A 115343-nucleotide genomic window follows, 5' to 3' on the forward strand; every position below is an offset into this window, starting at 1 on the left:
AGTTCCCCCCGAAGAATCGGGGGGAACTGCGACGTCCTGGGGGACTCCGGAGCAGCCCGTGGCGGCTCCCCGGTGGTGGAGCCCGACGTCGTCTCGCCGGCGCGTCCACAGCGAGCGGTCGAGGACCCCGGCAGCAGGGAGATCCTGCTATTCCCGAGGCATGAGCGAACTGCAGAGCACAGCGGACCTCCTCGATGCCGGCCTGAGCAACCACGAGATCCGCCGCCGGATCCGCACCGGGAGGCTCCGGCGCGTGCACCCTGGATACTTCATCGCCGCGGACCGGCTCCCGAACCTGACCCCGGAACAGCAGATGCTCCTGAAGCACCGGGCCTTCGCGCGGGCGGCACATACCGTTCCGGTGTTCTGCCTGGCCTCGGCGGCCGTGGTGCACGGCCTCGGACTGCGGCGGGTGCCCTCGCGGATCCACACCGTCTCACCACTCGGGCACGGCACCCACCACGGCTACGACGGCGTCGTCCGCCATCAGACGAGGCTCTCGACCTCCGACGTGGTGGTCGTGGACGGGTTGCGCACCACCTCTGCGGAACGGACGCTGCTGGACTGCGCACGGCTGCTGCCGTTCGTCGACGCCGTGGTGCTCGCGGACCAGGCGCACCTGCTGGGAGTCTCCCGGACCCGGATGGAGTCGATGCTGTCGGAGTGGGCCGGACAGAGCGGAGTGCGGCGGGCGAGATCGGTGCTGACGGTCATGGACCCGCGCTCCGAGTCCGTCGGGGAGACGCTCACCCGGTTGATGCTGCTGGAGTACTCGCTGCCCGTGCCGGAGCTGCAGTGGGTCATCGACGGCCGCAGCGGGTCCTACCGCGCCGACTTCGCCTGGCCGGAGCACCGCCTGGTGCTCGAGTTCGACGGGCAGAGCAAGTATGCCGGCGCAACGACCATCCGCTCCGTCCTCCGGGACGAACGACGCCGCGAGACCGAGATCCAGGAACTCGGCTGGACGGTGATCAGGGTGGGCTGGCACGACGTCGTGCGCCGTCCCGCGGCGACCGTCGCGCGGATCGAGACGGCTCTCCACCGGGGGACGGGCACCCGCTGATCCGGCTGTCCTCGCTGCCCGGCCGCGCGCCATTCCCTCCCTCATCCGTGCACCACACCTGCCGCGCCGGGCGAGTCGCCCGTGTGCTCGCGATTCCCCCGGGACAATCCGGGGGAATCGCGAGCACATGGGGGACTCGGCGCTGGAGGAGGGGGCTCGGCGGAGGAAGGGGAGGGGGCAGGGGCGGATCTGCGCCGAGGTGCGGGCGGGGAGGGACGGGGCGGCCGATACGATGTCCCGGTGACAGAATCCACCCCGCCAGGACCCGCCGCCCGCCCCCTGCTCGGGCCCGCGGAGATCCGTGCGCTCGCGGAGCAGCTGGGCATCCGGCCGACCAAGACGCTCGGGCAGAACTTCGTGATCGACCCCAACACGATCCGGCGGATCATCGCCGCCGCACGGCTGGGCGAGCAGGAGACGGTCCTGGAGGTGGGACCGGGCCTGGGCTCGCTCACCCTCGGGCTGCTCGACGCCGCGCAGCAGGTGGTGGCCGTGGAGATCGACCCCCCGCTGGCCGCGCAGCTGCCCCGGACCGTGGAGCGCTTCCGGCCGGAGCTGGCCGACCGGCTGCACGTGCTCGAGCAGGACGCCCTGCGCGTGCTGGAGCTGCCGGCCGAGCCCACCGCCCTGGTGGCGAACCTGCCCTACAACGTGGCCGTCCCGGTGCTGCTGCACCTGCTGGCCCGGTTCCCGTCGATCCGGCACGGGCTGGTCATGGTGCAGGAGGAGGTGGCGGACCGGCTGGCCGCGGCGCCGGGGTCCAAGGTCTACGGGGTGCCGTCGGTCAAGGCCGCCTGGTACGCCGAGGTCACGAAGGCCGGGACCATCGGCAAGAACGTGTTCTGGCCGGCCCCGCAGATCGCCTCCGGGCTGGTGCGCTTCGTGCGCCGCGAGCAGCCGGTGGCGGAGGTGGACCGCGAGCTGGTCTTCGCCGCCGTGGACGCCGCGTTCGCCCAGCGGCGCAAGACCCTGCGCGCCGCGCTCGCCGGCTGGGCCGGGTCCGCCGCGGCGGCCGGGGAGCTGCTCGAGGCCGCCGGGATCGACCCGGGGCAGCGCGGCGAGAAGCTGGACGTGGCCGCCTTCGCCCGGATCGCCCGGGCCGGGGCCGCCGCCGGGCTCACCGCCGGAGCGCGCTGCGCATGAGCACGATGATGCTCACGGAGCAGGCCCACGCCCCCGGCAAGGTCAACCTCTTCTTCGCCGCGGGGCCGCCGCGCCCGGACGGCTACCACGACGTGGCCAGTCTGTACTGCGCGGTCGGCACGACCGAGACCGTGACCGCCACGCTCATCGCGGGGACCGGGATCACCGTGGACGTCGCCGCGGTGCCGGGCTCGCTCGTGGCCCAGCAGGTCGCCCTCGGCGGCTTCCGCCTCGACGAGGTCCCCGCCGACGACTCCAACCTGGCGGTCCGCGCCGCCCGCGCCGTGCTCGGACACCTCCCCGCGCTGCCCGGCGGGCTGCACCTGCGGATCGACAAGGCCGTGCCCGTGGCCGGCGGCATGGGCGGGGGCTCCGCCGACGCCGCCGCCGCCCTCGTCGCCGTGAACCGGCTCGCCGCCCGCGCCGGCGGAGTCCCCGGGCTCGACGACGACGCCCTGCTGCGGCTCGCGGCCGGTCTCGGCGCGGACGTGCCCTTCGCGCTCACGGGGGGTGCGGCGGTGGGCACCGGAACGGGGGCCCGGCTGCGGCCCGCGGCGGTCGGCGCGCCCCTGCACCTGGTGCTGGTGGCCGCCGAGGCGGGCCTGTCCACGCCGGCCGTCTACGCCGAGCTGGACCGGCTGCGCGCGCCCGAGGACGTGCCGGCGCCCGAGCTGCCGCAGGGGCTCGAGGACGCCCTGGCGGCCGGTGCGCCGCAGGAGCTGGCCCCGCTGCTGGCCAACGACCTCCAGCCCGCGGCCCTCTCCCTGGCCCCGCAGCTGGCGCCGGTCCTGGCCGCGGGCGCGCCGGCCGGCGCCCTGGCGAGCTTCGTGTCCGGATCCGGGCCCACCGTGGCCCACCTGATGGCGGACCCGGCCGCGGCCGAGGACCTGGCCGCACGGCTGCGGGGCCGGGGAGCCCCTGCCCTGGCGGTGCAGGCTCCCTGACCCCCGGGGGCGTCCCGTTCCGGTGGCTGCCACCGGCGGCCGCCGCACCGGCGGCACGGCGCAGGGGCCGGGGAGCGCCCGCTCTCGCGGTGCGATCTCCCCGGCCCCTGGCTTCCGGCCGCCGGCGCCGGATGCCGGCCTCCCGGGTCCGGGAGGCGCCGGCGGACGCTCAGCGGTGCTGCGGCAGGCCGTCCTGGGCCGGCGCCGGAGCGGCGGCGGGACGGGTCTGGCGCTGCACCACGTAGGCGGGGACCACGGCGGCGCCGCGGCCGCTGAGCCGTTCGAAGCGCTCGCGGAACCGGCGCAGCCGGCCCCGGGGCTCCACGGCCAGGACCACGCCGTCGACCCGGTCGGTCAGGGCGGCCAGCTGCGCGGCGCCGGTCCGCGGCGGGACCGTGGCCACGTACAGCGCGGACGTGGTGCTGTCCATGTCCAGCCAGCCGGCGGCCAGCGGGCCCACCGGCTCGGCGAGCGTGTCGACGTCGACGACCTCCACGGTGCCGCCCCACGAGGAGACCACCGCGTCCAGAGCCTGCACGACCACCGCGGACTGGCCGGGCAGCGGCGAGTGGACCGCGATCCGGGAGCCCGGCCGCGGCACGGCGCGGTCCTCGTCCTGGGCGAGGCGGCGCAGCAGCTCGAGGGCGCCGTCCTCGTCGTCCTCGGACTGCAGCACCACGACGGCCGAGCCGGTCGCGTCGGCGAGCCGGTCGGGTCGGCGGACGCTGCGGTCGGTCCGCTCCCGCACCGCGCCGGCGAGGGCGCCGAGCACCAGGCCGCCGACGAGGCCGCCGGCGAGGAACAGCATCAGACCGGCGGAGGAGGGCGCCTGCGGCGGCGTCGCCTCGCTGATCACCCGGCCGGGCGTCGGCGCGATGAGGGCCAGGGCGGTGCGCTGCTCGCGCAGCTGCCGCAGGCTGGAGGAGTCCTCGTCGGTGCGCTCGAGCCCGGCGATGGACTCGTCGATGCGCCGGAGCGTGTCGTCGGCGGTGGTCTGCACGTCCTCGCCGCGGTCGGCGAGGTAGGCGGTGGCCAGGGCGTTGGCCCGCTCGGCGGCCAGGTTCGGGTCCGTGGCGTCCACCGTCACCCGGAGCACCTGGGTGTCGTCCGGGGCGGTGGTCGAGAGGTTCGCGAGCAGCTCCTCGGCCAGCGCGGGGTCGGCCTCCTCGAGGGGGACGTCCTGGAGCAGGGCCGCGGCCCGCAGCGTGATCCGCTGCGACGCCATCGTGGCCATCTCCGTCTGCATCTCCACCTCCTCGAAGCCGGCGTCCCCGGTGAGGGGGTTCACCGCGCTCGGGGTGACGGTCATGGAGGCCGTCGCCTGGTAGGTCGGGGGCCACAGCAGACCCGCCACCAGGGCGGCGGCGAGCACGAGCAGCCAGGTCGTGAGGATGGTGGGCCACCGGCGCAGGACCCGGCGCCAGGCCGGCGTCGGGTCCGCCGGCTCCGGGCGGCGCGGCCGGGGCCGGGCGGTGTCGTACTGGGTGCGGCGCCGGTCGGCGCCGACGGCGTTGATGGTGTCACTCATGTGGATTCCCCCCTGGTGGATCGCGGCTCGGCTCGGCAGGAGCGGTCGTGGCCGGCTTCCGCCCCCCGGCGGACCGCCGACCCCGGCCTCGGGATGCGCTGCCGGGTCCAGCCCGGCCGGCGGCGTCCTGATCCGATGTCGATCGATTTGAATGTTACAGATGCAAACTCAGCGCGACCACAGCAGCGGCCGGGAGCCCCGTGGTCTCTTCGGGCCACACGCGGGCTCGGCCGTCCCCCGGACGGCGGAGCGCCGCCGCAGCACGAGCACCGCCGCGGCTCCGGCCACGAGCGCGCCGGTCAGCCCGAGGTGGACGACCAGCCCGGGAGTGCCCGGGCCGAGGACGGCGCGCACGACGAGCCCGCTCCCGCCGCTGAGCACCGCCGCGGCCGCGGCGATCGCGCCCACCACGGACCAGCGCGGCGAGATGCCCAGCAGCCGCACGCATTGGAACAGGGCCAGCCCGGTGTCGGTGAGCACCGAGGCCGCCCACGCCGTGGCCGCGCCCAGCAGCCCCCACTGCGGGATCAGCCACAGGTTGAGCGCCACGGCCACGGCCAGCGCGGTGGACTTGTTGGCCAGCTGCCACCGGCTGCGCCCGGCCATCAGCAGCAGCGACTGCACCCCGCCGGCGGAGACGGCCAGCAGCATGGCGGAGGCGATGACGAGCATCGCGGGGTAGCCGGACGCGAAGCCGTCGCCGAAGAGGGCGAGCACCCCGGGCCCGAACAGCAGCAGGGTCAGGTAGAAGGGCCAGGCCCCGGCCACGAGCACGGCCGTGGTGCGGGTGAACACGGAGCGGGCCGCGGCGAGGTCGTCGACAGCCAGGGCGGCGCTGATGGACGGGCCCGTGACGATGCGGGCGGTGTGGTCGAGCATGGCCCCCACCCGGATGCACCGGTTGACCACGCCGTAGACGCCCGCCGCGGCGGGGCCCAGGAACGCGGCCACGAGCAGCACGTCGAGCCACTCCAGCAGCGCCTCGACCACCGCGGTGACCCCGCGGGCGGAGGAGAAGGACCAGAACGCCCGCCGCTGCGCGCCGGCGTCCGGCGGGGGAGCGGCCCCCGGCTCGTCGCGCAGGCCCCGGACGATCCGGTGCAGCAGCACGAGGGCGAGCACGCAGACCACGGCGACCGGCACCGTCCACGCCGCCGTCAGCGCGAGCAGCCCGCCGCCGGCGAGGACGACGCCGAGGACGCCGAGCACCCGCAGCGACGGCAGCACCACGTTCTGCAGGAAGGAGAAGGTCGGCACCCGGTGCAGCCCGCGCAGGGCGCCGAAGGCGAGGTTGAGCGCGGCCCCCAGCACCAGGAAGGGCGCCGCCAGCAGGACCGCGGGCCCGACCCCGTCGGGCAGGGCCCCCGGGGCGAGGGCGAGCACGGCCGCCGTGGCGGCGACCCCGGCGGCGAGCACGAGCACCGGCCGGCCGGCGATCCGCAGCACCGCGGGCACCGCCGAGGCCTGGCCCCGGGCGGTGAGGGCCGGCACCGAGCGGACCAGCCCGGTGTCGGCGCCGAAGGTGGACAGGGTCGTGGCGATCGCCAGCACGGCCACCACCTGGAAGAACTGACCGGCCGCCGCCGCCCCCGAGGCGTTGGAGACCACCAGGGTGGCGGCGAAGGCCAGGCCCGCCCCGGTGACCACGAAGGCGAAGGTCAGCCCGCCCGAGCGCGCCAGCCGCTGCGGGGTCACAGCCCCTCCCCGTAGCGCCGGGAGCGCAGCAGCACCGCCAGGCTCAGGCTGATCAGGATGAACTGCACCGCGTCGAGGCCGTAGTAGGTGAAGAACAGGCACGCGGCCACGGGCGCGGAGTGCACGAGCAGGCCGGTCGTGGTGCGCATCCGCAGCGTCGCCAGCGTGGTCCCGTGCAGGTAGGCCACGAACAGGCCCAGGCCCACGAAGCCGTAGCAGAACATCAGGGTCCAGACGTAGCCCTGGGTGCCCATCTCGATCCCGACGGTCTCGTCGTAGAGCGGGGCCCCGTAGCCCAGCAGGGGGGAGTCCAGGGTGGCCAGGAACGTGTCCCGGTAGAGGTCGGACCGGGTCCCCGTGCTGTCGCTGTACTCCTGCCGGCCCAGGATCCGCTCGACGGCGCCGCTGGCCACCAGCCACGCCCCGACGGCGGCCACGGCGGCGGCCCCGGCCAGCGCCACCCCGATCCGGCCCCGCAGGACCATCCGGACCATCACGTAGCCGAGGGCCACCGCGATGCCGAGGAACATGCCGCGGTTGGTCGTGGCCACGGCCGGGGCGAGCGAGGCGAGCAGCCCGGCCACGATCAGCAGGTGCCGGGCGCGGAACCGGACGGTGGTGAGGTGGGCCAGCACCAGGGGCGTGAGCAGCACGAACCCGGAGCCCCACCCGTTGGTGTACGGGAACGGGGCGGCCGGGCGGTTGTAGGGCTCGGGCGCGCCCCAGGGCAGCTGGACCTCCGCCAGGGGCGGGAAGAAGTAGTTCTGCACCAGCGCGTTGGAGGTGATGCCCTCCGGCAGCAGCAGGCCGATCGGGGTGGTCAGCCGCGCCTCGGGGATCACGAAGGTCAGCAGGCCGAACCCCACGAGCGTGGCCCACGCGACCACCGCGGCCCGCAGGAACCGGCGGGCGTCCAGGGTCTCCCGGGCGTTCCAGTAGTAGACGACGTAGACCAGGGCGGCGACGATGTTCACCCAGCGCAGGGCGAAGCCCATCCAGGAGCCGAACCCCTCGATCTGCACCGAACTCGCCGCCATCCAGAGCAGGAACACGCCGAGCACCCACGCCGGCCACGGGACCGTGACGCCGCGGCGGAGCACGAGCAGGAACAGCATGGCCACCGCGAGCAGCGCCGGGGCGAACTGCAGCGCCCCGGAGGCCCAGATCAGGGGCAGCCCCCAGAACAGCGCCAGCAGCGGCCAGGCGGGCAGGGCGCCGGTGGTGCGGCGGACCGGGGCCGGCCGCACCACCGCGGGAGTCGACAGCGCCACGGCCGGCTCACACTCCCCGGCCGAAGAAGGACACCGCGTTCTGCAGCCGCTCGGCGCTGACCGCGCCGGTCGACACGGCCAGGGCGCCCCACGCCCGCAGCTGCCCGCGGTCCCGGCGCAGCGCGGCCCGCGCCCACCGCACCGCCGCCCGCCGGTCGCCGCGGGCGGCGTGGGCGAAGGCCACCTGCCCGGCCATCAGGGCCGTGCCCCGGTCCGAGGTCTCGAACTCCGGGAACTTGCGCAGCATGTAGGTCAGCGCGTCAGCCATGTCCCCCCACTGCTGGCGGAAGAAGGAGGGCCGGTCCCAGCGGACGGTGAGCACGGTCTCGGGCACGGAGTGCACCGGGGCGTGCCGGGCCAGGCGCAGCAGCAGGTCGTAGTCCTCGCCGTAGGAGGAGGGCAGGTCCTCGTCGACCAGGCCCACGGGCCCGTACAGGTCGGCGCGGCGGCAGATCAGCGCGGACGGGTGGATCTCCATCATCCGGTCGGCCAGCAGCTCCTCGAAGGTGGCCACGGCCTGCGGGACGCGCCGGATGGTGCGCTCGTGGGAGACGATGTGGATCGCCCCGGCGATCGCCGAGGCCTCCGGGTGCCGGTTCCAGTGCGCGACCTGGCGGCTGAGCTTGCGCGGGGCCCAGACGTCGTCGTCGTCGCAGAAGGCGACGATCTCGCCGGTGGCGGCGTGGATGCCGGTGTTGCGGGCGCCCACCAGCCCCGGGTTGCGGGTGTTGGGCACGGTGCGCAGGTCCACCCCGGCCGGGACGGCGACGTCCGCGAGGGGGTCCACCTCCACGCGGTCGAAGACGACCACGACCTGCAGCGGGCCGGCGTAGTCCTGCTCGACGATCGCGCGGACCGCCTCGCGCAGCATCTGCGGGCGCCCGGCGGTGGCGATCAGGACGGACACGGACGGGGTCTCGGAGCGGAACCCGGCGGCGGTGGTGGCGGCCGGGGCGAGGACGTCAGCGGACATGGGAGGTGCTCCTGTCGGTGGGGTGGACGCCGGCGGCGTCCGGGGTGGTGTCGGCAGGCCGGGAGGTCAGGCCCAGGTACTTGCGCCGCATGGAGACCGCGCTGATCGCCGCGAGGGCGCCCAGCAGGATCGCGTAGGCGGGCAGGAAGAGCGCGGGGACCCCCCAGAGGAGGAAGATCCAACAGGTGATCCCCGCGTCGGTGGGCAGGTTGAGGAAGGAGCGCAGCGCCCCGCCGGACGGCGGGCCGGCCAGGCCGCCCGTGCGCCGCAGCTGCTCGGCGAGGATCTGGCTCATGAACTGGCCGACCTCCACGAGCACGAACAGCGCCGCGAGGACCGCCACCGCGGCGGCCGGGAACGCCTCGGGCCGCGGGTGCAGCAGGGCGGCGGCCGCCACGGCCAGGTGGATCGCCGGGGTGCGGATCGAGTCGACCACGTGGTCCAGCCACTCCCCGGCCGGGGAGCCGGTCCCGGTGAGCCGGGCCACCTGCCCGTCGGCGGAGTCCAGCACGTACCCGGCGGCGAGCAGGACCGCGACGACCCCGCCGGTGGCCGCCGCCGGCGGGGCCGCCACGAGCACGGCCAGCCCCGCCGCGGAGAGGACCGCGCTGAGGGCGGTCACCCCGTTGGGGGTCAGGCCGGCCGCGGCGGCCCGCGCGGCGGCGTAGCGGGCCAGCGGCCGGTTGACCCACCGGGTGTAGGCCGGGACCCCCTGGCCGGGCTTCTGCGCCGCGCGCAGCCCGGCCAGGGCCTCCGGGTAGCTCGGGCGGCGCCGCGCGGCGCCGGTCGCCGAGCTCATCACGCGCCCTTGGGCTGGGGCTTGAGCTCCAGGTCGAAGGTGGCGTCGGTGGTGCTCGTCCAGTTGGAGTGCACCTCCGCGGCGATCACGTTCTTGCCGGTCCGCAGCGCCGACGCCGGGATCGTCACCACGACCGGGTCGGCCAGCGCGGTGGCGGTCCGGCGCGGGGCCAGGGCGTAGGTCCCCGGGCTCAGCGTGCCCTCCGGGAGGTTGGAGCGGACCACCTCCTTGCCGTTGACGTAGACCGCCACCGCGTCGTCGGCGCGGGTGGTGAGCGTCAGGTCGCCGAGCGTGGAGGCGTCGGCCACGTCCACCGTCCGGCGGTAGTAGGTGGTCAGCGGGCGGGTGCCCTCGGCCACCAGCGTGGTCCGCACCGAGGCGTCGCCCCAGCCGAGCACGGCCGAGCCCTGCTTCCAGGCGGCGTCGTCGAAGGCCGTGCCGGCCCAGTCGGCCGCGGGCGGGTTCGCCCGGTCGTGGTGGTACTTCCACGTGGCGCCCTCGGCGATCAGGGCGGCCGGTGCGGGCGCGGGCTCCGGCTCGGGCTCGGGTGCCGGTGCCGGTGCCGGTGCCGTGCCTGCCACGACCACCGGGGTGGAGGCGGAGACGTTGCCCGCGGCGTCCGCCGCGCGCACCGCGTAGCGGGCGCCGTCCACGTGGGCGACCTTGAAGCTCGTGCCCGTGGCGGTGCCGATCGGCCGGTCGTTGCGCAGCACCTGGTAGGTGACCCCGGCCTCGGGGGCCGCCGTCCAGGTGAGGGCGTCGGAGGTGCCGTCCCGGCCGACCTTCAGGCCCGAGGGCCCGGCCGGGGCCTTGGCGTCGCGCGGGGCGAAGCGGAGGAAGCCGCCGGACCACTGGGCGGCGCCGGTGGAGGAGACGCTGCGGTTGATGTCGCCGCCGGTCCACAGGACACCGTTGCTGTCCATCATCGCGGCCCACACGCCCCAGCCGCCGAAGCCCTTGATCTCGGGGTTGAAGCCCGGGACGTAGCGGCCGGTGGCGGCGTCCCAGGCGCCGATGGCGTTGATCCGGTCGGCCACGATCACGGGGCGGGTGGCGCTCCCGGCCTTGATCCACTTGGTGGCGCCGGCGTTGTACCAGTTGAAGCAGTGGCAGGCGCCGAACACCGTGTCGTTGGTCGAGGTGATCGCCTGGATGTCGCCGCCCACGGACGTGATGCCCTCGGAGGTGCGCCGGAAGGTGGTGCGGTCGTAGCCGAACATCGAGTGCTCGGCGCCGCCGGCCCACACGGTCGAGCCCTGCTCCCGCACGGCGAGCTGGAACCCGTCCTGACCGGGGTTGGCGTAGTCGACGGGGATGGACGGCTCCCAGGTCCAGGGGTCCAGGGCCGCGCCGGCGCTGGTGCGCACCGCGGCCAGTCGGAAGGCGGAGGCGCTGCGGGACTGGTTGAAGTAGCCGGCCGCGTAGAGCCGGTCGCCCTTGGCCGAGGCGTCCATGCTGGTCACGGTGCCGTTGAACTCGGGGTTCCACGCGGCGTCCGGGGTGCGGGTGGAGATCTTGACGCGGGCCCCGGCGCGGGCGTAGACCTTGCCGGTGGCCTGGCCGCCGCTCAGGTGGGTGAAGGCGCCGCCCAGGTACAGCCAGTCGCCCTGCACGGTGAGGGTGCGCACCTGCAGGACGCCGCCGGTCAGCAGGTTCTCCACCTTGACGTTCCAGGCGGTGTCCACCTTGCCGGTCGTGGCGTCGAGCACCACCAAGCCCGGGGCGCTGACGCCGTTGACGGTGCTGAAGCGCCCGCCCACGGCCAGCCGGTTGTTCGGCAGCTCCGCGAGCGCCTTGACCTGGCCGTTGAAGACCGGGCGGAAGTCGGTGCGCAGCTCGCCGGTGTTGACGTCGAAGGCCGCGAGGTAGGACTGGGCCACGCGCCCGGTGCCGGCCGCGTTGCGCTGCATGGCCTTGAAGTTGCCGCCGGTGAAGACCGAGTTCCCGATCTGCTCGAGGGCCTGCACCTCGGTGTTCATCTCCTCGCCCTGGCCGTCGGCGCGCTCCACGGCGCCCCACTTGGTGGGCATGGCGCCGCTGTTGGGCAGGGCCCGCTGGGCGATCGCGGCGGTGCCGGCGTCCGGGAGGGTCTTGCCGGTGAAGGCCTGCTGGGTGACCTTGGGCCGCAGGTAGACCTGGGTGAAGGGCATGGCGCCCTTGCCGCCCGTGGCCGGGGACCAGAGGTAGGTGGTCGCGGTGTTGCTGCCGACCACCTCGTCCCCGTAGCGGAAGCCGCGCTGCCAGCTGGTCTCGGCCACGTCGGCGAAGCGCAGGCGGGCCGTGCCGGTGGTGCCGACGTCGTTCGTGGTGCCGCCGGTCCCGGAGGCCACGCCCGTGCCGTAGCGGAAGGACCAGGAGGTCACCGGGGTGCGGGAGCCGAACGTCCAGTTCCAGTAGGGCTTGGCCGTCACCTTGACGCGGCCCTCCTGCCAGGTGGTGCCCGCGGCGTCGCGGGCGCGGCGGACCCGGATGCCGTCGTCGAGGGAGTCGGGGCGCTGGCCGTTGAGCAGGTCGTCGACCGTCTCCGAGGACAGCTGCTTGGGCGCGAACGCCGCGGTGCCCGTCACGGTGGAGGAGACGTCCTTGGGCGTGCCCACGCCCTGGTAGTACTCCTTCCAGTCGCTGCGGCCGCGGCCCACCAGGACCCAGCCGCCGCCGTCGGTCACCTGGTCGCAGTAGAACTGCTCGGGGGCGGTCATCGCCGGGGTGACCAGCCAGTAGACGCCCGAGGCGGACTTGGGGTCCTTCTGCTTGATCTCCCAGCAGGAGGCGGCGGCCGTGGCCGCGGACTTCCCGTCCACCGGCGGCGTCTCGGCGGCGCCCACCGGGGCGGAGGTCAGCAGGGTCGCGGCGACGGCCAGCACGGTGCCGAGGCTCAGGGCCGCCCGGGTGCGGGCCGTGCGCGCCCGGCGCCGGCCCCAGGCCGCCCGGGACGAGGTGTTCGTGTTTCCCATGGTGTGGTTCCTCAACAGGTTCGTGCGGACGGGTCAGCAGGTCGGGTCGTCGGGGAAGCCGTGCTGGACGACTTGCCAGGACTCGCCCGGTGGGCGGATGAGGTCGTAGTTGTGCAGGGCCTTCCGGCCCTTCTGCTCGGCGCTGACGACCACGCCGGCACGGTCCACGACGCTGACCCCGGAGGTGTCCAGGCAGACCGTCACGCGCACCGCCTCGCCCTCGTCCGTGGGCAGCGGGGCGGAGACGGGCTCGCCGACGACGACGGGCAGCCCCCGCTGCTCCCAGCCCTGGTGCTCGAACTCGGACAGGGACGCGACGACCTCCTGGAGGGCGGCGCCGTCGGCCGTCCTCTCGACCGCCGCGACCGCGGCGGGGTCCAGCTCGGTGGTCTCCTGCTCACCGGGGGCCTGCGGGTTCTCGGGAGCCGGGGCGTCGGAGGGGACGAAGGCCTCCTGGGCCTCGAAGACGGCCTCGATCGGCTCGAGCTGCGGCGCGTCGACGGCCACGGGCTCGGCCGAGGGCAGGTCCGAGGCGAGGACCTCCACGGGCGTGTCCGGCCCCACGGCGCGGTGGTCGTCCGGCGTGTCGCCGGCGGTCCCGTCGGTGCTGCTCTTCGGCTCGGCACCGCTCTTCCGCGCGGCACCTGTCTCCGGCTCGGCGCTGCCCTTGGGCTCCGGGTGGCGCTTCGCCTCCGCGCCGCTGCCGGCGGCCGGGGACGGACTGTTCCCGGCCTCGGGCGCCGCTCGGTCGCTGCCGTCGGCGGCGCCGCAGGCGGTGAGCAGTCCGGCCAGCACCAGCGTGCCGAGCACGCTGCGCACGGTGCGGACGGTGGGACCTCGGGTGCTCGATGGGCACGACGGGTCAAGGATCATGTCAGTTCCCCCCAGATCTGAGCTCCGGCACGGTTCGGCCGGCGCCGTTCGTGGTCCTCCGCGGGCCGTCGGTCGAGGGACCCCCGCGGTGTCCGGACGACCCCCCGTCCGGATTCATTGGATCGCATGGAGTCTAACCCCGGTGTTAACGATCGGGAACGGATGCGGATGTCCCCTTTTGTGACCCGTGTTCTCAGATGCAAACGCACGTTTCCCCGCAGTAGGGTGAGGCGATCACCGGAGTTCGCTGATGTGAACGGGGAGCTCCGGACGCAGGACGGGACGGCCGGCGCTCAGGGGAGCACGGCCTCCGGCGAACCCAGGGGAGACGCAGTGGCGGGGGAGACAGCAGCACCGGGAACGGCAGGGCCACGACGGCGCCCGCGGGCGCAGCTGCCCGTGCGGCAGTTCGCGCACCTGGACGCGATGCGGGCCGCCGCGGTGATGCTCGTGGTGCTCGCCCACGCGGGGCTGGAGCTGGTGCCGGGGGGCAGCGGCGTGACGATCTTCTTCGTCATCTCGGGCTTCATCATCACGCATCTGGTGCTCAAGGAGCACCGGCGCACCGGCGGGTTCGACGTCGGCGGGTTCTACCGCCGGCGGGCGCTGAAGCTCGCGCCGCCGCTGCTGGTCGCCCTCGTGCTGCCGACCGCGCTGTACGCGTGGCTGGTGCGCCCGGTGGACCCGGGGGACGTCCTGGCCCAGGTCTTCTTCTTCTTCAACTGGCGCTACGTCGACTCGCAGGTGGACGTGCTGCCCGGCTCGATCGTGGTGTGGAGCCTGTCCATCGAGGAGCAGTTCTACGTGGCGTTCGCGCTGATCTGGCTGCTGCTGGTGGCCACCCGCCGCCCGGCCGCCGCACTGGCGGTGCTGGCCGGCACGGCCGCGGTCGCCTCGGCCGCCGCGCGCGCGGTGCTGCACCTGGGCGGGGCGAGCGAGGACCGGATCTACTTCGGCACCGACACCCGGCTGGAGGCCATCGCGATCGGCGTGCTGGCCGCCGTCTGGTACGCCCGCTCCACCCGGGAGGGCTCCGCCGCCCCGGCGTGGTGGGGCCGGGACCGGGTGCTGGTGGCGGCGCTGGTGCTCTACCTGGGCTCGGTGCTGATCCGCGACGAGCTGTTCCGGGAGACCCTGCGCTACTCGGTCCAGGCGGTCGCGGCCTGCCTGGTGGTGCTGTGGGGTCTGCACGGGCCCACAGGAGCGCTGGGGACCCGGGCGCTGGCGGTGATGCGGTGGCGGTGGATCCAGCTGCTGGGCCTGGCCAGCTACAGCATCTACCTGCTGCACCTGGGCGCCCAGCACCTGCTCACGGCCCTGGTCGGGGAGCTGCCGGGCCCGGGCGGGGTTGTGGTGCACGTGGTGGTCGGCACCGTCGCCGGCATCGCCTGCTGGTGGTTCGTGGAGGAGCCCGTGGCCCGCCGGCAGCACCGCCGCCGGGCGCGCGCGGTCGCAGCGGCCGCCGCCGGGTCCGCGGGACGGCCCGCCGGTCCGCCCGCCGGTCCGCCCGTGGGACGGCCCGCCGCTCCGCCCGTGGGGCGGGCCGTGGCGGCGTCCGCGGAACGGACCGCGGGACAGCCCGCCGGCTGAGCCGGCGCGGCCCGCGCCACGTCCGGGCCGGCGCCGGACGGCACACAGATTTCACGCCGCGCCCCGGAGGGTGCGCGGCGGACAGTCCGACAGGGACTCCCGGCGGGGGCCGGGCGGTCCATCGGGCCGGGGCGCGAGACGCCCCGGCTGGCTACGAGGGGGAGTGAGCACCATGAGCACCAACCAGTCCGCACCGCGCGTGGGATACGCGGCCGGGGCGTTCGACCTGTTCCACGTGGGACACCTGAACATCCTGCGCCAGGCGAGGCAGCACTGCGACCACCTGATCGCCGGGGTGGTCTCCGACGACCTGATCGAGATCACCAAGGGCCACCGCCCGGTGGTGTCCCTGCGGGAGCGCATGGAGATCGTCGAGCACATCCGCTACGTGGACCAGGTCCACGCCGAGATCCTGCTGGACAAGCTGGACACCTGGCGGGCGCTGCGCTTCGACGTGTTCTTCAAGGGCGACGACTGGCGCGGCACCCCGAAGGGGGACCGGCTCGAGCGGGAGTTCGCGGCGGTGGGGGTGGAGGTCGTGTACTTCCCGTACACGGTGCACACGTCCTCCACGAAGCTGCGCGCCGCCCTGGAGGTCCTCTCGCTGCCGGTCGCCTGAGCGCTCAGCCCCGGGGGCCGGTTCCCGGGCCGTGCCCACCCGGCGCCGCCCACGGCGGCCGGGCCCTCGGGGAGCCGCCGGGTGGGAATCCGCTGCCTGCCGGAGGGCGTGGCCCGCCGCGCGGCGGACGCCCCCCGGCCTGCGGGTGGGGGCCGGGACCGGCGGGCGGATAGGCGCCGGGGCCGGCGGGCGGGTGTGCGCCGGGGCCGGCGGCCCCGCCCGGCGGCAGCCCCGGGCCCTGCCGGTGCGCCCGGCGGCGGCGCACGACGTCCCACAGCCACACCGCCAGGGCCCCGACGCCGAGCAGCGCCACGAGCAGGGCCACCACCGGGCCGAGGTAGGGCACCGCCCGCAGCAGCACGTAGACGAGCAGGCCCAGCGCCAGGGCCCCCGCACGCCTGCCGAAGCGCGCCGGAGCGGGGTCCCGCAGCAGGAGCCCGCCGCCGGTGAGGCCGGCCACCACCGGGGCCAGCAGGGCGACGGCCAGGACGAGGCCCAGCGCCAGCACCGCGTGGGCCACCACGCCGGCGGCCACGACCGCGGCCGCCAGCCCGCCGAGGGTGAGCAGGCCCAGGCCGAGGCCCAGCAGGACCGCGCCGACCAGGAGCGCCAGCGCCGCCACCGCGACACCGGCGACCGCGAGCACGCCCCATCCGAGGCTCAGGAAGGGGCGGGCCCGCAGCACGGAGGCCGCCCCGGTCACGGTCCGCGGGAGCAGCCACAGCACCAGCAGCCCGGCCAGCAGCAGCGTGACGAACCGCCGCAGGCCGGCCAGCAGCACCGCCAGCGGCCCGTCGGGGCCGGCCGGCTCGGCCTCGTCCACGACGACCCGCTCGTAGGAGATCTCCCCGGCGACCTCGGCGCCCGGGGCGATCGAGGCCTCGGCGCCCGAGCGGTACGAGAGGTCCCCGGCCACGCGGGCCTGCTCGGTGAGCGTCAGGCCGCCGTCCACCGGCGGCACGGGCACCTGGGTGGTGGGCGCCCAGGCGGCCCGGGCGTCGTCCGGGCCGCCGACCTCGGCCTGCACGCTCCCGCCGATCGCGCCGGCCAGGGCGAGCCCGGCGGCACCGGCGGTCACGTCGCCGTCGATGCTCCCCGCGAGCAGGCCCTGGTAGGCGCCGAGGAGCACGTCCCCGCCGACCTCGGTGCCGGGGCGGGTCTGCAGGCTGTAGCCGGCCGCGACGAGGTCCCCGGCCACCCGGGCGCCGTCCCCGAAGGAGAGCGCCTGGCCGGCGACCCGGGCGTCGTCGCCCACCGTGCCCTCGACCACCACGGTCTGGGCCGCGGCCAGGAGGTCGCCCTCCACCGTGCCGTTGACCGTCACCCGGCCCGCGGCCACCACGAGGTCACCTCGCACCGTGCCGTCGACGACGACCTCGCCGGCGGCCGCGTACAGGTCGTCGTCGACGACCTCGCCCTCCGCCACCCGCACGGTCTCGTCGTTGCGGACGTCGGCGGCCGCGCCGGCCGGGGCGGCGAGCAGCAGCCCGGTGAGGGCGAGCGCCAGGGCCGCCGCCAGCCGCAGCAGGAGCGTGGTGGGCGAGGTGCGGCAGGGGTGCGGAAGCCTCATGCCGTCGAGTGCACGCCGGGGCCCGGGAACGTGTCAAGGATGCGCCCGCTCGTGACGCGTCCCCGCCGTCTACCTGCAGGTAGGTCAAGAGCCGGTCACGGTTGGCGCCGCGGCGGCGCCCGGCGCGAGCGCGGGTCCTAGCCTGGGCCTGTCGCACGGCTGGCGTGCGGCAACTCCGACCGGGGGTGGGTCATGAACAGACTGGGAGCAGGAGCCGTCACGGCGGCGGTGGCGCTGGCGGGCGCGGTGCCGGTGGCGGCGGCGCACGACGCCGAGCGGCCGCCCGGGCCGCGGGTCGTCACGGAGGGCCTGGACAATCCGCGGCAGCTGAACTGGGACCAGGAGGGGGACTCCCTGGTCGTGGCCGAGGCCGGCCGCGGCGGGGAGCAGTGCACGGAGGCGGGGTGCGTCGGGACCACCGGGGCGGTCACGCTCGTGGAGGACCCGCACCGGTGGACGCCCACGGTCTCGACCGTGGCGGAGGGGTTCGTCTCCTCGGCCGCCCCGGACGGGTCCTTCGCCGTGGGCGCCAACGGGGCGGACGCCACGGACGTGGCCGGGCAGTACCTCGTGGCCGGCTACGACCCGGACCGGCCGCCCATGCGCAACGGCGCGATGCTCGTGGCCGGCACCGAGGGCGGACAGGAGTACCTCCTCCCGTACGCCGACCTGCAGGCCGCGGAGGAGGAGCTCAACCCGGACGGGGCGCAGATCGAGTCGAACCCGTACGCGGTGCTGTTCGTGGACGAGGACGGCGGGACGTCGCCGGACGGCTACGCGCTCGTGGCCGACGCCGCCGCGAACACCGTGTGGAAGATCGAGCCGGACTTCTCCACCGCCACGGAGGACACCCCGCCGCAGTACGAGATCACCGCGTGGGCCACCTGGCCGACCACGGTCCTGCCGGACGGCACGGACGACCCGGCGGGGCCGGCCGAGTTCGTGCCCACGGCCCTGGCCGCGGACGAGGACGGTGACGTCTACGTGGGCGGCCTGGGCTCGGAGCGCCCCGGCGAGGCCTCGGTCGTGCGCTTCTCCGCCGACGGGACCGAGCTCGACCGGTGGGACGGCTTCACCGCCGTGACCGGCGTGGCCGTGGACCGCGGCCACCTCTACGTCTCGCAGCTGTTCGGCCCCACCCCGCCGCTGCCGCCCGGGCAGACCCCGGCGGAGGAGGCGCCGCCGGCCGCCGGAACGGCGCCCGGCCAGGTGGTGGTGCTGCACCGCCACCACGAGGACCCGGTGCGCTGGGCGATCGACGTCCCGCTGCCGGCCGGGCTGGCGGCCGACGACCGCGGCCACGTCTACGCCGCGGTGAACAGCGTGGCCCCGGCCGAGGGCATCGCGGCCGGCCCGCAGAACCCCTTCGGCGCCCTCGGCGGCGGTGCCGTCTGGGAGCTGGACTTCTCCGACGCCTACCGGCTGGACCCCGTGCAGGACGCGGGGACCGGGGACGCCGCGGACGGCTAGCACGGCGGGGGACGACGACGGCGGCGGCAGGACCCGGTCCTGCCGCCGCCGTCGTGCGGGGCCCGTCGTCCTCAGCCCGCCGGGAGCTGCCCGGCGCGGGCGAGGAAGCGCTCGGCGATCTCCAGCCGGCGGCGGGCCCGGTCCGGCGGGCCGCCCGAGCGCCGGGCGCCGGCGACCAGGGACAGGGCCACCCCCGCGCACCGGACCCGCAGCGCGGCCGGGTCCACCACCGCGTCGAAGCCCGCGAGCAGCCGCTCGGCGGTGGCCGGCGCGTGCCCGTAGCGGCCGCCGACCGTGGGCAGCACCGCCACGTGGGCGACCAGGCAGGCGAGGTCGTCCACCCGGTGGCCCGGTCCCACGGCGTCGACGTCGAGCAGTCCCGTCAGCGGCCCGAACCGCCCCCGCCCCGCGGGGTCCACCAGCAGGTTGGCCTCGTAGAGGTCCCCGTGCACCGGCGCCGGGAGGCCCGGGTCGGTGGCGCGGCGGGCGTCGTCGATCGCGGCGGCCAGCCGCTCGGCCCGCTCCCGCTCCTCGGGCAGCGCGAGGGCGGCCGCCCGCCCGTAGTCCAGCACCCGCTCCGTCCAGCTGGGCCGCGGCGGCAGCCGGACGGCCGCCGCGGGCAGGGCCTCGAGCAGCGCCAGGACGTGCTCGGGCCGCAGCGCGGCGGCGCCGTCGTCCCGCACCGCGCCCGCGAGGGGGGCTCCGGGCAGCTCGTGGAGGACCACCACGCCCTGCACCGGCTCGCCCGCCGGCGCGGGCACGGGCAGCCCGGCGTCGAGCAGCATGCCCAGCCGGCCGTGCAGGGCCGCGGCCCGGCCGCGCCGGAGCACCTTGAGGTAGCGGACCCCGCCGTCGTGGCCGGCCCGCAGCACCGCACGACGGGTCGGCCGGTAGGAGAGCTCCGTGAGCTCGGCCGCCACGGCGGAGCCGAAGGCCGTGCGCCCCACGTCCTCGGGCGAGCTCGCCCACGACAGGCCGGGCAGCCAGGGGTCGTGCGGCTGCCGCCACGCGGTCAGGGCGAGGCCCTCGTGCTCGACCAGCAGCGGGCCGGCACCGTCCTCGACGGCCTCCCGCGGAGGGGCGGCGGTGCTCACGCAGACCACCTCGGCGACCCGTCGCCGCCCGTCCAGGGCGGCGACGTCGAAGACCGCGCTCGCCCCCGCCCCGGGCCGGTGGTGGACCCGGCGCAGCGTCCACCGGTCGGCGTCCAGCCCGGCCGGGCGCAGCACCTGCTCCAGGACCGGGCCCATCCGCGGGCCGGTCAGCACGGCCACGGCCTCCCGCTCGGGGTCGGCCACGGACCTAGGCCAGGTCCTCGGACAGCTCGAGCCAGCGCAGCTCGAGCTCCTCGATCTCGTCCTGCACCGCGCTCAGCCGGGCGGTGATCCCGGCCAGGCCGGTGTAGTCGGACTGGTCGTGGGCGGCCATCTCCGCGTGGATGCTGTCCACCGTCGCGGCGAGCTTCCCCAGCTTCCGCTCGATCGCGCCCACCTCCTTCTGCGCGGTGCGGGCCTGGGCGCCCGAGAGCTTCGGCGCGCCCTGCGCCGTCGTCGTCCCGGTCGAGGACGCCGCCCCCGTGGCCGCCAGCGGGTTCGAGGCCTTCGCGGAGCCGGCGGCCGTGCCGGTGCGCGACTGCGCGGCGAGCTCCAGGTACTGCTCCACGCCCCGAGGCAGGTGCCGGAACCGGCCGTCGATCACGGCGTACTGCTGGTCGGTGACCCGCTCCAGGAGGTAGCGGTCGTGGGAGACCACCAGGAGGGTGCCCGGCCAGGTGTCCAGCAGGTCCTCCATGGCCGCGAGCATGTCGGTGTCCAGGTCGTTGGACGGCTCGTCGAGGATCAGCACGTTGGGCTCGTCCAGCAGGATCAGCAGCAGCTGCAGCCGCCGCTTCTGCCCGCCCGAGAGGTCCTTCACGGGGGTGGCCAGCTGCTCGTTGGTGAAGCCCAGCCGCTCCAGCAGCTGCCCCGGGGTCATCTCCTTGCCGTCGGCGAGGTAGGTGGTGCGCTTGGCCGCCACCACGTCCGAGACCCGGTCCTCGGCCACGTCCTCCAGCTCGGACAGCTGCTGGGTCAGCGTGGCGATCCGCACCGTCTTCCCGCGCTTGACCCGCCCGCTCGTGGGCTGCACGTCCCCGGTGACCAGGCCCAGCAGCGTGGACTTGCCCGCGCCGTTGACCCCGAGGATGCCCGTGCGCTCGCCGGGGGCGATCAGCCAGGTGACGTCCCGCAGCACCTCCCGCGGGCCGTCGTCCTCGGTGGGGTAGGCGACGGAGACCTTCTCCAGGTCCACCACGTCCTTGCCGAGCCGGGAGACGGCCAACTGGGACAGGGCCACGGTGTCGCGCGGCGGCGGGACGTCGTTGATCAGCTGGTTGGCCGCCTCGATGCGGAACTTGGGCTTGGCGGTGCGCGCCGGGGCGCCGCGGCGCAGCCAGGCCAGCTCCTTCTTCATGAGGTTCTGCCGCTTGGCCTCAACGGTGGCGGCCTGCCGGTCCCGCTCCACCCGCTGCAGGACGTAGGCGGCGTAGCCGCCCTCGAAGGGCTCGACCATCCGGTCGTGCACCTCCCAGGTGTCCGTGCACACGGCGTCCAGGAACCACCGGTCGTGGGTGACCACGGCCATGCCGCCCTGGTTCCGGGGCCAGCGGTTGTTGAGGTGGCGGGCCAGCCAGGTGATGCCGTCCACGTCCAGGTGGTTGGTGGGCTCGTCCAGGAAGATCACGTCCCAGTCCCCGGCCAGCAGCGCCGCGAGCGCCACGCGGCGCTTCTGCCCGCCGGAGAGCTCCCCGACCCGGGCGTCCCAGTGCAGGTCCTTGACCAGCCCCGCGATCACGTCCCGCACCTTCGCGTCCCCGGCCCACTCGTGCTCCTCGCGGTCCCCGACGACGGCGTGCCCCACGGTCAGCTCCGGGTCCAGCACGTCGGCCTGGTCGAGCATGCCCACCCGCACGCCCGAGCGCACGGTGACGCGGCCGCCGTCCGGCTTCAGCCGCCCGGCGAGCAGCTTCATCAGCGTGGACTTGCCGTCGCCGTTGCGGCCCACGATGCCGATCCGGTCGCCCTCGTCGATGCCGAGGCTGACGGAGTCGAAGACCGTCTTGGTGGGGAATTCGAGGTGCAGGTTCTCGCCGCCGAGTAGATGTGCCACCCGTCAAGGGTACTCGGGTGCCCCCACCCGCCCCGCCGCCCCCGTCGACTTCCCACGTCTGTCTGCCGGGAGGGGCGTGGCAGGGGGCCCGGCGGCGGGGGAGACGGCGTCCGGGACGGGGCCGAAGAGCGGACAGGGACCTCTCAGCCACGGCACAAGCACGGGTGAGAGCATGGACGCATGGAGCAGCAGAACCCCGCGGAGCGATCCTCCGCGCGCACCGGCCACCCGATCGGCACCCGCCTGGACGGGGTCACGGACCTGGCGGACGCCGTGCGCGCCGTGCAGGAGCACCCCGGACCGGTGGAGATCCCCGCCGGGCCCGGGCAGCTGGCCGGTCGCCACCTCGGTTCGGTGCCCCAGCGGCAGGTCGGCGATGCGCTGCGCGGGGCGGGGGCCGCCCCGCTGATCCTGCGGGCGGACATCTCCATCGACGAGGACATCCCGGACGAGGGCGTCATCGCGGTCCTCGACGACCACCTGTCCCTGGCCGCCGGCGTGGGCGCCGAGTACCTCGTGGTGCCCCGGGCCGGGGTCGGCGGGCGCGGGCGCAGCGAGGACCGGATCTTCTCCATGCTGGCGGCGCTGGCCGAGGCGGCCTCGGCCCACCAGGTGCACCTGCTGCTGGAGACCGAGGGCGCCACCGCGGACGAGGTGGAGCTGATCCAGTTCCTGGAGCGCGCCCGCGAGGAGGGCACGCTGGACGTGGACCCGCACTACCTGGCCTCCGTGGCCTGGAACGTCGCCGCGTCCACGGCCGCGGGGGAGGGCCCCGCGGCGGCGTTCGAGCGGATGCGGCCGCTGCTGGACCGCGCCCCGCTGATCGTGTGCGGCGTGGACGAGGACGCGGTGGAGGACCTGTTCGCCGCCGTGCCGGAGCTGCGCGGGGCCGCCGCGGCGGCCCGGATCCTGGTCGTCCTGGGGCGTCCGGGACCGGCCGGCGCCTGACCGCCTGGTGGTAGGGTGACTCCTTGTGCACGGTGTGCACCACTGCCGTTCCACGGCGGTGCTCCGCCTTGGTGTAATCGGCAGCACCCCGGCCTTTGGAGCCGCGGAGTCTAGGTTCGAGTCCTAGAGGCGGAACGTCCGCATTCCGCCCGACGCCCTGACCGCCGACAGCCTGTGAGACGGAACCGAGACGGACCCGGTGAGCCCACCGGAGCCTCTCGCCGATCGACGACCGAGGAGCTGCATCCCGCCGTGAGCACCCCCCAGACTCCCGCCACCGCGCCCGGGACGGCCGGCGGCCCCGCCGCCGTCATCGTCCTCGCCGCCGGCAAGGGCACCCGGATGAAGTCCAAGACCCCCAAGATCCTGCACCGGATCGGGGGTCGTTCCATGGTGGGGCACAGCCTCGTGGCCGCCCGCAGCCTGCACCCCCGGCGGCTGGCCGCCGTGGTGCGCTTCGAGCGGGACCTGGTGGCCCCGCACGTGCTGGAGCAGGACCCGGCGGCGCTGATCGTGGACCAGGACGACGTGCCCGGCACGGGCCGGGCCGTGCAGGTGGCGGTCGAGGCGCTGGACGCCCAGGAGCGGCTGGCCGGGACCGTGGTGGTCACCTACGGCGACGTCCCCCTGCTGACCCCGGAGGTGCTGCGGACACTGGTCGCCCACCACGAGGAGCGCGGCAACGCGGTCACCGTGCTGACCGCCGACCACGAGCAGCCCGGCGGCTACGGCCGGGTCCTGCGGGACGCCGACGGCTCGTTCCGCGAGATCAAGGAGGCCAAGGACGCCACCGAGGCCGAGCTCGCGGTCACCGAGATCAACTCCGGCATCTTCGCCTTCGACGCCGACGCCCTGCGCGAGGCGCTGGCGCAGGTCACCTCGGACAACGCCCAGGGCGAGATGTACCTCACCGACGTCCCGCTGCTGGCCCGGCAGGCCGGCCGCGCCGTGGACGCCCTGAAGATCGAGGACCGCTGGGAGGTGGAGGGCGCCAACGACCGCGTGCAGCTGGCCCAGCTCGGCGCCCACCTCAACCGCCGCGTGCTCGAGGCCCACATGCGCAACGGGGTGACCATCGTGGACCCCGCCACCACGTGGATCGACGTGCAGGTGCGCATCGGCGCGGACGTCACGGTCCTGCCGGGCACGCAGCTGCTCGGGGGCACCCGGGTGGCCGAGGACGCCGTCGTCGGCCCGGACACCACCCTCACGGACGTGGAGGTCGGCCCCGGCGCGCACGTGGTGCGCACGCACGGCTCCGGCTCGGTGATCGGCGCCGGCGCCTCCGTGGGGCCCTTCGCCTACCTGCGCCCCGGCACGGTCCTGGGCGCGGACGGCAAGATCGGCACGTTCGTGGAGACGAAGAACTCCCGGATCGGCACCGGTTCGAAGATCCCGCACCTGTCCTACGTGGGGGACGCCACCATCGGCGAGCACTCCAACATCGGGGCGGCCTCCGTGTTCGTCAACTACGACGGCGTGCGCAAGCACCGCACCGTGATCGGCGACCACGTCCGGATGGGCTCCGACAACATGTACGTGGCGCCCGTCACCGTGGGGGACGGCGCCTACTCCGGGGCCGGCACCACGATCCGCAAGGACGTCCCGGCCGGGGCGCTGGCGCTCACCGAGGGCGCCCAGCGGATCGTCGAGAACTGGGTCGTGGAGCACCGCGGGGGCACGGCGGCGGCCGAGGCCGCGCTGCGCGCCCGGGCGGACGGCGCCGCGGCGGCCGGGGACGCCCCCGGGCAGAGCACGTCCGGGCGCACCGCCGCCGGGCACAACACCGAGGAAAGCGAGCAAGAATGACGACCGCCATCACCAACGCAGGTGCGAAGCAGCTGGTCCTGGTCTCCGGCCGGGCGCACCCGCAGCTCGCGGAGCGCATCGCGGCGGAGCTCGGCACCGAGCTGATCCCCACGGCCGCCTACGACTTCGCCAACGGTGAGACCTACGTGCGCTTCGGGGAGTCGGTGCGGGGCACGGACGCCTTCCTGATCCAGTCCCACCCGGCGCCGATCAACCAGTGGATCATGGAGCAGCTGCTGATGATCGACTCGCTGAAGCGGGCCTCGGCCCGCTCGATCACCGTGGTCTCCCCGTTCTACCCCTACGCCCGGCAGGACAAGAAGCACCGCGGCCGCGAGCCCATCTCGGCCCGCCTGATCTCGGACCTGTACAAGACGGCCGGCGCGGACCGGCTGATGTCCGTGGACCTGCACACCGCGCAGATCCAGGGCTTCTTCGACGGCCCGGTCGACCACCTGATGGCCATCCCGCTGCTGGCGGACCACGTGCGCTCCGTCGTCGACGTCGAGAACGTCACCGTGGTCTCCCCGGACACCGGCCGCGTGCGCGTGGCCGAGCAGTGGACGGAGCTGCTGGGCGGCTGCCCGCTGGCGTTCGTGCACAAGACCCGGGACATCACGGTCCCGAACCAGGCGGTGTCCAAGGAGGTCGTGGGTCAGATCGAGGGCCGCACCTGCGTGCTGATCGACGACATGATCGACACCGGCGGGACGATCACCGGCGCGGTGAAGGTGCTGCGCGAGAAGGGTGCCAAGGACGTCATCATCGCCGCCACCCACGCCGTGTTCTCCGACCCGGCGGTGGAGCGGCTGTCCTCCTGCGGCGCCCTGGAGGTCGTGGTCACCGACACCCTGCCGGTGCCCCCGGAGCACCAGTTCGAGAACCTCACGGTCCTGTCCATCGCCCCGCTCATCGCCCGGGCCATCCAGGAGGTCTTCGAGGACGGCTCGGTGACGAGCCTGTTCAACGGCCGCTCCTGACCCGTTCCCCGGACCGACGACGCCGCAGCCCCTCGCCCTCCGGTGAGGGGCTGCGGCGTCGCCGGGACCGCCGTGCCGCAGAGGACGTCCCGCACCCCATGACCCGCTCCCGCGCCCGCCGCGTCCTGCCGTCCCTGGCCCTGGGCTCCGCGGCCGCCGCCGCCCTCACCGGCTGCGGCCCGGACCTGCCCGCGCCCTGGGCCGGGCCGTACGTCAACGTCACCGCCTACCCCTACTTCGACTTCGGCACCGCGGCCGCCGGGCAGTCGCACACCGTGCTGGGCTTCGTGGTCGCGGACCCGGAGGAGCCCTGCACGCCCTCCTGGGGCGGCTACTACGGCCTGGAGGAGGCCGGGACCACGCTGCGGATGGACGAGCAGATCGCCGCGCTGCGCGAGGCCGGCGGCGACGTGGTGGTCTCCTTCGGCGGCGCCGCCCGCGACGAGCCGGCCACCGCCTGCGCCGACCCGGACGCCCTCCTCGAGGCCTACCGGCAGGTGCTCGACCGGTACGACGTCGCGGTCGCCGACTTCGACGTGGAGCTGGACGACCTCGAGGACCCCGCGGCGAACCGGCGCCGGGCCGAGGCCGTGGCCCGGCTGCAGGAGGAGCGCTCCACGGACGACCCGCTGGAGGTGTGGGTGACCCTGCCGGTCTCGCCGGCGGGTCTGTCCGAGGACGGTGAGAACCTCGTGGCCCAGATGCTCGCCGCCGGGGTGGACCTGGCGGGGGTCAACGTCATGACCATGAACTACGGCGGAAGCCGGCCGTCCGGGCAGTCCGTGGTGGACGCCTCGGCGGAGGCGGCCCGGGCGGCGCACGCTCAGGTGCGGGAGCTGTGGGCGGGAGCGGGCCGGGAGCTGAGCGAGGAGGAGGCCTGGAGCCGGATCGGCCTCACCCCGATGATCGGGGTCAACGACGTCCCCGGGGAGGTCGTGGACCTGGCGGCCGCCGCGGAGCTCAACGCGTTCGCCCGCGAGCAGGGCGTCGGCCGGATCTCCTTCTGGTCGCTGAACCGGGACCGGTCCTGCACGGCCGAGCACGGCGACCCGGCCGAGGCGAACGACTTCTGCAGCGGCCTCGAGCAGGAGGCCGGGGAGTTCACCCGGGTCCTGGGCCGGGGCTTCGGGGACTGAGGCCCTCCGGGGGCACCGTCGCCCGGGCATCGCGCGGATACAGCCAGGACCGGCCGGAGAAGCTGGGGGCGCCCGCCGGGCGGACCGGCGCCGGCCCGGCCGCGGCGGCGGGGACCGGTGCCGGGTGCACCGGCCACAGCCGCGGGCGGCGTCCCGCGGCGAGGTCCTCCGCCCAGCCCACGGCGAGCACCACGGCGGCCAGCAGCGGCCAGACCAGCAGGAAGGACAGCCACGGGCTCTCCAGCAGCCCGGGCACGGCCGTGGCCAGCAGGTCGCTGCTCCAGAGCACGTCCACCAGGACCACGGTGACGACCAGCAGCAGGTTGTGCCACAGGTACACGGTCATCGCCCGGGCGTTGAGCAGGCGCACGGGCCCGTCCAGGAACCGCAGCGGCCGGGGCAGCTCCTGCCAGCTCGGGGAGACCCGCAGCAGCACGGCGCAGAAGCCGAAGGACCACAGCGCCTGGGCGAACGGGATCTCGTTGAGGTCCCACCCCGACTCGCCGAGGTGCCCGGCGGCCCACCACAGGCCCAGGCCCATCACCGCGGGACCGGCCGTCAGGACGACGCCGCGCGGGACCCGGCGCAGCAGCCCGTCCTGGTGGGCGAAGCCCAGGAGCCAGCAGGAGCCGTAGGTCAGGGCGTCCGTCACCGGCGCGTCGGCCCAGGAGGGCAGCGGCACCGCCCCGGAGGCCAGCAGCCCGCCCAGCGCCAGCGGGGCGAGCAGCACCGGCCAGGGCCGGGCGCGGAACGCCCGCAGCAGCACGGGGGAGAGGAGCATGAACCACACGTAGGTCCGCACGTACCAGAGGATCTCCCCGGCCTGCACCGGCCAGGTGGGGTCCACCGTCCCCGCCCCGGCGCTCTCCGGGAAGACCGGGTCGCCGAGCGGCAGGAACCACAGCAGCACCTGTCCCCAGGAGCCGTCCGCGCCGGGGGACCAGCCCTGCCCCACGAGCAGGGCCAGGACCGTGGCGGCGTAGACCCACAGCGGCACCAGCACCCGGCGGGCGCGGGAGCGGAGCACCCCGGCCGCCGGCCGGCGCAGGGAGCGCGCCATCAGGGCGCCGGCCAGGGCGAACATCACGCCCATCGCGGGGAACAGCAGGCTGAAGACGGCGCCCGCGAACGTGTGGTAGGCCACCACGCGGACCAGCGCGATCGAGCGCAGCAGGTCGAGGTAGCGGTCCCGGCCCGGCTCGGACCCGCTCATCGCGCCGGCCCTCCCGCGACGGGACCGGCGGGCTCCGCGGCGGGCGCCAGGTCGAGGACGGTGTTGGTGCGCTCGGGCTTGTACCAGCCGATCATCCGGCCCTTGAGGGCCTGCAGGACGGAGGCGTAGAGCAGGTAGGCCCGCAGGGGCTCGTAGATGACCCGGTAGACCGGGACGATGAGCAGGTGCGCCCAGGACTCGCCGACCATCCGGATGGCGATCACGCAGATGACCGCGTGGATGGCCAGCACGAACGCGGCGAAGGCGGCCAGCGGGACCCAGGTGCCGGCGGCGAGGTTGAGCACGGCCATCAGCACGGTCAGCGGCAGGAAGACCAGCGGCACCAGGGTGGCCAGGGCGGTGTAGGGCAGCGCCACCATGCCGAGGAACCCGTAGCGGGGCCGGAACAGCATCGCGGCGTGCTTCCACAGGGCCTGGAGGTTGCCGTAGGTCCAGCGCAGGCGCTGCTTGGCCAGTCCGCGCACGGTCATCGGGGCCTCGGTCCAGGCCACGGCCTGGTTCTCCTGCACGATGGCCCAGCCGTGCTGCTGCAGGGTCATGGTCAGGTCGGCGTCCTCGGCCAGCGTGTCGTGGGAGTAGCCGCCGGCGGCCTGCAGGGCCTCCCTGCGCCACGCCGCGCAGGCGCCGGGGACGATGGAGATCGCCCCGACCACGGACTCGGCCATCCGGGTCACGCAGATCCCGGAGATGTACTCCAGGGACTGCCACATGGTGAGGATCCCGGCGCGGTTGCCGACCTTCACGTGCCCGGCCACGGCCCCGACCGGCCGGCCCCGGTGCGGGGCGGTGAAGTGGCGGGCGAACATCCGGATGGTCTGCGGCTCGAAGAGGGTGTCCCCGTCCAGGGTCACGACGATCTCCCCGGTGGCGGCCATGATGCCGTGGTTGGAGGCCACGGACTTCCCCGCGTTGGGCTGGCTGATCACCCGCAGCGCCGGCCAGCTCGAGGCGGCCTCCTCCAGGACGGCCAGGGTGCCGTCGGTGGAGCCGTCGTCGACGGCGATGACCTCGACGTTCGGGTAGTCGCTGGCCCGCAGCGCGGCCAGCGTGCGGGCGACGACCGGCTCCTCGTTGAACACCGGCAGGATCACCGACACCAGCGGCAGCTCCTCCTCGGCGAGCTCCGGCCACTCGCGGCGCCGCTGGCGGCGGTGGCCGATCAGGGCCAGCACCACGTACAGGGCCGACATCAGGGTCAGGGAGGAGACGCCGAACCAGAACAGCCAGGTCATCACCACCTGGGGGGCCACCGTCAGCCCGGCCACGGCCAGGGCGGTGGCGTCGTCGGCCAGCACCGCGTCGGCGGACACCGGCTGGTAGTTCTCCGGGAGGACCGGGGCCAGGGTCGAGAAGGTGTAGCCCTCGGCCTTGGCCCGGGCGATGAGCTCCTTCAGGGCGGCCACGGTGGCGGTGCGGTCCCCGCCGCCGTCGTGCATGAGCACGATGTGGCCCCGGCCGTCGAGCGGGGGCAGCTCCACGGCCTCGCCCGGCGCGGCCGCCCAGTCGAGCGTGTCGTAGTCGAAGTCCACGTGCAGGTAGCCCAGCTGCTGCGCCTCGAGGATCGGCAGCGGCTTGTTGTCGGGGTCCCCGGTGGGCAGGCGGAACAGGTGCGTGGCGTAGTCGTCGACCGAGCGCATGGCGCGGTCGGTGCCGATGAGCTCCTCGCGGCTGCGCAGGTCGTCGTCCCACACGGTGGTGTGCGTCATGGTGTGGTTGCCCACCATGTGCCCCTCGCGGACCATCCGGCGGAACAGGTCGGGCTGGGCGACGACGTTGGTGCCGATGTTGAAGAACGTGGCCGGCACCCCCTCGGCCGAGAGCACGTCGAGGATCTCGGGCGTGAAGGTCGCGTCCGGGCCGTCGTCGAAGGTGATCATCAGCTGCTTGTCGGGCAGCGTCCCGAACCGCTCCATGACGTAGGGGCTGTCCCCGACGGTCTCGGCCTCCTCCGCGGTGAGCGTGCGCAGGGTCTCGTCGGTGAACGGATCCGTCAGCACCGTCTCGCCGGTGCGGTGGCCCACCAGGGCGATCCGGCTGAACGGGTTGGACGAGTCGCCCAGCAGCGGGATGTCCTCGGGGTCCCCGGTCGCCAGCAGCTCCTGGGCGTAGCCGGTCTCCTGGTGGGCGGGGCGGTCCCAGGTCTGGGCCAGGGCCTGGGGCACGAGCCAGGACACCGACCCCGCGGCCACGGCCACCAGCAGGAGGACCGTGGCGAGGATCCGGTACCAGCGCTTACCGCTGGGGTCGAAGAAGACCGGGGGCGCCGCGGTGCTGCCGGTCCGGTCCGCGCTCCGCCGGCGCGGCGGACGTCGATCGTCAGAGTCTCTGGTCACGGCACGCTCGTTCCCCCCGGATGGCGGTCCGCCCCCTCGGCGGACCGGCCGGCGCATCCCCCCGGATGAGCCGACCGCGTCAGCCTGCCAAGCCGCACCCCGGCAGTCACAAACGCGAACACGTCCGCACAGGAAAGCATTTGCATCGTTTTGCAACGAAATGCGGATGCAAATCCCCGGCGGGCCGCGGTTCTTTGTTACGACCCGGTAATTAATCTTCGGGAACGTCAACGGGGTGGGGGACGGGTCGGGGGCGATCCGTCCCCCGTTGTGCCCACGCCGGGAAGCCCGCATTCACAGGTTCGCCGTGGGGCGCGGCGTCAAACTTCGTCACGGACGTGAACTGTGCCACGCGCTCACCAGGGGCTCTTCGCCCCCGCCCGTCCCGGGTGCGCCCGACACGGAACGGCGGAGCGCCCGGCCGGGACGTCCGGCCGGGCGCTCTGCGCGGGTGCCCTGGTGGGCGAGGGGTCAGCGGGTGACCCAGTGGCGCTTGGTGACCGAGGACCAGTGGATGGTGTAGCCGTGGGAGAACCGCTGGCGGACCTCGGTGCCGTAGCGGTACTCGTCGGTGACCGGGTAGCCGTAGCCGCGCTCGGCGCCGGCGGCCTTCCACCGCTGGCCGATCGCCCCGCTCTCCTTGACGACCTTCGCGCCGGTCCTCGGGCTCCAGATCACCTTGTGCACCGCGGTGCCCTGGCGGAACATCTGGTACGCGCCGCCGCCGGTGAGCCCGGTGATCTCGCGGGTGGTGGGGTAGCCCAGGCCGTTCTCCCAGCGCTGGGCGGCGAACTTGCGGCCGATCGCGCCGTTGACGTGCACCGGCCAGGCCCCGGTGGCGGAGCTCCAGTAGAAGGTGTGGCCCTTGGCGAAGCCCTGCAGCGTGCCGCCGCCCACCAGGCCGCCGCGCTCGGGGCCGGTGGGGGCGCCGAACGCGGCCGCGCCGCCCAGGGCGTGGTACTGGCGCCCGATCGCGCCCCGCACGGAGTAGCCGGCGGAGCTGATCGGTGCGGTGCTGGGGGCGGGTGCGGGTGCGGGGGCCGCGCCCACGGAGGTGCGCGTGTCCGCCGGGGCCCGGCCCGCCGGGTAGCCGTAGGAGGCCACGGTGCCCACGAGCTTCCAGCCCTGCTTGTTGCCGGCCAGGGACCCGTCCACGTAGGTCAGGCCGATCCCGATCACCGTCATGTCGGGGTCGGTGAGCACCTTGTTGTGGGCGGTCGAGCCCTTCCACCAGGTCATGAGCTCGGCGACGGAGCGCTGCCAGGAGACCGCGTGGATCTCGCCGGCGTGGTTCCAGGCGCCGGCCCGCGGGTCCTTGAGGAAGGTGTCCGTGTGGTTGATGACCTCCTGGCGGGTCAGCCGGTCGGACTCGCCCTGGGCGATCCCGGAGACGGTGGCCGAGTACCTCACCGGCGCGAGGCCCTTGGCCCGGCGGTGGGCGTTGATGAGCTCCAGCAGCTTCTGGGCATCGGCCGTCCGGGTGCTCGCCGGCACCTGGACGATGTCCGAGGACGCCGCGCTCGCGGGGGCCGCCACCAGGATCCCGCCGGCAGGGACCGTCAGGGCGAGGGCCGCCGCGGTGAGGGCCAGCCGTCCGGGCGTGCGGGGGCGGGAGGGGGCGCGGTGCTTGGCGTGCTTCATCGGGTCACCCAGATTCTCTTCGTCACGGTGGAGTAGTGCACCGTGAAGTTCTTGGAGAACTTCTGGCGGATCTCGGTGCCGTAGTGGTATTCGTCGGTGGTCGGGTAGCCGTAGCCGCGCTCGGCGCCGGCGGCGATCCACTCGCGGCCGATCGCGCTGTTCTCCTTGAGCCAGTGGCTGCCGGAGGCGGGGCTCCACAGGATTCGGTAGACCGCGCTGCCGTTGCGGAACACCTGGTGGGCGCCGCCGTTGACCAGCCCGCCGACCTCGTCGTCGACCGGGTAGCCGAAGCCGCGCTCGGCGCCCCGGCGCTTCCAGACCCCGCCGATCCCGGTGTTCTCCCGGACCGCGTGGGTGCCGGTGGCCGGGCTCCAGAGGAGCCTGTTCACGGCCGTGCCCAGGCGGAACGTCTGGGCGGCGCCGCCGCCGGCGAGCCCGGTGACCTCCCGGCCCGTGGGGTAGCCGTAGCCGTTCTCCCAGCGGCCGGCGGCGAACGCGCGGCCGATGGCCCCGTTGAAGTTCACCGGCCAGGCCCCGGTCGGGGAGGACCAGTAGAAGGTGTGCTTCTTCGAGAAGCCCTGCAGCACGCCCCCGTTCACCAGGCCGCCGCGCTCGTTGCCGGTGGGGGTGCCGAAGACGGCGGACCCGCCCAGCGCCTGGTACTGGCGCCCGATCGCGCCCTTCACGGTGTACCCGGCCGGCTTGACCTCGGTGACGGGCCCGGAGGGGGCGCGGCCGCCGAGCGGCTTGTAGTAGCGGTTGCGCACGAGGTCCCGCAGCTGGGTCGCGGACCCGCGGTAGACGTTGGCGTCGATCTCCTCAGCGAAGCCCGCGTCGGTCCACTGCCAGAAGTCGTAGGCGGACCAGGCGCTGGGCACCCGGGGCGCCGTGGTCTCGTAGGCGGCGATGTGCATGGGGTGGTCGTTGAAGGCGCTGGTGTTGCCCGTGCAGTCCTGCCACCAGTAGTAGTTCGTGTAGATCGCCGGCAGCCGGCCGGTGCGGGCCTTGTACCGGTTGGAGAAGTCGCGGATCCAGCTGACCATCTCGGCCTGGCTGAAGTTGTAGCAGTGGTTGCCGTACAGCGAGGGGTACGGGTTGTCCTCCAGGTCCAGCAGGCCCGGCAGGGTGCGGCCGTCGGCGGACCAGCCGCCGCCGTTGGCGAGGAAGTACTCGGCCTGCTTCGCGCCGGAGGAGTCCCGGGTGGGGATCGCGAAGTGGTAGCCGCCGCGGTACATCCCCACCGCTCCGGCGCCGTCGTACTGTTGGCGGAACAGCCGGTTGGTGATGCTGTCCCCCTCGGAGGACTTCACGTAGGCGTAGCGGGAGCCCTGGTTGAACAGGCTCGTCCAGTTCAGGGAGGTCTGCCAGTTGGAGACGTCCGTGCCCCGGATCCCGGACGGCGCCCAGGACGCGGCGGCGCCCAGCGGACCGGCCGACGCGGCACCGCCGGCGGCCTCCCCGTCGGCCGAGCCGGCCGGATCGGAGGCGCCGGCGGTGCCGGACGGTGCGGGGTCGCCGGACCCGTCCTCGAGCTGCGCGGCGGTGCGGGCGGAGTTCGCGGCCAGCCGCTCGAAGTGCTCCGGGGACTTGGCCCACTGGCCCATCACGGCACCGCCGGAGAGGCTGCCCTCGGCGGGGCGGGTGCCGGCGAGCGCCGGGTCGGGGAGCACGCTCTCCCCGGTGGTGCCGTCCACCAGGGTGGAGACGATCTCGCCGTCGGACTCCACGACCTTGGAGACCAGGTTGCCCTGCTGCTCGGCCGAGAGGGTGGTGGGGGCGGCCTCTTCCGTGGCCGCGGAGGGGGTCAGTGTGCTGATGGCCAGCACCGCCGCCGTGAGGGCGGCGGGCAGCGTCAGTCGGGGGGGTGCTTTCACGCTGGGGTGCCTAACTCGCATGGATCGTTGGGGGAACGACTCGTGCAAGGCCATGGGGATGGGGGGAAGATCCTCTGGAGCCACGACGAGTATAAAGGCGCGTTTGCATAAATAATCAATAACGGCGCCGCGTGTTACACACCTTCCGGCACCCGGAGGTGCCGTCGGACGGGCGGCGGTCCCCGGCGGCGGTCAGCGGCCGCCGGGGCGGATCCAGCGCACCCCGGGCAGTTCCTGCGGATCCTCCTGCAGGTGCAGGTCGACGACGTCGAGCCACGCCCTGACGGCCGGGGAGAGCGGGCGGTCGCGGTGGCGGACCAGGGCGATGGTGCGGGAGCGCTCGGGGACCAGCGGCACGAAGTGCAGGCCGGCGAAGCGCATGAGGGGCAGGACGAAGCCCGGAACGGGAGCCACGCCCAGCCCGGAGGCGGCCAGGCCGGCCACGGCGGCGACGTTCTGGGCGCGCACGATCGTGGCGGGGGAGACGCCGGCGTCCCGCAGGGCCCGCAGGACCGCCTGCTGGATGCTCGAGGCGGAGCCGAACGCGATCAGGGGCTCGGCCTGCAGGTCGGTCCAGGCCACGCTCGGCGCCCCGGCGTGCGGGTGGGAGGGAGACACCGCCAGGAAGAAGCTGTCCTCCGCGAGGGGGCGGACGACGTAGTCCTCCCGGGCCTCGGGGTCGGTGGTGACGGCCAGGTCGGCCCGGCCGTCCTGCAGGTGCTGGGCGACCTGGTCGCTGAGATGGTCCTCGACGTGCAGGACCACCTCCGGGTGCAGCTGCTGGTAGCGCCGGATGACCGGGGGGAGCAGCGTGGCGGCCAGCGAGGGCAGCGTGGCGACCGTGACGCTGCCCCGTGTTCCCGCCAGGTAGCCCTCGATGTGCTGGAGCCCCGCGTCCACGTGCTCGATCACGCCGCGCGCGACCGCGGCGACCGCCTCGCCGTCAGGGGTGGGCAGCACCCGCCGGGTGCTGCGCTGGAACAGGGGGGTCCGGAGACGGCGCTCGGCCTCGAGGACCGTGCGGCTCAGGGAGGACTGGGCGACCCCCAGGCGCTCGGCGGCCAGGGTGAAGCTGAGCGTGTCCGCCACGGCCACGATGGCGCGGAGGTGGTGGACGCCCAGATTCATGCTCATGCCGCATGAGTCTATCGCCGGATGATGTTGGACTGCATAAAGTGAGCCGCCTCACACTGGGTGGAGCTCGAGGAAAGGAGCTCTTCATGCTCGCGTGGACAGGTTTTCTCACCATCGGGGTGATCCTGGCGCTGCTGCTCTCCAACCGGGTGGCGGCCGTCGTGGCGCTGGCCGGCGTGCCGATCGTCTTCGCCCTGGTCGCCGGGTTCTCCCCGGCCGAGATCGGTGAGTTCGTCGCGGACGGGCTGGGCGGGGTGGTCGGGGTCACCGTGATGTTCGTCTTCGCCATCACCTACTTCGGGGTGATGCGGGACGCCGGACTGTTCGACCCCGTCATCCGGCGCATCGTCCGGTGGGCCGGCAACGCCCCGGTCACCGTCTGCCTGGCCACCACGGCGCTGGCGATGGCCGCCCACCTGGACGGCGCCGGGGCCACGACCTTCCTCATCACCATCCCGGCCATGATCCCGCTGTTCGACCGGCTGGGCATGAGCCGGCTGACGCTGAGCGTGTGCGTGGGACTCGGCGCGGGCACCATGAACCTGCTCCCGTGGGGCGGGCCCACGGCCCGGGCCGCGGCGACCTCCGGAGTTCCGGCCAACGACCTGTGGGTGCCGCTGATCCCGGCCCAGCTCGCCGGCATCGTCGCGGCCCTGGCCATCGCCTGGTTCCTGGGGGCCCGGGAGTCCCGGCGGATCGGTCGCACGGGGACCTCGGCCCCGGACGGCGCACGCCGCGCAGCGGGCACCTCCACCGGGACCGACCGGACGCCGGAGGCGGACGGTCCGGCCGGAACGCCGACGGTCACCGCCGCCGGCGCCTCGAGCACACCGACCGCACCGGCGTCCGGGCAGGCCGCCACGGCGACCGGGCTCGCCGAGCGTCCCTCCGTCGATGAGCTGTCCGAGGAGGAGCGGTCCCTGCGCCGACCTCGCCTGCTGTGGTTCAACGCGGTGCTGACGGTCGCGGTGCTGGCGGCGCTGATCGCCGGCCTCGCCCCGCCCGAGCTGATCTTCCTGACCGGGGTCGTGGTGGCCCTGGTGGTCAACTATCCGGGTCTGAAGCGCCAGACCGCCCGCATCGAGGCGCACGCCACGGGGGCCATGCTCATGGCCACCACGCTGCTGGCCGCCGGGGCCTTCCTCGGGATCCTCGAGGGCTCCGGGATGATCACGGCGATGGCCGACGCGGCGACGTCGGTGATCCCCGCTTCGGCCGCTCCGGGACTGCCGGTGATCGCCGGGGTGCTCGGCGTGCCGCTGAGTCTGCTGTTCGGCCCCGACGCCTACTACTTCGGCGTCCTGCCGGTGCTCAGCGCCCTGGGTGAGCAGTACGGGGTGTCCGGGGTGGAGATCGCCCAGGCCTCCCTGCTCGGCCAGGAGACCGTCGGCTTCCCGATCAGCCCGCTGACCGGGTCGTTCTACCTCCTCGTGGGTCTGGCCGGGGTGGACATCGGCAAGCACATCCGCGCCCTGTTCGGCTGGGCCTGGCTGGTGAGCATCGTCATGCTCGCCGTGGCCCTCGTGACCGGGGCCGTCGCCCTGGGAGCCGCCGGATGAGCCGCACGATCCGGCTCGGCGCCGGTGCCGGCTTCGCCGGGGACCGCATCGACCCCGCCGCGGAGCTCGCCCGCTCGGCCGAGCTCGACTACCTGGTCTTCGAGGTCCTCGGCGAGCGCACCATCGCCGCCGCCAACGCCCGGCGCCTCACCGGCTCGGGCCAGGGGTACGACCCGCTGCTGCGCCGCCGGCTGGAGGCCACCCTCCCGGCCTGCCGGCGGCACGGCACCACGATCGTCACCAACGGCGGGGCGGCGGACCCGGTGGCCGCGGGCCTGCTCGCCGTCGACGTCGCCCGGGCGCACGGGCTCACCGGCACCCGGGTCGGCGTGGTCACCGGCGACGACGTGCTGGACGCCGTCCGCCGCGCGGACCCGGTGCTGTGGGAGACCGGCCGCCCGCTCTCGGCGGAGACAGCCGAGCTGGTCTCCGCCAACGCCTACCTCGGCGCGGCGCCCGTGGCCGAGGCGCTCGCGGAGGGCGCCGACGTGGTCGTCGCCGGACGGCTGGCCGACCCGGCCCTGTACCTGGGGCCGATCGCGCACGAGCACGGCTGGGACCTGGCCGGGGATCCGGCGCTGCTGGGGCAGGGCACCGTGGTGGGACACCTGCTGGAGTGCGCCGGGCAGCTCACCGGCGGCTACTTCGCCGACCCGCTCACCAAGCCGGTGGAGGGCCTCGCCCGGCTGGGCTTCCCGTTCGCCGACGTGGCCGACGACGGCGCGGCGGTGCTCGCCAAGCTCCCCGGGACCGGCGGGCTGCTGGACACCCGCACGGTCACCGAGCAGCTGCTGTACGAGGTGGGGGACCCCTCCGCCTACGTCACCCCGGACGTCGTCGCCGACTTCTCCGGGGTCACGCCGCGCCGGCTCGGCCCGGACCGCGTGCAGGTCACCGGCGGCGCCGGTGCGGCCCGGCCCGAGGAGCTCAAGGTCACCCTCGGCTTCCGCGGTGGCTGGCTGGGCGAGGGGCAGATCAGCTACGCCGGCCCCCGCGCGCGCGAACGGGCCGAGCTGGCCGCGGACATCGTCCGGACCCGCCTCGTCGACGTCCACGGACTCGTCCCGGACAGCGTGCTGGTCGAGCTGATCGGCGCCGGGGCCGCCTTCCGGGGGCTGGCCGGAGACCGGGACCCGGTGGAGGTCCGGCTGCGGGTGGCGGCCCGGGTCCCGGACCGGACCGCGGCCGAGGCCGTGGGCTGGGAGGTCGAGTCCCTGTACACGAACGGGCCCGCGGCCGGCGGCGGCGCCCGCCGCCACCTGCAGGAGGTGCTGGCGATCCGATCCTGCACCCTGCCCCGCGGTCTCGTCCGTCCGCGCGTGAGCATCGAGGAGGCCTGAATGAGCACCGTCGACGACTGCGCCGACGTCCGGACCGGGGACAAGGGGGACACCCTCATCCTCGCCGTCCGGGCCCGGGACGCGTCCGCCTACCACCTGCTCGAGGAGCGGCTGACGGCCGAGGCGGTGGCCGGCCATTACGCCCTCGCCCTGACGGGCCCGGTGGTCCGCCGGCTCCTGCCCGGGCTGCACGCCCTGGTGTTCACCCTCCCCGGGGCCCTCGGCGGCGGCGTCACCGGCTCGCCGGTGCTGGACGGCCACGGCAAGGCACTCAGCTACCACCTGCTCAGCATGCCGATCGGGGAGGAGCCGCTCCGCCGGATACGATGAACCGGACTCGCCCCCCGGAGGAGAACCATGCCCCCCACGCGCATCCTGACGGTCTGCACGGGCAACGTCTGCCGCTCGCCCATGGCGGCGGTGGAGCTCGACCACGGCCTCAACGGCGTCTCCCCGGGCGGGTTCACGGTGACCAGCGCCGGGATGCACGCGCTGGTGGACCAGGGCTTCGAGGAGCGGGTGGGCCGGCTGGCCCACGACCGCGGCCTCGACGCCGCCGCCGAGCACCGGGCCCGGCAGGTCACCCCCGAGATCCTGCGGGACGTGGACCTGGTGCTGGTCATGGCCCGGGAGCACACCCAGCTCGTGCTCCAGCAGTCGCCGCGGCTGCTCAAGCGGGTCTTCACCCTCCGGGAGTTCGCCCGGATCCTGCAGTACCTCTCCACCGACCCGGAGCTCGACGCCGCCGTCCCGGCCGACCGCGGTCAGCGCTGGGCGTGGCTGGTGCAGCAGGCGCCCCGGCTGCGCCAGCGCGTGCCGGTGCGCCACCCCGAGCGCAACGACGTGATCGACCCCTACCGCCAGGAGGACGCGGTGCTCCAGCAGATGGCGGAGGAGCTCTTCGAGGCCACCGACGCCGTGATCGCGTGGGAGCGCCGCTACGCCGAGCGGACACCGGCGGCGTGACCGGCGGCCCCGGCCGCGGGCGGCGATCCGGCGGTGCGTCACCGGGCGTCGCCGGACGGTGCCCCGGGCGCACCGGATCGGTAGCGTAGAGGGCATGACCATCGACGCGGAGACACCGGAGGAAGCGGCCCGGGTCCGGGCCCTGCACGCGCTGCACGTCCTCGACACCCCCCGGGAGGAGCGCTACGACCGGGTGGTGCGCATCGCCCAGCAGGTCTTCGGGGTGAAGGCGGCCGCGGTGAACCTGATCGACGCCGACCGGCAGTTCACCAAGGCCGAGGCCGGCCTGGACGGGCTGGTCCACGCCACGCGCACCGACTCGCTGTGCGCCCGCACCGTGGAGGCCGACGAGGTGCTGGTGGTGCCGGACGCCGTGATCGAGGAGCGGTTCCGGGGCAGCTCCTTCATCACGGACCCGGACCCGGTGCGGTTCTACGCCGGGCACCCGCTGCACGCCCCGGGCGGGGAGCCGGTGGGGTCGCTGTGCCTGGTGGACGACCACCCGCGGGAGCTGGACGAGCGGGAGCGGCGGCTGCTGGGCGAGCTGGCCGCGTGGGTGGAGCGCGAGCTGGCCGCGGCCCGGGAGATGGAGCGGGCCGAGCAGGTGCAGCAGATGCTGATGCCCCGCACCGCCCTCACCACCCCGGAGGTCCAGGTGGCCGGGCGGTGCCTGCCGGCCAGGTCGCTGGGCGGCGACTTCTACGACTGGATGCTGCGCGACGGCCAGCTGCAGCTCATGGTGGCCGACGTGATGGGCAAGGGCATCCCCGCGGCCCTGCTGGCGGCCTCGGCGCGCGCGGTGCTGCGCGGCACGTTCCAGTACAACGCCGCTCCCGAGGCGATGGCCCGCGCCGCCGGCGCGCTGACCCCGCTGCTGGAGGAGGCCGGGGCGTTCATCACCACGTTCATCGCCCGGCTGGACACCGGCAGCGGCGCCCTCGAGTACATCGACGCCGGGCACGGCCTGGCCCTGGTCCTGCGCCCCGACGGGACCTGGCGCCGGCTGGCCTCCTCCGGACCGCCCCTGGGCGTGCTGCCGGACTGGACCTGGGACCTGCACACCGATGCCCTGGCGCCGGGGGAGACCCTGCTGGTGGTCTCCGACGGGTTCCTGGACTTCTTCGCCGACCTCCACGAGGCCGTCGCCACCGCGGCGGCGCTGAACTCGCTGGCCGCGACCGCCGAGGAGCTCGTGGTGCTGTGCAACGACTACGCCGACTCCGCCGTGGCCGAGGACGACACGACCGTCCTGGCCCTGCGCCGGGTCGGCTGAGCCGGACCGGGGGCTCAGGCCTCGGGACAGGCGTCCCGGGGCGAGCCGTAGGGGGTGAGCACCCGGTCCATGCCGGTCAGCTTCAGCAGCATGCGCACCTGGTCGTTCACGGCGGCGATGCGCAGGTCGCCGCCGGCCTGCCGGGCCAGTTTGAGGCAGCCGACCAGGGCGCCGAGACCGGTGGAGTCCACGAACTCCACCCCCGCCATGTCGATCACCACGTGGTGGTGGCCCGCGCCGACCACCTCGGCCACCACCTCGCGCAGCCTCGGCGCCTGCACCATGTTCAGCCGGCCGGTGCCGGAGATCACGGCGCAGCCCCCTACGTGCTCCACGGTGAACTTCATGCGTGCTCCTCTCCTCCGGCGCTGCCCGCCCACGACACTGTGCTCCCAGTATCGAGCAGGCGGTCGCCGGCCGCACGCCGGGCCGAGCGGGCCGGGGTCGGCCCGTCCCGCCGCGCCGCGCACTAAGCTGGGTCTCCGCGGGCGGAGTTCCGTCCCGCAGGACACCCCCGGGAGATGATGTGCACCGTTTCTGGATTCGCCTGCTGGTCCTGCTGACCGTCCTCCTCGGCGTGAACTACGTGACGTGGCGCTGGCTGGAGTCGCTGAACTGGTCGGCGTGGTGGATCGCCGTGCCGCTGGTGGTGGCCGAGACCTACAGCCTGATCGACGTGATGCTGTTCGGCCTGACGATGTGGCGGATCAAGGAGCGCACGCCCCCGGAGGCCCCGCCCGGGATGACCGTGGACGTCTTCATCACCACCTACAACGAGCCGCTGGACATGGTCATGGACACCGCCCTGGCCGCCCAGCGCATCCGCTATCCCCACGCCACGTGGATCCTCGACGACGGGGCGCGCGAGGAGCTGCGGGAGCTGGCCGAGTCCCACGGCATCGGCTACCTCACCCGCAGCGCGGACTGGGCGGACCGGCCCCGCCACGCGAAGGCGGGCAACCTCAACAACGCCCTGATGCTCACCCAGGGCGAGTTCATGCTCATCCTCGACGCCGACCAGATCCCGAAGCCGGAGATCCTCGACCGGACCCTGGGCTACTTCAACAACCGCAAGGTCAGCCTGGTCCAGACCCCGCAGTGGTTCGTCAACGTCCCCGAGGACGACCCGCTGGGCAGCCAGGCGCCCCTGTTCTACGGTCCGCTCCAGCAGGGCAAGGACGGCTGGAACGCGGCCTTCTTCTGCGGCTCCAACGCGATCCTGCGCCGCGAGGCGCTGATGCAGCTGGGCCTGGTCGGCTACGTGCAGGAGGTCGAGCGCAACATCCGCACCGCGCTCAAGGGTTCGCGCTCCGCGGTGCGCAAGGCGCGCCGGTCCGCGCAGGCGTCCGACCCGATGGTCGGCCGCCTGCTCGACGAGGTGGAGCAGGCCACCAACCGGGCCCGCGCGGAGCTGAAGTCCGGGCGCTCCTACAGCGAGATCACCTACGACCTGCGGCGCACGGTGGACCGGGCCGTCCAGGAGCTCGTGTCCGCGGACGTCTCCGCGCTCCAGGCGGACCTGGCGGAGATCGCCGCGATGGGGCTGGACGGCAGCCACGGGCACCTCACCCCGGAGGAGGTCGAGGTCGCCGTCGAGCAGCTCTCGTCCCGGGAGTGGTCCCCGCTCGGGGCGCTGGAGTCCGTGCAGGCGGTGCTCGACGCCATCTCCGTGGAGCGCGGGGACGAGGCGCAGCCGGTCATGCCGCTGGCGACGATCTCGGTGACCGAGGACATGGCCACCTCCATGCGCATGCACGCTCTGGGCTGGCGCAGCGTCTACCACCACGAGATCCTGGCGCTGGGCCTGGCCCCGGAGGACCTCAAGACCATGCTGACGCAGCGCCTGCGCTGGGCGCAGGGCACCATCCAGGTGCTGCTGCGGGAGAACCCGCTGTCCAAGCGGGGCATGAAGTGGACCCAGCGCCTGATGTACTTCGCCACCATGTGGAGCTACCTGTCCGGCTTCACCGCGGTGATCTACATCGCGGCGCCGATCATCTACCTGCTGTTCGGCGTGCTGCCCGTGGACAGCCTCAGCACGGAGTTCTTCATCCGGTTCATCCCGTTCATGCTCATCAACCAGGTGCTCTTCGCGGTGGCCGGGCGGGGCGCCAAGACCTGGCGGGGACAGCAGTACAGCCTGGCCATGTTCCCCACCTGGATCAAGGCCTGCACCACCGCCGCGCGCAACGTGTGGTTCGGCCGCCCCCTCGGCTTCGCCGTCACCCCGAAGGTGAAGGAGGGCAACAGCCGGGACTGGCACCTGATCCGGCCCCAGCTGATCGCCATGGGCCTGCTCGCCGCGGCGGCGGTGGTCGGCATCGCGCGCCTGGCCCTGGGGCTGAACGAGCCGATCGGCACGCTGGTCAACGTCGCCTGGGTGGTGTTCGACCTCGTGCTGCTGAGCGTGCTCATCAAGGCCGTGCGCTACGACGGCTTCGCCCCGCAGGAGGAGCCGGCGCGGAGCGAGGCCCGCTGATGCCGCCGCGTCACCGGAACAGGCCGGGGCCGCGGCGGCAGGACCCGGCAGGAGACAGGCACGGACCACCATGGACATCCACCCACCGGACCGGCGCTGCGTGCTCACGGCCGCGCTCACGGCGCTCCTCGTGACGGCCTGCGCGGACCGGACCACCGTCGAGAGCCTGCCGCCCCACCACCGCGTCCGCCCGCTGGAGCACGGGGTCTTCCTGCCGCACGGGCCCCAGGACGGACCGGCCTTCACCGCCATGACCGGTGCCGCGCCCCGGTGGATGCTGCTCTTCCGGGACTGGTCCCACGAGACGCCGCCGCTGGACGCCCTCGACGCCGTGCGGGCCCAGGGCGCCGTCCCCGTCCTGACCTGGGAGCCCTGGTACGCCCCGCCCGAGGGCGCGGCGCCCGCGGACGGGACGCGGCAGCCGGCCTTCGCCCTGTCCCGGTTCGCCGCGGGGGACCACGACCACCGCATCAGCACCTGGGCGCAGGCCCTGGCCGCGTGGGGCCACGACGTCGTCCTGCGCTTCGCGCACGAGATGAACGGCACCTGGTACCCGTGGGCGGCCGGCGTCCAGGGCAACACCGCCGAGCAGTACGTCCGGGCCTGGCGCCACGTCCACGGCATGTTTACCGCCGCCGGGGCCGACAACGTGCGCTGGTGCTGGGCGCCCAACGTCCCGGCCCCCTCCGCGGACGCGGGCGGCGCACGGCTCGCCGACTGCTTCCCCGGCCCGGACGTGGTCGACGTCCTCGGCCTCGACGGCTACAACTGGGGGCCCGAAGAGCCCCCGCTGTCCTGGACCACCCCCGAGGAGCTCCTCGGCCCCGGTCTGGCGGAGCTGCGCGGCCTGGGCACCCGGCTGCCGGTCGTGGTCACGGAGACGGCGTCCGCCGAGGGACGGGCGCCCGGGCAGTCCAAGGCCGAGTGGATCACCGGGCTCTTCGACTACCTCGTCCGGCAGGGCGACGTCCGTGCCGTCATCTGGTTCCACGAGCGCAAGGAGCGCGACTGGCGCGTCGACTCCTCCGCCGCCGCCCGGAGCGCGTACCGCCGCGCCGTGGCGGGCCTGCGCTGAGCCGCGGCGGCCCGGGTCACATCAGGGCGGAGACCAGCCGGCACACGTTGTCGAGGTAGCGGTGGTGCCAGGGCTGGCCCCGCCACTCCTGCAGGGTCAGCTCCCGGCTGATCGCCCGGTACCGCGCGTCGTTGGCCTGCAGCCGGGCCACCAGGTCCCCGCCGAAGGCCAGCAGCATCACCTCGTAGTCCAGGGCGAAGGACCGGAAGTCCAGGTTGGAGGATCCGATCATGGCCACGGTGTCGTCGACGGTGAGGTACTTCGCGTGCAGCACCGCCGGGGCGGGGTAGAGGTGGATGTGCACCCCGGCCTCCAGCAGGGCGCGGTAGTAGGAGCGCTGGGCGTGGCCGACGAGGAACTGGTCGGCCTCCGCGCCGACGAACAGGTCGATCCGCACGCCGCGGTAGGCGGCGGTGGTGATGGCGGCCAGCAGCGACTCGTCGGGCACGAAGTACGGGCTGGTGAGCGAGATCGTCTCGGTGGCCTGGTGCACCAGCGCGGTGAAGACCCGGAGGTTCGGCTCGGAGGGGAACCCCGGCCCCGAGGGGATCAGCTGCATCGCGTGGGCCGGCCCGCCGGGCACCAGGGACGGCGCGTCCACGACGTGCTGGGCGGGCGTCAGCCGCTGCCCGGTCTCCAGGTACCAGTCCGTGGCGAAGACCGCCTCGACCGCCCGCACGATCTCGCCGCGCACCTGGAGGGTCAGGTCGTTCCACCGCCGCCCGGCGCGGGCGTTGCGGGCGCTGCCGTAGGCCGGGTCGATCATGTTGTGCGAGCCGAGGAAGGCCACCTCGCCGTCGACGACCAGCAGCTTGCGGTGGTTGCGCAGGTCCGGGCGCCGCCACCGGCCGCGCAGGGGGGCGATCGGCATCATGAGGTGCCAGTCGATGCCCGCGTCCGTGAGCCGGCGGCGGAACGCCCGCCAGCCCGGGTACCTCCGTGACCCGAGGTGGTCCATGAGCAGCCGCACCCGCACGCCGCGGCGCACGGCCTGGGCCAGGGCGGTGAAGAACGGGTCGGTGGTCCCGTCCCAGGCCATGATGTAGAACTCCACGTGCACGTAGGTCCGCGCGCCCGCGACCGCCTCGGCCATGGCGGCGTAGGTCTGCGGCGCGTCGTCGAGCAGCCCCTCGTCGGTCCCGGTGACGCACGGCATCCCCGAGAGCCGGCGGGTCATCCGCAGCACCGACGCCAGCTCGGGGGACGGGTCCGCCCCCGGCGGCACCGTGGGCCGGTGCCCGGTGTGCTCGGCCAGCAGCCGGTTGACCCGGGTCTGCACCTCGTGCCGGCGCCCGCGCAGGTACGGGCTGCCGATCAGCCAGTACAGCGGGAAGCCCACGACCGGCACGAAGAGGATCAGCAGCAGCCACGCCGAGGACGAGGAGGGGCGGCGGTTCTCCGGCACGGTGCCGACGGCCACCAGCTTGAGCCCGTACTCCACGACCACCAGCGCCACGGCCACCAGCTGAGCCCACTCCACGGAACACGCCTTCCCCGCGGCGCCGGGCGCGCCGCTGTCATGGCAGTCTCGCGTGCTCCGCGCCGGGGCGCCAGCCGGCCGGTGCGGGCGGACTGTGACGCCGCACCGGGTGCGGCCGCGGCCCCGGAGTGGTTAGGTGGGTGCCACGACGACGCGCGCGCGACGTCGGCGGCGGGACGGCCACGACCGGCGCCGCCGCCCGGCCCGAGGGCCGGCATCCCGGGAGGAGCGCGATGGAACGCAGCTACTACCAGCGCGGTCGGCTGAGGACCGTGGAGCAGATCGAGGACGTCGCCCCGGTGCAGTCCTCCGCCGCGGGAGTCCGGTGGGAGGCGCTGGGCCCGGAGGTCGACCCCGCCGCCCTCGCGATGCCGGCGGACTCCCTCGAGGCGTTCCACCGGGCCGGCTGGGTCTTCGTGCGCCCCACGACCGGCACGTCCCGTCTCCTCGCGCAGCCGCCGGCGGACGGGCCAGCCCCGGCGGCCGGGGTGCTGGTCCGGCGCCGGGACGGCCGCTACGGGATCGTCACCCGCCGCCTGGTGGTGCAGCTGCGGGAGGAGATCCCCGAGGAGGACGCCGCCGCGGTCCTGGCGGAGCTGGAGCTGGCCGAGGTCGGGCGGCTGGGCTTCGCCCCGAACCTCTTCGAGGTGGACGCCACGGCCCACCCGGACGCCCTCGACGCCTCCGTGGCGCTGCACGACGACCCCCGGGTCAGCCTCGCCGAGCCCAGCTTCCAGGAGCACGTCCCCGGGCGGGCCGCCCCGGCCGATCCCCGCTACCGGGAGCAGTGGCAGTGGTCGAACACCGGCCAGACCGGCGGCACACCGGGCGCGGACGTCGCCGCGGAGGCCTCCTGGGAGCGCACCCGCGGGGCCGGCGTGCGGGTGGCCGTGATCGACAACGGCTTCCTGGCCACCCACGAGGACCTGCGGGACGGGGTGCTGGGCACGTCCGGGCATTTCACCGACCCCAGTCCGGGACCCGGCGGGAGGCCGCGGTTCGTGCCCGGCACGGCCGGCATGCCGTCCGGCGACCACGGGACGTTCTGCGCCGGGATGGTCGGCGCCCGGCAGGGCAACGGCCGGGGCGGCTCCGGGGCCGCCCCGGAGTGCGGGCTGGTGCTGCTGGCGTGCCTGCCCGACCAGGTCGGCGACCAGACGACCCTCGCGCGGGCGGTGGCCTGCGCGGCCGACCCGTCCTCGGAGGTCCCCGGGGCCGATCCGCGGTCCGGGGCCGACATCCTGGTCTGCAGCCTGGGCCCCAACGACGCCGCGTGGGAGCTGGCGACCGTGCTGGACCTGGCGCTGGCCGCCGCCGCGCGCGGGGGCCGCGGCGAGGCGGGCATGGCGGTCTTCTGGGCGGCCAGCAACGGGCGCAACGTCGACGTGCTCCTGGACGAGGTGGTCTCCCACCCGGACGTGGTGGCCGTGGTGCGCTCCACCCACGACGACCTCGAGGACCAGGCGGCCCGGGGACCGGAGGTCGAGCTGATCGCGCCCGGCGTGGACGTGCTGAGCACCGGCGGCGACGGCGGCTACCGGGTGGCCACCGGCACGAGCTTCGCGGCCCCGTGCGCGGCGGGCTGCGCGGCCCTGGCGCTGGCGGTCAACCCGGGTCTCACCGGGGCGCAGCTGCGGGCGGTCCTGCGGGAGTCCGCGGCGAAGATCGGCGGCGTCCCCTACGACGACGCCGGGCACGACGACGACTACGGCTACGGGCGGGTCAGCGCCGCGGCCGCCGTGCAGGCGGCCGAGGCCCTGCTCCCTGCGCCGGCGAGGGAGATGTCATGAGCGAGGACGTTCCGGGCGGCGGCGCCGCACTGCCGGCCCTGATCCACGTGGAGGTGCACGGCGCCGAGCTGGGCGAGCTGCGCGCCTTCGCCCGGGAGACCGGGGCGGACCTGGGCTGCCGCGCCGTCCCGCGGCCGGAGGCCGGGGGTTGGGTGGTGGACGCCTACCTGCCGCAGGACCGGCTCGAGGCCGCCCGCGGCACCCGTTCCGGCGCCCGGGTGCGGGTGGAGGTCCGGGAGGACGCCACCGCCGTGGGCCGGCAGCGCCAGGCCGAGGTCGGCACCGGCAACCGGTTCCTCCTCGGCGGCTCCGCACTGCAGGAGGCCGCACGAGAGGACGCCGCACCGGGACGGGCCACCGTGCCCGGCACACGGCTGGTCCCCGTGCGGGGCCTGGGGGGAAAGGGCTGATCGCCATGAGCTACCTCAACGTCGACGAGATCGAGACGGCCCTGCAGTCCCTGGCCGCCGAGTACCCCGCCCTCACGGAGCTCATCGAGCTGCCGCACCGCACCCACGAGGGCCGGCTCGTCCGGTGCCTGCGCCTCGGGGCGGACCCGCAGCGCCCCGGGGTGCTGCTGCTGGGCGGGGTGCACGCCCGGGAGTGGGTGCCGCCGGACGCGCTCGTGTCCCTGGCCGCGGACCTGCTGGAGGCCGCCGCCCGCGGCACGGGCCTGGTGTACGGGGACCACCGGGTGCCCGCCGAGCAGGTCCAGCAGGTGCTGCGGGGCACCACCCTCTACGTCGTGGCGTGCGTCAACCCGGACGGGCGCCACCACAGCCAGACCGCCGAGCCCCTGTGGCGCAAGAACCGCCGCCCGCACCCGGCCGGCGGCCTCTGCACCGGGGTGGACGTCAACCGCAACTTCGACTTCCTCTGGGACCACACCGCGGCGTTCCACCCCGACGCGGACGTGGCCACCTCCGCCGACCCCTGCGACCCCCGCCAGGTCTACCGCGGCCCCGCGGCGGCCTCGGAGCCGGAGACCCGCAACGTGGTGCATCTGCTGGACACCGTCCCGGGGATCCGCTGGCAGGTGGACGTGCACAGCTACGTGCCGGTGATCCTGCACAACTGGGGCAGCGACGAGCACCAGTCCGCGGACCCCGGGCAGAGCTTCCGCAACCCCGCCTACGACGCGCTGCGCGGGATCCCCGGCGACACCGCCTACCGCGAGTACCTCCCGGCCGCGGACCTGGAGGCGGAGCTGGCCCTCGGGGCGGTGATGAGCGAGGCGATCCGGCAGGTGCGGGGGGACGTGTACCCGGTGGTGCCGGCCTTCGGCGGGCTCTACCCCACCTCCGGGGCCGGCGACGACTACGCCTACAGCCGGCACTTCGCCGACCCGTCCCGCACCCGGGTGCTGGGCTTCACCATCGAGTGCGCCCACAGCTTCCAGCCGCCCTGGGCCGAGGCCGAGCACGTCGTCCGGGAGGTCTCCGCGGGCCTGCTGGCCCTCGCCGCCGCCGTCGCCGACCCGGCCGCCGCGGAGGACCGCAGCGTCCGGGACCGCAGCGCCCGGGACCGCGGTGCGGGGAACCGTGCGGCCGCGCGGCGGGAGGGCCCGGCGTGAGCCTCGTGGTCACCACGCCCACCGGCCACGTCGGCTCCCGGGTGGTGCAGCTGCTGCTGCAGGCCGGGGCCCGGCCCACGCTCCTGGTCCGGGACGCCGCCCGGCTGGACCCCGCGGTGCGGGCGCGCTGCACGGTGGTGGAGGGGGACCAGGGCGACGTCGAGGCGGTGCTCCGGGCCACGGCCGGCGCCGAGGCCCTGTACTGGGTGGACCCGCCGAGCCTCGACGACGACCCGGTGGCCGGCCACGCCCGCTTCGGCACGGCGGCCGAGGCCGAGGTCGCCGCGGCGCTGCGGGGCCTGGGCCTCACCGACGCCCAGGTGGAGGGGGTGCTGGGCATGTCCCGCGGGCAGCGCGGCTTCGTCCCCGAGAACCCCCGGGACGTCCTCACGACGACGCCGACCCGGCTCGGCGCGTGGGCCTCCACGGTGCTGCGCCCGGCCCTGGAGGGGTGACCCGGGCGGCTCCGGAGTCACGGCCGCGGGGAGCGGCAGCGGTCGAAGGTCTCCCGCGCCACCGACCAGGTGGTCTTGCCGACCGCGAAGTGGTCGGTGAGCATGTACACCCCGACCCAGCGCTGGTAGGTCCACGCCCGGTCCAGGAACCCGGGGTCCTTCGGCCCGGTGTAGCGCTCGTAGACCGCGCCGACGAAGGCCTCGCCGTACTCGTGCAGCTCGGCGAAGTCCACCGCCGGGTCCCCGAGGCACATGTCGCTGAAGTCGATGACCCCCAGCCGGCCGGCGGCCCCGTCCCAGAGCAGGTGCCGGCTGTAGACGTCGTTGTGGGTGAACACCGACGGCAGGTCGGCGGCCAGCAGCTCGTCGACGTCGGCGAGGACGAACTCCACCTCGGCCAGCTCCGCCGGGGTCAGCACGGCCGGCAGGTGGGCCGCCGCCCCCGCGCGGATCTCCTGCTGGTCCTCGGCCAGGCAGGACGGCGGCACCCGCTCCAGCGGCGTCCCGGCGATCGGGGCGGTGTGCAGGGCGGAGAGGAAGCCCGCCAGCTGCCCGATCAGCGTTCCCCGCTGGGCGGCCGGCAGGGCGGCCAGCAGCTGCGGCGTCAGCGCCCGGCCCGGCACGAGGGGATAGCCGGCGAACGAGCCGTTGGGCGCCACCCGGTCGTAGCGCGGGATCCGCACCGGCGGCTGGGCGCCGGGCCCCCGGCTCGCACGGCCGGCGGCACGTTCGGCGAGATGTCCGGCGAGATGCTCCAGGACCGCGATCTCCCGGCCGAGCCCGTCCGCGTAGGGCGGCTCGAGCGGGAAGCGGAACACCCGGGCGTCGTCGAGGACGACGACGACGTGGTCCCAGCCCTCCGTGATGCGCCGGGCCCGGGACCAGCGCAGCTCCGGAAAGGCGGCGGCGATCCGGTCCAGCTCGTCCATGGCAGTTCCTCCGCGGGGCCGGCACCTCGCCGGCTGAGCCCAGCATAGGACCGCGACCGGACGCCGCGGCACCGGGGTGAATCCGCTTCAGGCGGAGCCGCTCAGGGCGGAGCCGCGCACAGCAGATCCGGGTTCCGCCCGCTGCCGGGCGGGTCCACGCTGGAGCCATGAACACCACCACCGCACCACCCAGGACCCCCATCGACGACGAACTGGCCTCCCGGCTGCTGGAGCAGCGCATCATCGTGCTGGGCGCCGAGCTGGACCAGGCCACCGGCAACCGGCTGTGCACCCAGCTGCTGCTGCTCTCCGCCCAGGACCCGCGCCGGGACATCAGCCTGTGGATCAACTCCCCGGGCGGCTCCGTCCCGGCGATGCTCGCGATCATGGACGTCATGCGGATCATCCCCAACGACGTCTCCACCCTCGCCATGGGGCTGGCCTGCAGCGCCGGGCAGTTCCTGCTCTCGGCCGGCACCCCGGGCAAGCGCTACGCCCTGCCGCACGCGCGGATCCTGCTGCACCAGGGCTCGGCCGGGATCGGCGGCACCGCCGGGGACATCGCCATCCAGGCCGAGGACCTGCGCCACACCCGGGACACCGTGCTGGGGCTCATCGCCGAGCACACCGGCCAGCCGGTCGAGCGGATCACGGCCGACTCCCAGCGCGACCGCTGGTTCACCGCCGGGCAGGCCCTCGCCTACGGGTTCGTGGACAAGGTCATCGCCGGGCTCGACGACGTCCGGCCCCGCGCCGCCGCGTCCCCCGCCTCGCCCGCCGCCGCGGGGGTGGGGTCATGAGCACCTACACCGTGCCCTACGTCGTCGAGCGCACGCCCCACGGGGAGCGCAGCATGGACGTCTTCAGCCGGCTCCTGGCCGAGCGGATCGTCTACCTGGGCACCGAGATCGACGACGGGGTCGCCAACGTCCTGATCGCCCAGCTGCTCTACCTCGACTCCTACGGCTCCGAGCAGCCGATCGGCTTCTACATCAACTCCCCGGGCGGCTCCACCACCGCGATGCTCGCCGTCTACGACGCCGTCCAGTACGTGGGCGCCCCCGTGGAGACCACCTGCGTGGGCCAGGCCGCCTCGGCGGCCGCGGTGCTGCTGGCCGCCGGCGCCCCGGGACGCCGCTCGGTGCTGCCGCACGCCCGGGTGGTGCTGCACCAGCCCGCCGCCCAGGGCCAGGGCGCCATCCCGGACCTCATCCTCGAGGCCGAGGAGATCGCCCGCACCCGCGCGCAGCTGGAGCAGGTCCTGGCCCGGCACACGGGGCGCACCCCGCAGCAGATCCGCGAGGACACCGACCGGGACCTCGTGCTCACCGCCGAGGAGGCGGTGGCCTACGGTGGGGCGGACCGGGTGGTGGCCCCGCGGGAGGTCCGGGCCCGCTGACCCGGGGCAGCGGGCCCGGGAGAGGGGTCCTCGGTGGGCAGCACCGGGGGAGCGGTGCCGGGGAGCGGCGCCGCGGGCGCTCAGACGGCCAGGGCCACGGGACCGGCCAGGCCGACCGGCCCGCCCGGTGCGGTCCGGGCGGCCGGGGCCGCGTCCCGCAGCACCCCGGTGGTGCCGGCCGTGAGGTCGAGCAGGTTCAGCCCCAGGGCCCCCACCACCGCGGCGATGATCTCCGAGGAGGGGTCCTTCACCCCGCGCTCGATCTCGGAGAGGTACTGCGTGGACACCCCGGACGTGCGCGCCACCTGCGCCAGCGTGAGCCCCTGCGCCAGGCGGTGGCGGCGCAGGAACATCCCGAGCACGGACCGCCACAGCGGGTCCACGGGCGCTCGCGGCGCCGTCCGCTCCCGCGGTGCGGGGACGGGGGAATACGCCGGTGTGGGCTCAGTCACATCGCTCATGGACCCATGCTAGGTCCGTCCCGGCATCGGCGGGCGGGTCCTCTGCTGTGAGCGGATCGCCGTCCGCCTGTCCCCGCGGCGGGCCCGGTGGGATACTGCTGGCATGGAGTCGCCGCAGACCGGCGGGCTGATCCAGGAGGGGGCGGAGGCGCTCGAACGGGCCGACTGGCCCGGTGCGCGCCGGGCCTTCGAGTGCGTCCTGGACGGTGCCGGCTCCGCCGAGCACGCGGCGGCCGCCGAGGGGCTGGGCCTGGCCCTGTGGTTCGAGGGCAGGATCGCGGAGGGCATCGAGTGGCGCGAGCGCGCCGTCACGGGCTACGCGGCCCAGCGCCGCTGCCACGACGCCGCCCGGGTGGCGGCCTGGGTGTCCGACCAGCACCTGATCGCCGGCCGGCCGTCCGCGGCCCGGGGCTGGCTCGCCCGGGCCGAGCGGATCCTCGAGGACACCCCCACCGGCGTTGGGCACGGCTGGGTGGCGATCGGCTGGGCGCAGCAGGCCGAGGCCGTCGAGGAGCAGGCCGAGCAGGCCGCCCGCGCACTGCGCATCGGCCGCGACACGGGGACGGAGGACCTCGAGATCCTCGCGCTGAGCCTGCTGGGCAAGGCGGAGCTGACCGCCGGGCACCGGGAACCGGGCCTGCGGCTGCTCGAGGAGGCCATGGTCGCGGCCACGGCGGGCCGGATCCGCAACGTCCACACCCTGGGCGAGACCTACTGCACCCTGGTCGGGGCCTGCGCCGAGGCGGAGGAGTGGGAGCGGGTCGTGGAGTGGTGCGAGCGGGTGGAGGGCTTCGCCCGGACCCACCACGCGGCGCCGCTGCTGGGGGTGTGCCGGACCGTCCACGCCGACGTGCTGATCGCCACGGGCCACTGGGCCGAGGCCGAGGCGGCGCTGACGTCCGCGCTGGCCACCCACGCCCGCGCCATCCCGGAGCTGAGCGTCCCCGCCCGCGCCTCCCTCGCGGAGCTGCGGATCCACCAGGGGCGCCTGCGGGAGGCGGAGCAGCTGCTGGCCCGGCGCGAGGAGCACCCCGCGTCCCTGCGCGCCCTGGCCCTGCTGCACCTCGCCGACGGGCGCTCGCAGGTGGCGGTCGCCCTGCTCGAGCGGGGCCTGTCCGAGACGGAGGGGCACGCGGTGCGCACCGCGCAGCTGCTGGCCGTCCTCGTCGACGCCCGTCTGGCGGCCGGGGACCCCGCCGGGGCGGAAGTCGCCGTCGAGCAGCTCCAGGGCATCGCCGGGGAGTCCGGGGTGCGGCTCGGCGCCGCGCGCGCCGATCTGGCGGCGGCCCGGCTCGCCCTGGCCACCGGGCACCGCGCCGCCGCGGCGGAGTCCGCCCGGCGGGCCCTGCGTGCCTTCGGCGTGCTGGCCATGCCGCTGGACGTCGGGCTGGCCCGGGTCGAACTGGCGCGCGCGGTGCGGGACGACTCGCCCGAGCTGGCGCGGGAGGAGGCGCTGGCCGCCCAGGCCGTCTTCCGGGAGCTCGGGGCTTCCCGGGAGCTGGACGCCGCCGCCCGGCTCCTGCGCGAGCTCGGGGGCGGCACGGCGCCGCGGTCCCGCAGCGCCGGGGAGCTGACCTCCCGCGAGCACGAGGTGCTGGACCTGATCGCCCTCGGGATGTCCAACGCGCGCATCGCGCGGGTGCTGGGGATCAGCCAGAAGACCGCCGGGCACCACGTGAGCCGGATCCTGATGAAGCTCGGGGTGCACAACCGTGCGGAGGCGGTCGCGCACGCGGTGGCCACCGGCCGGGACGGGGACCCGGGACGGGGCACCGGACGGGGCCCGGCATAGGGCTCCGGGGATGGGGATCGAATAGGGCGTTCTCCCGATGTTCGGCCCCGCCGGCCGGCGGATGCTGGATGGCGTGACACCACTTCACCGCACACCAGCAGCAGGCCTCGACCCGAGGCTTTCGCACCACCGAGCAGGAGACCCCGTCATGGCACAGACCCTCAGCACCCCGGCACCCGGCACGCCCACGGCGGACCAGCAGCTCAAGGCCAAGCACCGCGCCATCTGGGCCTCGGGCGACTACCCGGCCATGGTGGAGACGTTCCTGCTCCCGCTGGGCCCGCGCCTCGTCGAGGCCGCCGGCATCGACCCCGGCCGGCGGGTCCTGGACGTCGGCGCCGGCACCGGCAACGCCTCCCTGCCCGCGGCCGCGGCGGGCGCCCGCGTCACCGCCAGCGACCTCACGCCCGAACTGCTCGACGTCGGCCGCCGCCGCGCCGAGGCCGCCGGGCTCCACCTCGACTGGGTCGAGGCCGACGTGGAGAACCTGCCCTTCGAGGACGGCTCCTACGACGTGGTGATGTCCTCCATCGGCGCCATGTTCGCCCCGCACCACCAGCGCACGGCCGACGAGCTGGTGCGGGTGACCCGCCTCGGCGGCACCCTCGCGCTGCTCTGCTGGACCCCGGAGGGCATGGTGGGGGAGCTCTTCCGCACCATGAAGCCCTTCGCCCCCGCCCCGCCGCCGGGCGTGCAGCCGCCGCCGCTGTGGGGCAGCGAGGAGCACCAGCGCGGGCTCTTCGGCGGGCGGGTGGACCTGGCCACGGTCCGCCGGGACGTCCTCGAGGTCACGGCGTTCGAGCGGGCCCGCGACTTCGGCGAGCACTTCAAGGCCAACTACGGGCCCACCATCGCCGCCCGGGCCAATGCGGCGCGGGAGGGCCGGGCCGCGGAGTTCGACGCGGCGATCGACCGGCTCTGCGACGAGTGGAACCGCGGGAGCGCCGACCGGGCGCGCTTCGAGATGGAGTACCTGGTCACGGTCGGCACCCGGGTCTGACCGGACCGCAGCACGCGGAGCGGGGGACGCGCGACGTCCCCCGCTCCGCGTGCTGCCGTCGTCATCCGGCAGCACACCCTTGATCAGCAACTCCGGGGTTGCCTATCCTGGGTGCGTGGAACTCCTCTTCCAGGCGCTGGCGCACCCCGCGCGGCGGATCCTGCTCGAGGAGCTGGCCGCGCGCAACGACCAGAGCCTCTTCGAGCTGACCGTGCGCCTGACCACCGGCCACGGCCTGTCCCTGACCCGTCAGGCCGTGACCAAGCACCTGGCCGCGCTGCGGGAGGCCGGCCTGGTCACCCGCACCGTCCGGGGGCGCACCACGGTGCACCACCTGGACACCTCCCCGCTCACCGACCTGCGGCAGTGGCTGGACGCCCTGCCGCCCGCACCGAAGGACACGCCATGAGAATCACCACTGCCAGCATCTTCGTGGACGACCAGCAGAAGGCCCTGGACTTCTACACCACCAAGCTCGGCTTCCAGCTCAAGACCGACGTGCCGGCCGGGCCCTTCCGCTGGCTCACCGTGGTCTCGCCCGAGGTCCCGGACGGGGTGGAGCTGCTGCTGGAGCCCTCCGAGCACCCGGCCGTCCGGCCCTTCAAGGAGGCGCTGGTGGCCGACGGCATCCCGTTCAACAGCTTCGCCGTCCAGGACGTGCAGGCCGAGTACGAGCGGCTCACCGGGCTGGGGGTGCGCTTCGTGCAGGAGCCGGCGCGAATGGGCCCCGTGACCACTGCGGTGCTCGACGACACCTGCGGCAACCTCATCCAGATCGCCCACATGAACGCCCCGGAGGCCGCTGGGCAGTGAACCCGCGGCCCCGACCCACCATGTGATTGTGGTGCCCCATTACAGATCAATTCGGGCGCAGCCGTAGGCCTGCTGATTCCGTAGAAAACCGGTGCAACCACGGGCAACGCCGATACGACAGTGGTGGCTCGGTTGCCGACCTGACCGACGTCCACGGGGCCGCTCGCTCGTAGGCGAGACCCTGCATCCCGGCCACTGTATGACGCGAACGCGCCTGCCCCATCAGTGCGGTTGCGCGGCGTCGAGGTACTGATCCGCGCTTCCATAACTGATGATGTGACGGACGGTCGATCTCGATGCTCACCACCCTGTGTCCGATAGATCATCAAGTCGTCGCTGAGATTTGGCACCAGCCGCTGGTTGCATAGGTCACTCATCTGCGGCGAAGGGCTTCTCCAGGGAATTCGGACAGCCATCCCGAAGCGGCAACTGTTCCATGCTGGACATTTTGTGTTTTCTTCAGGGAGCACCAGTTATCAGCGGACGAGACGCATTGCTCGGGCATTGCCCACGGAGCCTCACGACGTCTCCTGGCGTGGCCGGTAGTGCTGTGCCCAGTCCAGGTTCGGGACTACCTCTGCGCAGGCGTTTGCATGCAGGCACATGTGTAGATATGTGGCGCCTCCGATTGATGGTCTTGTGACGCGTCACCGAGCCCTGTCATTCTGAGTGGAGTCGGCTCTTCCTGGGGGGAATGGAGCCGATTGGCCTGTCGGGGGGATGGGCCGGTCTCGGTCCACAGGAGCTGTTCGTGCTGTCTGTCTTTGTCATGCCCGCAGATATCGTTCCGTACGTAGAATCGGCGCAGTCGATCCTGCAGGCAGGGGAGCGCGTGATGCTCACCGTCGCCATGGGGCTGTTCTTGGCGTACCTGACGTTCATGCTGAGCGCAGTGACGATCTCTGCCGCCCTCACGCGCATCAGTGCCGTCAACGCTTATTTGCGCGGCTTCCGGCATATCGTGGCCACCCCAAGGCGGTTCGAGGAGCTGGAGCCCACCGCTGAGCCGCACGTTCTCACCGCGTAGTACCGCCATGACTGTCATGCTGTTCGATCAGCCGATCGACCCCGTCCTGAGCCTGGCGATCCTGCTGGTGACACTCAGCGTGCTGTACAGCCTGCTGCTGCTCGTACTGTCCCGACGGGATCCTGGATACGCTCGAATGCGCACGCACCATGGGCCATACGCGCATGCAGAGACTCCCGTGGTATTCGTGATTCCCTGCCTCAACGAAGACCGGGTGATCGGGGCGAGTCTGGATCGACTGGTCAGCTTGAACCATCCGCTTCTGCACATTCTCGTCATCGATGACGGCTCTGATGACGAGACTGCTTCAATCGTCAGGGCTCATCCAGATCCTCGGATCCATCTGCTGCAACGGGTGCTGCCTGAAGCACGACAGGGCAAGGGCGAGGCCTTGAACGCGGCCATTCAGCATCTGCGGGCCAGCCCGATCCTGGAGAACTGGAAACCCTCTGACGTGGTCGTGTGCGTGATGGACGCTGATGGAAGGCTGGATGCGCATGCACTTCAGGATGTGATGCCCCTGTTCGCGGACCAGCAGCTGGGGGCTGTGCAGATCGGAGTGAGGATCAACAACCGGGACCGCAATCTCCTGGCTCGCATGCAAGATCTGGAGTTCGTGCTTTACACGCACATTTTTCAACGAGGCCGGCGGCACCTGGGCAGCGTGGGGCTGGGGGGAAACGGACAGTTCGTGAGGTTCTCAGCATTGAACGACCTGGGTACCTCACCATGGTCGCGCAGCTTGACCGAAGACCTGGATCTTGGAGTCCGGCTCATCCTCCACGGATGGCACACTGAGTTCTGCTCCACCTCCTCGGTGCATCAGCAGGGCCTGGTGGACATCCAGCGCTGGATCAAGCAGCGCACCCGCTGGTTCCAGGGACACCTGCAGTCATGGTCCATGGTGTCCTCCGTGTTGCACAACCTCGTCGGCATACGCAGGGCTGACCTGCTGTACCACCTCACCAGCCCCTTCCTGCTGTTGCTGACCTCCTTCCTCAGCGCAGCCTTCGCACTGTGGATAGTTGAACTGGCAGCCGGATTCTTGCTGGGCACGGTCGTGTACTCGACGTGGTGGCTGTCGGCATACTTGGTCGCCTTTGGCCCCGCCCTGTTGTTCAGCCTCGTCTATTGGGGACAAGAGAAGGGTCACGGCCTAGGACGGCTGAAGGCGCTGCTGCTCATGCACGTCTACGTGCTCTACGCGATCCTGTGGTACGTCGCAGGTTGGAAGGCTGCCTACCGTGCGTTGCTGGGACACAATGGTTGGGCCAAGACGGAGCGATTGATCGAACGACGCGAGCGGGCCAAAAGCAGAATGGTAGAACCTGCCAGTGGGACCGCCGCGTAGGGCGATCCGTCGCTGTGATCAACCGGTGTCTCGTGAAGCTGATCGTCGCGCGGATTGGCGTGGTGCAGCAGGAATGTGGACGAGCGGATAGAAGGGTTCAAGTCCGCTACAACCTGGAGAACGGCTCGGATGTTGCAGCGGTGGCTGCGTCTCGTCCACCGTCCGGAAGCCACGTGCCTGTGCTCACAAAGTAGGGCTCGACGTAACAAAAGGTCCGTCTTCTCGATGACCCAGAACAGTAATCAAAGCCGCAGGGTGCCCTTCCGACGGGAAGGGCACCCTGCGGCCTGGGTGGGACGAGATCTTGAACGTGGTCAGTGTCCCGTGGACGTGGACCCGGTGGTCGAGCCGGGGCGCCCCCACGCCTCGATCCCGAAGGTCTCGTGCTCAGGGTTGTCCTGCTCCGTGGAGCGCTCGGCCCGCGGGGCCGGGGCGGCGTCCTCGGCGGCAGGGGCCGTGGGCTCCTTCCACGGCGCCGGCGGAGCGGCGGCCGGGGCCGGGACGACCGGCTGCGCACCGGTCCTCGGCGCCGGCTGGTCGTCCGAGCTCGCGTAGTAGGACTTGCCGTAGTACCCGTAGTAGCCGGCGTCCGCACCGGTGGTGGGCACGCGGTTGAGCACCACGCCGAGCACGGTGCCGCGGACCTGGTGCAGGTTCTCCAGGGCCTTGGACAGCTCGTCCGTGGTGGTCTTCTGCGCGGTGGCCACGATGATCGCCCCGTCCGCAGAGGCGGTGAGCAGCGCGGCGTCGGTGACCGGCAGCAGCGGGGGAGCGTCCACGAGGACCAGGGCGTCCTCGGCCAGGGTCTCGAGCATGGCGTGCATGGCCTTCGAGGACAGCAGCTCGGTGGGGTTGGGGGCGGTGCGGCCGGCGCCGAGCACCTGCAGGTTCGGGAACCGGTCGTAGGTCTGCAGCACCTCGTCCACCTGGACCTGCCCGGTCAGCACGTCGGTGACGCCCACGCCGGGGACCAGGCCGAACAGGTCGGTCATCACCGGGCGGCGGAGGTCCCCGTCGACGACGACGACGTTGCGCCCGGTCGAGGCGATGGCCACCGCCAGGTTCGCGGTGATCGAGGACTTGCCCTCACCCGGCAGGGAGGAGGTGACCACGATCATCCTCGGCGGGTTGTCCACCGAGACGAAGCTGAGGTTGGTGCGCAGCTCGCGCAGCGCCTCGGAGAACTCGTGGTGCCCGCGGCCGCCGGAGTAGCCGGTCTCGATGATCTCGCGGTGGCCCACCAGCCGCTCGTCCGTGGGGATCACCCCGAGGACCGAGACGCCGAAGCCGTCCCGGATCTCCTCGACCGACTTGATCCGCCGGTCCATCTTGTACCGGGCGAAGGCGTAGAGCAGGCCCAGTCCCAGACCGCCCACGAGGCCGAGGGCCAGGTTGAGCTTGAGGTTCGGCGAGGACGGGGCCAGGGGCAGGGAGGCGTTGCTCAGCGGCTGGACGGCCACGCGGTTGATCGCGTCCTCGTCGCCCTGGCTCTCCAGCTCCTGGACCTGACCCGCCAGGGCCACGACCCAGGCGTTGGCCAGATCGGCCGACTCCGTGGGGTCCTCGGCGTCCGCGGTGATGCGCAGCTCCGGGGTGTCCACGGGAACGTCCGTGGCGATGCGCGGCAGGATCTCCTCCGGCGTGGCGTCCAGGCCGAGCTCCTCGATCACGGACTCCGCCACCGGCCGGGACGTGGCCAGCGACTCGTACGAGACCGCCTTGGACTGGGCCAGGTTGTTCCCGGCGAGCGCGCTGGCCAGGTCCTGCTCACCGGTCGCCACGACCAGCCCGGACGCGGTGGCCGAGTAGATCTTCGGCTGGAGCAGCGTCCAGCCCAGGGCCAGGAGCGTGCACAGCAGGGTGATCAGCGTGATGGCCCGCCAGTGGGTGCGCACCAGACGCAGCAGATCCCGGGCATCGAGCGCCGGGGCTTCGCGCTCTGCGTCAAGGTGCTCCATGGTTCTCCTCGGGATCGGCTCGGGGGTGGGGGGTTGCGTGACGGTCACTCGCGGATACCGTCCTGGTGCTCGCGGAACCAGTCGACGGTGGTGCGCAGGCCCTCCTCAAGGGGGATCCGGGCGGACCAGCCGGCCGCGGCGAGCTTGGAGACGTCCATGAGCTTGCGCGGGGTGCCGTCGGGCTTGGTGGTGTCCCACTCGATGCGGCCCTCGAAGCCCACGGCCTCGGCCACCCGGTGGGCGAGCTCCTTGATGGTGACGTCGGTGCCGGTGCCCACGTTGACGTGCTCGGGCCCGTCGTAGTGCTCGAGCAGGTGCAGGCAGGCCTCGGCCATGTCGTCCACGTGCAGGAACTCCCGCAGCGGGGTGCCGGTGCCCCAGTTGGTGACCGACGCGGCGCCGGTGAGCCGGGCCTCCTCGTAGCGGCGGATCATCGCCGGCAGCACGTGGGAGCCGGTGGGGGAGAAGTTGTCCCCGGGCCCGTAGAGGTTGGTGGGCATCGCGGAGATCCAGGGCAGCCCGTACTGGCGGCGCACGGCCTGGATCTGCAGGATCCCGGCGATCTTGGCGATCGCGTAGGCGTCGTTGGTGGGCTCCAGGTGCCCGGTGAGCAGGTACTCCTCCTTCAGCGGCTGCGGGGCCAGCTTCGGGTAGATGCACGAGGACCCGAGGAACAGCACCCGCTCCACCCCGTGCTCCAGGGCGGCGTCGAGGACGTTGACCTGGATCCGCAGGTTGTCGGAGAGGAAGTCGACGGGGTAGGTGTTGTTGGCCAGGATCCCGCCGACCTTCGCCGCGGCCAGCACCACGTAGCGCGGCTTGGCCTCGGCGAAGAAGGTGAACACCGCCTCGCGGTCCTTGACGTCGAGCTCGGCGGAGGTACGGCCGATGAGGTCGGTGAAGCCCTCGGCCTGCAGCCGGCGCCAGATCGCGGAGCCGACCAGCCCGCGGTGCCCGGCCACGTAGAACGGTGCGGTGCGATCCAGCGGGCCGGGGACGAACGACGTCGTCGTGTCTGCTGTTCCCTCGGTGGTTTCTTCGGTGGTCTGTGCGGTCACGGTGGACTCTCCCGTCACTTGGCCCAGGAGGCGAGTTCGACGGAGTCGACCCAGGCGTCGTTCTCCAGCATGGCGATGTCGGCGTCCACCATGAGCCTGGCCAGCTCGGGGGCCTTGATGGTGGCCTCCCAGCCGAGCTTGTCCTTGGCCTTGGCGGGGTCCCCGATCAGGGCGTCGACCTCGGTGGGGCGCAGGTAGCGCTCGTCGAACTCGACGTGCTCGCGCCAGTCCAGCCCGGCGTGGTCGAAGGAGATCTCCAGGAACTCCCGCACCGTGCAGGGGGTGCCGGTGGCCAGGACGAAGTCCTCGGGCTCGTCGGCCTGCAGCATCCGCCACATGCCCTCCACGTACTCCGCGGCGTAGCCCCAGTCGCGGATGGCCTGCAGGTTGCCCATGTAGAGCTTCTCCTGCTGGCCGGCCTTGATGGCGGCCACGGCCCGGGTGATCTTGCGGGTCACGAAGGTCTCGCCGCGGCGGGGGGACTCGTGGTTGAACAGGATCCCGTTGACCGCGAACATGTCGTAGGCCTCGCGGTAGTTCTTGGTGATCCAGTAGGAGTAGATCTTCGCCGCCCCGTAGGGGGAGCGGGGGTAGAACGGGGTGGTCTCGGACTGCGGCGGCGGGGTCGCCCCGTAGAGCTCGGAGGTGGAGGCCTGGTAGTAGCGGGCGTCCACGTTGGCCAGGCGCATCGCCTCGAGCAGGCGGATGGTGCCCAGACCGGTGGTGTCCCCGGTGTGCTCGGGCTCCTCGAAGGAGACCTTCACGTGGGACTGGGCGGCGAGGTTGTAGACCTCGTCGGGCTGGATCTGCGCCATCAGCGTCACCAGCCGGGAGCCGTCGGAGAGGTCGCCGTAGTGCAGGAACAGCTTCGCGTCCGCCTCGTGGGGGTCCGAGTACAGGTGGTCGATCCGGTGGGTGTTGAACGTGGAGGCCCGGCGGATCAGACCGTGGACCTCGTACCCCTTGGCGAGCAGCAGCTCCGCCAGGTAGGAGCCGTCCTGACCGGTGATGCCCGTGATGAAGGCCTTCTTGGGGGTGGCGTGCATGATCGTCCTTCGGGGGGATGAGGCGTGGGCCGTTGGGGGGACAGCTTTATGCTAGTGAATCAACCGGCAAAGCCGGTGATCAGCGGCGGACATGTTGCGTCAAAGATCGGAGCACGTCGTCCCACCGGCGCATGGCCGTATCGGCCGCCAAGTGCTCTGCGACGTACGCGGGCCCGAGACCGCCGATCGCGGACGCCGTGGCGCGGTCACCGCCGAGCTCCTCGGCGGCCTCCAGCAACCCCGCGGGATTCCCGGACTGGATGACCCGTCCGGCGCCGGAGGACTCGATCTCGCCGGCGGACGAGCTCTCGTCGTCCACCGCAGCCAGGACAGGTCGTCCCGTGGCGAAGTAGGACGTCAGCTTGCTCGGCACGCACATCTCCCGCAGCTCGGGCTTCTCGTTCACGAGCAGGACATCGGCGGCCGCCAGCGCGGCCGTGTACTCCTCGTCGGGCAAGGGATCGATGAACTCCAGGCTCTCGATGCCCTCCGCAAGCCCCCTGAGGCGCTGCAACTGGTTGCCGGCCCCGAGCAGGACGAACCGCACCCGGGAGCCGCGCTCGTCGGCGAGCCGGGCGGCGTCCACGACGTTCTCCAGATACTGCTTCACACCCATGTTGCCGGCATGGAGGACGACCACCTCGTCCTCGGACCAACCCCGCCCGGCGCGGACCGCGGCCGTGTCGATGGCGTGCTGCGGCGTGATGTGGGACCAGTTCCGGTGGATGAGCGCCCGCTCCGGGGCGACGCCCAGTTCGTTGACCGCGTGGCGGCGGAACCGGTCGTGGATGACGATCACCCGGTCCATGGCCCGCAGGACGAGCCCTTCGACCTTCCGCATGACGAGGGCCAGCGCAGCGGCCGAAGTGTGCACCTCCTCGAGCCCGCGGGAGTAGAGGTCCTGGATCCAGATCGCCGTTCCGGGACGGCGCCGGCCGAGCTTCGCCCGGAGGGACGCCACGCCCGAGGAGAACAGCCCCGGGTTGACGAACAGGACGACATCCGGCCGTCCCCAGTCCGCGAGGGCGGCACGGAGGCCGAAGTGCACCTCCATCAGCAGACGGTTGAGCAGCTTCGGCTCCGCAGGCACGTAGTGGCGCAGCCGGAGAACCTCAACGCCGTCCTGCTCCTCCTTCAGCGTGCGCCCCTCGTAACCGTCATGGACGCGCCACTGCGGGTAGTGCGGGAACCCCGTGATGACCTTGACGTCCCAGCCCAGTTCGGCCATGCCCTTGGCGAGGGCCGTGGTGTACGGGGCGTTGCCGCTGGACTCGGGTGCGTAGTTGATGCCGATGATCGTCAGACGTGGGGGCATGGGGGTGCTTTCGTCACACTGGGAGCAACGCCGAGGGGGATCAGCGGCCCACCGAGGGGGATGGGGTATAAATCGAACGATACATGTGAGCGCATTCAGCTCCGGGACGACGCCCCACGTCGCGCCGTGGTTCAGCTCACATGACCCCCCCCCGCCCCCCACTCGCAGAGGTACCCATGGCATCCCCCGCCGAGCACGGCCCTGCCGACACCGACGTCCCGGTCATCGACCTCTCCCGAGCCCCCGGCGAGGGCGAGGCATGGAACCGCCCGAAGTGGATGATCTACCTCTGGTCCGCCACGGAGCTCGTTCTCGTCACGAACCCGTGGCAGATCAGCTCCGGTCTCCGCGCCAAGGCCCTCCGAGCCTTCGGCGCGAAGATCGGCGACGGCGTCATCATCCGGCCCCGCACCCGCATCAAGTTCCCCTGGAACCTGGAGATCGGTGATCGTTCCTGGATCGGCGAGGGCGTGTGGATCCACAACCAGGATCAGGTCACCATCGGGCACGACGCCGTGGTATCCCAGGAAACGTTCATCACCACCGGCAGCCACGCCCACCGCAAGGACATGGGCCTCATCACCCGGCCGGTGACCATCGACGACGGCGCCTGGGTCACCTCTCGCTGCGTGGTCACCGGAGGAGTGACGGTGGGTCGGTCGGCGTTGGTGCAGCCGCTGACGCTGGTGAACCAGAACATCGATCCAAACCTCGTCATAGGTCCTCCGGCGACCGAAGTCAAAGGACAACGTTTCAGAGGCCGACCCGAGGCAGCACAGTCGTGAGGATCCTCCAGGTCGTCACCTACATCAGCCCGGACGGCGCCTACGGCGGCCCAGTGCGTGTGGCCATCAATCAAGCTAAGGCGCTCAGCGAAATGGGTCACGAGGTGGTGGTTGCTGCTGCTGCAGGTGGTTTTGAGGGTCCGTTGCCGGACGCATTCGACGGCTTTCCGGTGCATCTCTTCCCGGCTCGCAGAGTGATACCGAAGTCCGGGTTTGCCGGCCTCACCTCACCGAGTCTTCTCAATTGGCTTCGAGGCGCAATGCGCAACGTCGATGTAATTCACGTACATCTTGCGCGTGACCTGGTAACCCTTCCAGTAGCAGCCATTGCTTTACTGGCGAAAAAACCGCTCGTCGTCCAGACCCACGGTATGATCGACCACACCGACAATGTCTTGGGCGTACCCCTGGATCGAATACTCACACGGCCGGTCCTCCGCGCCGCACGATGTGTCATGTATCTGACAGATCGAGAACAGGCAGACCTGATCGATGTGGCGGGAGCGCACCTCCGCCTCGCCCACCTGCCCAATGGTGTGCCACTGCCGGAGTCCCCGGCGACAGAGCATGCCAAAGGACCGCATGTCGCGCCAGAAGCCCTCTACCTTGCGCGGCTGCATCCTCGGAAGCGGCCCCTGGTTTTCGTCCGAGCGGCTGGCGCCCTAAGCACCGTCTTTCCCACTGCGCGTTTCTCCCTCGTTGGGGCGGATGAGGGAGAAGGTAAGGCTGTCCGCGCCGCACTGCAACGGCAAAACGGCATGGGCAGAATCACATGGTCAGGCTCAGTGGCGCCCGAAAAGACACTTGAGCGCATGCGGAAGGCCGCTGTCTACGTTCTGCCTTCCACAGACGAGCCCTTCCCCATGGCTGTGCTCGAAGCCATGTCATTAGGCCTACCAGTGATTGTCACGGACACGTGCGGACTCGCCCCCATGGTGCAGGAACAGAGCGCGGGCATTGTCTGCAGTGACGATCCGGAAGATGTGGAGCGTGCATTGGCACGGCTGCTGGCAGATCCTGAGTTACGCCTCGAAATGGGTTATCACGCTCGCAGAGCCGTCAAGAAGACTTATTCGATGCCATCGGTGGCCGCAAAACTTCTCTCAATCTACATCACTGCTTACAAGCTGAAGGAGTCGCCGGCATGACTCGGCGAGTGGTAATTGTCCAGCCCTACGTGCCCACATATCGCGTGCCATTTTTTGAGCGGCTCCGCCAAGTGCTCATCAGCCAGGGAGTGGACTGCATTGTGGCCGCTGGTGTACCTCGAGGCGATCAGGCCGGCCGGGGAGATTCGGTTCGGCCTGACTGGCTGATACCCATTCAGCAAAAAACCTTGACCGTCGGCAGGCGCTCCGTCGACTTCAGCATCCGACCAACTCCGTGGCAGCACACTGATGCTGTGATTCTCGGACTGGAGGGATCGTCGATTCCGGTGTATCAGTGCTTGCTCATGGCTCGTGCTACCGGAGTGCGCGTTGGACTTTGGGGACACGTCCGGCCATACGTAGCCCCGGGACACCCCGTGGACCTAGGGCTTGAGACACTTCAAATGAGATTAGCGGATCATATATTTGCTTATACCCCCGGCGGCGCGGCAGATGCGGTGAGTCGAGGTGTGCCGGAGGAAAAGGTGACCACCGTCATGAACACCGTGGACACAGCGGCATTCCAACACGCGTGTGAAACAACGCAATGTACGGTCGACCGTATCGCCTTCCTTGGAGGGGGTCAGCGCCGGCACACATTTTCATTCGTCGGCGGCCTGGACTCCAGTAAGCGCATTGCCTTCCTCGCCGACGCCTTAGACATCTTGTGGGGGGAGGATCCTAGGATTCGGCTTTTAGTGGGCGGTGCCGGCGCAGAGCGTAAGTTGCTGGATCCTGCGGTCAAGCGCGGCCAGGTTGTGGACCTTGGGCCGGTGGACACCCGCCGCAAGGCGGATGCCCTAGTTTACAGCCGGGCGATCTTAATGCCAGGACGCATCGGCTTGGTCGCCGTGGACGCTTTAGTGGCCCGTCGGCCAATTCTTACAACGGATTGGCCGTGGCACGCACCCGAGAGCGAGTATCTCGTTGAAGGGGTTTCCCGCCTGACGTCTGCAGACGACCCGCGCGCATACGCGGATATGGTTTTGCGGATAGCGCGACAGGCGCCAGTTGACGAGTCAGCGAGTTCCTGGGATTACCCAACGCTCGACGAGATGACTCGCCGTTATACCGAGGGCGTTGTGGCGCTTCTTCGGGGCACGTCCTAATTTTTGCCTAACACCGGTGGAGTATTCGTGTTGCAGAAGGACGATTTTCCGGATCTTGTACCCCCGCAGAGCTACTGACTGCCGTCGCTGTGCATCTGCATGCTGCATCTGTGAGTGTGGACCTGAAGGACCTGGTTGTAAGAAAGCATGACGTTACTGGCGCGGTCCGGGGTACGTGAGGCGGGAGTTGATCACCGCAGGCGGCATGCGGCCGATGGTAGTTGAAATGATTCACTCAGACCTCGATCGCCTCCCGGCGGGCCTGCTCGCTGGCGTAGGGGCGGGCGTAGAGCACCTCCTCGGCCAGCAGCCGGTTGTACCGCTCAACCTTGCCGTTGGGCCGCGGTGTGTATGGCTTGATGCGCTGGTGCCTGCCAGCAAAGGCTTCCACGCACCGGGTGAAGTCCTTGACCCGGTAGTTGGCGCCGTTGTCGGTCACGATCCGGTGCAACCGCGAGATGCCGTGGGTAGCAAAGAAGGCTCTCGCCCGGCAGAAGAACCCGATCGTGGTGGTGGCCCGCTCGTCTTCAAGGGCCTCGGTGTAGGCCAATCTCGAGAAGCCGTTCACGGCTGAGTGCAGATAGGTGTAGCCGACCTTCGCCCCGGGACCACGCTAGGCCGCCTTCGCGGCGGTGGATCTGCGGCCGTGGGCGCGCTCACCGCCGCCGTTGGGAATCCGTCCGAGCTTGTTCATGTCCAGATGAACCATGTACCCCGGCCGCCCCGCACGGATCCGCCGGGGTGGGTGCCGCGGGTCATCCCCGTCCGGAGTGAGGTCGCGCAGCCGAGAGATGCCCAAGCGGGCCAGCCACCGGCCCACCGTGCGCAGGTGCAGCTCTTACCCGAGATCCAGCAGGTGGCGGTGAATCCATCTGGCCAACCACTTCCGTTCATGCCGCAGGGACTCGATCAGCTCCAGGACCGCTACCGGGGTGCGGGTACGGCTGGTGTGCGGGGTCGAGGGCCGATCAACCAGCCCCGCCTCATCGGGGGCGAGGTAGTGGGTCACTCACGTGGTCACCGTAGGCCTGGAAACCCGATACTCCGCGGCCATATGCGCCTTCGGAATGCCATCGCGAAGACGGGGCAGGACCATCCGCAGTCGGCCGGTTGGGGTCAATGGTGCGTTTATGTGAGGCATGAACAGTCTTTTTTGCTGCGGACGGACGGTGTAAGAACTTCCATCCTGTGGTGGGGAGCCCGTTCCTTATTTCATCGGCATACCCGTGGCAACAACCTCATGCTCAGCAATAACTGATATGTAGGGAGTTCCTGTCAAGAGGGCAGGGTGAGGCGCCGTTCGGATGGCTTCCGGACGGCGCCTTTTTTGGCCCGGCCGGTGCTGCCTGGGGAGCGTGTCGGTGGCGACGCGCGGTCAGACTGATATGCGCGGGATGTGTACCACTGGATGGTGTTCGGCCGGAGCGGACCGCTTGTCTAGGATCCAGCGTCGCACCACGACAGCGGTCGTGGTGCTGCTCATTGTTGTTTCGCGGATCGTTCCACGCGCTGCCTGCGGATCAAGCGTCAAGGGACCAGCTTAAGGGCGGCCGATCAGTCCCCCATCACCGCCAGCGACCAGCACCACTCGGCCAGATCCCGGGCGATGGCCACATTGGCGACCGTGGGGCGCTTCTTGCGCTCGAGTATCCGCACCCAGCGCTCGTGCAGCCGCTGATTGCCGGCGTCCCCGCAAGCCCGGGCCGCGACCGGGGCTTGTCCCTCCGGGTGCGCATGGTGGCCCCGATCCTGTAGGCAGGGCGGTGGTGCCAGGCGGCTTCGACCAGCAGTCGGCGGGCGTGGGTGTTGCCGGTGAAGCGGTGCCAGTCACCGACCTTGACGGCCAGGGTGAAGCCGGTGAGGACGGATATCCCGCGCAAGCAGCGCACCCGATGCACGACCCGGGGTGAACTGGGAGTCGACGGCCATCGCGGTGATCGTCGCATCCAGCCGGTCGCCGCGGCCCAAAGTCGCCAGCACGGTCTCGTGCTCGGCGTCGAAGGCCATCGGGATCGCCGGTGTTCCCAGGTGCTGGCGGGCCAGGCAGCCGTGGTGAGCGCCCGTCCAAGCCGCCCCGTCGGTGTAAACGACGCCGTGGCGCAGCAGCAGCTTCGACACCCGGTGGCGGGCTCGCATCAGGTCCCCGTGGCAGTCCTCCCTGGCCCGCACCAGGTCCCGGGCGGCTTCTTGCTCCACATGGGAACCGTCACCGTGGTGATCTCGTCCAGGGGCAGCAGCCGGGCCGGGTGCACTGCATCCCGTGCATCGGTCTTGGTCCGCTGACCGGAAGTATGCTGCAGCTTCGATGGAGCCGCGACCACGCACCAGATCCCGTTGTCATTCAAAATCCGGGACAGCTCGAACCCGGTGGGGCCAGCCTCGTAGGCCACCGCCGCCGGCCCTGGCAGGTCCCCGATCCAGCTGCGGATGTGGTCGTGATTAGTGGTCAGTCTCACCTGGATCAGTTCGCCGGTGGCACCGTCGATCGCTGCGGCTGCGACCGATCGTGCGTACACATCCGGGCCTACGCTCGTACGCTCTGTGAACACCGGGGCCTCTCGCACATGTCGGATAGGCCGAGCAGGCGGCCTCTGCTCGATAACCCACGAATCTGTGTGCGTGAGGCCCCGGCCCGCAACCCCCGGCGAACCCAGGTGGTCACTACATACCGTTTAGCCAACCAACGCCGGAGCGGTCGAGGCGGCGAACGAACGTCGCCTAACCGGCCGGGTCTGGGTGCGCTCTACCTGATACGCCACCGCGGCCAGGGCGATCGGCAACCAGAAGTAGCGGTTGAAGAAGCTGGGGGCGGTCATCGCGAACACCAACGCGGTGATCATCCCAGCTGCCGCAGCTGCCGGGACACCGCGCTGCCAGGCCGACCGCAGGCCACGCCACACGAGCCGCACCAGGATGATCACCAGGCCGACGGTGAAGATCATCCCGCCCTGGTATAGCGCCGCCACGAAAAAGTTGTGCGCCGGTAGATCCACAGCTGTGACGGCGGCGGCGGGTTCCAACCCGGCCCCGAGGAACAGGTTTTGGATGAACCCCTCCCACCCGGCGACGATGCTTTCCCACCGGGTCGCGCTCGTGTTGAGCCCGGCGTCACCACCGGTCAGTCCGGTGGCCTGCTTGATCCGCTCGACGGGGGTGAGGGCGTTGTCCTGAACCGCCATCGCGGAGATCGCCCATGAGGCACCGGCCACCATGAGTACGCCCAGGGCGAGGATCTTGCCCAGGTGCAGACGGTGCCAGATGAGCAGGGCGAAGATCCCAACGACGGCGGCGATCATCCCGGACACGCTGCCCGAAAGGATCAGCCCGACGAGGCCGAGCGCGAGGGAAAGCACACCGGCGAGCCGCCGCACGGTACCTCGGGAGAACAGCAGGCCGGCGCCGTAGACCACGGCGAGACAGACGACCCCACCTGTGTCACTGACGTGCACTGCGAAACCCGGGAACCGGCCGCCTGTGGTTGTTTGTGAACCGGGGATGATGTCGCCCACAAGCAGCTGGACAATTGAGCCGGCGCCGCAAGTTGCCGCGCCCGCGGCCAGAAAACCGAGCCCCGTGGCGAGCCTTCGCCGGGTGTCGAGCAGCACGGTCATCGCCCACGGAATTAGGAATGCCAACAGTGCGACCCTGGCCGCCACGGTCGCACTGCCTGAGGGGTTGGCGGCCACGAAACTGGTCAGCACTCCCCCCACGAAAAGCAACGCGAATGCGGCCACCCCACCGTTGCCGAACTTGATGGGACGCCCATTTAAGGCAACGTCGGCGGCGGTCACGAGGAACGCGCCGATGAGCAGCACGTCCCCGACGGTGATCTGGCCACCGATGCGGATCACCAACAGTGACACCATGAACAGCCCCGCGTAGAGCAACGTGCGGGCTATGGCGAGCAGGTGTATGCGCTGCGGGGTCGAGGGGCGGTTCATCATCATGGTGATCTACTCCGGCTCGATCTCATTGAGGGCCCTGCGGATGGGCAGCGTGGATCGCTTCATAGGTGCTCCGCTCGGGGGGTGCAGTACCGGGGGGTGTATTAAGCAAGTGTAAATGTTGGCATGGCCTCGCCCTTGGACCTTACGCGCCACAAGCAGATCTCGTTCCTGGCTGTTCATGTACACCACACGATCACAAGCCACCCCGCGGGGTGGCTCTTCACATTGGAGGCTCTATGTCGCCCCATCGAAAGCTTGCCCGCGACCTCGGCATCAGGGGGGTGGCTGCTGTTGCTGTGCCCCGCACTCTCGGGGCATATCGGCCTCGGCGTGGTCATCGAGCCCAACAGCCGGCCCCCGTGCTCTTCTACGGGCACTTCCCCCTGTGGGTCAGGGTCGTCGGCTGGTGGTTCATCGCGGTGCTCGCCAGGTGGGGTGCGGTTTGGGGGACTGTTGCGCCGTTAGGTGTTAGGTGGGGTCTCATGCCGCGTGGGTCACGGCGGGCTTCATCATGGTTTTGTGCTCGATGGGGTCAACCGCCCCAGACGGACTTGCCGGCGGCGCCGGTGATAAATCCGCTCAGTCCAGGTGACAACCGCGATCCGCAGCTCGTCCCGGCTCGCCCAGGACCGCCAGGCGAAGACATTTTTTTGAAGCAGGGTGAAAAATCTCTCGATCGCGGCGTTGTCCCCGGCTGTACCTATCTTGCCCATCGAGCCCACCAGTCCGTGCCGGTTCGAAGCGTGCACGAAACTCCGAGCACGAAATTGCGACCCGCGGTCCGCATGCACGATGCAGCAGGCCACATCACCGCGGCGCGTGCCCGCGTCGTGCAGTGCCTGCACCGTCAGGCTGGACTTCATCCGCGAGTCGATGGAATAGCCCACCATCCGTCCGGAGTAGACATCGTTAGTCGCGCACGGGTACGGCTTGCCTTCGGCGGTCTGGTGCTCGGTGATGTCGGTCAACCACAGCTGGTTCGGCCCGACGGCGGTGAAGTCGCGCTCCACCAGGTCGTCCTGGACCGGTGGCCCGGGATTCTTGCCGTTTTTCGCCCGTTTCTTCCCGAACGGCGACCACCAGCGGTTGTCCCGGCAGATCGGCCACGCGCTGCGCTCACACATCACCTCGCCGGCGTCCTTGGCCTCATCGGCCAGAAAGCAGTAACTGAATCTGGGGTCATCCTGTTGGGCGTCGAACAGGGCGTTCGCCCGCCAGCCACCGGTAGTAGGGCTGGCGGGAGTGCTCGAGCATCCGGCACGTCACAGCGACGGAGATCCCGTCGGCGCCCAGCTCACTCATGAGCGGGTGGAGCCTTTTCCCGGCAAGTTCGCCTGCGAGAGGTAGGCCGCTGCCCGGCGTAGGACATCCTTCTCCTGCTCGAGGAGGCGGATCCGCTTCTTCAGCTCACGGTTTTCCGCGGAGTCGGCTCTTGTCATGCCGGGCTTCTCTCCGTCCTCGACCTCGGCTTGGCGCATCCACCTCGACAGCGTCATATCGTGGATGCCGAAGCCCTTGGTGATCTGCGCCGGTGTCACGCCGTCTTCACGAGTGCGGGGCAGGCGTACGACGACGTCACATAGTTCATGGGGATAGGGAGCGGGCAGAGCAACATCCTTCCAGGCCGCCCAGCGGGCAATCCAGATCGGGTGTCACCTATTCGTGCGGCAGTCCCTTGTGCATCTTGCGTTCGGCGACTGTCCAATGCAACCCGGCCAGCTCGAACGGCTCATCAATGCTAAAGACAGCTGAGCTGGCTACACGATTCCGGAGAGTCGACGTCATTCAGTTCCGCAGCGTCTCATGAATTGATGCTCAGTTCCAGGGCGGCGTCGTGCACCCCACGGTTGCCGTCCAACCTCAGTACGACGACCTGATCGCGGACCGACGGTGGGACCCCGCTAACTCGACACGCCCAGCTTCCTGCCCTGGCTTCTGCCAAGTCAGAAGAAGTTCTGCTGATGCGGGCTAATCCAAGGAGAGTGCGGCCGGGGACATGGAGGCCATGACAACTCTCCTCGCCCCACTAAAGAGGAACGTTTTCTAGCGCGGTTTCGCGGCGACCCGCAACGAACTGCGCATAGCGATGGTCGCTGGGACCGAGCGGACCTATTCCCGGCCCTGAAGGCAAGCCTGGTTCGGGCGGTTGACCCCACCCAGCACGAGGCCATGAAAAAGCCCGCCGTGATCCCCGCGACATGACACCCTACCTGTCATCTATCGATGTGAAGGTAGCCGAGACCAGAAAGATGAACTAGAACCGAAAAAGGTTCCAAGCGGCTCCCAAAAATCCCGGTTCACCTAAGGTCAGGGTAGCTTCTAAGCCGCGGGTGATGCTGATACCTCAGATATATAACCCGCCAAACTGCGGTAGCGCATGTCTGGAAGACGAACAAAAACGCCGCAGACTCCGGTGCGAGGCGCAAATGTCATAACAACCATCATGTCAATGACACGCATCTGGCGTGTCGCACCTTAGTAATACCGTAGTGAATTGTCTCAGGGGCACTTGGAGCTCGCGGCCCGACTAAGCGTCCGTTTGTACATTAGCCTGTAAGTCACGACAGATGCCATTGACGTGACAAGGACAGTGACCACCAGGGGGTCGAAGCGGTAGTGGCTCCAGAGCCAGAAACCAGCGGCCGTGGCAAGGACGTTAAAAACTAGGACTACGAAACGTGGCGTGATTGTGAGTCGCTGCAGCGACAACGAACGGGCAAGTCCAAGGTAAGGAGTGCAGGGACTCATTAGCACGGCGGCCAGCACGGTGACCGGAACCGCGTATGCCACCTGTGTCACGATGGTCGAATCGAGCCACGGCTGCGCCAGGTAGAACCCCAAACAGGCCAGTGCGCCATAAACTAAAGTTACAGATGAAATTGCTAAGGAGGAATGTCGCACAACCCGCTGCATCCCAAGACGGTCGTGGCTTTGCAGGGTAGAACTCCCCAGGAGGAAACGCACCATCACGAAGTTGTTCAGTGTGTTGAGAGGGCCCATGGCCGTTTGCGCCAGTCGGAACGCCGCAACACTACCCACAGGCAACACAGCTTGAACGACAAGTAACGGTGCAACCGAAGTCAGGCTGGCGATGGTCCACTCAGCGACTTGGTACCTGCCCAATGCCAGTGGTGCCCTTAATGACATTTGCCGAGCCGAAGGTAGACGAAAGAGCAAAGCGGGCACAGACATGGCTGCACTCATTCCCCACAGGGCCAGCATGACCTCAGGAGAGTCCGGCCGATAAAGTATCGTGCCCAGGAGGAGAGCGATCAACCAGACGCCGTCCGAAACCAGTGTGCGAGCATATGCCCCGTGCGCCAGGCTCCGATACCGAAGACAATCTTGCACCAAGGGGAAAAGGACTGATAGCACGGTTAGGGGACTGAAGAAGGAGATCTCAAGCAGGTAGGCAATGCTCAGCGCTACGACTGTGCATGGCCCTAAGGAACGCCAGAGCCACTTGCCGTATGCCACATTCGCAGTTCCATTCCCGGTGACCACCAAGGAGGGATCCAAAAAAATAGACCGTTGAAGGCCGATTAGTGAAGTGCCAATCAATTGAACTGTCACATAGTGGTTGAGCTGGTCGCCCGAAAGAAAGAATGCGGCCACCATAACAGCAGCTGCATTGCTCGCACTGCATACCACCTGGTCCAGTAAAAGCGTGGCATTTTTACCACTGAAGAATTTTCTGGCCTGCAACATAGACTGTCCTATTTCCGCAAAAGGTGATTGGTACCTATCACGGTGGCGCCAGCCGGTACGTCACGGGTCACGACGGCATTCGCCCCAATCTTTGCGCCTGAGCCGATCGTCACCGGGCCGAGGACGACAGCTCCCGTGCCGATGATGACGTCGTCTTGAATGGTCGGAGCGGCGTTTGCATCACCTTCAAGGGCTCCGATAGTCACGTTGTGATAGATAGTGCATGAGGTTCCAATTCTCGCCGAACTGTTAACGGTGATGTTTTTGGGGTGTGGGAGTCTCAAACCAACGCCGACGACCGTGGAGAAGGGCAATTCAATGTGACGTGGATAGTACACGAGGGCGTTCTGCATGATGTTGCATATAGCGACACAGCCACGGCTGGAATTTTCTGTCTGGAACTCATGCTGGGCTCTGTGGAGCAGCATCATTACATACACATAGCGGCTTCCCCCAGATCGCCGGCTGTCCTGTCGGGCGTCCGAAATGACACGTGTCCAGTCACGAAGCAGGGCATAAAACTGCGAAAGATGAGACAAGATGGAAGATGCCTTTCTAATCGCGCAATCCGGCGCCGCCTTCGCGGATTAAAAGCTGAACTGCACTAGCCGAGTTTTTTTCATAGGCCGACCAAGAGTACCCCCTTGCTGTCTGTTGGGCATTCAGTTTGATGGCTCGGGTCTGCTTTTGATCGTCTACGACGTTGGTCATACGCTGCACCAGCTGCTCAACGGAGCCTGCGTCCACCACGAAACCGTTCTCTCCATCCCGAATGACGTCCGAGGCAAATGTAAACTGGCTCACGATAGGTACGCACTGGTTGGCCATGGCTTCGAGAGCCGTCAAGGGGAATCCTTCGGCAAAACTGGGCAATAGCAGCGCATCTGCCTGTGCCATCACGGCAAATAACTCCTGACGCGGCATCGTGCCTAGGTAGGTGACGCGGGCATACCTGGACAGCCGGTCGCGCATCTCGGCGCTGGCGTGTCCTGCGATCAGCAGTTCCGTGTCCTTGGTCTCCATCTGCGCAAAGGCGTCCAAGATGTACCCAATTCCTTTCCGCTGGTTGACCTGACCAGCGAAGAGGAAGGTGGTTTTACAGGATGAATGCTGCGAGCGGTCCATTGATGGCGTGTCTGTGGGCGGCAGATCTACCCCCAAGTTCTGAACCACGAGTTTTTCGGCGTCAACTCCCGCGTGCATGAAAGTGGACCTTACGAACGAACTAGGAACCATAATTTTGTCCGCGAGCTGAATTTCCGCGTCCAGAAGTGTCTGTTTCCACAACGGCATTCTGTAACCCTGAAGGAAATGCGCCCACTCCGGATTACTTTCCGCTTCCGTCCGCATAGTTTCCTGCATCCAGCTGTGGTGGGCTATTGGGTACATCAGTATTTTCGTCGTGCGTTGAGCGGCCGCCTGGAACGGCTCAAGACCGGAATGATACTGGGCGATAATGGCGTCAAGACCGTCAGCATTAGTCACCGCCGCGGCGACTTTCCTGCGATGACGTTGATTGCGCTGCGCCAGCACCAGGTCTCTGCTGTTAAGGTCCGCTTTCATCAGGATTTGGAACAGCGCATCCAAGGCGGGGGTGGTCACCTTGACATCAGCGGCCTTGATGGGACGCGGCAGTTTTCGTCGCCTAATCTGGGCGGCAAACCTTAATCTTCGAGCTGTTGTGCTGTCGGCCCTGACCATTAATTTAGAGTCGGAGGCCCATGATGCACTGGTCATGTATGTGATCCGAGTTCCACTTGATGCCAGGCCAGCTGTGAGATGTGCGGGTTCCGGATGCGTGCCAGCGTTCGAGACGATGATCAAGATTGGTTTGTTCTTCCGATTGATGTGGTTGGATCCAGGATAGTGCTTATTCCGGTATTAGTGCCTTACTGCTTAGCGCCGAGGATTACGTTGGCCAAGTTTCCCAGCTGGTCAGGGATCCATCTACTAAGACATCGGTGGTCGATGCCCATAATAGAGGCGGAGCGCCTGACGAAGTCTTGACGCCCTGTCTGCCAGAACCAGCTTTCGGTATCCAACGCGAATGGAAACGTCTTGCGAAATCCACGTCCCTTCTCGGCCGGCAGATGCCATAGGGACAGCTTGCTCTCATCCCCGGTTACTGTTCGGTGCCTGTGAGTGGTCCAAACACGCCGGATGGACCGCTTCAAATCTACTACGGAAAAGTGTGCCAGAACGAAATTCATAATGTGCTCTTCGGTGTAGAAGCACGGATTTTTTCCATCGCTTTGCTCCTAGGTGTACTGCCAGGCTGACTCGGCGTATCCGCTTATTTCTGTCAGCAGAGCAGAGGGCAGCACATAGATTTCACCTCCATAGTAATCGGGTACTTGGAGGGGCAGTCCCAATTTGGAGTGTAAGTGAGATGCTTGCGCTTGACTGAGTCCGTTGACCCTGCGGGCGGGGTCATAATCAAGCAGAATTCCACCTAGCTGGTTCTGTTCGAGTTTGTCTATGAAGTCGAGCTTGTCCACACATAGTATGTCCGGGTCTAGCACGACGTTTTGGTCACCCCGTAATTCCCGAATCACATCTAAGTAGTACAGTGACGCGACGAACGCTGGGGGTATGTGTGGAGGGATGTGTCGTGTGTAAGGCACGATTTGCGTGTGAACACCTATTGACGCGTACATATCTCGGTACCGCCCGGGTAGCAGCCGGTTACTCGCTAGGGTGAGCTGAGTATCTGGATTGAAACGCGCTAACGAGGCAAACGTCACAAACATAGCCTGATAATAGTCGTCGAGTTTACCTTCACTAGAGGCAGAGCGTGTGTTCGGGGTACTCGGAACGCCAGCTTGCAGAAAAGGGATCGTGACTTGCCATGCGTCATTGGTATTCATCGTCCTGCGGTTTCCTCGGCGAGTCGTCGAATGGATCGTGTTTGAGTTCACACTTACTTTATATGGGTGGATGTCATGGGTCGGATGGAAACGGGGATAGGCGTCAATGGAATAGATGGGGTGTGCGTCACTTCGAATTGCTTGGACACCGGCAATCCTGCCAAGTGGTCCGGAACAACGTCCAATGGGCACAGGCTAGGGCGCCTTAGTAGGCGCCCTCTTTGGCCAAGACGGCCTTGAGAGTGCGTCCTAGAATCAGCATGTCCTGGACGGGCGACCAGTTCTCCACGTAGTAGAGGTCGAGACGCACCGACTGCTCCCAGTCCAGGTTGGACCTGCCCGAGACCTGCCAGAGGCCGGTGATGCCGGGCTTCACGCGCAGCCGGCGGTGGACGTAGTCCTCGTACTGGTCCACCTCGGTGGGAAGCGGAGGGCGGGGGCCCACCAGGGACATGTCGCCCTTGAGGACGTTGAAGAACTGGGGGAGCTCGTCCAGGCTGTAGCGGCGCATCCACGTGCCGGGGCCGGTGACGCGGGGGTCGTCCTTCATCTTGAAGAGCAGGCCGGCGCCCTCGTTCTGCTCCTTGAGACGCTGCAGGACCTCCTCGGCGTCCGTGCGCATGCTGCGGAACTTCAGCATCCGGAAGCGGGAGCCGTCCTGGCCGATGCGCTCCTGGGCGAAGAAGGCCGGGCCCCGGTCGTGCGCCTTGACGATCAGCGTCAGGGCCAGCAGGACGGGGGAGAGGAGCAGCAGGGCCGCCGCGGAGCCCACGATGTCCATGAGGCGCTTGGTCAGGGCCCGGCTGCGGCTCAGCCGCGGCGTGGCCACGTGGATGAGGGGGAGGCCGGCCACCTGCTGCATGTGGATGCGGGGGCCGGCAATGTCGGTGAGGCCGGTGTCCATGACCAGCCGGATGTGGGCGTCGGCCAGCGCCCAGCTGAGGTGGCGGATCTCCGTGGTGCTCAGCGGCACGTTGGAGGACAGCACCACGGTCTCGATGTCGTGCTGCTGGCAGGCGGCCATGATGCCCTCCACGGAGGGACGCTCGCCCGCGGGCAGGGCGTTGGTGGGCAGCTTGATGCGCTGTAGCTCCGCCGGCATGGGCTGCCGGGTCTCCGGCACGTAGATGGCGGCGGCGTCGAGCCCGGAGGTCGGGTGCTGGCGCAGGGACTTGATCAGGTCGGTGGCGCCGCCGAGCCGGCCGACGACCATGGTGCGGGACAGGGCCTCGCCGCGGTAGCGGGCCTTCACCAGCCGGTGGCGCACCACGAAGCGGCCCAGGATGAGCAGCCCGATGCCCAGGGGCAGGGCGATCAGGACGTAGCTGCGGGCGGTGGGGATGTCGAAGCCGAAGGAGATGATGGCGAGCGCGCCGAAGAGGATGAGGCTGGAGAGGACCACCTGCCGGGTCTCCTCGAGGCCGTGGCCGATGAGGCGCACGTCCCGGGCGCCGCGCAGGCCCAGGTGGGTCCACCACACCAGGGCGAGGACGAGCCCCACGACCGCATACGGCACCGAGCGGGGGCCGAGGTCCAGGCCGGCGTGCTCCAGCTGGAAGCGGAACAGGTGGGTGCCCAGCAGGGCCACGGCCACGGCCAGGGCGTCGGCCCAGCGCAGCCGGGTCAGGTACGCGGAGCGCCACCCGGTCTCGGACGCGGGCGTGCGCTCGGCGTCGACCCGGCGGAGCTGGTCGATCGGGTCCTCGACGTGGTGGTCGGCAGTGGTGTGGGCTACCTGGCTGGCCTTGAGCATGGTGGTGCTCCCTCCCCGAAAAAGCGCGCGGCCACCTGGGGAAGTCGACTCCCGGCCCGGGGAGCGACGGTGGACCGCGCGCTGCATTGCACTTGTGGCCAGTTTAGGGGCGCAAATCAATGAAACCGGCTCTATGACGAACCGTGTTTGCGTCTGCATCAAGCTCTGCCGCGAATCCGCGGAGCGACGTCGTGCCTAGTGGTGACGGGGCTCACGGCGTCGGGCAGGAGAATGACCCCCGCGGGGGCGGCGGGTGGTCGCCGTCCCCCAACGGGGGGACAGCGCTCCTCGGGGAGCTAGGCGGCGCGGGCCGACCAGCGGTCCTCTGTGCGGCCCAGGTGCTCCGCCTTGAGGCGGCGCAGGGCCGGGAGCAGGGACGCGGGGGTGTAGTCCGGCTTGGCAACCACGGGGGTGCCCGCGTGCCCGTGGGCGGCGAGGACGGCCTCGAAGCCGGCCTCGTGGCGCTCCAGCAGCACATGGCTGAAGTAGTGCTCGTTGAAGACCCGGGACAGCTCCAGGGCGTAGGCCCACGTGGGGGAGCCGGCCTCCGTGCAAGCCTGGGGGCAGTCCCAGTCGGCGGGAGCCTCCACGGAGCCGAGCTGCGAGCGCAGCACGCGCTCCAGGGCCTCCGGGGTGAAGGCGCCGGTGAGCTCGGCGACGTCGTCGACGATCTCGAACCGGGTGACGGTGAGACCGGCGGGGGAGCCGGAGCGCAGGTAGTGCTGGGCGGCGGTGAACAGGGGGGTGGGAGTCATTCGATTCTCGCTTGTCCGTCGAGGGGGATACGGAGCGGGTGGGTGTGTACGAGCGTATCCGGATGACTCCGCATGTGGGAGGCGGTTTCTGTCCCCACATGGTCCCCGGGGGACCGGACAAAGGTCTATTGTCAGGCTCTGCTGCGTGTGGGGAGCGGCCTCCGCTGTAGACCTTTGTCCAGAGCGTCTGGTCAGTTCGCCCGGAACCGTGGAGCGCCGGAACCCCGCGCGCGGAGGACTATCCTGAGCTCCTCGCGAATTCTTGGCGCTCTCGCGCTCCCCGCGCCGTCCCTCTGCCGTGAAAGGCCTGCATGCCACCCGTGTCCGCTGCCCCGTCGCGCCGTCGCCGGGGTCTGCCCGCCTCCGTCGCCTTCTGGGTGCAGACCTCCGTGCTGGTGGTGCTCATGGCCGCCTCCAGTGCGCCGAGCCCGCTGTACCCGCTGTACCAGGAGCTGTGGGGCTTCCCGCCGGTGGTGATCACGGTGGTCTTCGCCGCCTACGTCCTCGCCCTGCTCACCGCCCTGCTGACGGTGGGCTCGCTGTCCGACCACCTGGGGCGGCGTCCGGTGGTGCTCGCCTGCCTGGGGCTGGAGATCGTCTCGATGCTGGTGTTCGCCCTGGCCGGCAGCGAGACGGCGCTCGTGGCGGCGCGCCTGGTGCAGGGCGTGGCCACCGGCACCGCGATGGGGGCGCTGGGCGCCTACCTCATCGAGCTGGAGCCACCCGCCCGGCCGGGCCTGGGCACCGTGCTCAACGGGGCGGGGCCCACGCTCGGCCTGGCCGCCGGCGCGGTGGCCTCCAGCCTGATCGTCGCCGCGTCCCCCGGTGCGGTGCATCTCATCTACGCGGTGCTGCTGGTCCTGCTCGTGCTCCAGGCGGTGGGCACGGCGCTGGGTCCGGAGACCGTCCGGCGGAAGACCGGCGTGCTGGCCTCGCTGCGGCCGCGGGTCCAGTTCCCGCCGGCGGTGCGGCGCTCCGCGCTGTGGGTGCTGCCGGCCGCGGCGGCCACCTGGTCCCTGGGCGGGCTGGTCCTGTCCCTGGGGCCCAGCGTGGTGCGCTCCATGACCGGGGCGGAGTCCGTGGTCCTCACCGGCCTGCTCGTCGCGGCGCTGACCGGCACCGGCGGGCTGGCCACGCTGCTGCTCGGGGCGGTCCGGGCCTCCCGGGTGCTCGTGCTGGGCATGAGCACCCTGGTGGTGGGCATGGCCGCCACCGTGGCCGGACTGCTCACCGGGTCCGTGGGGCTGTACTTCGCCGCGACGGTGGTGGCCGGGGTCGGCTTCGGCGCCGGCTTCCTCGGCGTGCTGCGCACGCTGCTGCCGCAGGCCGCCCCGCGGGAGCGGGCGGGCCTGCTCTCGGCGATCTACGTGGTGAGCTATCTGGCCAACAGCGTTCCCGCGGTGGCAGCCGGTGCGCTGGCGGGCCGGATCGGCCTGCTGCCCACCGCGGTGGGCTACTCCGGGATGGTCCTGGCCCTGGCGCTGTTCGTGCTCGCCGGTCAGGCGCTCCGGGGACGGCCGGGGCGCCGGGGCGCGGCGGGCGCCTAGGCCACGAAGAGGCAGAACGGGTGCCCGGCCGGATCGGCGAACACGTAGAGCGGCTCGTCCGGGTCGTCCGTGCGGTCGAGCAGCTGCTCGGCGCCCAGCTGCAGGGCGCGCTCCCGCTGGCGCTCGAGCGCGTCCCGGTCCGGGACGGTGAGGTCCAGGTGCAGCTGCTGGGCCACACCGGAGGCGTCGGGCCACGTCACCCGGGGGAGCACCGGAACGGCCTGGAAGGCCAGCTTCCGGCCCCCGTGCGCGTCGGTGAGCACCAGCCAGTCGAGCTCGTCGGCGGCGCCGTCCGCCGGCGGCTCGTCCCCGGACCGGTACCGCAGGCCCAGCAGCTGCCGGTAGAACTCCGCCAGCTCCCGGACGTCCGTCGCGTCCAGCACGGTGGTCTGCAGGTGCGGATGGTCGTCGGCCATGAGGAGTCCTTTCCCGTCGTGCTCCTGGCTCACCGTAGCCAGGAGACGGTGCGGCGCGGAAGGCACGGGAAGTCGGCAGGTGGGGGACACGCCCCTGTTACGCGGCGCGCGGAGGCTGGAGGGGTGCGGCCGGCCGGTCCACGCAGCGTCCCGGAAGGACATCCCACGATGACCGTGACCCTCAGCATCCTCACCGCCGAGACTCCCGCCGGGGCGGTGGAGTGGGCCCGGCTGTTCTCCTACCAGCTGCCGGCCGGCCACGACCCCGGCCTGCCGGCGGTGCTGGAGTCCCTGACCGCGGGCCGGCGCCGGCCCGGCCACCTCTACCGGTGGACGGACTACCGGGTGCCGGTCGAGCTGGTCCCGGCCCGCCTGCTGGACACCGAGCACGATGCGGAGCTCGACCACGGCCGGATCACCGGCTTCTCCGGCGTGGACCTGCTGCCCGTGCTGGCCGGATACGCCGCGGCCGGCGCCGAGCTGCGCGAGCCCGGGGCGTCCGAGCCCGCGGCGCCCGGCGCGCCGCTGTCCCCGGCCGCCTGAGCGGTCCGCCGCGGCGCCCGACGCGCTAGTGTTTGCAGGTGCCACTCCGCCCCCCGGGTGGTGCCCCCGCCGTCGGAAGAGCCCTGCCGTGGACGCCCTCGTCGCTCACCGTTCCCTGGTCCCCAAGCAGTTCCACGAGCTGTCGCTGCGCGGCCGGGTGGTGGTGAGCCAGCTGCCGCAGGCCGTGACCACGGCCCTGCTCCTCCTGGTCCTGGCCGTCTTCCGGGCGCCGCTGCTGGCGGACCTGCGGGTGCTCTGGGCCGGGGCGCTCACCGTGGTCCTGACCCTGGCCTGCGTCCTGGTGCCGTGGGACCGGCTGCCCGAGCGGGCCTACCTGGCCGTCCCGGTGCTGGACTTCGTGCCGATCGGGCTGCTGTTCGAGGGGCTGTTCCCGGACGTGCTCGGGGTGCCGTTCCTCGCCGCCATCCCCGTGCTGTGGCTGGTCGCCTCGGCGCAGCTGCCCCGGTCGGCCGCCCCGCTCGGGGCGGTGCTGACCACGGTCATGCTCTGGGTGCCGGTGCTGCTGCGCCCGGGACCGGCGTCCGTGTCCGCCCTGACCGCCCCTCTGCTGATCCCGCTGATGATGCTGGCCATCGGCACCATGGCCCAGATCCTGGTCAACAGCCACGAGGCCAAGGACGCGCAGCTGCACCGGCTGCTGGCCGCCGGCGACCGGCGGGAGCGGCTGCTGAGCACCGTGCTGGAGTCCGTGGAGGTCGGTGTCCTGGCCCTGGACGACGCCGGTCGGCCCTTGGTGGCCAACAACGGCCGGCTGCACGCCCACGCCCTGCAGCGGCTGGCGCCCACGGCGGCCTCGCGGGGCCCCGCGCTCTACGACGGGGCCGGTGAGCCGCTGCCTCCGGCGGCCACCCCGATCGCCCGGGCGGTGGCCGGGGAGTCCTTCTCCGCGACCCTGGTCCGCGTGGGCGAGCCCCCGGCGCAGCAGGTGCTGTCCGTGACGGCCCGGGTGATGCGGGACGAGCACGGGCGGGCCGAGGGATCGGTGCTGTCCTTCAGCGACGTCAGCGTGCTCGTGGACGCCCTGCAGGCCAAGGACGACTTCGTGGCCGGGATCTCCCACGAGCTGCGCACCCCGTTGACCTCCATCCGCGGCTACACCGAGCTGCTGGCCATGGACGAGCGGCTGCCCGCGTCCGCGCACAGCGGTCTGGAGGTGATCGAGCGCAACGCCGACCAGCTGCTGAGCCTGGTGGAGGACCTGCTCAACGCCCACCGGGACGCCGCCGACCTGCACCGGGTCCCGGTGGACCTGGTGGGGCTGCTCGAGCAGTCCGTCGCCGCCGCCCAGCCGCACGCGACCCGCACCGGGGTCGCCGTGAAGACCTGGGCGCCGGACACCCTCCTGCTGGACTGCGACCCGGTGCGCATCGGCCAGGTGCTGGACAACCTCGTCTCCAACGCCGTGAAGTACTCCCCGGCCGACAGCGCCGTGTTCGTGGTCGGCACCTGCACCGCCGACACCGCCCAGGTGCAGGTCATCGACCACGGTCACGGCATGTCCCCCGAGGACGCGGGGAAGGTGTTCGAGAAGTTCTACCGCAGCCGCACCGCGCGGATGAGCGCCACCCCGGGGCTGGGCATCGGGCTGTCCCTGAGCAAGGCGATCGTGGACCAGCACGGCGGCACCCTGACCTGCCACAGCACCCTGGGGGAGGGCACCGTGTTCACCCTGACCCTGCCGCTGGCCACCGCGGGCGCCGCGCTCCCGGCCGCGGGAGCCCGCTGACCGAGCGCCCCTCCGGAGTCCGGTCCGGCCGCCGGGTCCGGGGCGCGGCCCGTGCCGCTGGATAGAGTGCGGGAATGGGAATGGCAGTCGCGGGTGTCCTGGTGGTCGTGCTGATGGTGGCGGTCACCGGCGTGTCGAGACGGCTCGGCGTCGCCGCCCCGCTGCTCCTCGTGGTCGTCGGGCTGGCGCTGTCCTACGCCCCCGGCGTGCCCGCCGTCGAGGTGCCCCACGAGTGGATCCTCACCGTGGTTCTGCCGCCGCTGCTGTACGCGGCCGCGCTCAAGGTCCCGGTGATCGACTTCCGCCGCAACCTCGGGGCCATCACCAGCCTGTCCGTGGTGCTGGTGCTCGTGTCCGCCGTGATCACGGGGCTGGTGCTCTACGCCCTGCTGCCGGACCTGGGCCTGGCCGCCGCCATCGCCCTGGGCGCCGTGGTGAGCCCGCCGGACGCGGTGGCGGCCACTTCGATCGGCAAGCGGCTGGGGCTGCCGCCGCGGCTGGTGACCGTGCTCGAGGGCGAGGGCCTGGTCAACGACGCCACCGCCCTCGTGCTGCTGCGCAGCTCCCTGGCCGTGGCGGCGGGGACCATGTCCGGGGTGTGGGGCGGGGTCGCCGACTTCGGCTACGCCGTGGTCGTCGCGGTGGCCGTCGGCCTGCTGATCGGGGTGGTCACCGTCCTCGTGCGCTCCAAGATCCACGACCCGGTGCTGGACACGGCGCTGTCCTTCGTCGTGCCGTTCCTGGCCTTCATCCCCGCGGAGGAGCTGGGCGCCTCCGGCGTGCTCGCCGTGGTGCTGGCCGGGCTCTACACCGGCCACCGCAGCGCCAGCGTCCTGGACGCGACCGCCCGGATCAGCGACGACGTCAACTGGCGCACCGTGCAGTTCCTGCTCGAGAACGCCGTGTTCCTGCTCATGGGCCTGGAGCTGCGGCACCTGGTCGAGGACATCGACCAGGACCTGCTGAGCATTCCGCACACGGTGCTCATCGGCCTGCTGGTCACGGCGCTGCTCATCGTCGTCCGCGTGGCGTGGGTGTTCCCGCTCGTCTTCCTGCTGCGCCGGCGTGCCGGCCGGGCCGAGCGCCGGACCATGCGCCTGTGGCTGGGCCTGGACCGGGCGGGTGAGCGCGGCACCGATCCCCGGCAGGAGCGCCGGCGCCGGCTGCGCCAGCGCGTCTACGCCCAGCGGCGGGCCGATCTGGAGCAGGAGCGCCGCGAAGGACTGGGCTGGCGCGGCGCCGTGGTCCTGGGCTGGTCCGGCATGCGTGGCGTGGTGACCCTGGCGGCGGCCCAGTCCCTGCCCAACTCGGTGCCCTACCGGGAGCAGCTCGTGCTCATCGCCTTCACGGTGGCGGTCGCCACCCTGCTGCTGCAGGGCGGCACCCTGCCGGCGCTCATCCGGGCCCTGGGCATCCGCGGCATCGACACCACCGCCGACCTGCGGGAGTCCGCCGCCCTGTTCGACGAGATCGCCGACGCCGGGCTGCGGATCCTCGACACCCCGGACGCGGTCCTGGGTCCCGACACCGCCGTGGACCCCGACGTCGTCGAGCGCGTGCGGCAGGACACCTTCCTGCGCAGCGAGTCCACCTGGGAGCGGGCCCACGCGCGGGAGGCGAAGGACGCACCCACCCCGCACCACCAGTACCGGCAGCTGCGCCTGGCCGTAGTCCGGGAGGAGCGCGAGGCCCTGCTCACCGCGCGCCGGCAGGGGAAGTACCCCTCGCGGATCCTCGCCGACGCCCAGCGGATCCTGGACGTCGAGGAGGCGCGGCTGCGACCGCGCAGCGCCGGGCACTAGCCGTGCCCGGCGGACTCAGTGCGCGCCCTCCTTGGCGAGCACGGTCTTGACCGTGCGCAGCAGGATCACGAAGTCCTGGACCGGGGACCAGTTCTCCACGTAGTAGAGGTCCAGGCGCACGGCCTGCTCCCACTCCAGGTCGTCGCGGCCGGAGACCTGCCACAGCCCGGTGATGCCGGGCTTGACCCGCAGCCGGCGGTGCACGTAGTCCTCGTACTGGGCCACCTCGCTCGGCAGCGGCGGGCGCGGGCCGACCAGGGACATCTCCCCGCGCAGCACGTTGAGGAACTGGGGCAGCTCGTCCAGGCTGTACTGGCGCATCCACCGCCCCGGCCCGGTGACGCGCGGGTCGTTCTCCATGAAGAACAGCACCCCGCCCTTGGCGTCGTTGGCGGCCATCAGCTCGGCCTTGCGCTCCTCGGCGTCCGGATACATGGAGCGGAACTTCAGCATCCGGAACGTGGTGCCGTCCCGGCCGGTGCGCTCCTGGGCGAAGAGCACGGGCCCGCCGTCGTGGTTCTTGACGATCGCCGCCAGCACGAGCAGCACGGGGGAGAGCAGCACCAGCGCGACGGCGGCCCCCACCACGTCCACCCCGCGCTTGAGCATCCGCCGGGACCGGCTCAGCCGCGGCGTGGAGACGTGGATCAGCGGCAGCCCGGCCAGCTGCTGGGTGTGGATCCGCGGCCCGGCGATGTCGGTGAGCCCGGTGTCCAGGACCAGGCGGATGTGGGCGTCGGCGAGGTGCCAGCTCAGGTGCCGCACCTCCTCCGAGCTCAGCGGCGCGGACGCGGCCAGCACCAGGGTCTCGATCCGGTGCTCCCGGCACGCGGCCACGATCCCCGCCACGGAGGGGCGCTCGCCGGCGGGCAGCATGTTCTGCGGCATCCGCACCCGGGCCAGGTGCCGCGGCAGGGCCGTGCCCGACGACGGGGCGTAGACCGCCACCGGGTCCAGGCCCGCGGCCGGGTGCTCCTGCAGCGCCTTGAGCATCTCCACGACCCCCGGCACCCGGCCCACCACCAGGGTGCGGGCCATCGCCTCCCCGCTGCGCCGCCGGCGCGTCAGCCCGCGCCGGACCAGGCCGCGTCCGGCCAGCAGGAGGAGGATGCCCAGCGGCAGGGCGAGCACCACGTAGCTGCGCGCCATCGGCACGTTGAAGACGTAGGAGAGGATGGCCATGGCGCCGAAGAGCACCAGGGTGGCGGTGACGACCTGCCGGTTCTCGTCGACCGGGTAGCCGATCAGCCGGACGTCGCGGGCGCCGCGCAGCTCCAGCCAGGCCCACCAGGCGACGCCGAGCCAGGCGCCCACCAGCCAGTACGGCACGGTGAGCCCGCCGAGGAGCAGCTGCTCCTGCTCGAGGCCGAACCGCACCAGCTGCGTCAGTACGAGCGTGGCGGCCAGGGCGGCCGCGTCCGCACGGCGCAGGTTCCGGATGTGCGTGTCCCGCCAGGCGGCCGGCCGCACGGACATGTTCCTCTTGAGCACGAAAGACTCACTCCCCCCGAGTGTGCGGGGCCGGAACGCTCCCCTGCGCCCCCCGGCGCGGTTCCGACCCCGCCCCCGAGTTTACAAGCGCACATTCATGCAAACAGTCCCTTAACTGGGGACACCTCGCCGCCCCTCCGGGGCTCCGGCGCGCCGTAGGCTTTGCTCATGTAAATGCACAGGCACGTTCTGTGGACCCGGGGGCTCGGGACCACAGGACGTGCACGCCAGGGGGCGCCGGCGCGCCGGCCGGGATCCGGGGGGATCCCGCCGCGCCACGGCCGGAGCTCCCTGCCGGAAGCCGCCGGCCCGGTCACCGGGTCCGGCGCGAGAGCGAGGCGCCGCACCGGCGCCGCACAGGGGGGAGCACGCATGTTGAAGCACCAGTCCCGGGCCGAGAGCACGGGCCCGATCGAGATCCCGGTCAGCGGGGTCAGGGTCACGCCGATGGACGCCGACGAGCTGCACCGGTGGATCTCCACGACCTGGCAGGAGGGGCGCAAGGCCGCCGTCCTGGCCCACAACCTGCACAGCCTCTACACCTGGGAGGTCAACGCCACCTTCCGCGCCTTCTACGAGCGGGCCGACGTGGTGCTCACGGACGGCTTCCCGGTCCTGAAGCTGGCGAAGTGGCGCTCCGGCCGCCCGCTCAGCGCCAAGCGGCATCGCCTCGGCACGCTGGACTGGCTGCCGGGCCTGATGGGGCGCACCCCGGTGCGGCGCGTCGCCGTCGTCGGCGCCACCCCGGCGGGCAACGCGCGCACGGTGGACCTGCTGCGCGCGGGCGCGGGCTCCGGCGAGGTCCGGGGCTGGGCGGGGGAGGGCTGGCACCCCCTGCTCGAGAAGCGCATCGTGCAGGAGCTCCAGGAGTACCGGCCGGACTTCGTGATCGTGGGCCTGGGGATGCCGCTGCAGGAGGAGTTCCTGAGCCGGCGCTGGGCGGAACTGCCCCCGGCGATCTACGCGGCCGTGGGCGGCGGGATCGACGAGTACGCCGGCATCCAGAAGCCGCCGCCGCGCTGGCTCGGGCCGCTGGGCCTGGAGTGGGCCTACCGGCTGGTGACCCAGCCGCGGCGGCTGGGCCACCGCTACGTCGTCGAGCCGTGGCTCCTCGTCTACCTCCTGGCGGCCAAGGTCGCCCGCGGTGGGGCGGGCACGCCGGCCGGTGCCTGAGCTGCCGCGGACGGGCCCGTGCTACCCTGGTGCGGTTGCCAAGGCGAGGGGACCCCTGTGTCCCGTGATCGACGACGGCTGGTTGAACGTTCCCGCCCCGCGCGGCGGCGGCGTCCGCGAGGACGTGCCGCCCAGGACGCTGGGGGAGGGTCTGCGGCCGGTATCGCCTGGCCGAGACAGCACAGACCCGATTCCGAGGAGTTCCCATGGTTGACACCATCCGCATCCCCGCCGAGACCCGCAGCGACTTCGGCAAGGGCTACGCCCGCCGGATCCGCGCCAACGACCAGATCCCCGCGGTCGTCTACGGCCACGGCGCCGAGCCCAAGCACGTGATCATCCCCGGCCACCTCACCATGCTGGCCGTGCGCAACCGCAACGCCGTGCTCGAGCTCCAGCTCGACGGCGGCACCGAGCTGGTCATGGTCAAGGACGTCCAGCGCCACCCCACCCGCCCGGAGATCCTGCACATCGACCTGCTGGCCGTGCGCCGCGGCGAGAAGGTCCAGGCCGAGATCCCCGTGCACGTGATCGGTGAGGTCGACGCCGAGGCCGTGCACAACGTCGAGGAGAACACCCTCACGGTCGAGGCCGAGGCCCTGCACGTGCCCGAGCAGCTGACCATCAACCTCGACGGCCACGGCGTGGGCGACCACGTCTACGCCGCCGACGTCCGCCTGCCCGAGGGCGTCACCATGGTCTCCGACCCGGAGCTGCTCGTCATCAACGTCGCGGCCCCGCAGGCCGCCGACCTCGGCGAGTCCCCTGCCGAGGGCGCCGAGGCCGCCGACGAGGCCGCCGAGGCCCCCGAGGGCGACGTCGTGCCCGAGAACGAGGCCTGAGCCCCACCGCTCGACCGATCCTCGTGATCCCGTGAGTGCGGGGCGGCCCGCCGGCCGCCCCGCACTTGCCATGACCGCACCGACGCCGTCCGCCCCGGCCCCGGCGCCCTGACCGACTTCCCGACCGACCTCCTGGAGGCACCGATGTCCGACGCATGGCTGGTGGTGGGGCTGGGCAATCCCGGCCCCGAGTACGCCCGCACCCGGCACAACGTGGGGCAGATGGTCCTCGACGAACTGGCCTCCCGGCTCGGCGGGTCCTTCAAGGTGCACAAGGCCCGCGCCCAGGTCCTCGAGACCCGGCTGCGCCCGGGCGGGCCGCGGCTCGTGCTGGCCAAGCCGATGACCTACATGAACACCTCCGGCGGACCCGTGGCCGGGCTGGCGAAGTTCTACGACATCGCCCCCGAGCGCGTGATCGCCGTGCACGACGAGATCGACATCCCCTTCGCCGCGCTCAAGCTCAAGATCGGCGGGGGCGAGGGCGGGCACAACGGCCTGCGGGACATGTCCAAGGCCCTGTCCACCAAGGACTACCACCGGGTGCGCGTGGGCGTGGGCCGGCCGCCCGGCCGGATGGACACCGCCGCCTACGTGCTCAAGCCCTTCTCCTCCACCGAGGCCAAGGAGCTGCCCTTCCTGCTCGACGACGCCGCCGACGCCGTGGAGCACCTGGTCGAGAACGGGCTGCTGGAGGCGCAGCAGAAGTACCACGCCCGGTGATCCCCCTCCACGAGCGGCAGGCACAGGGTTCCGCCGCGTCGTGGTCGGTGCAGATCCTGGCGGCGGTCTGCGTGCTCGACGCCCTGCTGCTCGTCGCCCACGTCTGGCACCGCAGCGGTCCCGCCCTGGGCGCGCAGGACCGGTGGTTCTTCCCCCTGCGCCGCCCCGCCCTGTGGAGCGGCGGGACGGACGGCTCCCTCGTGGAGCTCTTCGGCCTGCTGCAGCTCGGGGCCGCGGCCGTGCTGCTGCTCGCGGCGGGCCTGCGCGGACCGGCGCACCGGGTGCTCGCCGCCTGGGGCGGGGTGCTGCTGCTCCTCGTCGCCGACGACCTCTGCCGGATCCACGAGCGGGTGGGCGCCCGCCTGGCCCTGGGCCGGCTGGTGCCCTCGCTGGGGGAGACCACGGCCCAGGAGCTCGGCGGCCTGCTCTTCTGGGCGGTGTCCGGGCTCGTGCTGGTGGGCGGGCTGATCCGCCTGCACCTGCGCAGCGGGACCGCCGCCCGGTCCGCGTCCTGGACGCTGCTGGCCACCGTGGTGCCGTTCGTGCTCGTCGCGGTGGGCTACGTGCTGCTGGGCGCCGCCCGCCCAGGCCTCTTCGACGACGGCCCCGGCGCCGAGATCGCGGCGCTGGTGCGGATCACGGTGAAGCTGCTGACCATGACGCTGCTGCTCGGCCACGCCCTGCGGATCTCCGCCGCCCGCCCGTAGCGGGGCCCGGACACGACAGCGCCCGCCCGACATTCGTCGGGCGGGCGTTCGTGCGTCGCACCGGCCGGTTCCGGGACCCAGACCGCTGCCGGCCCGGCAGGCGTGCCGGATCAGTGCGGCGCGTCCAGCTTGTCGACCTCCACGCCCTGGGCGCGCAGCTTCTTGTAGTGGGCGTTGCGGACCGTCAGCAGGGTGCCGCCGAGCACCGCGGCGATCGCCGAGCCGGTGAGGATGCCCACCTTGGCGTGCTCGTTGTGGGGGCTGCCGATGCCGAAGCTCAGCTCGGCCACCAGCAGGGAGACGGTGAAGCCGATGCCGGCGACCATGGCCAGGCCGCCGAGGTCCAGCCAGGTGTAGTCGTCGTCCTTCGTGGCGGGGGTGAAGCGGTCCATGAGCCAGGAGGCGCTGAAGATGCCGAGCAGCTTGCCGAGGACCAGGCCCAGGACGATGCCGATGGCCACGGGGTCGGTGAGGGACTGGGTGACGCCCTCCAGGCCACCCACGGCCACGCCGGCGGCGAAGAAGGCGAACACCGGGATGGCCAGGCCGTTGGACAGCGGCCGGAAGCGGTGCTCCAGGGCCGGGGCCAGGCCGAGCTCCGGCTCCTCCTGGCGGATCACCCGCGGGGTGACCTTCTTGACCGGGACCGCGAAGCCCAGCAGCACCCCGGCGATGGTGGCGTGGATGCCGGCCTCGAGCACGAACAGCCAGGTGACGATGCCGATGGGCAGCAGGACGACCCAGGCGGCCCAGTGGTGCTGCATGAAGAAGTCGGGGAACTTCTGGACCAGGAAGGTGAACAGGCCCAGCGGGGCGAGCGCCAGCAGCAGGTACAGGGCGCTGAGGTCGTCGGTGTAGACGAACGCGATGATGACGATGGCGATGAGGTCGTCCACCACCGCCAGGGTCAGCAGGAAGGTGCGCATGGCCACCGGCAGGGCGGAGCCCACCACGGCGAGCACGGAGACCGCGAAGGCGATGTCGGTGGCCGTGGGGATCGCCCAGCCGTCGATGGTGCTCGGGTCGGCGTCGTTGATCGTGTTGACGGCCACGTACATCAGCGCCGGGACGATCACACCGCCGAAGGCCGCGACGATGGGCAGCATGGCCTTGCGGACGTTGCGCAGCTCGCCGTCCACGAACTCGGTCTTGAGCTCCAGGCCGACCAGGAAGAAGAAGATCGCCAGCAGGCCCTCGGAGGCCCACTCGCCCACGGTGTGGTCCAGGCCGGGGAAGTCGATGCCGATGTGGGTGTCCCGCAGCCCGAAGTAGCCATCCGCCAGCGGCGAGTTGGCGATCACGAGCGCCGAGACCATCGCGGCCAGCAGCAGGACGCCGCCCACCAGGTCCTTGCGGAGGAAATTGCCCAGTCCGGGCCCGTGCTGGTCCGTCTCGCTCGCGCTCACGGTGGACTCCTGTTCGTCGTCGTCGAAAAATCAGGGGCCAGTCTACGGGCGGCCCCGGAGCGCGCTGTCCGCCGGGTCACCCCGGGTGCCCGGGACCGGTGGGAGGTCAGCGGTTGGCGAGCCAGGCCTCGGCCTCGCGGGACTGCAGGGAGAGGGCCTTGCCGACGTAGGGCTCCGCCGCCGCCGCGACCTTCTTGCCGACGAACGGGATGTTGGCCTCCACGGTGCAGTCCACGTGGACCTCCGTCTGCTCGCCCTGCGGGCGCAGGGTCTGCTCGGCGCTGCCGGAGACGGGGAGGGAGGCGACCTTGATGTCGCTGCGCACCCGGCGGGACCCGTCCGCCGCCGGGGCCTCGTAGGCGTCGGTCTGGGTGAGGTGCACGGAGGGCCCCACGAACTTCCGGGCGACCTCCGGCAGCCGCTCGGAGCTCATGGCGCGGACCGTGGTGACGGTGAAGGCGCCCGCGGTGTCGCCCGAGACCTGGAAGGACTCCAGGGTGGCGCCGGCCTTCTGCGCCACGTGGCGGACGAAGGCCTCGTCGGCGAAGGTCGCCACGACCTGCTGGACGGGGGCGGGGACGGTGGTGGAGGCGGTGACGGCCATGGGAGCTCCTGGGTGGTCTGCGGTGAGGGTGCTGGACCCCATCGTAGGCGGACCCGCACCGCCGCGTCCGCGCGGACGCCGGACCCGGTGTCGGGGCCCGGGAGTAAGCTGGGGGCCGCGAACGTTGGCTTCCACAGCCCCTGTGCTCGGCCAGTACCTTCCTCAGCGTCCCAGGAGACAGCTCACTCATGACCTTGTCCGGACTGCTCGCCGCCCTCGGGGCGGAGCGCTCCTTCGCCAACCTGCGCACCCAGGCCGCCCTCCCGCCGGGGGAGCGCAGCCCCGAGACCGTGATCAGCGCCCCGGACGGGATGCGCCCGGTGATCACCGCCCAGCTGCGGGGCGCCCTCGACGAGGCCGGCGGTACCGCAGCCGACGGCAGGGCGCCGGTGCTGCTGGCGGTCACCGCCACCGGCCGCGAGTCCGAGGACCTGGCCGCGGCCCTGGGCGCCTATCTGCCCACCGCGGGCATCGCCGAGTTCCCGGCCTGGGAGACGCTGCCGCACGAGCGGCTCTCGCCCCGCTCGGACACCGTGGGCCGCCGCCTGGACGTGCTGCGCCGGCTGGCCGGCCACGACCCCGAGCGCCCCGTGCAGGTGCTCATCGCCCCGGTCCGCTCCGTGCTGCAGCCCGTCGTGGAGGGCCTGGGGGAGATGACCCCGGTGCGCTTCGCCCGCGGGGAGGAGCTGGACTTCGACGCCGCCGTTGCCGCCCTGGCCCAGGCCGCCTACGCCCGGGTGGACATGGTGACCCGGCGCGGGGAGTTCGCCGTGCGCGGCGGGATCATCGACGTCTTCTCCCCGGTCGAGGACCACCCCGTGCGGATCGAGTTCTTCGGCGACGAGGTGGACGAGCTGCGCTGGTTCGCCGTGGCCGACCAGCGCACCCTCACCGGCACGGACCACCCCGACCGGCTCGTGGCCCCGCCCTGCCGCGAGGTGCTCATCACCCCGTCCGTGATGTCCCGGGCCGCGAAGCTGAGGAACTCCCTGCCGGGTGCGGAGTCGATGCTCGAGCGGATCGCCGGCGGGATCTACGTGGAGGGCATGGAGTCCCTGGCGCCCCTGCTGGTGGACGGCATGGTCCCGGTGCTCTCCCTGCTGCCCCCGGGCTCCCTGGTGGTGGTCATGGAGCCGGAGAAGGTCCGGGCCCGGGCCCACGACCTCGTGGCCACCAACGAGGAGTTCCTCCTCGCCGCCTGGGACTCCGCCTCCGAGGGGCTGTCCGCGCCCATCGACCTCGGCTCCGCCGGGCACGCCCTGCCCACCGGGGACGACGGCGGCCGCACCCTGTCCTCCGGGTCCTTCCAGAGCCTGGCCGAGGCCCGCTCCACCGCCCTCGACGCCGGGCTCGGCTGGTGGGCGCTCACCGCCCTCAACGTCAACGCCGTGGCCGGGCAGGACGTGGACGCGGACACCGCCGCGGAGGACATCGCCCTGCTCGACTCCGACGCCGACACCCTCACCGTGGCCGCCCGCGACCCGCTGGGCTTCCACGGGGACGTCGAGGCCATGCTGGAGTTCCTCGCCGGGCGGGTGTCCGACGGGTGGCGCGTCGTCGCCGTCACCGAGGGCCCCGGCCCGCTGGCCCGGATCGCGGAGCTGCTGCACGGCGCCGGGATCCCCGCCGCCCGCCGCGAGTCGCTGGAGGAGCCGCCGCAGCCCGGGATCGTGGAGCTGACCACCGCGGTGGCCGGCAAGGGCTTCGCCCTCGACGGCCCGCGGATCGTGCTGCTCACCGAGGCGGACCTGCTGGGCAAGGCCAGCCCGTACACCACCAAGGACATGCGCAAGCTGCCCGTGCGGCGCAAGCGCAACGCCGTGGACCCGCTGGCGCTGTCCCCGGGGGACTTCGTGGTGCACGAGCAGCACGGCGTGGGCCAGTTCGTGGAGCTCATCCAGCGGCCCATCGCCGGGGCCGTGACCAAGCCCGGCCAGCCCAGGCCCGTGCGCGAGTACCTGGTGCTGGAGTACGCCGCCTCCAAGCGCAACGGCCCCAAGGACCGGCTGTTCGTGCCCACCGACCAGCTCGACCAGGTCACCAACTACGTGGGCGGGGAGACCCCCACGCTGTCCAAGATGGGCGGGGCGGACTGGAACAAGACCAAGCGCGCGGCCAAGAAGGCCGTCAAGGACATCGCCAACGAGCTCATCCGGCTCTACTCCGCCCGGATGGCCTCCCGGGGCCACGCCTTCGGGGAGGACACCCCGTGGCAGCGCGAGCTGGAGGAGGCGTTCCCCTACATCGAGACCCCCGACCAGCTGACCACCATCGACGAGGTCAAGGCGGACATGCAGCGGGAGGTCCCCATGGACCGGCTGATCTCCGGGGACGTGGGCTACGGCAAGACCGAGGTGGCGGTGCGCGCGGCGTTCAAGGCCGTGCAGGACGGCAAGCAGGTGGCGGTGCTCGTGCCCACCACGCTGCTGGCCCAGCAGCACGCCGAGACCTTCACCGAGCGCTTCTCCGGCTTCCCGGTCCGCCTGGCCGCCCTCTCCCGGTTCCAGACCGCCAAGGAGACCAAGGAGGCGCTCGCCGGGCTCAGGGACGGCTCGATCGACGTGGTGATCGGCACCCACCGGCTGCTTTCCAAGGAGGTCCAGTTCAAGGACCTCGGCCTGGTGGTCATCGACGAGGAGCAGCGCTTCGGCGTGGAGCACAAGGAGAAGCTCAAGGCGATGCGCACCAACGTGGACGTCCTGGCGATGTCCGCGACCCCCATCCCGCGCACCCTGGAGATGTCGCTGACCGGGATCCGGGAGACCTCCACCCTGGCCACCCCGCCGGAGGAGCGCCACCCGGTGCTCACCTACGTGGGCGCCTACACGGACAAGCAGGTCTCCGCGGCGGTGCGCCGCGAGCTCATGCGCGAGGGCCAGGTCTTCTACATCCACAACCGGGTGTCCTCGATCGAGCGCAAGGCCAAGGAGATCGCCGAGCTCGTGCCCGAGGCGCGGATCGCGGTGGCCCACGGGCAGATGTCCGAGTCCCGGCTGGAGCAGATCATCGTGGACTTCTGGGAGAAGAAGTTCGACGTCCTGGTCTGCACCACCATCGTGGAGACCGGCCTGGACATCGCCAACGCCAACACCCTCATCGTCGACGGCGCCGACCGCTACGGCCTCTCCCAGCTGCACCAGCTGCGCGGGCGCGTGGGCCGCGGCCGCGAGCGGGCCTACGCCTACTTCCTCTACCCGGCGGAGAAGCCGCTCTCCGAGACGGCGCTGGAGCGGCTCAAGGCCGTCGCCGCGCACAACGAGCTCGGCGCCGGCATGCAGCTGGCCGTCAAGGACCTGGAGATCCGCGGGGCGGGCAACCTGCTCGGCGGAGAGCAGTCCGGGCACATCGCCGGGGTGGGCTTCGACATGTACCTGCGGCTGGTGGGGGAGGCCGTCGCCGAGTACCGCGGCGAGGAGGACGAGCGGCCCACCGAGATGAAGATCGAGCTGCCGGTCAACGCCTACCTGCCGCACGAGTACGTGCCGGGGGAGCGGCTGCGCCTGGAGGCCTACCGCAACCTCGCCGGCGCCGCCACGGAGGAGGCGATCCAGGAGGTCGCCGACGAGCTCGTGGACCGCTACGGCGAGGTCCCCGAGCCGGTGCAGAACCTGCTGGAGGTCGCCCGCTTCCGGGTGACCGCCCGCGCGGCCGGGCTCACCGACGTCGCCGCCCAGGGCAACATGATCCGCTTCGCCCCGGCCGACCTGCCCGAGTCCCGGCAGATGCGCCTGAGCCGCCTCTACCCCGGGGCGCAGGTGAAGACCGTGCCCGGCACCGACACCGCGCAGGTGCTGATCCCCAAGCCGAAGACCGCCCGGATCGGCGGCAAGGACCTCGTCGACCGCGAGATCCTCGAGTGGGCGCGCGGCGTGGTCGAGGCGGTCTTCGCCAAGGAGCCCGCCACCGCCTGAGCGCTCCCGCCCCGGGACAGACCGCGGCCCCCTCCCGTCCGGGAGGGGGCCGCGGTCGTGCCGGGGTAGGAACGGCTACTGGACGGCCTTGCCGAACTTGTCGTCGCGGTGGGCGGCCGCGGTGCGGGCGTCGCGCTCGCGGATGTCGCGGGGGCCCTGGGCGAACTCGGCGGCGGTGGGCTGCTCGCCGGGGACCTCGGTGGTCGGGGGGACGTCCATGAGGATGCTGCGCCCGCCGGCGGCCTTCTTGGCGGTGCTGTTCTGCAGGACGCCCACCGGGATGAGCAGGGCCAGGGCGTAGAGGCCCAGGCCGAGGAACCAGATGAGCGGGCTGTTGGGGTAGCTGGCGAAGGCCCAGAAGCTGCCGATCATGATGATCATGCAGGCCGCGAAGAACAGCAGGTTGTTCACGAGCCGGCCCTGGCCCGAGTGCGAACGCACGGTGGGGCGGCCGGTCGAGGCGTCCGTGGAGGTGCTGGTGGACGAGGCGGCTCGGTTGGCCATGGTGTTCCCCTTCAGGCGGTGGAGGCGCGGCCGAGTTCCGAGGGCCGCAGAGGCGTCGGTGCCCAGTCTAGTGCGTCACCCCGGCACCCCGCGCACCGGCCCGGGGCCCCCGGGGGCCCGTCGCGGGGAGACGACGACGGACGACCTTCCCCCGGTGCGGGGAGAGGCCGTCCGTCGATCGGCGGGCCGGCCGGTGCGCCGGGCCCGTGGAGGCGCCGGGCCTACTGGGTGGCCCGGCCGAAGGCGTCGTCCTTGTGCTCGGCGCGGACCTGGGCGTCCCGGGTGCCGATGTCGCGGGGGCCGTCGTCGAAGCTCTGCGCGGTGGGTTCCTCGCCGGGGACCTCGGTGGTCGGGGGGACGTCCATGAGGATGCTGCGCCCGCCGCGGGCCTTCTTGGCGGTGCTGTTCTGCAGGACGCCCACCGGGATGAGCAGGGCCAGGGCGTAGAGGCCCAGGCCGAGGAACCAGATGAGCGGGCTGTTGGGGTAGCTGGCGAAGGCCCAGAAGCTGCCGATCATGATGATCATGCAGGCCGCGAAGAACAGCAGGTTGTTCACGAGCCGGCCCTGGCCCGAGTGCGAGCGCGTCACGCTCCCGCTGCTGCGCCCGTGGGTCGGGGCGTCCGTGGAGGTGCTGGTGGACGCGTGGGCTCGGTCGGCCATGGGGGTTCCCCTTCTCGTGGTGCAGGGCGGCCGGATCGTGCGGGCCGCGGGAGCGTTTCCGGCCAGTCTAGTCCGTCGCCCCCGGCGCGCCGCGCTGACCAGGGCGCGGCGGGGGCCGCCGTCGGGTCTCAGCCGACGAGCGCGGGACCGCTGCTGGCGCCGATCCGGGAGGCGCCGGCCTCGATCATCGCGAGGGCGTCCTCGCGGGTGCGGATGCCGCCGGAGGCCTTCACGCCGATGTCCGGGCCGACGGTCTCGCGCATGAGCCGGACGTCCTCCACGGTGGCGCCGGCGGTCGAGAAGCCGGTGGAGGTCTTCACGAAGTCCGCGCCGGCGGCCACGGCGGCCCGGCAGGCGAGGACCTTCTGCTCGTCGGTCAGCAGGCAGGTCTCGATGATGACCTTCAGCGCCGCCCCGCCCGCGTGGGCGGCCTCGGCGACCGCGGCGATGTCCCGCTCCAGCGTCTCGCGCTCGCCGGCGCGGGCGGCGGCGATGTCGATGACCATGTCGATCTCCTGCGCGCCGGCGGCCACGGCGGTGGCGGTCTCGAAGGCCTTCACCTCCGTGGCCGAGGCCCCCAGGGGGAAGCCGACGACCACGCAGGTCAGCACGTCGCTGCCCGCGAGCTGCTCGCGCACGAACCCGGCCCACAGCGGATTGGTGCACACCGAGGCGAAGCCGTACTGCCGGGCCTCCGTGCACAGGGCGGCGATCTGCTCCCGCGACGCCTCCGGCTTCAACAGCGTGTGGTCGATGTAGGAGGCGAGCTGGGGGGTGGTCACGGGCGGCCTTTCGACGGTCGGGCGGGTCGCGCCCAGCCTACCCGCGGTCGGACCACGCTCAGAGCGGCATCACTTCAGTTCTGACACCGGTACGAACTCGAAGCCGAGTTGCTTGATTCCTCGCACCGTCTCCTTCAGGTACTCCAGGTCGAGATAGGGGTGGAAGAAGAAGCTCGCTGTGGATTCGCGCACCACCAGGTTCGCCTCGGCACGGGAGATGAGGAACTCCGGGTCTCGAACGGCGTGGTTGTTCTGCTCCGTTTCCGTGATGTTGCCCAGGTTCTCGGGGTAGACCTTGGCCCCGTAGATGTCGTGGACGGAGTAGGGGAAGTGCTGGCTGTAGGCCTTCCCCGGCTCACTGGGGCGGTGCGAGACGATGCCCGCGAAGTAGTCGGACTGCTCATAGCGCGCGTCGTAGACCTGGGACATCGCGGCATAGGCGTTGACAGATGCAGCGTAGTGCGGAGTCTCGAAGATCACAGGCTTGCCCAGACCGGCATCCACCATGATCTGGCTCCCGTGCTTGATCCGGGCGACATGCTGTTCCACGCTGTCCTCGGCAACCGGACCCGTCCGGCGGATGTAGGAGTCGTTCTCGCAGTCTCCGAAGTCATACGGTTCCTGTGGTGTCGCGCTGCACCCGTAGCGGTAGAACTCGTAGTCCTCCCCGGTCCGCCCGCTGTAGGGGTTGTTCGTGGCTCCGAACTGGTGTGTCGACCCATGCTGGATCAGCGTCCCGCCACGTTCCTGCATGTATTTGAGGGCGTCCACCACCTCGGGGCGGTCGAGGAGGCTCAGACCGTACCAGTCGTCGCCATCCGGCGTCCGTGCGACGTGGATCGGCATCACCGCCACCTGGAAGGGCACATCGGCTCCGTGCAAATAATCGGCCACGGCGCGAAGATCCTGTGGGTCCGACTCGGGCCCGACATCTTCGAGCCGCACCGCAGCTTGTTTCACCTCGGTCGTTCGCGGGGCCAGCACGTCATAGAACAGGTCGGAGTAGATGAGGTAGACATCGTTCACGTCGATGTAGTCGAGAGGGATCTCAGCGATATAGGTCAGATTGCCGGAGCGTACCGCCCACGGCATTTCATTGGACGGCACGGCCTGATCCGGACTGCAGGCTGTCGGCCCCTCGCCGTCCCGGCACTGTGAAGTCGCGAGGACCTCCACGGCGCCCTCGTTCTCGATGACCGGCGCCACCAGCTCCGCGACACCTTCGGTTGTTCGGGACACCTGGCGGCCCTTGTATGCGACCGTCCTGACCAGACCGCTGTCCACGGTGATCGACTTGTGCGGATCCCATCCGTACTGATCGGCGAATGCGGCCGAGCTGCTGGGCTCCCAACCTGCGAGGTCGTCGATGTTCTGGTCGACCCACGTCACGGGTATCCCGCCTTCCCGGACGTCGTCGAGGAAACCTCTGGGAGGAGAAGCAGCGAAGTCGGTCCCGATGTAGACAACGGCGTCGAATGACTCCATGGCATTCGCGGCGTAGTCAGCCACCGGCTGGATCTCTGCCTCACCGAAGTGCGTCGCCAGGTTGGCGGTTGCCACGGCATACATCTCGGCATCGGCCGATGAGTCACCGGTGTCGTCATAGAGGATCAGGGTGGACATCTTGCCGGACTGTCCGAACCGTCGGTCGAAGACCGTGTCCGCAGTATGAGCACTTGGGTCCTCGTCCGGTTCAGCCGCATACTGCTGCGCCAGGGGAGAGCCCTCTCCCTCGACCAGAGTGTCGTCGGTGAGACCGAAAACAGTTCCGACGGACACGGCGAGCAGGGCGGCCAAACCGATGAACCATTCGACTCGTCCGCGCGTCGTCAGCTGAAAGGGCTTGCTCATGGAATCTCCTCAACGAGAGCCCCGGCTCATGGTGAAACGAACAGGGGAGCTCGTCGTGCAGTATCTGGTATTGATCACTTGACCGGTGACGCTGCGAACTGCGCTTCGTAGGCGAATTCGTCGACGCGGTCATCGAACCCGAAGTGTCGCGCCAGGGCATGCACAGTGCGCTCCGCAGCCCGTCCGTCGCCGTAAGGATTGAGAGCCCTGGCCATCCGGCTGTACTCGTCCTGGTCCGTGATGAGAGTCGAGACTTCCCGCACGATCGCCTTCTCGTCAGTCCCCACCAGTTTGACGGCCCCGGCAGCAACGGCCTCCGGACGCTCGGTGGTCTCCCTCATGACGAGAACTGGTTTTCCCAGGGACGGGCCCTCCTCCTGGACGCCCCCGCTGTCGGTGAGGATGATGGACGATCGTTCGAGCAGGGCGCAGAACTGTGCGTAGGGAAGAGGCTCCGTCATCAGGACGTTCGGCAGATCTTGAACAGCCGGCTGGATGGCGGCGCGGACCAGGGGGTTGCGGTGTGCGGGAAAGACGAAGTCGTGGTCGGGATGCTGCCGAGCCAGTGCGGCAATCGCCCTGCCGACGGCCTGAAGAGGCTCGCCCCACGACTCACGACGGTGTGCGGTCACGAGCACCACCGGCCGTCCCTCCGCGAGCCGTTGTGCGAGGGCAGGGTCGTCGATGCGCGGTCGTGAGTCCACGGTGATGAGCAGGGCGTCGATGACGGAGTTGCCGGTGACCACGATGGTGGACGCATCGATGTTCTCCTTCAGGAGGTTCTCACGGCTTGCCGCTGTCGGAGCAAGGTGAAGACTGGCGATCTGCCCGGTCAGCCGTCGGTTGATCTCCTCGGGAAAGGGGGAGTACTTGTTGCCGGTCCGCAGTCCGGCCTCGGTGTGAACAACGGGGACCTCCGCGTAGAAGGCGGCCAAGGCGCCTACGAAAGTGGTCGATGTGTCACCTTGGACGAGAACCGCATCAGGGCGATCCTTCTCCAGGATCGCTGTGAGGCCTTCCAGCGTGCGGTTGCTGATCTGCGTCAAGCTCTGACCTGGCGCGTGGATGTCGAGATCGCAGTCGGGCACGATGCCGAAGTTCTGATTCACCTGGTCGAGCATCTCCCGGTGCTGTCCTGTCACGACCACGCGCACTTCGAACCGTGGGTCGTCGCGGAGAGCCAGGACGAGAGGGGCCATCTTGATGCCCTCCGGGCGGGTGCCGTAGATCGCCATGATGGTGATGGGCTTGCTGGGGAACGTGCTGGACATGGTGGCTCCTGATCGATCAATGTGTTCCGTGCTGGTGCAGCGGGCATCACATGGTTGTGCTGTCGATTACTTCCAGGTCCTGAAATCGGACGCGTGCGTCCTCGGTGTACAGGCCGATTGCGCCGCCGCGATAAGGTCGTTCGTCGTCGACGACGGTGGTCAGTTCTCGCCCGTCGACACGCACGGTCATGCGCGGCCAGTCCTGCTCGACCTCGACCCGGTAGGCCTCACCGACAGGGAAGGTTCTGTCGTCACCGGTCGCGAGGAAGCGCTGACTCCCGGGGTAGGCCGGGTCCTGTTTCGAGATCTCCCACCCGTTGGGCTTGAGCGCGACGGCATAGAAGTGGTCGTTGTCCCTGAAGTTCCAGAGGACCCAGCCCACTTCCCACACATTTGGATCTCCCTGCCGGAGTTGCTCCTCGGTTTTCATCGTGATGGCGAAATCGGCGTCTTCATAAGACTGAGTGGTGTGCACCAGAGATCCATGGGTGACGTCAGGCGATGCAGCAGAGTTCGGTTCAAGAACCACCTGCTTGTCCGAGCCCACAACACGCCCGTACCCCGTGTAGAGAACGGACCACTGGCCATGGCTTTCCCCGTCGGACCAGGGCTGGATGCGCCACATGTTGTTCACCCCTGCCACGACGACCAGGGCGAGTATCCCCAGTCCCAATGCGATTCGTACGGGTTTTCTCACGTGCGAGCCTCGATGGTGAGTTCTTCGGCGGATGAGTCGACCTGGGCCTTGTTCTCGACAACACGTTCTGTCTTCGACCAACCGTTGTGTCCACGAACGGCTCGGTAAGCAGCTTTCCACCCCGCGACGTACCACAGTGTCGCGTAGAGCACATACGCATGCATGAGGACGACGGCGGTCGGCACCCCTAGACCGCTGTGTCGTTCCTGCGACCAGTACACGAGACCGAATAGGAGAGCCGGCCCGAACGCAACGAGATAGGCGGAGATCCACCACCGTGAGACGACGGCGTCGCCGACGATGATCCCGAGGATGACGTCCAAGGTCCACAGTGCGAAGGCCACGCTGAGGAATGACGTGATCAGCAGCAGGAACGGGCTGGTGAGATGGTAGACCAGGTCAGCTCGCCGCGTGCCGGTGAGGTCGCGAAGTACCCATGGGACCAGGCCCCAGGACTGCAGATGCCCTTGGAACCAGCGCGTCCGCTGCTTTACCCATCGCTTGATGTCCACGAGTCCTTGCTGGTGCACCGACGACGTCGAACAGAACTCTGTCTCCCATCCGTCGATGAGGAGCCGCACGCCCAGATCGAGGTCCTCCGTGAGGCTGCGCGACCACGGTGACGATCCCAGTCCGTTGAGGGCGGAAAGCCGGACAAACTGACCATTGCCACCCAGTCCGACGCTCTTGAGATGACGTCGCCCCCGCTGAAAGACGTGTGTATAGAGCACGAACTCCAGGTCCTGCATGCGGGCCAGAAGGCTTTGGTGTCGGTTGTTGATGCGGACGCCGATCTGGACAGCTCCGAGCCGCTCGTCCATGAACAACGGAAGGACGTCGCGTAAGGCGTGTGGGTCGAGTCGCCCATCGGCGTCCATGACGCATACGACGACGTCGGATGAGGACAGCCCTGCGATGAGATCACTGCGACGCAGGTACTGAATCGCCGCATTGAGAGCTTCACCCTTCCCCTGTCGGGCTTCCGGAAGCACCCGTTGGAAGAGGTGCACCCGCGGGTCCGGGTGCGCGCGGACGATGTCCGCTGTCCCGTCGTCGGAACCGTCGTCGATGACCAGAATGTGCACACGTGGGTGCTCAAGACTGGCCAGACGGTCCAGGCTCGCATGCAGGACCCTGTCCTCGTTCAAGCACGGCACGACGAAGACGACCGTCTTGTCCTCCGAAACCTTCGAGACAAGCTCTCGACGCACTCGAGCGGAACGGGGCTCCCGCCGTGAAAGGGCGAGAATCGTCAGACCGTACAGAACGCTGATGGTCACGAGGAGCACAGCCAGGGAGAGGACGAAGTCGATCCTCTCGCCGAACAACATCATCATGGGCCGACGCCTCAGGCACTGAGAGCACGGTCATCGACGGCCTCGATCGGCCGGCTGCCCCAACGAGCGTCCGTCTGGGCCGGGAGCGCAATCCTGGTTGCGGGCAGACCCTCGTTCTGGTGTCGGTTCCGGATGCGTGTGGCAGCACTTGAGATCACGACAGCGCACAGCAGGAACAGCAAATAGGCCATGAACAGAGCCATGGCGAGCATGAGCAGTAAGCGACTGCCCTCCTGCAGGAAAGACTGAGCGGATGCCGCAAAAGGCGCGGCGCTTGTGGACATGACGATATGGACGTACACGGAGTCCCCCCAATGCAAAACGGGCCCATCCCCCCGACGGGCCAGCCAGATGCCTTCCCCAAGGCAAACCAGCTGGTAACAGAATTTCAGAGCGGGGAGGCCCAAGCAAAAGGCGGCTGTACCTGTTATGGCCCACAGCGGCACAGCTCACGTGCATTTATGAACGCAAATTGTATTGTTAGTCATCCACCTCGTGGGACGCTGCTCCTATACTTTCCCGTTCGGTGTGGACTTAGTTGGGGACAGACAACGACGCACTCATCGAAGTGGTGGAAGTTTCCGATGCGTCGATCACGATACGGACATGACCAGTTGTTTCGTCACAGAGCGACCTGTTGACCAAGGACGGCCTGCCATGGTGTCAACGCGTGATGTTGGAGACAGCGGCGCATCAGGGCCACGGGGCACCCGTGTACATGAACTAGGCAGAAGCGGGTTCAGCTCAGGGCGTCCGTGAGCTGCTTGAGCATCGCGCCCATCCGGAACCGCTCGGGCACGAGCGGTTCGATCCCCAGCTCCAGCAGCGGGGCGGCGGTGACGGGCCCCACGGTCGCGGCGAGCATGCCGCGCCGGAACGCGCCGAGCAGCTCCTCGTGCAGCCCGATCTCCTCGGCGGTGCTGAACAGCGCGTCCACGGCTGGGGCGGCGGTGAAGGTCACCGCGTCCACCCGCCCGGCGGCGGCCTCCCGCACCAGCACCGGCACCTGCCCGGCGTCGTCGGCGGAGGCCCACCGGTACGGGGTCACGGTCAGCACCGTCGCGCCGGCGTCGGTGAGCCGGCGGCGCTGGACCACGTCGGCGATTCCGTGCAGCTGCAGCCCGACCGTGCTCCCGGACAGGTCCCCGCCGTGCTCGGCGAGCACGAGGTCCACGAGCCCCTCGGTGGTTTCGTCGGCGGACATGCCCGCGTCCTCCAGGCCCAGCCCGCGCACCGCCCCGCGGCCCTTGGGTCCGCGCACGTACACGGCGGCCTCGCGCAGGCACAGCAGCAGGTCGGCGTCGAAGCCCTGCGCCTCGGCGGCGTCGTGCCAGCGGCGCAGCCCGTAGCCGGTGGTCAGCAGCACCAGGTCCGGGCGGGCGCCGAACAGGGCCCGGGAGGCGGCCGCGAGCCCGGCGTCCTCGCCGACGGGCTCCACCTTCAGCGCCGGGGCGTGGATCACCCGGGCGCCGCGGCGCTCGAGCGCGGCGATCTGGTCCTCGGAGCGCCGGTGCGCGGTGACGCCCACCACCCGCCCGGCCAGGGGCTGCTGCTCAGCAGCCATGGGCGGTCACCTCGGCGAGGAACGCGTCCCGCTCCGCGGTCGCCAGGCGCACCACGGGCCCGACGACGACGACGGCGGGCGAGCCGCAGCCGGCCGCCGCGGTGTCCGCGACCGCGTGCGCGAGCGTGGTGATCGTGGAGCGCTGCCGGTCGGTGAAGCCGCGCTCCACCACCGCCAGCGGCGTGGCCGGGTCCGCCCCGGAGCGCACCAGGCCGGCCACGAGGTGGGGGAGGGTGGCCACGCCCATGAGCACCACCAGCGTCCCGCCGGCGGCGCCGAGACCGGCGAAGTGGGCGAGCTCCGCCTCGGAGAACGGGACGTGGCCGGAGGCGACCGTGAACATCCGCGAGACCTCGCGGAAGGTCACGGGGATCCCGGCGGCCCCGGGCACGGACACCGCGCTGGTGATGCCGGGGACCACGTCCACCGGGATGCCGTGGGCGGCGCACGCGGCGAGCTCCTCGCCGCCGCGGCCGAAGACGTAGGGGTCCCCGCCCTTGAGCCGCACCACGGAGCGCCCGGCCAGCGCGTGCTCGACCATGAGCTCCTGGATCCGGGACTGCGGCACCGGGTGGTGGCCCGGGGTCTTGCCCACCGGGACGATCTCGGCGCCGGGGGCCGCGGCGGCCACGGCACCGGCGGGGGCCAGGCGGTCCACGAAGACCACGTCGGCGTCCTGCAGCGCGGTCACGGCGCGCACGGTGAGCAGGTCGTCGGCGCCCGGGCCGCCGCCGACCAGGGTCACCCGGCCGCCGGTGCGGGCCGCCGGCTCCTGCACCACCGGCACGCGGGCGCCGACGGCGCGCAGCGCGTCCCGCCAGCGCCCCGGGGCGGGCCCCACGACCACGGCCAGGGCGGCGCCGTCCACGTCGGCTGCGGAGAGGAGGGCCGGCTCGGCCACGGCGCGGACGTCGGCGCCGGCCGCGGCATAGCGCCCGCGGGCGCGGCGGGCCTCGTGCGGGTCCCCGAGGACGAGCACCGGCACGTCGGTGAGGTCGGCGGTCAGGAGCATGGGGTCCTCCAGGGGGAGAGCGGGGATCGGGGAAGCACGCATGCCATGGTCGCGCCCCTACCAGAGTGGGGCATCCGTGTTACAGCGGGGTTGCTGTGTGACGTCCTGTGACGGGGCCCGCCCGTACGGGCCCGCGCTCATAGGGTGGACGCATGAGCACCTCCGAAGCCCCCGTCCTGCTGGCCTGCGCCCACGGCACCCGGTCCCCGGCCGGGCGCGCGGCCGTGTCCCGCCTGGTGGACGCCGTCGCCGCCGAGCTGCCCGGCACCGAGGTGGTCCCGACCTGGGTCGACGTGCAGACCCCGGACCTGGCCGCCCGCACCGAGGAGTACGCCGGGCGCCCGGCCGTGGTGGTCCCGCTGCTGCTCTCCGCCGGCTACCACGTCTACGTGGACGTGGCCGAGGCGGTGGCCGCCGACGAGCTGCACCGGGTCTCCGCCGCCCTGGGCCCGGACCGGGCGCTGGCCCGGCTGCTGGCCCGCCGGGTGCACGAGGCCTGCGCGGCCGCCGGGACCCCGCTGGGGGAGGCCGACGCCGTGGTGCTGGCCACCGCCGGCTCCTCGGACCGCCGGGCGGTGGCCGACTGCGCCGCGGTGGCGGAGCTGCTGGGGGAGGAGCTGGCGCGGCCGGTCGCGGTGTCCTACCTGGCCGCCGCCCGCCCCCGCGTGGCCGAGGCGGTGGCGGCCGCCCGGGCCGGCCTGGCGGAGGGGGGCCGCGTCGTCGTCGCCAACTACCTGCTGGCCCCCGGCTACTTCCTGGACCTCTCGCGCGCCGCCGGGGCGGACGTGGACACCGAGCCCCTGGCCGTGCCGGAGGGGGAGGTCCCGCCCGAGCTCGTGGACGTGGTGGTCTCCCGCTACCGCTCGGTGGCCTGAGCCCCCAGAGCCTGCAGGGGGCCACCCCCGTGAGTTCCCCCTGCATGCGCCGAGTCCCCCGTGCGTGCGCAGATCCCCCCGATCGGTCGGGGGGATCTGCGCACCCATGGGGGACTCAGCGGGTGGAGCGCCGCGGTACGGGGGACCCGGCCGCCGGGGCGGGTCAGTCCCGGACGCGGGTCAGGTCCGCGTCCTCGTAGCGGACCATCTTCGAGCCGGTGACCAGCTTGTGGCCGAACCACAGGGCCAGGAACAGCGGCAGGCCGATGTAGGCGGTCAGCGCGGCCATCAGGTCCACCTCGCCGAGGAACGCCTGGTAGTTCTGCCCCAGGATCACCACGGCGCACAGCACGAGCGCGATCACGGGGCCGAGCGGGAAGAACCGCGCCCGGTAGGGCAGGTCCGCCAGGTCGTGGCCCTGGGCGGTGTAGGCCTTGCGGAACCGGTAGTGGCTCCAGGCGATGCCCATCCACACGATGAACCCGGCCAGGCCCGAGGCGCTGACCAGCCAGACGTAGGCGTCCCCGTCCCCGATGAAGGTGGTCAGGAAGGACGCCCCGCCCACCAGGGTGGTGGCGAGCAGCGCGTTCATGGGCACGCCGCGGCGGTTGACCCGGGCGAGGAAGCGGGGGGCCTTGCCGCTGTCGGCCAGCGCCCAGAGCATGCGGGTGGAGGCGTAGAGCCCGGAGTTGCCGGCGGAGAGGATGGCGGTGAGGATCACCGCGTTCATCACCGAGGCCGCCGCGAGCACGCCGGCGTTCTCGAACACCAGGGTGAACGGGGAGATGGAGATGTCCTCGACGTCGCTGGTGAGCAGGTTGGGGCTGGTGTGCGGGATGAGGAAGCCGATCACGGTGATGGCGCCCACGTAGAAGAGCAGGATGCGCACGAACACGGTGCGGATGGCCTTGGGCACGTTCTTCTCGGGGTCCTCCGCCTCACCGGCGGCGACACCGACCAGCTCGGTGCCCTGGAAGGAGAAGCCGGCCACCATGAAGATCGCCAGGATGCCCAGCCCGCCGCCCACGAAGGGCGCCTCGCCGGTGGTCCAGTTCTCGAAGCCCGGGGACTCCCCGCCCAGGATGCCCACGATCATCAGGATGCCCAGCACCAGGAAGATCACCACGGTGACGACCTTCACGAGGGAGAACCAGAACTCGCTCTCGCCGTAGGCGCGGGTGCTCAGCGCGTTGAGCAGGAACAGGATCAGCAGGAACGCCCCGGACCAGACCCAGGACGGGACGTCCGGCAGCCAGTAGCGCATGATCAGCGCGGCGGCCACGAGCTCGGCGGCCACGGTGATCGCCCAGTTGTACCAGTAGTTCCAGCCGATGGCGAAGCCGAAGGACGGGCTGACGAAGCGGGTGGAGTACTCCTCGAACGCGCCGGAGACCGGCAGGTACGTGGCCATCTCGCCCAGGCTCTGCATGAGCAGGAAGACCATGAACCCGATCACGATGTAGGCCAGCAGCGCCCCGCCCGGGCCGGCGGTGGCGATGGTGTTGCCGGAGGCCACGAACAGGCCGGTGCCGATGGCCCCGCCCAGCGCGATCATGGTCAGGTGGCGCGGTTTGAGGCTGCGGCGCAGCTTCTCCTGGGACTGCAGCTGCGCCTGGGTCGCAGGAGCGCTCGGCTCGGCCCCAGGGCGTGCGGTGGTGGTCACGCGGAATCTTCTCCTCTGGTGCGGTGGACGGATCACGGCAGGAGGAGGTTCGGTGGCGCCGTCCCCCCGAACGGTCCTGGCCGATTATGGGGGCAGGAATTGCAGAGGGGAAATCGGTGCGGAGCCGCGCGGGCGGGCGTCCCCGTACGATGGACGGGTGGAAACGCAGACCGGACCGGGGGAGCAGAGCGCACGCCACCGGTCCCGGTGGGCGGTCGTTGTGGCCCTTCTCACCGGCTGCGCCCTCCTCCTGCTCGCCGCGACGCTCGGGGCCCGCTGGGCGTGGCACCCCGCGCCGACGGCCGAGAAGGAGATCTCCTGCGCCCCCTACGGGCTGCCGGGCGTGAGCGTCGCGCCCCGGGGCGAGCGGGGGCCGCTGAGCGACGGGCCGGTGCTCTCCGGCGGCGTGCGGCTGCAGGAGGAGCCGGCCGACCGGACGAACGTGGTCTTCGAGCACGACGGGGTGACCAGCAGCTACCACGTCTTCGCCGACGGCGTGGACTGGAGCCGGCCGGTGGGGGTGGTCTTCCGCCTCCACGGCGACGGCGCCTACGAGTTCCACAACCCCCAGCACAAGGTCTCCTGCCTCGCGGAGGTGGCGCGCAGCCACAACGCGGTGCTCGTGGCGCCCCGCACCCCGGACCGGCAGGGCGAGCCCACGTGGTGGGAGGACCTCGACGGCAACGCCGAGTGGTTCCTGGCCCTGGCCGAGCAGGAGATCTTCCCGGCCTATGACATCGACCGCTCCCGCACCTGGCTGCACGGCTACTCCGGCGGGGCGGAGTTCATCAGCTACGAGCTGCTGGCCGACCGGGTGGACTTCCTGCGGGGCGGCGGGGCGCTGCTCACCGGCGGCGGGGGAGCCCCGTCCGCGGGCTCCGCCCGCCCCTCGGAGGACCAGCTCGAGCACCTGCTGCTGCACTGGGACGTGGGCCTCGACGACGACGGCTCCGACCCGCGGGCCCCGTTCGACGCGCTCTCGGCGGCCGCCGCCGGCCACGCCCGCTACGAGGACGCCGGGTACCGGCGGACCAGCGTGCGCTACCGGGAGGGCGTCGACCACTTCGAGCTGCCCGAGGCGCGGGTGCTCGGGGAGGTCCTCACCGCGGCCGAGGACTGAGCCGCCCGCCGGGGCGGGCGGGGCCGCGCCGGGGCGGGCGACGTGATCGATCTCTCCAAGACCGTGCTCCGACCTGCAACGACGCGGCCGTGGGCGGGTGCCGCCGGCCGCCCGCCACGCCGCGAGCTTGCATTAGCATATGACCGCCCGTACGGTGCCGTAGAGAACAAATATGTCGGCGGGGACCGACTCAGGGGGAAGGCCGGTGCGGGGGCATCGAGCCGAGACAACGACTCTTTCGCGGTGCACCGACCCGGTGCCCCGCTCCTGGAGCGCCTTCCACACCGAACACACCGGTCCTGTGGGTCCTTGCGTCCCGCCGACACCGCCGCTGCCGGATGCGCAGCGGTGTGAACGTCGATGGGGGACATCTATGACAGTGCGCTCGACCATGCGCAGCGGCTCGACCCGTTCGGGGGGCGGCCGGCACCTGCTCGAGGACCGGGACCCGGACTCCGGCCCGCAGGAGGACACCGAGCTGCTCGACCCGGCCCTGCACACGCAGTCGCTGCCGCAGGTCCCGGGCCGCGCGGTCTTCCCGGTCGCGCCCGCCCCGGCGCCGCGGACCCTGGTGGACATCGTCATGGACACCGTCTCCCGCCACCCCGACGCCACGGCGGTCGACGACGGCACCACGGTGCTCAGCTACGCCGAGTTCCTGGAGCGCGTCGAGGCGCAGGCCCAGCGCCTGTGGGACCTCGACATCGGGCGCGGGGACCGGGTCGGCATCCGCGTCCCCTCCGGGACCGTGGACCTGTACGTCGCGATCCTCGGCACGATCTTCGCCGGGGCCGCCTACGTGCCGGTGGACTTCGACGACCCGGACGAGCGCGCCGCCACGGTGTGGGAGGAGGCCTCGGTGTGCGCCGTCTACGGCGCCGGCCTGTCCCTGGAGACCCGCACGGTGGTCCGCCCCGGGGCGGACTGCCGCGAGCCCGGCACCGGCGACGACGCCTGGATCATCTTCACCTCCGGCTCCACCGGCAAGCCCAAGGGCGTGGCGATCAACCACCGCTCGGCCGCCGCCCTCGTGGACGCCGAGGCCGAGCTGTACCTGCCCCGGCGCCCGCTCGGCCCGGCCGACCGGGTCATGGCGGGGCTCTCGGTGGCCTTCGACGCCTCGTGCGAGGAGATGTGGCTGGCCTGGCGCTCCGGCGCCGCCCTGGTCCCGGCCCCGCGCGCGGTCGTGCGCTCGGGCACCGACCTGGGCCCCTGGCTGGTCGAGCGCGGGATCACCGCGGTCTCCACGGTGCCCACCCTGGCGTCCATGTGGCCGGCCGAGGCGCTGAGCCGGATCCGCCTGCTGATCTTCGGCGGCGAGGCCTGCCCCAACGAGCTGGCCGCCCGCCTGGTCCACCCCGGCCGCGAGGTCTGGAACACCTACGGGCCCACCGAGGCCACGGTCATCGCCACCGGGGCGGTGCTCACCGGTGAGCCGCCGGTGCGCATCGGCCTGCCGCTGCCCGGCTGGGAGCTGGCGATCGTCGACCCCGCCGGCAACCCCGTGCGCTGGGGCGAGGAGGGCGAGCTGATCATCGGCGGCGTGGGCCTGGGCCGCTACCTGGACCCCGCCAAGGACGCCGAGAAGTTCGCGCCGATGGACACCCTGGGCTGGGAGCGGGCCTACCGCTCCGGCGACGTGGTGCGCGCCGACCCCGAGGGCATCGTCTTCGTGGGCCGCGCCGACGACCAGGTCAAGATCTCCGGCCGCCGCGTGGAGATGGGTGAGATCGACGAGCAGATGAGCCGCCTGCCCGGTGTGCAGGCCGGCGCCGCGGCGGTGCACACCACCCCCGCCGGCAACCAGGTCCTCGTCGGCTACCTGGTGGCCGACGCCCCGGGCTCGGTGAACCTCCAGGAGGCCCGCAGCCTCCTCGCCGACCGGCTCCCGGGCCAGATGGTGCCCGCGCTGGCGCTGATGGACGAGCTGCCGCTGAAGACCTCCGGCAAGGTGGACCGCAAGGCCCTGCCCTGGCCGCTGCCGGCCGCCGGCGCGGACGCCGCGGGCTCCCCGGTCGACGCCGAGCTCGAGTGGCTCGCCGCCCTGTGGGCCGATCAGCTGGGCCCGCTGCCCATCGACGAGGACAGCGACTTCTTCGTCCTCGGCGGCACGTCCGTGGCCGTGGCCAAGCTGGTCTCCGAGCTCCGCCGCAGCTACCCGGACGCGGAGATCGCCGAGATCTACCGCCACCCCACCCTCGCCGGCATGCACGAGTACCTCACCGGGCTCGCCCCGGTCGACGTCGCGGCCCAGGACGCCGCGCGCACCCGGCAGGTCGCCGACACCCCGCGCTGGAACGGGCTCGTGCAGGTGCCCTTCCTCGTGGGCCTCTACGCCGTCTCGGGGCTGCGCTACGTGCTGGGCTCCGCGATCGTCGTGTGGCTGCTGTTCAACCTGCTCGGTGCCACCTGGGTGCCGAACCCGCCGCTGCTGCCGCTCGTGGTCGGCTGGCTGCTGCTCTTCGCCCTGCCCGGCCGCCTGGTGCTCACCGCCCTGTTCATCCGGCTGCTGACCTTCCGGCTGCGCCCCGGCGCCCACGCCCGCGGCTCCTGGACCCACCTGCGGGTCTGGATGGCCGAGCGCGTGCTGATCTTCAACAAGTTCGAGCCCCTCATGGGCACCCCCGTGATGGTGCTGTTCTTCCGTCTGCTCGGCAACCGGGTGGGCCGCGGCGCCCACCTCGACACCCTGCCGCCGGTCAGCGGGCTCGCCGCGGTCGGCGACGGCGCGGCCGTGGAGCACGAGGTCGACCTCTCCGGCTACTGGCTCGAGGGCGACGTCCTCCACCTCGACGGCGTCACCGTGGGCGCGCACGCCCGGATCGGCGCCCGCACGCTGCTCAGCCCCGGCGCGGTGGTCGAGGACGGCGCGGAGGTCGACCCCGGCTCCCACGTCACCGGCACCGTCCCCGCCGGGCGGCTGCAGGGCGGGTCCCCGCTCGAGGACCTCGGCCCCGCCGGCGCGACCTGGCCCGAGCCGGCCCCCGGGCACGCCCACGGGTTCCGCAACGGCCTGCTCTACGCCCTGGGGCTCGGCACGGTCGGGCTCCTGCCCGTGCTGGCCGTGGTCCCCGGCGCCCTGATCGTGTTCCCCCAGGTGCAGGGCATCGAGCTCTACGAGCGGGTCTTCCCCGTCCTGGCCCTGTGGGTGCCGGTCTTCGCCGTGCTGACGGCCCTCGTCTACCTCGCGCTGCTCGTGGCCGTGGTGCGCCTGCTCGCCGGGCTCATCACGCCCGGTCACCACCGCGCCGACGGGACCGCGGCCTGGGCCGTGTGGCTGACCGGGGTGCTGCTGCAGAAGAGCCTCGTGTCGACCTACCCGGTCTACGCCTCGATCGCCACGCCGTTCTTCCTGCGGCTGCTGGGCGCCCGCGTGGGCAGCCAGGTGGAGATCTCCACCGTGGAGACCCTGCCGCACCTGACCACCTTCGAGTCCGGCTCCTTCATGGCCGACCACTCCCTGGTCAGCTCCGCGCGCACCGGCTTCGGCTGGGTGCACGTGGGCCGCTCCACCGTGGGGGAGCGCTCCTTCGTGGGCAACTCCGGGATCGTGGGCCCCGGCCGCGACGTCCCGGCGGACTCCCTGATCGCCGTGCTGTCCTCCGCCCCGGAGCACGCCGAGGCCGGCACCTCCTGGCTCGGCCGGATGCCCGCGCCGATCAGCCGGGTCAGCGACGCCGCGGACGAGGACGTCACCTACCGGCCGCGCCGGCGCCTGCTGGTGGCCCGGACGCTCGTCGAGTCCCTGCGGGCCGTGCCGTTCATGGTCACCGCGTGGATCGACCTGGCCATCGTCTACGTCCTCTCCACCGTCTACATGCGCGCCGGGGGTGGCCTCGACGGCATCGTCTCGGCCCTGCTGTGGGCCACGCCCGTGGTGCTCGCGGCCGGCGTGCTGGCCGCGCTGGTGCCCGTGATGGTCAAGTGGGCGCTCATGGGCCGCTTCCGCGAGGGCGAGCGTCCCCTGTTCAGCTCCTTCGTGTGGCGCAACGAGCTCGCCGACACCTTCGCCGAGTCGCTGGCGGTGCCCGGGCTGATCCGCCTGGCCGTGGGCTCCCCGGTGTTCAACGTCTGGGCGCGCCTGATGGGCGCGCGGATCGAGCGCGGCGTGTGGTGCGAGACCTGGTGGCTGCCGGAGTTCGACCTGGTCCACCTCGGCCGCGGCGTGTCCGTGAACCGCGGCACCGTGCTCCAGACGCACCTGTTCCACGACCGCATCATGCGCCTGCAGCCGGTGTCCATGGAGGCCGGGTCCACCCTGGGCCCGAACAGCTTCATCCTCCCGGGCAGCACCGTGGAGGCCGGGGCGACCGTGGGCCCCGGCTCCCTGGTGATGGCCCAGGAGACCGTGCCCGCCGGCAGCACCTGGGGCGGGAACCCGATCCGGCCGCTGCACGTCCCGGCCGGCGAGCTCGTGGGCGGCGAGGTGTCGGCCCGGTGAGCGCCGTCGACCCCACCGCCACCCGGGGCGGGGGCACCGCGGTGCTCAGCGTCCCCGGCCCCGCCGGGCGGCGCACCAGGCGCCGGCTGATCGGCGTGGACGCCGCCCGCGGCTTCGCGCTGCTGGGCATGGTCGCCGTGCACACGATGCCGGTGTGGGACGAGGAGGCCGGGCGGGCCTCGCTGAGCTGGTCCCTGTTCGCCGGGCACTCGGCGGCGCTGTTCGCCACCCTGGCCGGCGTGAGCCTGGCCTTCCTCTCCGGCGGCCGCACCCCGCACACGGGCCGGCGGCTGACCGGGGACCGGGCCGGGCTCGTGGGCCGCGCCGCGGTGATCGCCATCGTCGGCTTCCTCGTGGGCTTCGTGGCCCCGCCGGTGAACAACATCCTGATCTACTACGGGATGTTCTTCCTGCTCGCGATCCCGTTCCTGGGCCTGCGGATCCGCCACCTGCTGACGGCCTCGGTGCTGTTCGCCGTGGTCTCCCCGTTCCTGATGCAGTGGTCCCTGGACGTCCTGCCCGCCCACGTCTACGGCAACCCCACGCTGTGGAACCTGGTCACCGAGCCGGTCACCGTCCTGTCCCAGCTGCTGCTCACCGGCACCTACCCGGCCCTGCCGTACATGAGCTACCTGCTCGCCGGCCTGGCCCTGGGCCGGATGAACCTCACCGGCCGGCGGGTGCAGCTGTGGCTCGTGGGCGTGGGCGCGGCGACCGCCCTGCTGGCCTGGACGGTCTCCACGGCCGCGCTGCTGGTCTTCGGGGTCTACGAGCGGATCTGGTCGGCCACCCCGTGGATGTCCGAGGAGCAGATCGACGCGATCCTGGTCTTCGGCCCCGAGCCGTCCCTGCCGACCACGACCCTGTGGTGGCTGACTGTGCCGGCCCCGCACAGCAACACGCCCGCGGCGCTGTTCGTCAGCCTGGGCATGGCGGTCTTCGCCCTGGGCGCCTTCCTGCTGCTCGCCCGGCTGATCGGCAAGGCTCTCACGCCGCTGGCGGCCGCCGGGTCCATGACCTTCACGCTGTACACGCTGCACCTGCTGTTCCTGGCCACGGGGGTCTACGACCTCGCGCCCGGGTTCTGGTTCTGGATGCAGCTGGCCGTCTTCGGGCTGCTGGCCGTGGCCTGGCAGCGCGCGGTGGGCCAGGGCCCGCTGGAGAAGCTCGTGGCCCGCGTCTCCAAGGGCATCACCCGCCGGGTGGTGGCCCGCACCGCGGCCGACCGAGCCCGCTGAGGAAGCCCCAGGCCCAGCCCTCTTGATCACCGAGTCCCCCATGGGCTCGCATTTCCCCCGGATCGATCGGGGGGACGTGCGAACTCATGGGGGACTCGGCGCTTGGCGGGGCCGGGGTGAGGGGGCTCGGCGCACCCCGGGCTCACAGGACGGGGGCCGCGCCGTGAGCAGAAGTGCACCGGGGCGTTACCCCGGCCGTCGGGGGGCGAAACACGGGATTCCTACGGTGGGAGCACCGCACGCCGGTGTGCACCGCCCCCGTCCCGCCAGGAGGTCCCCGTGAGTTCAGAGCTGCACCCCGACCCGTCCACCACGGCGGGACGGTCGTCCGCGCCGGTCCCGCCGCTGGCCCTGCGCGAGCGGCCCGGCCGCTGGCTGGACGGCTACCGCCCCGAGGACCCGGAGTTCTGGGAGCGCACCGGCCGCCCGATCGCCCGCACCAACCTCGCGTGGTCGATCCTCGCGGAGTTCCTCG

General features: G+C 71.7%; 90 protein-coding genes, 1 tRNA gene and 2 pseudogenes (1 of these 93 running past the window's edge). 47 read left to right on the plus strand and 46 right to left on the minus strand.

The window, feature by feature from the left end; translation table 11 throughout:
• Window positions 1-160: 160 nt before the first annotated feature.
• From ACWCOM_RS05385 to ACWCOM_RS05395, 3 genes are all read left to right on the plus strand, one after another.
• Window positions 161-1063, plus strand: coding sequence for a DUF559 domain-containing protein (locus tag ACWCOM_RS05385; RefSeq protein ID WP_454547710.1), 903 nt, complete (start codon window positions 161-163; stop codon window positions 1061-1063).
• Window positions 1064-1303: 240 nt separating this feature from the next.
• Window positions 1304-2206: a 16S rRNA (adenine(1518)-N(6)/adenine(1519)-N(6))-dimethyltransferase RsmA gene (gene rsmA / locus ACWCOM_RS05390; RefSeq protein WP_454547711.1), complete on the plus strand. Its 903-nt coding sequence runs from the start codon at window positions 1304-1306 to the stop codon at window positions 2204-2206.
• Window positions 2203-3150, plus strand: coding sequence for a 4-(cytidine 5'-diphospho)-2-C-methyl-D-erythritol kinase (locus tag ACWCOM_RS05395; protein WP_454547712.1), 948 nt, complete (start codon window positions 2203-2205; stop codon window positions 3148-3150). The genes rsmA and ACWCOM_RS05395 overlap by 4 nt, the downstream gene beginning before the upstream one ends.
• A 169-nt stretch (window positions 3151-3319) precedes the next feature.
• On the opposite strand, the gene ACWCOM_RS05400 is transcribed toward ACWCOM_RS05395, so the two are convergent.
• The 7 genes from ACWCOM_RS05400 to ACWCOM_RS05430 all read right to left on the minus strand — a co-directional run bounded on the left by ACWCOM_RS05400 (window position 3320) and on the right by ACWCOM_RS05430 (window position 13189).
• Window positions 3320-4678 (minus strand): hypothetical protein, encoded by a 1359-nt coding sequence (locus tag ACWCOM_RS05400; RefSeq protein WP_454547713.1) that lies wholly within the window; start codon window positions 4676-4678, stop codon window positions 3320-3322.
• A 168-nt stretch (window positions 4679-4846) separates the two neighbouring features.
• Window positions 4847-6373 carry a lipopolysaccharide biosynthesis protein gene (locus ACWCOM_RS05405; protein WP_454547714.1) on the minus strand — a complete coding sequence of 509 codons (1527 nt, stop codon included), beginning with the start codon at window positions 6371-6373 and terminating at the stop codon, window positions 4847-4849.
• Window positions 6370-7644: an O-antigen ligase family protein gene (locus ACWCOM_RS05410; protein WP_454547715.1), complete on the minus strand. Its 1275-nt coding sequence runs from the start codon at window positions 7642-7644 to the stop codon at window positions 6370-6372. Before ACWCOM_RS05410 ends, ACWCOM_RS05405 begins: the two co-directional genes overlap by 4 nt.
• A 7-nt stretch (window positions 7645-7651) precedes the next feature.
• Window positions 7652-8617, minus strand: a complete 966-nt coding sequence (locus ACWCOM_RS05415) for a glycosyltransferase family 2 protein (RefSeq protein ID WP_454547716.1) — start codon at window positions 8615-8617, stop codon at window positions 7652-7654.
• A complete protein-coding gene (locus ACWCOM_RS05420) occupies window positions 8607-9416 on the minus strand; it encodes a CDP-alcohol phosphatidyltransferase family protein (RefSeq protein ID WP_454547717.1) in 810 nt (269 codons plus the stop codon). Before ACWCOM_RS05420 ends, ACWCOM_RS05415 begins: the two co-directional genes overlap by 11 nt.
• Window positions 9416-12370 carry a fibrinogen-like YCDxxxxGGGW domain-containing protein gene (locus ACWCOM_RS05425; protein WP_454547718.1) on the minus strand — a complete coding sequence of 985 codons (2955 nt, stop codon included), beginning with the start codon at window positions 12368-12370 and terminating at the stop codon, window positions 9416-9418. The genes ACWCOM_RS05420 and ACWCOM_RS05425 overlap by 1 nt, the downstream gene beginning before the upstream one ends.
• 33 nt (window positions 12371-12403) lie before the next feature.
• On the minus strand, window positions 12404-13189 hold the full coding sequence (locus tag ACWCOM_RS05430; RefSeq protein WP_454547719.1) for a hypothetical protein: 786 nt from the start codon (window positions 13187-13189) through the stop codon (window positions 12404-12406).
• Window positions 13190-13642: 453 nt separating this feature from the next.
• Between ACWCOM_RS05430 and ACWCOM_RS05435 the strand changes: the two genes are divergently transcribed.
• Window positions 13643-14833: an acyltransferase family protein gene (locus tag ACWCOM_RS05435; protein WP_454547720.1), complete on the plus strand. Its 1191-nt coding sequence runs from the start codon at window positions 13643-13645 to the stop codon at window positions 14831-14833.
• 172 nt (window positions 14834-15005) lie between these two features.
• Entirely contained in the window at window positions 15006-15452 is a 447-nt protein-coding gene (locus tag ACWCOM_RS05440; protein WP_454547721.1) for an adenylyltransferase/cytidyltransferase family protein, read from the plus strand.
• Between the two features lie 4 nt (window positions 15453-15456).
• Here ACWCOM_RS05440 and ACWCOM_RS05445 read toward each other — a convergent pair whose 3' ends face one another.
• The gene (locus tag ACWCOM_RS05445; protein WP_454547722.1) at window positions 15457-17022 is read right to left on the minus strand and encodes a bactofilin family protein; all 1566 of its coding nucleotides are present in this window, start codon (window positions 17020-17022) and stop codon (window positions 15457-15459) included.
• Between the two features lie 192 nt (window positions 17023-17214).
• Between ACWCOM_RS05445 and ACWCOM_RS05450 the strand changes: the two genes are divergently transcribed.
• Window positions 17215-18492, plus strand: a complete 1278-nt coding sequence (locus tag ACWCOM_RS05450; RefSeq protein ID WP_454547723.1) for a ScyD/ScyE family protein — start codon at window positions 17215-17217, stop codon at window positions 18490-18492.
• A gap of 71 nt (window positions 18493-18563) precedes the next feature.
• Here ACWCOM_RS05450 and ACWCOM_RS05455 read toward each other — a convergent pair whose 3' ends face one another.
• Both ACWCOM_RS05455 and ACWCOM_RS05460 read right to left on the minus strand, forming a co-directional pair.
• A complete protein-coding gene (locus tag ACWCOM_RS05455) occupies window positions 18564-19790 on the minus strand; it encodes a phosphotransferase family protein (protein ID WP_454547724.1) in 1227 nt (408 codons plus the stop codon).
• A gap of 4 nt (window positions 19791-19794) precedes the next feature.
• Window positions 19795-21639, minus strand: a complete 1845-nt coding sequence (locus ACWCOM_RS05460; RefSeq protein WP_454547725.1) for an ABC-F family ATP-binding cassette domain-containing protein — start codon at window positions 21637-21639, stop codon at window positions 19795-19797.
• 180 nt (window positions 21640-21819) lie between these two features.
• Between ACWCOM_RS05460 and ACWCOM_RS05465 the strand changes: the two genes are divergently transcribed.
• The 5 genes from ACWCOM_RS05465 (at window position 21820) to ACWCOM_RS05485 (ending at window position 26512) form a co-directional block, all read left to right on the plus strand.
• The gene (locus tag ACWCOM_RS05465) at window positions 21820-22587 is read left to right on the plus strand and encodes a hypothetical protein (RefSeq protein ID WP_454547726.1); all 768 of its coding nucleotides are present in this window, start codon (window positions 21820-21822) and stop codon (window positions 22585-22587) included.
• A 62-nt stretch (window positions 22588-22649) separates the two neighbouring features.
• Window positions 22650-22722: transfer RNA gene (locus ACWCOM_RS05470), tRNA-Gln, on the plus strand.
• 207 nt (window positions 22723-22929) lie between these two features.
• On the plus strand, window positions 22930-24396 hold the full coding sequence (glmU, locus tag ACWCOM_RS05475; RefSeq protein ID WP_454547871.1) for a bifunctional UDP-N-acetylglucosamine diphosphorylase/glucosamine-1-phosphate N-acetyltransferase GlmU: 1467 nt from the start codon (window positions 22930-22932) through the stop codon (window positions 24394-24396).
• Window positions 24393-25376, plus strand: a complete 984-nt coding sequence (locus ACWCOM_RS05480) for a ribose-phosphate diphosphokinase (protein ID WP_454547727.1) — start codon at window positions 24393-24395, stop codon at window positions 25374-25376. The genes glmU and ACWCOM_RS05480 overlap by 4 nt, the downstream gene beginning before the upstream one ends.
• A gap of 98 nt (window positions 25377-25474) precedes the next feature.
• Window positions 25475-26512: a chitinase gene (locus ACWCOM_RS05485; protein WP_454547728.1), complete on the plus strand. Its 1038-nt coding sequence runs from the start codon at window positions 25475-25477 to the stop codon at window positions 26510-26512.
• Here the strand turns inward: ACWCOM_RS05485 and ACWCOM_RS05490 are convergent.
• From ACWCOM_RS05490 to ACWCOM_RS05510, 5 genes are all read right to left on the minus strand, one after another.
• Window positions 26478-27725, minus strand: coding sequence for an acyltransferase family protein (locus ACWCOM_RS05490; protein ID WP_454547729.1), 1248 nt, complete (start codon window positions 27723-27725; stop codon window positions 26478-26480). The genes ACWCOM_RS05485 and ACWCOM_RS05490 overlap by 35 nt on opposite strands.
• A complete protein-coding gene (locus ACWCOM_RS05495) occupies window positions 27722-30079 on the minus strand; it encodes a bifunctional polysaccharide deacetylase/glycosyltransferase family 2 protein (RefSeq protein ID WP_454547730.1) in 2358 nt (785 codons plus the stop codon). The genes ACWCOM_RS05490 and ACWCOM_RS05495 overlap by 4 nt, the downstream gene beginning before the upstream one ends.
• A 471-nt stretch (window positions 30080-30550) precedes the next feature.
• A complete protein-coding gene (locus ACWCOM_RS05500; RefSeq protein WP_454547731.1) occupies window positions 30551-31720 on the minus strand; it encodes a CAP domain-containing protein in 1170 nt (389 codons plus the stop codon).
• On the minus strand, window positions 31717-33594 hold the full coding sequence (locus ACWCOM_RS05505) for a GH25 family lysozyme (RefSeq protein WP_454547732.1): 1878 nt from the start codon (window positions 33592-33594) through the stop codon (window positions 31717-31719). The genes ACWCOM_RS05500 and ACWCOM_RS05505 overlap by 4 nt, the downstream gene beginning before the upstream one ends.
• 192 nt (window positions 33595-33786) lie before the next feature.
• A complete protein-coding gene (locus ACWCOM_RS05510; RefSeq protein ID WP_454547733.1) occupies window positions 33787-34728 on the minus strand; it encodes a LysR family transcriptional regulator in 942 nt (313 codons plus the stop codon).
• 86 nt (window positions 34729-34814) lie between these two features.
• On the opposite strand from ACWCOM_RS05510, the gene ACWCOM_RS05515 reads away from it, so the two are divergent.
• The 5 genes from ACWCOM_RS05515 (at window position 34815) to ACWCOM_RS05535 (ending at window position 39866) form a co-directional block, all read left to right on the plus strand.
• Entirely contained in the window at window positions 34815-36287 is a 1473-nt protein-coding gene (locus ACWCOM_RS05515) for a CitMHS family transporter (RefSeq protein ID WP_454547734.1), read from the plus strand.
• A complete protein-coding gene (locus tag ACWCOM_RS05520; RefSeq protein ID WP_454547735.1) occupies window positions 36284-37627 on the plus strand; it encodes an acyclic terpene utilization AtuA family protein in 1344 nt (447 codons plus the stop codon). Before ACWCOM_RS05515 ends, ACWCOM_RS05520 begins: the two co-directional genes overlap by 4 nt.
• Window positions 37628-37957 (plus strand): AtuA-related protein, encoded by a 330-nt coding sequence (locus ACWCOM_RS05525; RefSeq protein ID WP_454547736.1) that lies wholly within the window; start codon window positions 37628-37630, stop codon window positions 37955-37957. It abuts the gene before it with no gap.
• A gap of 27 nt (window positions 37958-37984) precedes the next feature.
• The gene (locus ACWCOM_RS05530) at window positions 37985-38593 is read left to right on the plus strand and encodes an arsenate reductase/protein-tyrosine-phosphatase family protein (protein ID WP_454547737.1); all 609 of its coding nucleotides are present in this window, start codon (window positions 37985-37987) and stop codon (window positions 38591-38593) included.
• A 94-nt stretch (window positions 38594-38687) separates the two neighbouring features.
• Entirely contained in the window at window positions 38688-39866 is a 1179-nt protein-coding gene (locus ACWCOM_RS05535) for a PP2C family protein-serine/threonine phosphatase (protein WP_454547738.1), read from the plus strand.
• 14 nt (window positions 39867-39880) lie between these two features.
• Here the strand turns inward: ACWCOM_RS05535 and ACWCOM_RS05540 are convergent, their stop codons facing one another.
• On the minus strand, window positions 39881-40213 hold the full coding sequence (locus ACWCOM_RS05540) for an STAS domain-containing protein (RefSeq protein ID WP_454547739.1): 333 nt from the start codon (window positions 40211-40213) through the stop codon (window positions 39881-39883).
• A 179-nt stretch (window positions 40214-40392) separates the two neighbouring features.
• On the opposite strand from ACWCOM_RS05540, the gene ACWCOM_RS05545 reads away from it, so the two are divergent.
• The gene (locus ACWCOM_RS05545; protein ID WP_454547740.1) at window positions 40393-42345 is read left to right on the plus strand and encodes a glycosyltransferase; all 1953 of its coding nucleotides are present in this window, start codon (window positions 40393-40395) and stop codon (window positions 42343-42345) included.
• Window positions 42346-42415: 70 nt separating this feature from the next.
• Complete coding sequence (locus tag ACWCOM_RS05550; RefSeq protein WP_454547741.1) at window positions 42416-43420, plus strand: glycoside hydrolase family 26 protein; 1005 nt, start codon at window positions 42416-42418, stop codon at window positions 43418-43420.
• Between the two features lie 16 nt (window positions 43421-43436).
• Here ACWCOM_RS05550 and cls read toward each other — a convergent pair whose 3' ends face one another.
• Window positions 43437-44900 (minus strand): cardiolipin synthase, encoded by a 1464-nt coding sequence (gene cls / locus ACWCOM_RS05555; protein WP_454547742.1) that lies wholly within the window; start codon window positions 44898-44900, stop codon window positions 43437-43439.
• 233 nt (window positions 44901-45133) lie between these two features.
• Here cls and ACWCOM_RS05560 point away from each other — a divergent pair, with 233 nt between their 5' ends.
• The 4 genes from ACWCOM_RS05560 to ACWCOM_RS05575 are packed head-to-tail and all read left to right on the plus strand — an operon-like array spanning window position 45134 to window position 48718.
• Window positions 45134-46690 (plus strand): S8 family peptidase, encoded by a 1557-nt coding sequence (locus ACWCOM_RS05560; protein WP_454547743.1) that lies wholly within the window; start codon window positions 45134-45136, stop codon window positions 46688-46690.
• The gene (locus tag ACWCOM_RS05565) at window positions 46687-47100 is read left to right on the plus strand and encodes a hypothetical protein (RefSeq protein ID WP_454547744.1); all 414 of its coding nucleotides are present in this window, start codon (window positions 46687-46689) and stop codon (window positions 47098-47100) included. The genes ACWCOM_RS05560 and ACWCOM_RS05565 overlap by 4 nt, the downstream gene beginning before the upstream one ends.
• Before the next feature lie 5 nt (window positions 47101-47105).
• Complete coding sequence (locus tag ACWCOM_RS05570; protein ID WP_454547745.1) at window positions 47106-48263, plus strand: M14 family metallopeptidase; 1158 nt, start codon at window positions 47106-47108, stop codon at window positions 48261-48263.
• Window positions 48260-48718 (plus strand): NAD(P)H-binding protein, encoded by a 459-nt coding sequence (locus ACWCOM_RS05575; protein ID WP_454547746.1) that lies wholly within the window; start codon window positions 48260-48262, stop codon window positions 48716-48718. Before ACWCOM_RS05570 ends, ACWCOM_RS05575 begins: the two co-directional genes overlap by 4 nt.
• 17 nt (window positions 48719-48735) lie before the next feature.
• On the opposite strand, the gene ACWCOM_RS05580 is transcribed toward ACWCOM_RS05575, so the two are convergent.
• A complete protein-coding gene (locus tag ACWCOM_RS05580; protein WP_454547747.1) occupies window positions 48736-49647 on the minus strand; it encodes a phosphotransferase family protein in 912 nt (303 codons plus the stop codon).
• A 167-nt stretch (window positions 49648-49814) separates the two neighbouring features.
• On the opposite strand from ACWCOM_RS05580, the gene ACWCOM_RS05585 reads away from it, so the two are divergent.
• Together ACWCOM_RS05585 and ACWCOM_RS05590 are read left to right on the plus strand one after the other, a co-directional pair.
• Entirely contained in the window at window positions 49815-50447 is a 633-nt protein-coding gene (locus ACWCOM_RS05585) for a ClpP family protease (RefSeq protein ID WP_454547748.1), read from the plus strand.
• Entirely contained in the window at window positions 50444-51046 is a 603-nt protein-coding gene (locus ACWCOM_RS05590) for a ClpP family protease (RefSeq protein WP_454547749.1), read from the plus strand. The genes ACWCOM_RS05585 and ACWCOM_RS05590 overlap by 4 nt, the downstream gene beginning before the upstream one ends.
• A gap of 80 nt (window positions 51047-51126) precedes the next feature.
• Here the strand turns inward: ACWCOM_RS05590 and ACWCOM_RS05595 are convergent, their stop codons facing one another.
• On the minus strand, window positions 51127-51507 hold the full coding sequence (locus tag ACWCOM_RS05595) for a helix-turn-helix domain-containing protein (RefSeq protein ID WP_454547750.1): 381 nt from the start codon (window positions 51505-51507) through the stop codon (window positions 51127-51129).
• 103 nt (window positions 51508-51610) lie between these two features.
• Here ACWCOM_RS05595 and ACWCOM_RS05600 point away from each other — a divergent pair, with 103 nt between their 5' ends.
• The 6 genes from ACWCOM_RS05600 (at window position 51611) to ACWCOM_RS05625 (ending at window position 57490) form a co-directional block, all read left to right on the plus strand.
• Window positions 51611-53299 carry a LuxR C-terminal-related transcriptional regulator gene (locus ACWCOM_RS05600; RefSeq protein WP_454547751.1) on the plus strand — a complete coding sequence of 563 codons (1689 nt, stop codon included), beginning with the start codon at window positions 51611-51613 and terminating at the stop codon, window positions 53297-53299.
• 148 nt (window positions 53300-53447) lie between these two features.
• Window positions 53448-54299, plus strand: coding sequence for a class I SAM-dependent methyltransferase (locus ACWCOM_RS05605; protein ID WP_454547752.1), 852 nt, complete (start codon window positions 53448-53450; stop codon window positions 54297-54299).
• A 115-nt stretch (window positions 54300-54414) separates the two neighbouring features.
• The gene (locus ACWCOM_RS05610) at window positions 54415-54708 is read left to right on the plus strand and encodes an ArsR/SmtB family transcription factor (protein WP_454547753.1); all 294 of its coding nucleotides are present in this window, start codon (window positions 54415-54417) and stop codon (window positions 54706-54708) included.
• Window positions 54705-55112: a VOC family protein gene (locus ACWCOM_RS05615; RefSeq protein ID WP_454547754.1), complete on the plus strand. Its 408-nt coding sequence runs from the start codon at window positions 54705-54707 to the stop codon at window positions 55110-55112. Before ACWCOM_RS05610 ends, ACWCOM_RS05615 begins: the two co-directional genes overlap by 4 nt.
• Window positions 55113-55863: 751 nt before the next feature.
• Window positions 55864-56139, plus strand: a complete 276-nt coding sequence (locus ACWCOM_RS05620) for a hypothetical protein (protein ID WP_454547755.1) — start codon at window positions 55864-55866, stop codon at window positions 56137-56139.
• Between the two features lie 7 nt (window positions 56140-56146).
• Window positions 56147-57490, plus strand: coding sequence for a glycosyltransferase (locus tag ACWCOM_RS05625; RefSeq protein ID WP_454547756.1), 1344 nt, complete (start codon window positions 56147-56149; stop codon window positions 57488-57490).
• Between the two features lie 314 nt (window positions 57491-57804).
• Here the strand turns inward: ACWCOM_RS05625 and ACWCOM_RS05630 are convergent, their stop codons facing one another.
• From ACWCOM_RS05630 to ACWCOM_RS05645, 4 genes are all read right to left on the minus strand, one after another.
• Window positions 57805-59448, minus strand: a complete 1644-nt coding sequence (locus ACWCOM_RS05630) for a polysaccharide biosynthesis tyrosine autokinase (RefSeq protein WP_454547757.1) — start codon at window positions 59446-59448, stop codon at window positions 57805-57807.
• A gap of 44 nt (window positions 59449-59492) precedes the next feature.
• The gene (locus ACWCOM_RS05635) at window positions 59493-60506 is read right to left on the minus strand and encodes a GDP-L-fucose synthase family protein (RefSeq protein ID WP_454547758.1); all 1014 of its coding nucleotides are present in this window, start codon (window positions 60504-60506) and stop codon (window positions 59493-59495) included.
• Window positions 60507-60520: 14 nt separating this feature from the next.
• Window positions 60521-61552, minus strand: coding sequence for a GDP-mannose 4,6-dehydratase (gene gmd / locus ACWCOM_RS05640; protein ID WP_454547759.1), 1032 nt, complete (start codon window positions 61550-61552; stop codon window positions 60521-60523).
• A gap of 79 nt (window positions 61553-61631) precedes the next feature.
• On the minus strand, window positions 61632-62867 hold the full coding sequence (locus ACWCOM_RS05645) for a glycosyltransferase (RefSeq protein ID WP_454547760.1): 1236 nt from the start codon (window positions 62865-62867) through the stop codon (window positions 61632-61634).
• 176 nt (window positions 62868-63043) lie between these two features.
• On the opposite strand from ACWCOM_RS05645, the gene ACWCOM_RS05650 reads away from it, so the two are divergent.
• The 3 genes from ACWCOM_RS05650 to ACWCOM_RS05660 all read left to right on the plus strand — a co-directional run bounded on the left by ACWCOM_RS05650 (window position 63044) and on the right by ACWCOM_RS05660 (window position 65909).
• A complete protein-coding gene (locus ACWCOM_RS05650; protein WP_454547761.1) occupies window positions 63044-63652 on the plus strand; it encodes an acetyltransferase in 609 nt (202 codons plus the stop codon).
• A complete protein-coding gene (locus ACWCOM_RS05655; RefSeq protein WP_454547762.1) occupies window positions 63649-64800 on the plus strand; it encodes a glycosyltransferase in 1152 nt (383 codons plus the stop codon). The genes ACWCOM_RS05650 and ACWCOM_RS05655 overlap by 4 nt, the downstream gene beginning before the upstream one ends.
• A gap of 485 nt (window positions 64801-65285) precedes the next feature.
• Complete coding sequence (locus tag ACWCOM_RS05660) at window positions 65286-65909, plus strand: glycosyltransferase family 4 protein (RefSeq protein ID WP_454547763.1); 624 nt, start codon at window positions 65286-65288, stop codon at window positions 65907-65909.
• Window positions 65910-66043: 134 nt separating this feature from the next.
• Here ACWCOM_RS05660 and ACWCOM_RS05665 read toward each other — a convergent pair.
• From ACWCOM_RS05665 to ACWCOM_RS05705, 9 genes and pseudogenes are all read right to left on the minus strand, one after another.
• Window positions 66044-67050 (minus strand): annotated as a pseudogene (locus ACWCOM_RS05665) (IS481 family transposase); the annotation flags it as partial.
• A gap of 686 nt (window positions 67051-67736) precedes the next feature.
• Entirely contained in the window at window positions 67737-68105 is a 369-nt protein-coding gene (locus ACWCOM_RS05670) for a hypothetical protein (RefSeq protein WP_454547764.1), read from the minus strand.
• Between the two features lie 476 nt (window positions 68106-68581).
• Window positions 68582-69856: an O-antigen ligase family protein gene (locus tag ACWCOM_RS05675; RefSeq protein WP_454547765.1), complete on the minus strand. Its 1275-nt coding sequence runs from the start codon at window positions 69854-69856 to the stop codon at window positions 68582-68584.
• Window positions 69857-70336: 480 nt separating this feature from the next.
• Window positions 70337-71463 (minus strand): annotated as a pseudogene (locus ACWCOM_RS05680) (IS3 family transposase).
• A gap of 892 nt (window positions 71464-72355) precedes the next feature.
• Window positions 72356-73564, minus strand: a complete 1209-nt coding sequence (locus ACWCOM_RS05685) for a hypothetical protein (RefSeq protein ID WP_454547766.1) — start codon at window positions 73562-73564, stop codon at window positions 72356-72358.
• A gap of 8 nt (window positions 73565-73572) precedes the next feature.
• Window positions 73573-73995, minus strand: coding sequence for a serine acetyltransferase (locus ACWCOM_RS05690; protein WP_454547767.1), 423 nt, complete (start codon window positions 73993-73995; stop codon window positions 73573-73575).
• A 124-nt stretch (window positions 73996-74119) separates the two neighbouring features.
• Window positions 74120-75166, minus strand: coding sequence for a glycosyltransferase family 4 protein (locus tag ACWCOM_RS05695; protein ID WP_454547768.1), 1047 nt, complete (start codon window positions 75164-75166; stop codon window positions 74120-74122).
• Between the two features lie 1470 nt (window positions 75167-76636).
• Window positions 76637-78184, minus strand: coding sequence for a sugar transferase (locus ACWCOM_RS05700; protein WP_454547769.1), 1548 nt, complete (start codon window positions 78182-78184; stop codon window positions 76637-76639).
• A gap of 296 nt (window positions 78185-78480) precedes the next feature.
• Window positions 78481-78939, minus strand: coding sequence for a hypothetical protein (locus ACWCOM_RS05705; RefSeq protein WP_454547770.1), 459 nt, complete (start codon window positions 78937-78939; stop codon window positions 78481-78483).
• 320 nt (window positions 78940-79259) lie between these two features.
• Between ACWCOM_RS05705 and ACWCOM_RS05710 the strand changes: the two genes are divergently transcribed.
• Window positions 79260-80486: an MFS transporter gene (locus ACWCOM_RS05710; RefSeq protein WP_454547771.1), complete on the plus strand. Its 1227-nt coding sequence runs from the start codon at window positions 79260-79262 to the stop codon at window positions 80484-80486.
• Here ACWCOM_RS05710 and ACWCOM_RS05715 read toward each other — a convergent pair.
• Complete coding sequence (locus ACWCOM_RS05715; protein WP_454547772.1) at window positions 80483-80902, minus strand: VOC family protein; 420 nt, start codon at window positions 80900-80902, stop codon at window positions 80483-80485. The two genes, ACWCOM_RS05710 and ACWCOM_RS05715, sit on opposite strands and share 4 nt — an antisense overlap.
• 168 nt (window positions 80903-81070) lie before the next feature.
• Here ACWCOM_RS05715 and ACWCOM_RS05720 point away from each other — a divergent pair, with 168 nt between their 5' ends.
• The 3 genes from ACWCOM_RS05720 (at window position 81071) to ACWCOM_RS05730 (ending at window position 84994) form a co-directional block, all read left to right on the plus strand.
• Window positions 81071-81445: a hypothetical protein gene (locus ACWCOM_RS05720; RefSeq protein ID WP_454547773.1), complete on the plus strand. Its 375-nt coding sequence runs from the start codon at window positions 81071-81073 to the stop codon at window positions 81443-81445.
• Between the two features lie 88 nt (window positions 81446-81533).
• On the plus strand, window positions 81534-83192 hold the full coding sequence (locus tag ACWCOM_RS05725) for a sensor histidine kinase (protein WP_454547774.1): 1659 nt from the start codon (window positions 81534-81536) through the stop codon (window positions 83190-83192).
• 74 nt (window positions 83193-83266) lie between these two features.
• Entirely contained in the window at window positions 83267-84994 is a 1728-nt protein-coding gene (locus ACWCOM_RS05730; protein WP_454547775.1) for a cation:proton antiporter, read from the plus strand.
• 15 nt (window positions 84995-85009) lie between these two features.
• Here ACWCOM_RS05730 and ACWCOM_RS05735 read toward each other — a convergent pair whose 3' ends face one another.
• On the minus strand, window positions 85010-86485 hold the full coding sequence (locus ACWCOM_RS05735; protein ID WP_454547776.1) for a sugar transferase: 1476 nt from the start codon (window positions 86483-86485) through the stop codon (window positions 85010-85012).
• Between the two features lie 372 nt (window positions 86486-86857).
• On the opposite strand from ACWCOM_RS05735, the gene ACWCOM_RS05740 reads away from it, so the two are divergent.
• The 4 genes from ACWCOM_RS05740 to ACWCOM_RS05755 all read left to right on the plus strand — a co-directional run bounded on the left by ACWCOM_RS05740 (window position 86858) and on the right by ACWCOM_RS05755 (window position 89930).
• Complete coding sequence (locus tag ACWCOM_RS05740) at window positions 86858-87658, plus strand: WecB/TagA/CpsF family glycosyltransferase (RefSeq protein WP_454547777.1); 801 nt, start codon at window positions 86858-86860, stop codon at window positions 87656-87658.
• Between the two features lie 206 nt (window positions 87659-87864).
• Complete coding sequence (locus tag ACWCOM_RS05745; RefSeq protein WP_454547778.1) at window positions 87865-88500, plus strand: 50S ribosomal protein L25/general stress protein Ctc; 636 nt, start codon at window positions 87865-87867, stop codon at window positions 88498-88500.
• Between the two features lie 144 nt (window positions 88501-88644).
• On the plus strand, window positions 88645-89223 hold the full coding sequence (pth, locus tag ACWCOM_RS05750; protein ID WP_454547779.1) for an aminoacyl-tRNA hydrolase: 579 nt from the start codon (window positions 88645-88647) through the stop codon (window positions 89221-89223).
• Window positions 89220-89930 (plus strand): hypothetical protein, encoded by a 711-nt coding sequence (locus ACWCOM_RS05755; protein WP_454547780.1) that lies wholly within the window; start codon window positions 89220-89222, stop codon window positions 89928-89930. Before pth ends, ACWCOM_RS05755 begins: the two co-directional genes overlap by 4 nt.
• A 110-nt stretch (window positions 89931-90040) precedes the next feature.
• On the opposite strand, the gene nhaA is transcribed toward ACWCOM_RS05755, so the two are convergent.
• The gene (gene nhaA / locus ACWCOM_RS05760) at window positions 90041-91336 is read right to left on the minus strand and encodes a Na+/H+ antiporter NhaA (protein WP_454547781.1); all 1296 of its coding nucleotides are present in this window, start codon (window positions 91334-91336) and stop codon (window positions 90041-90043) included.
• Window positions 91337-91442: 106 nt separating this feature from the next.
• Window positions 91443-91940, minus strand: coding sequence for a DUF2505 domain-containing protein (locus ACWCOM_RS05765; protein ID WP_454547782.1), 498 nt, complete (start codon window positions 91938-91940; stop codon window positions 91443-91445).
• Between the two features lie 188 nt (window positions 91941-92128).
• Between ACWCOM_RS05765 and mfd the strand changes: the two genes are divergently transcribed.
• On the plus strand, window positions 92129-95851 hold the full coding sequence (mfd, locus tag ACWCOM_RS05770) for a transcription-repair coupling factor (RefSeq protein ID WP_454547783.1): 3723 nt from the start codon (window positions 92129-92131) through the stop codon (window positions 95849-95851).
• Window positions 95852-95926: 75 nt separating this feature from the next.
• Here the strand turns inward: mfd and ACWCOM_RS05775 are convergent, their stop codons facing one another.
• From ACWCOM_RS05775 to cobA, 9 genes are all read right to left on the minus strand, one after another.
• A complete protein-coding gene (locus ACWCOM_RS05775) occupies window positions 95927-96355 on the minus strand; it encodes a hypothetical protein (protein ID WP_454547784.1) in 429 nt (142 codons plus the stop codon).
• A gap of 221 nt (window positions 96356-96576) precedes the next feature.
• On the minus strand, window positions 96577-97017 hold the full coding sequence (locus ACWCOM_RS05780) for a hypothetical protein (RefSeq protein ID WP_454547785.1): 441 nt from the start codon (window positions 97015-97017) through the stop codon (window positions 96577-96579).
• Window positions 97018-97145: 128 nt separating this feature from the next.
• A complete protein-coding gene (gene deoC / locus ACWCOM_RS05785) occupies window positions 97146-97799 on the minus strand; it encodes a deoxyribose-phosphate aldolase (protein WP_454547786.1) in 654 nt (217 codons plus the stop codon).
• 69 nt (window positions 97800-97868) lie between these two features.
• Window positions 97869-99650, minus strand: coding sequence for a DUF2334 domain-containing protein (locus tag ACWCOM_RS05790; RefSeq protein WP_454547787.1), 1782 nt, complete (start codon window positions 99648-99650; stop codon window positions 97869-97871).
• 74 nt (window positions 99651-99724) lie between these two features.
• Window positions 99725-100921, minus strand: coding sequence for a non-hydrolyzing UDP-N-acetylglucosamine 2-epimerase (gene wecB, locus ACWCOM_RS05795; protein ID WP_454547788.1), 1197 nt, complete (start codon window positions 100919-100921; stop codon window positions 99725-99727).
• A gap of 46 nt (window positions 100922-100967) precedes the next feature.
• Window positions 100968-101618, minus strand: a complete 651-nt coding sequence (locus ACWCOM_RS05800) for a family 16 glycoside hydrolase (protein ID WP_454547789.1) — start codon at window positions 101616-101618, stop codon at window positions 100968-100970.
• A complete protein-coding gene (locus ACWCOM_RS05805; RefSeq protein ID WP_454547790.1) occupies window positions 101615-102955 on the minus strand; it encodes a glycosyltransferase family 2 protein in 1341 nt (446 codons plus the stop codon). The genes ACWCOM_RS05800 and ACWCOM_RS05805 overlap by 4 nt, the downstream gene beginning before the upstream one ends.
• A 739-nt stretch (window positions 102956-103694) precedes the next feature.
• The gene (locus ACWCOM_RS05810) at window positions 103695-104519 is read right to left on the minus strand and encodes a uroporphyrinogen-III synthase (protein WP_454547792.1); all 825 of its coding nucleotides are present in this window, start codon (window positions 104517-104519) and stop codon (window positions 103695-103697) included.
• Window positions 104509-105531: a uroporphyrinogen-III C-methyltransferase gene (gene cobA / locus ACWCOM_RS05815; RefSeq protein WP_454547872.1), complete on the minus strand. Its 1023-nt coding sequence runs from the start codon at window positions 105529-105531 to the stop codon at window positions 104509-104511. The genes ACWCOM_RS05810 and cobA overlap by 11 nt, the downstream gene beginning before the upstream one ends.
• 152 nt (window positions 105532-105683) lie before the next feature.
• On the opposite strand from cobA, the gene ACWCOM_RS05820 reads away from it, so the two are divergent.
• The gene (locus ACWCOM_RS05820) at window positions 105684-106406 is read left to right on the plus strand and encodes a sirohydrochlorin chelatase (RefSeq protein WP_454547793.1); all 723 of its coding nucleotides are present in this window, start codon (window positions 105684-105686) and stop codon (window positions 106404-106406) included.
• Between the two features lie 163 nt (window positions 106407-106569).
• Here the strand turns inward: ACWCOM_RS05820 and ACWCOM_RS05825 are convergent, their stop codons facing one another.
• Window positions 106570-108069 carry an amino acid permease gene (locus tag ACWCOM_RS05825; protein ID WP_454547794.1) on the minus strand — a complete coding sequence of 500 codons (1500 nt, stop codon included), beginning with the start codon at window positions 108067-108069 and terminating at the stop codon, window positions 106570-106572.
• 157 nt (window positions 108070-108226) lie between these two features.
• Between ACWCOM_RS05825 and ACWCOM_RS05830 the strand changes: the two genes are divergently transcribed.
• The 4 genes from ACWCOM_RS05830 to ACWCOM_RS05845 form a co-directional block, all read left to right on the plus strand.
• Window positions 108227-109189, plus strand: a complete 963-nt coding sequence (locus tag ACWCOM_RS05830) for a hypothetical protein (protein WP_454547795.1) — start codon at window positions 108227-108229, stop codon at window positions 109187-109189.
• 373 nt (window positions 109190-109562) lie between these two features.
• Window positions 109563-113630: a Pls/PosA family non-ribosomal peptide synthetase gene (locus tag ACWCOM_RS05835; protein WP_454547796.1), complete on the plus strand. Its 4068-nt coding sequence runs from the start codon at window positions 109563-109565 to the stop codon at window positions 113628-113630.
• Window positions 113627-114868, plus strand: coding sequence for a heparan-alpha-glucosaminide N-acetyltransferase domain-containing protein (locus ACWCOM_RS05840; RefSeq protein WP_454547797.1), 1242 nt, complete (start codon window positions 113627-113629; stop codon window positions 114866-114868). The genes ACWCOM_RS05835 and ACWCOM_RS05840 overlap by 4 nt, the downstream gene beginning before the upstream one ends.
• Window positions 114869-115147: 279 nt before the next feature.
• A protein-coding gene (locus tag ACWCOM_RS05845; RefSeq protein WP_454547798.1) for an MFS transporter crosses the window boundary here: on the plus strand, window positions 115148-115343 show its beginning. 1217 nt of this gene lie beyond the right edge of the window; the window shows 196 of its 1413 coding nt (coding positions 1-196); it begins with the start codon at window positions 115148-115150; its stop codon lies beyond the right edge, outside the window.

The sequence above is a fragment of the Kocuria sp. KH4 genome, from assembly GCF_053711175.1.

Coding starts and splice junctions, on each gene's coding strand:
- ACWCOM_RS05385 (WP_454547710.1), top strand. CDS start 161: ATGAGCGAACTGCAGAGCACAGCGGACCTCCTCGATGCCGGCCTGAGC.
- ACWCOM_RS05395 (WP_454547712.1), top strand. CDS start 2,203: ATGAGCACGATGATGCTCACGGAGCAGGCCCACGCCCCCGGCAAGGTC.
- ACWCOM_RS05400 (WP_454547713.1), bottom strand. CDS start 4,678: ATGAGTGACACCATCAACGCCGTCGGCGCCGACCGGCGCCGCACCCAG.
- ACWCOM_RS05415 (WP_454547716.1), bottom strand. CDS start 8,617: ATGTCCGCTGACGTCCTCGCCCCGGCCGCCACCACCGCCGCCGGGTTC.
- ACWCOM_RS05420 (WP_454547717.1), bottom strand. CDS start 9,416: ATGAGCTCGGCGACCGGCGCCGCGCGGCGCCGCCCGAGCTACCCGGAG.
- ACWCOM_RS05425 (WP_454547718.1), bottom strand. CDS start 12,370: ATGGGAAACACGAACACCTCGTCCCGGGCGGCCTGGGGCCGGCGCCGG.
- ACWCOM_RS05440 (WP_454547721.1), top strand. CDS start 15,006: ATGAGCACCAACCAGTCCGCACCGCGCGTGGGATACGCGGCCGGGGCG.
- ACWCOM_RS05445 (WP_454547722.1), bottom strand. CDS start 17,022: ATGAGGCTTCCGCACCCCTGCCGCACCTCGCCCACCACGCTCCTGCTG.
- ACWCOM_RS05450 (WP_454547723.1), top strand. CDS start 17,215: ATGAACAGACTGGGAGCAGGAGCCGTCACGGCGGCGGTGGCGCTGGCG.
- ACWCOM_RS05465 (WP_454547726.1), top strand. CDS start 21,820: ATGGAGCAGCAGAACCCCGCGGAGCGATCCTCCGCGCGCACCGGCCAC.
- glmU (WP_454547871.1), top strand. CDS start 22,930: ATGAAGTCCAAGACCCCCAAGATCCTGCACCGGATCGGGGGTCGTTCC.
- ACWCOM_RS05480 (WP_454547727.1), top strand. CDS start 24,393: ATGACGACCGCCATCACCAACGCAGGTGCGAAGCAGCTGGTCCTGGTC.
- ACWCOM_RS05485 (WP_454547728.1), top strand. CDS start 25,475: ATGACCCGCTCCCGCGCCCGCCGCGTCCTGCCGTCCCTGGCCCTGGGC.
- ACWCOM_RS05490 (WP_454547729.1), bottom strand. CDS start 27,725: ATGAGCGGGTCCGAGCCGGGCCGGGACCGCTACCTCGACCTGCTGCGC.
- ACWCOM_RS05500 (WP_454547731.1), bottom strand. CDS start 31,720: ATGAAGCACGCCAAGCACCGCGCCCCCTCCCGCCCCCGCACGCCCGGA.
- ACWCOM_RS05510 (WP_454547733.1), bottom strand. CDS start 34,728: ATGAGCATGAATCTGGGCGTCCACCACCTCCGCGCCATCGTGGCCGTG.
- ACWCOM_RS05515 (WP_454547734.1), top strand. CDS start 34,815: ATGCTCGCGTGGACAGGTTTTCTCACCATCGGGGTGATCCTGGCGCTG.
- ACWCOM_RS05520 (WP_454547735.1), top strand. CDS start 36,284: ATGAGCCGCACGATCCGGCTCGGCGCCGGTGCCGGCTTCGCCGGGGAC.
- ACWCOM_RS05525 (WP_454547736.1), top strand. CDS start 37,628: ATGAGCACCGTCGACGACTGCGCCGACGTCCGGACCGGGGACAAGGGG.
- ACWCOM_RS05530 (WP_454547737.1), top strand. CDS start 37,985: ATGCCCCCCACGCGCATCCTGACGGTCTGCACGGGCAACGTCTGCCGC.
- ACWCOM_RS05535 (WP_454547738.1), top strand. CDS start 38,688: ATGACCATCGACGCGGAGACACCGGAGGAAGCGGCCCGGGTCCGGGCC.
- ACWCOM_RS05540 (WP_454547739.1), bottom strand. CDS start 40,213: ATGAAGTTCACCGTGGAGCACGTAGGGGGCTGCGCCGTGATCTCCGGC.
- ACWCOM_RS05550 (WP_454547741.1), top strand. CDS start 42,416: ATGGACATCCACCCACCGGACCGGCGCTGCGTGCTCACGGCCGCGCTC.
- ACWCOM_RS05560 (WP_454547743.1), top strand. CDS start 45,134: ATGGAACGCAGCTACTACCAGCGCGGTCGGCTGAGGACCGTGGAGCAG.
- ACWCOM_RS05565 (WP_454547744.1), top strand. CDS start 46,687: ATGAGCGAGGACGTTCCGGGCGGCGGCGCCGCACTGCCGGCCCTGATC.
- ACWCOM_RS05570 (WP_454547745.1), top strand. CDS start 47,106: ATGAGCTACCTCAACGTCGACGAGATCGAGACGGCCCTGCAGTCCCTG.
- ACWCOM_RS05580 (WP_454547747.1), bottom strand. CDS start 49,647: ATGGACGAGCTGGACCGGATCGCCGCCGCCTTTCCGGAGCTGCGCTGG.
- ACWCOM_RS05585 (WP_454547748.1), top strand. CDS start 49,815: ATGAACACCACCACCGCACCACCCAGGACCCCCATCGACGACGAACTG.
- ACWCOM_RS05590 (WP_454547749.1), top strand. CDS start 50,444: ATGAGCACCTACACCGTGCCCTACGTCGTCGAGCGCACGCCCCACGGG.
- ACWCOM_RS05595 (WP_454547750.1), bottom strand. CDS start 51,507: ATGAGCGATGTGACTGAGCCCACACCGGCGTATTCCCCCGTCCCCGCA.
- ACWCOM_RS05600 (WP_454547751.1), top strand. CDS start 51,611: ATGGAGTCGCCGCAGACCGGCGGGCTGATCCAGGAGGGGGCGGAGGCG.
- ACWCOM_RS05605 (WP_454547752.1), top strand. CDS start 53,448: ATGGCACAGACCCTCAGCACCCCGGCACCCGGCACGCCCACGGCGGAC.
- ACWCOM_RS05615 (WP_454547754.1), top strand. CDS start 54,705: ATGAGAATCACCACTGCCAGCATCTTCGTGGACGACCAGCAGAAGGCC.
- ACWCOM_RS05625 (WP_454547756.1), top strand. CDS start 56,147: ATGACTGTCATGCTGTTCGATCAGCCGATCGACCCCGTCCTGAGCCTG.
- ACWCOM_RS05630 (WP_454547757.1), bottom strand. CDS start 59,448: ATGGAGCACCTTGACGCAGAGCGCGAAGCCCCGGCGCTCGATGCCCGG.
- gmd (WP_454547759.1), bottom strand. CDS start 61,552: ATGCACGCCACCCCCAAGAAGGCCTTCATCACGGGCATCACCGGTCAG.
- ACWCOM_RS05645 (WP_454547760.1), bottom strand. CDS start 62,867: ATGCCCCCACGTCTGACGATCATCGGCATCAACTACGCACCCGAGTCC.
- ACWCOM_RS05650 (WP_454547761.1), top strand. CDS start 63,044: ATGGCATCCCCCGCCGAGCACGGCCCTGCCGACACCGACGTCCCGGTC.
- ACWCOM_RS05675 (WP_454547765.1), bottom strand. CDS start 69,856: ATGATGATGAACCGCCCCTCGACCCCGCAGCGCATACACCTGCTCGCC.
- ACWCOM_RS05685 (WP_454547766.1), bottom strand. CDS start 73,564: ATGTTGCAGGCCAGAAAATTCTTCAGTGGTAAAAATGCCACGCTTTTA.
- ACWCOM_RS05690 (WP_454547767.1), bottom strand. CDS start 73,995: ATGATGCTGCTCCACAGAGCCCAGCATGAGTTCCAGACAGAAAATTCC.
- ACWCOM_RS05700 (WP_454547769.1), bottom strand. CDS start 78,184: ATGCTCAAGGCCAGCCAGGTAGCCCACACCACTGCCGACCACCACGTC.
- ACWCOM_RS05705 (WP_454547770.1), bottom strand. CDS start 78,939: ATGACTCCCACCCCCCTGTTCACCGCCGCCCAGCACTACCTGCGCTCC.
- ACWCOM_RS05715 (WP_454547772.1), bottom strand. CDS start 80,902: ATGGCCGACGACCATCCGCACCTGCAGACCACCGTGCTGGACGCGACG.
- ACWCOM_RS05720 (WP_454547773.1), top strand. CDS start 81,071: ATGACCGTGACCCTCAGCATCCTCACCGCCGAGACTCCCGCCGGGGCG.
- ACWCOM_RS05730 (WP_454547775.1), top strand. CDS start 83,267: ATGGGAATGGCAGTCGCGGGTGTCCTGGTGGTCGTGCTGATGGTGGCG.
- ACWCOM_RS05740 (WP_454547777.1), top strand. CDS start 86,858: ATGTTGAAGCACCAGTCCCGGGCCGAGAGCACGGGCCCGATCGAGATC.
- ACWCOM_RS05745 (WP_454547778.1), top strand. CDS start 87,865: ATGGTTGACACCATCCGCATCCCCGCCGAGACCCGCAGCGACTTCGGC.
- pth (WP_454547779.1), top strand. CDS start 88,645: ATGTCCGACGCATGGCTGGTGGTGGGGCTGGGCAATCCCGGCCCCGAG.
- ACWCOM_RS05765 (WP_454547782.1), bottom strand. CDS start 91,940: ATGGCCGTCACCGCCTCCACCACCGTCCCCGCCCCCGTCCAGCAGGTC.
- mfd (WP_454547783.1), top strand. CDS start 92,129: ATGACCTTGTCCGGACTGCTCGCCGCCCTCGGGGCGGAGCGCTCCTTC.
- ACWCOM_RS05775 (WP_454547784.1), bottom strand. CDS start 96,355: ATGGCCAACCGAGCCGCCTCGTCCACCAGCACCTCCACGGACGCCTCG.
- ACWCOM_RS05780 (WP_454547785.1), bottom strand. CDS start 97,017: ATGGCCGACCGAGCCCACGCGTCCACCAGCACCTCCACGGACGCCCCG.
- ACWCOM_RS05790 (WP_454547787.1), bottom strand. CDS start 99,650: ATGAGCAAGCCCTTTCAGCTGACGACGCGCGGACGAGTCGAATGGTTC.
- wecB (WP_454547788.1), bottom strand. CDS start 100,921: ATGTCCAGCACGTTCCCCAGCAAGCCCATCACCATCATGGCGATCTAC.
- ACWCOM_RS05805 (WP_454547790.1), bottom strand. CDS start 102,955: ATGATGATGTTGTTCGGCGAGAGGATCGACTTCGTCCTCTCCCTGGCT.
- ACWCOM_RS05810 (WP_454547792.1), bottom strand. CDS start 104,519: ATGGCTGCTGAGCAGCAGCCCCTGGCCGGGCGGGTGGTGGGCGTCACC.
- cobA (WP_454547872.1), bottom strand. CDS start 105,531: ATGCTCCTGACCGCCGACCTCACCGACGTGCCGGTGCTCGTCCTCGGG.
- ACWCOM_RS05820 (WP_454547793.1), top strand. CDS start 105,684: ATGAGCACCTCCGAAGCCCCCGTCCTGCTGGCCTGCGCCCACGGCACC.
- ACWCOM_RS05835 (WP_454547796.1), top strand. CDS start 109,563: ATGACAGTGCGCTCGACCATGCGCAGCGGCTCGACCCGTTCGGGGGGC.